Annotated in this window: 120 protein-coding genes (1 of these 120 running past the window's edge); 67 read left to right on the plus strand and 53 right to left on the minus strand. The window is 41.6% G+C overall.

The genetic code is table 11. The features are described 5' to 3' along the window. Both IQ13_RS12600 and IQ13_RS12605 read left to right on the plus strand, forming a co-directional pair. Positions 1–365, plus strand: the end of a protein-coding gene (locus IQ13_RS12600) for a lamin tail domain-containing protein (RefSeq protein ID WP_144886730.1). It extends 1,354 nt beyond the left edge of the window; the window shows 365 of its 1,719 coding nt (coding positions 1,355–1,719); its start codon lies off the left edge, out of view; it ends in the stop codon at positions 363–365. 73 nt (positions 366–438) lie between these two features. Further along, positions 439–1,482 carry a hypothetical protein gene (locus IQ13_RS12605; RefSeq protein WP_144886731.1) on the plus strand — a complete coding sequence of 348 codons (1,044 nt, stop codon included), beginning with the start codon at positions 439–441 and terminating at the stop codon, positions 1,480–1,482. 47 nt (positions 1,483–1,529) lie between these two features. Here IQ13_RS12605 and IQ13_RS12610 read toward each other — a convergent pair whose 3' ends face one another. From IQ13_RS12610 to IQ13_RS12620, 3 genes are all read right to left on the minus strand, one after another. Beyond that, positions 1,530–1,994 carry a hypothetical protein gene (locus tag IQ13_RS12610; protein WP_144886732.1) on the minus strand — a complete coding sequence of 155 codons (465 nt, stop codon included), beginning with the start codon at positions 1,992–1,994 and terminating at the stop codon, positions 1,530–1,532. 110 nt (positions 1,995–2,104) lie between these two features. Next, positions 2,105–3,028, minus strand: coding sequence for a PfkB family carbohydrate kinase (locus IQ13_RS12615; protein WP_144886733.1), 924 nt, complete (start codon positions 3,026–3,028; stop codon positions 2,105–2,107). Between the two features lie 133 nt (positions 3,029–3,161). Then, positions 3,162–3,635 carry a hypothetical protein gene (locus IQ13_RS12620; protein WP_144886734.1) on the minus strand — a complete coding sequence of 158 codons (474 nt, stop codon included), beginning with the start codon at positions 3,633–3,635 and terminating at the stop codon, positions 3,162–3,164. Between the two features lie 288 nt (positions 3,636–3,923). Here IQ13_RS12620 and IQ13_RS12625 point away from each other — a divergent pair, with 288 nt between their 5' ends. From IQ13_RS12625 to paaD, 6 genes are all read left to right on the plus strand, one after another. Next, the gene (locus tag IQ13_RS12625; protein ID WP_144886735.1) at positions 3,924–4,517 is read left to right on the plus strand and encodes a TetR/AcrR family transcriptional regulator; all 594 of its coding nucleotides are present in this window, start codon (positions 3,924–3,926) and stop codon (positions 4,515–4,517) included. Positions 4,518–4,531: 14 nt separating this feature from the next. Beyond that, positions 4,532–5,614, plus strand: a complete 1,083-nt coding sequence (gene paaE, locus IQ13_RS12630; RefSeq protein ID WP_144886736.1) for a 1,2-phenylacetyl-CoA epoxidase subunit PaaE — start codon at positions 4,532–4,534, stop codon at positions 5,612–5,614. Between the two features lie 103 nt (positions 5,615–5,717). Beyond that, positions 5,718–6,674 carry a 1,2-phenylacetyl-CoA epoxidase subunit PaaA gene (gene paaA / locus IQ13_RS12635; protein WP_144886737.1) on the plus strand — a complete coding sequence of 319 codons (957 nt, stop codon included), beginning with the start codon at positions 5,718–5,720 and terminating at the stop codon, positions 6,672–6,674. 15 nt (positions 6,675–6,689) lie between these two features. Then, a complete protein-coding gene (gene paaB, locus IQ13_RS12640) occupies positions 6,690–7,055 on the plus strand; it encodes a 1,2-phenylacetyl-CoA epoxidase subunit PaaB (protein ID WP_144886738.1) in 366 nt (121 codons plus the stop codon). A 20-nt stretch (positions 7,056–7,075) separates the two neighbouring features. Beyond that, positions 7,076–7,813 carry a 1,2-phenylacetyl-CoA epoxidase subunit PaaC gene (paaC, locus tag IQ13_RS12645; RefSeq protein ID WP_144886739.1) on the plus strand — a complete coding sequence of 246 codons (738 nt, stop codon included), beginning with the start codon at positions 7,076–7,078 and terminating at the stop codon, positions 7,811–7,813. A gap of 42 nt (positions 7,814–7,855) precedes the next feature. Beyond that, complete coding sequence (paaD, locus tag IQ13_RS12650) at positions 7,856–8,374, plus strand: 1,2-phenylacetyl-CoA epoxidase subunit PaaD (RefSeq protein WP_144886740.1); 519 nt, start codon at positions 7,856–7,858, stop codon at positions 8,372–8,374. 78 nt (positions 8,375–8,452) lie between these two features. Here paaD and IQ13_RS12655 read toward each other — a convergent pair whose 3' ends face one another. Beyond that, entirely contained in the window at positions 8,453–9,370 is a 918-nt protein-coding gene (locus tag IQ13_RS12655; protein WP_144886741.1) for a hydroxypyruvate isomerase family protein, read from the minus strand. A 157-nt stretch (positions 9,371–9,527) separates the two neighbouring features. Here IQ13_RS12655 and IQ13_RS12660 point away from each other — a divergent pair, with 157 nt between their 5' ends. The 9 genes from IQ13_RS12660 (at position 9,528) to IQ13_RS12695 (ending at position 17,857) form a co-directional block, all read left to right on the plus strand. Beyond that, positions 9,528–10,496 (plus strand): formylglycine-generating enzyme family protein, encoded by a 969-nt coding sequence (locus IQ13_RS12660; RefSeq protein ID WP_144886742.1) that lies wholly within the window; start codon positions 9,528–9,530, stop codon positions 10,494–10,496. Positions 10,497–10,621: 125 nt separating this feature from the next. Further along, positions 10,622–11,941: a Gfo/Idh/MocA family protein gene (locus IQ13_RS12665; RefSeq protein WP_144886743.1), complete on the plus strand. Its 1,320-nt coding sequence runs from the start codon at positions 10,622–10,624 to the stop codon at positions 11,939–11,941. Between the two features lie 284 nt (positions 11,942–12,225). Beyond that, positions 12,226–12,867, plus strand: a complete 642-nt coding sequence (locus IQ13_RS12670; RefSeq protein WP_144886744.1) for an MgtC/SapB family protein — start codon at positions 12,226–12,228, stop codon at positions 12,865–12,867. Between the two features lie 29 nt (positions 12,868–12,896). After that, positions 12,897–13,673 (plus strand): enoyl-CoA hydratase-related protein, encoded by a 777-nt coding sequence (locus IQ13_RS12675; RefSeq protein WP_144886745.1) that lies wholly within the window; start codon positions 12,897–12,899, stop codon positions 13,671–13,673. 10 nt (positions 13,674–13,683) lie between these two features. Further along, positions 13,684–14,097 carry a hydroxyphenylacetyl-CoA thioesterase PaaI gene (gene paaI / locus IQ13_RS12680; RefSeq protein WP_144886746.1) on the plus strand — a complete coding sequence of 138 codons (414 nt, stop codon included), beginning with the start codon at positions 13,684–13,686 and terminating at the stop codon, positions 14,095–14,097. Between the two features lie 61 nt (positions 14,098–14,158). After that, entirely contained in the window at positions 14,159–14,320 is a 162-nt protein-coding gene (locus IQ13_RS21380) for a hypothetical protein (protein WP_158637388.1), read from the plus strand. A gap of 3 nt (positions 14,321–14,323) precedes the next feature. After that, positions 14,324–14,842, plus strand: a complete 519-nt coding sequence (locus IQ13_RS12685) for a hypothetical protein (RefSeq protein WP_144886747.1) — start codon at positions 14,324–14,326, stop codon at positions 14,840–14,842. 28 nt (positions 14,843–14,870) lie between these two features. Beyond that, a complete protein-coding gene (locus IQ13_RS12690; protein ID WP_144886748.1) occupies positions 14,871–15,467 on the plus strand; it encodes an acyltransferase in 597 nt (198 codons plus the stop codon). Positions 15,468–15,826: 359 nt separating this feature from the next. Further along, the gene (locus tag IQ13_RS12695) at positions 15,827–17,857 is read left to right on the plus strand and encodes a T9SS type A sorting domain-containing protein (protein WP_144886749.1); all 2,031 of its coding nucleotides are present in this window, start codon (positions 15,827–15,829) and stop codon (positions 17,855–17,857) included. Between the two features lie 72 nt (positions 17,858–17,929). Here IQ13_RS12695 and IQ13_RS12700 read toward each other — a convergent pair whose 3' ends face one another. Together IQ13_RS12700 and IQ13_RS12705 are read right to left on the minus strand one after the other, a co-directional pair. After that, positions 17,930–18,322, minus strand: a complete 393-nt coding sequence (locus IQ13_RS12700) for a hypothetical protein (RefSeq protein WP_144886750.1) — start codon at positions 18,320–18,322, stop codon at positions 17,930–17,932. 5 nt (positions 18,323–18,327) lie between these two features. Then, a complete protein-coding gene (locus IQ13_RS12705; protein WP_144886751.1) occupies positions 18,328–18,687 on the minus strand; it encodes a hypothetical protein in 360 nt (119 codons plus the stop codon). 215 nt (positions 18,688–18,902) lie between these two features. Here IQ13_RS12705 and obgE point away from each other — a divergent pair, with 215 nt between their 5' ends. The 8 genes from obgE (at position 18,903) to IQ13_RS12745 (ending at position 26,711) form a co-directional block, all read left to right on the plus strand. Continuing rightward, complete coding sequence (gene obgE, locus IQ13_RS12710; RefSeq protein WP_144886752.1) at positions 18,903–19,892, plus strand: GTPase ObgE; 990 nt, start codon at positions 18,903–18,905, stop codon at positions 19,890–19,892. 37 nt (positions 19,893–19,929) lie between these two features. Beyond that, positions 19,930–20,823 (plus strand): CPBP family intramembrane glutamic endopeptidase, encoded by an 894-nt coding sequence (locus IQ13_RS12715; protein WP_144886753.1) that lies wholly within the window; start codon positions 19,930–19,932, stop codon positions 20,821–20,823. A 53-nt stretch (positions 20,824–20,876) separates the two neighbouring features. Next, the gene (locus IQ13_RS12720; protein ID WP_144886754.1) at positions 20,877–21,698 is read left to right on the plus strand and encodes a hypothetical protein; all 822 of its coding nucleotides are present in this window, start codon (positions 20,877–20,879) and stop codon (positions 21,696–21,698) included. A gap of 3 nt (positions 21,699–21,701) precedes the next feature. Next, on the plus strand, positions 21,702–21,902 hold the full coding sequence (locus IQ13_RS12725) for a hypothetical protein (protein WP_144886755.1): 201 nt from the start codon (positions 21,702–21,704) through the stop codon (positions 21,900–21,902). Positions 21,903–21,964: 62 nt separating this feature from the next. After that, positions 21,965–24,127: a S46 family peptidase gene (locus tag IQ13_RS12730; protein ID WP_144886756.1), complete on the plus strand. Its 2,163-nt coding sequence runs from the start codon at positions 21,965–21,967 to the stop codon at positions 24,125–24,127. Between the two features lie 118 nt (positions 24,128–24,245). Continuing rightward, a complete protein-coding gene (locus IQ13_RS12735) occupies positions 24,246–24,590 on the plus strand; it encodes a hypothetical protein (protein ID WP_144886757.1) in 345 nt (114 codons plus the stop codon). A 73-nt stretch (positions 24,591–24,663) separates the two neighbouring features. Next, positions 24,664–25,773, plus strand: coding sequence for a mandelate racemase/muconate lactonizing enzyme family protein (locus IQ13_RS12740; protein ID WP_144886758.1), 1,110 nt, complete (start codon positions 24,664–24,666; stop codon positions 25,771–25,773). A 206-nt stretch (positions 25,774–25,979) separates the two neighbouring features. Beyond that, a complete protein-coding gene (locus IQ13_RS12745; RefSeq protein WP_144886759.1) occupies positions 25,980–26,711 on the plus strand; it encodes a ferredoxin reductase domain-containing protein in 732 nt (243 codons plus the stop codon). 8 nt (positions 26,712–26,719) lie between these two features. On the opposite strand, the gene IQ13_RS12750 is transcribed toward IQ13_RS12745, so the two are convergent. Then, entirely contained in the window at positions 26,720–27,217 is a 498-nt protein-coding gene (locus IQ13_RS12750; protein WP_144886760.1) for a TlpA family protein disulfide reductase, read from the minus strand. 50 nt (positions 27,218–27,267) lie between these two features. Further along, entirely contained in the window at positions 27,268–27,867 is a 600-nt protein-coding gene (locus IQ13_RS12755) for a DNA-3-methyladenine glycosylase family protein (RefSeq protein WP_144886761.1), read from the minus strand. Positions 27,868–28,037: 170 nt separating this feature from the next. Between IQ13_RS12755 and IQ13_RS12760 the strand changes: the two genes are divergently transcribed. Then, complete coding sequence (locus IQ13_RS12760; protein WP_144886762.1) at positions 28,038–28,856, plus strand: UDP-2,3-diacylglucosamine diphosphatase; 819 nt, start codon at positions 28,038–28,040, stop codon at positions 28,854–28,856. Beyond that, positions 28,853–30,040, plus strand: coding sequence for a glycosyltransferase family protein (locus tag IQ13_RS12765; protein ID WP_144886763.1), 1,188 nt, complete (start codon positions 28,853–28,855; stop codon positions 30,038–30,040). Before IQ13_RS12760 ends, IQ13_RS12765 begins: the two co-directional genes overlap by 4 nt. A 225-nt stretch (positions 30,041–30,265) precedes the next feature. Here the strand turns inward: IQ13_RS12765 and cysS are convergent, their stop codons facing one another. From cysS to rlmD, 5 genes are all read right to left on the minus strand, one after another. Next, complete coding sequence (gene cysS, locus IQ13_RS12770) at positions 30,266–31,759, minus strand: cysteine--tRNA ligase (protein WP_144886764.1); 1,494 nt, start codon at positions 31,757–31,759, stop codon at positions 30,266–30,268. Positions 31,760–31,885: 126 nt separating this feature from the next. Then, positions 31,886–33,028 carry an endonuclease/exonuclease/phosphatase family protein gene (locus tag IQ13_RS12775; protein ID WP_144886765.1) on the minus strand — a complete coding sequence of 381 codons (1,143 nt, stop codon included), beginning with the start codon at positions 33,026–33,028 and terminating at the stop codon, positions 31,886–31,888. A 4-nt stretch (positions 33,029–33,032) separates the two neighbouring features. Further along, positions 33,033–33,956, minus strand: coding sequence for a rhomboid family intramembrane serine protease (locus tag IQ13_RS12780; RefSeq protein WP_144886766.1), 924 nt, complete (start codon positions 33,954–33,956; stop codon positions 33,033–33,035). A gap of 14 nt (positions 33,957–33,970) precedes the next feature. Further along, positions 33,971–34,666: a rhomboid family intramembrane serine protease gene (locus tag IQ13_RS12785; protein ID WP_144886767.1), complete on the minus strand. Its 696-nt coding sequence runs from the start codon at positions 34,664–34,666 to the stop codon at positions 33,971–33,973. A gap of 21 nt (positions 34,667–34,687) precedes the next feature. Continuing rightward, on the minus strand, positions 34,688–36,133 hold the full coding sequence (gene rlmD, locus IQ13_RS12790) for a 23S rRNA (uracil(1939)-C(5))-methyltransferase RlmD (RefSeq protein ID WP_144886768.1): 1,446 nt from the start codon (positions 36,131–36,133) through the stop codon (positions 34,688–34,690). A gap of 81 nt (positions 36,134–36,214) precedes the next feature. Between rlmD and IQ13_RS12795 the strand changes: the two genes are divergently transcribed. Together IQ13_RS12795 and IQ13_RS12800 are read left to right on the plus strand one after the other, a co-directional pair. Then, positions 36,215–37,675, plus strand: coding sequence for a TlpA family protein disulfide reductase (locus IQ13_RS12795; protein ID WP_144886769.1), 1,461 nt, complete (start codon positions 36,215–36,217; stop codon positions 37,673–37,675). A gap of 10 nt (positions 37,676–37,685) precedes the next feature. Further along, positions 37,686–39,602, plus strand: coding sequence for a peptidylprolyl isomerase (locus tag IQ13_RS12800; protein ID WP_158637389.1), 1,917 nt, complete (start codon positions 37,686–37,688; stop codon positions 39,600–39,602). Positions 39,603–39,643: 41 nt separating this feature from the next. Here IQ13_RS12800 and IQ13_RS12805 read toward each other — a convergent pair whose 3' ends face one another. The 3 genes from IQ13_RS12805 to IQ13_RS12815 all read right to left on the minus strand — a co-directional run bounded on the left by IQ13_RS12805 (position 39,644) and on the right by IQ13_RS12815 (position 41,264). Then, positions 39,644–40,018, minus strand: a complete 375-nt coding sequence (locus tag IQ13_RS12805; protein WP_144886771.1) for a type II toxin-antitoxin system death-on-curing family toxin — start codon at positions 40,016–40,018, stop codon at positions 39,644–39,646. Then, a complete protein-coding gene (locus IQ13_RS12810) occupies positions 40,015–40,209 on the minus strand; it encodes a hypothetical protein (protein WP_144886772.1) in 195 nt (64 codons plus the stop codon). The genes IQ13_RS12805 and IQ13_RS12810 overlap by 4 nt, the downstream gene beginning before the upstream one ends. A gap of 101 nt (positions 40,210–40,310) precedes the next feature. Further along, complete coding sequence (locus IQ13_RS12815; RefSeq protein WP_144886773.1) at positions 40,311–41,264, minus strand: methylenetetrahydrofolate reductase; 954 nt, start codon at positions 41,262–41,264, stop codon at positions 40,311–40,313. Between the two features lie 162 nt (positions 41,265–41,426). Here IQ13_RS12815 and lptB point away from each other — a divergent pair, with 162 nt between their 5' ends. From lptB to can, 7 genes are all read left to right on the plus strand, one after another. After that, positions 41,427–42,200 carry an LPS export ABC transporter ATP-binding protein gene (gene lptB, locus IQ13_RS12820; protein WP_144886774.1) on the plus strand — a complete coding sequence of 258 codons (774 nt, stop codon included), beginning with the start codon at positions 41,427–41,429 and terminating at the stop codon, positions 42,198–42,200. Between the two features lie 43 nt (positions 42,201–42,243). Further along, a complete protein-coding gene (locus tag IQ13_RS12825) occupies positions 42,244–43,758 on the plus strand; it encodes a GH3 auxin-responsive promoter family protein (protein ID WP_144886775.1) in 1,515 nt (504 codons plus the stop codon). After that, positions 43,755–44,705, plus strand: coding sequence for a phytanoyl-CoA dioxygenase family protein (locus IQ13_RS12830; protein ID WP_144886776.1), 951 nt, complete (start codon positions 43,755–43,757; stop codon positions 44,703–44,705). Before IQ13_RS12825 ends, IQ13_RS12830 begins: the two co-directional genes overlap by 4 nt. Before the next feature lie 34 nt (positions 44,706–44,739). Continuing rightward, positions 44,740–45,495, plus strand: a complete 756-nt coding sequence (fabG, locus tag IQ13_RS12835; RefSeq protein ID WP_144886777.1) for a 3-oxoacyl-[acyl-carrier-protein] reductase — start codon at positions 44,740–44,742, stop codon at positions 45,493–45,495. 108 nt (positions 45,496–45,603) lie between these two features. Beyond that, positions 45,604–45,900: a hypothetical protein gene (locus tag IQ13_RS12840; protein WP_144886778.1), complete on the plus strand. Its 297-nt coding sequence runs from the start codon at positions 45,604–45,606 to the stop codon at positions 45,898–45,900. A 162-nt stretch (positions 45,901–46,062) separates the two neighbouring features. After that, entirely contained in the window at positions 46,063–47,664 is a 1,602-nt protein-coding gene (locus IQ13_RS12845; RefSeq protein WP_144886779.1) for a SulP family inorganic anion transporter, read from the plus strand. 32 nt (positions 47,665–47,696) lie between these two features. Next, complete coding sequence (can, locus tag IQ13_RS12850; protein ID WP_144886780.1) at positions 47,697–48,329, plus strand: carbonate dehydratase; 633 nt, start codon at positions 47,697–47,699, stop codon at positions 48,327–48,329. A 35-nt stretch (positions 48,330–48,364) separates the two neighbouring features. On the opposite strand, the gene IQ13_RS12855 is transcribed toward can, so the two are convergent. The 4 genes from IQ13_RS12855 to IQ13_RS12870 form a co-directional block, all read right to left on the minus strand. Beyond that, positions 48,365–49,003: a DNA-3-methyladenine glycosylase family protein gene (locus IQ13_RS12855; protein WP_144886781.1), complete on the minus strand. Its 639-nt coding sequence runs from the start codon at positions 49,001–49,003 to the stop codon at positions 48,365–48,367. A gap of 77 nt (positions 49,004–49,080) precedes the next feature. After that, positions 49,081–49,854 carry an enoyl-CoA hydratase/isomerase family protein gene (locus IQ13_RS12860; RefSeq protein ID WP_199758251.1) on the minus strand — a complete coding sequence of 258 codons (774 nt, stop codon included), beginning with the start codon at positions 49,852–49,854 and terminating at the stop codon, positions 49,081–49,083. Positions 49,855–49,906: 52 nt separating this feature from the next. Beyond that, positions 49,907–51,982 (minus strand): phenylacetic acid degradation bifunctional protein PaaZ, encoded by a 2,076-nt coding sequence (gene paaZ / locus IQ13_RS12865; protein ID WP_144886782.1) that lies wholly within the window; start codon positions 51,980–51,982, stop codon positions 49,907–49,909. Between the two features lie 78 nt (positions 51,983–52,060). Continuing rightward, positions 52,061–52,528 (minus strand): DUF1569 domain-containing protein, encoded by a 468-nt coding sequence (locus tag IQ13_RS12870; protein ID WP_144886783.1) that lies wholly within the window; start codon positions 52,526–52,528, stop codon positions 52,061–52,063. A 160-nt stretch (positions 52,529–52,688) separates the two neighbouring features. Between IQ13_RS12870 and IQ13_RS12875 the strand changes: the two genes are divergently transcribed. The 4 genes from IQ13_RS12875 (at position 52,689) to IQ13_RS12890 (ending at position 58,995) form a co-directional block, all read left to right on the plus strand. Beyond that, the gene (locus IQ13_RS12875) at positions 52,689–53,054 is read left to right on the plus strand and encodes a hypothetical protein (RefSeq protein ID WP_144886784.1); all 366 of its coding nucleotides are present in this window, start codon (positions 52,689–52,691) and stop codon (positions 53,052–53,054) included. Positions 53,055–53,155: 101 nt separating this feature from the next. Then, positions 53,156–54,295 (plus strand): efflux RND transporter periplasmic adaptor subunit, encoded by a 1,140-nt coding sequence (locus tag IQ13_RS12880; protein ID WP_199758252.1) that lies wholly within the window; start codon positions 53,156–53,158, stop codon positions 54,293–54,295. 9 nt (positions 54,296–54,304) lie between these two features. Beyond that, on the plus strand, positions 54,305–57,466 hold the full coding sequence (locus tag IQ13_RS12885; protein WP_144886785.1) for an efflux RND transporter permease subunit: 3,162 nt from the start codon (positions 54,305–54,307) through the stop codon (positions 57,464–57,466). A gap of 101 nt (positions 57,467–57,567) precedes the next feature. Next, positions 57,568–58,995 (plus strand): TolC family protein, encoded by a 1,428-nt coding sequence (locus tag IQ13_RS12890; RefSeq protein WP_144886786.1) that lies wholly within the window; start codon positions 57,568–57,570, stop codon positions 58,993–58,995. 76 nt (positions 58,996–59,071) lie between these two features. Here IQ13_RS12890 and tsf read toward each other — a convergent pair whose 3' ends face one another. From tsf to IQ13_RS12955, 13 genes are all read right to left on the minus strand, one after another. Further along, a complete protein-coding gene (gene tsf / locus IQ13_RS12895; protein ID WP_144886787.1) occupies positions 59,072–59,908 on the minus strand; it encodes a translation elongation factor Ts in 837 nt (278 codons plus the stop codon). A gap of 131 nt (positions 59,909–60,039) precedes the next feature. Next, positions 60,040–60,921: a 30S ribosomal protein S2 gene (gene rpsB / locus IQ13_RS12900; protein WP_144886788.1), complete on the minus strand. Its 882-nt coding sequence runs from the start codon at positions 60,919–60,921 to the stop codon at positions 60,040–60,042. Positions 60,922–60,990: 69 nt separating this feature from the next. Then, positions 60,991–61,380 carry a 30S ribosomal protein S9 gene (gene rpsI / locus IQ13_RS12905; protein WP_144886789.1) on the minus strand — a complete coding sequence of 130 codons (390 nt, stop codon included), beginning with the start codon at positions 61,378–61,380 and terminating at the stop codon, positions 60,991–60,993. Between the two features lie 37 nt (positions 61,381–61,417). Further along, on the minus strand, positions 61,418–61,861 hold the full coding sequence (gene rplM, locus IQ13_RS12910; RefSeq protein ID WP_144886790.1) for a 50S ribosomal protein L13: 444 nt from the start codon (positions 61,859–61,861) through the stop codon (positions 61,418–61,420). 255 nt (positions 61,862–62,116) lie between these two features. Then, positions 62,117–62,956, minus strand: a complete 840-nt coding sequence (porG, locus tag IQ13_RS12915) for a type IX secretion system protein PorG (RefSeq protein WP_144886791.1) — start codon at positions 62,954–62,956, stop codon at positions 62,117–62,119. Positions 62,957–63,030: 74 nt separating this feature from the next. Next, positions 63,031–63,909, minus strand: coding sequence for an NAD kinase (locus tag IQ13_RS12920; RefSeq protein ID WP_144886792.1), 879 nt, complete (start codon positions 63,907–63,909; stop codon positions 63,031–63,033). 105 nt (positions 63,910–64,014) lie between these two features. Further along, positions 64,015–65,454, minus strand: coding sequence for a POTRA domain-containing protein (locus IQ13_RS12925; RefSeq protein WP_158637390.1), 1,440 nt, complete (start codon positions 65,452–65,454; stop codon positions 64,015–64,017). 127 nt (positions 65,455–65,581) lie between these two features. After that, a complete protein-coding gene (locus IQ13_RS12930) occupies positions 65,582–66,241 on the minus strand; it encodes a CBS domain-containing protein (RefSeq protein ID WP_144886794.1) in 660 nt (219 codons plus the stop codon). Between the two features lie 12 nt (positions 66,242–66,253). Next, a complete protein-coding gene (locus IQ13_RS12935) occupies positions 66,254–67,027 on the minus strand; it encodes an alpha/beta fold hydrolase (RefSeq protein ID WP_144886795.1) in 774 nt (257 codons plus the stop codon). A gap of 80 nt (positions 67,028–67,107) precedes the next feature. Then, positions 67,108–67,650, minus strand: a complete 543-nt coding sequence (locus IQ13_RS12940) for a CvpA family protein (protein ID WP_144886796.1) — start codon at positions 67,648–67,650, stop codon at positions 67,108–67,110. Positions 67,651–67,653: 3 nt separating this feature from the next. Further along, positions 67,654–68,103: a GatB/YqeY domain-containing protein gene (locus IQ13_RS12945; RefSeq protein ID WP_144886797.1), complete on the minus strand. Its 450-nt coding sequence runs from the start codon at positions 68,101–68,103 to the stop codon at positions 67,654–67,656. Positions 68,104–68,109: 6 nt separating this feature from the next. Continuing rightward, complete coding sequence (gldC, locus tag IQ13_RS12950; RefSeq protein ID WP_144886798.1) at positions 68,110–68,454, minus strand: gliding motility protein GldC; 345 nt, start codon at positions 68,452–68,454, stop codon at positions 68,110–68,112. Positions 68,455–68,480: 26 nt separating this feature from the next. After that, complete coding sequence (locus IQ13_RS12955; RefSeq protein ID WP_144886799.1) at positions 68,481–69,611, minus strand: glycosyltransferase family 4 protein; 1,131 nt, start codon at positions 69,609–69,611, stop codon at positions 68,481–68,483. Positions 69,612–70,188: 577 nt separating this feature from the next. Here IQ13_RS12955 and IQ13_RS12960 point away from each other — a divergent pair. From IQ13_RS12960 to IQ13_RS12980, 5 genes are all read left to right on the plus strand, one after another. Continuing rightward, positions 70,189–70,653 carry a hypothetical protein gene (locus IQ13_RS12960; RefSeq protein WP_144886800.1) on the plus strand — a complete coding sequence of 155 codons (465 nt, stop codon included), beginning with the start codon at positions 70,189–70,191 and terminating at the stop codon, positions 70,651–70,653. 48 nt (positions 70,654–70,701) lie between these two features. Beyond that, complete coding sequence (locus IQ13_RS12965) at positions 70,702–72,321, plus strand: T9SS type A sorting domain-containing protein (RefSeq protein ID WP_144886801.1); 1,620 nt, start codon at positions 70,702–70,704, stop codon at positions 72,319–72,321. Between the two features lie 99 nt (positions 72,322–72,420). Beyond that, a complete protein-coding gene (locus IQ13_RS12970) occupies positions 72,421–73,116 on the plus strand; it encodes a DUF4290 domain-containing protein (protein WP_144886802.1) in 696 nt (231 codons plus the stop codon). Positions 73,117–73,232: 116 nt separating this feature from the next. After that, positions 73,233–74,543: a UDP-N-acetylglucosamine 1-carboxyvinyltransferase gene (gene murA, locus IQ13_RS12975; RefSeq protein ID WP_144886803.1), complete on the plus strand. Its 1,311-nt coding sequence runs from the start codon at positions 73,233–73,235 to the stop codon at positions 74,541–74,543. After that, positions 74,540–75,139 carry a GNAT family N-acetyltransferase gene (locus tag IQ13_RS12980; protein WP_144886804.1) on the plus strand — a complete coding sequence of 200 codons (600 nt, stop codon included), beginning with the start codon at positions 74,540–74,542 and terminating at the stop codon, positions 75,137–75,139. Before murA ends, IQ13_RS12980 begins: the two co-directional genes overlap by 4 nt. 50 nt (positions 75,140–75,189) lie before the next feature. Here the strand turns inward: IQ13_RS12980 and IQ13_RS12985 are convergent, their stop codons facing one another. After that, the gene (locus tag IQ13_RS12985; protein ID WP_144886805.1) at positions 75,190–75,804 is read right to left on the minus strand and encodes an LURP-one-related family protein; all 615 of its coding nucleotides are present in this window, start codon (positions 75,802–75,804) and stop codon (positions 75,190–75,192) included. Between the two features lie 101 nt (positions 75,805–75,905). Next, positions 75,906–77,717 (minus strand): translational GTPase TypA, encoded by a 1,812-nt coding sequence (typA, locus tag IQ13_RS12990; protein WP_144886806.1) that lies wholly within the window; start codon positions 77,715–77,717, stop codon positions 75,906–75,908. A 306-nt stretch (positions 77,718–78,023) separates the two neighbouring features. Here typA and IQ13_RS12995 point away from each other — a divergent pair, with 306 nt between their 5' ends. Beyond that, on the plus strand, positions 78,024–80,501 hold the full coding sequence (locus tag IQ13_RS12995; protein ID WP_144886807.1) for an ATP-dependent helicase: 2,478 nt from the start codon (positions 78,024–78,026) through the stop codon (positions 80,499–80,501). Between the two features lie 80 nt (positions 80,502–80,581). Here IQ13_RS12995 and cysK read toward each other — a convergent pair whose 3' ends face one another. The 3 genes from cysK to IQ13_RS13010 all read right to left on the minus strand — a co-directional run bounded on the left by cysK (position 80,582) and on the right by IQ13_RS13010 (position 82,860). Beyond that, positions 80,582–81,493 carry a cysteine synthase A gene (gene cysK, locus IQ13_RS13000; RefSeq protein ID WP_144886808.1) on the minus strand — a complete coding sequence of 304 codons (912 nt, stop codon included), beginning with the start codon at positions 81,491–81,493 and terminating at the stop codon, positions 80,582–80,584. Positions 81,494–81,517: 24 nt separating this feature from the next. After that, positions 81,518–82,330, minus strand: coding sequence for a serine O-acetyltransferase (locus tag IQ13_RS13005; RefSeq protein WP_144886809.1), 813 nt, complete (start codon positions 82,328–82,330; stop codon positions 81,518–81,520). 173 nt (positions 82,331–82,503) lie between these two features. Next, on the minus strand, positions 82,504–82,860 hold the full coding sequence (locus IQ13_RS13010) for an arsenate reductase family protein (protein WP_144886810.1): 357 nt from the start codon (positions 82,858–82,860) through the stop codon (positions 82,504–82,506). A gap of 76 nt (positions 82,861–82,936) precedes the next feature. Between IQ13_RS13010 and IQ13_RS13015 the strand changes: the two genes are divergently transcribed. The 4 genes from IQ13_RS13015 to IQ13_RS13030 all read left to right on the plus strand — a co-directional run bounded on the left by IQ13_RS13015 (position 82,937) and on the right by IQ13_RS13030 (position 86,248). Beyond that, positions 82,937–83,446, plus strand: coding sequence for an RNA polymerase sigma factor (locus IQ13_RS13015; protein WP_144886811.1), 510 nt, complete (start codon positions 82,937–82,939; stop codon positions 83,444–83,446). Further along, a complete protein-coding gene (locus IQ13_RS13020) occupies positions 83,436–84,059 on the plus strand; it encodes a DUF8845 family protein (RefSeq protein ID WP_144886812.1) in 624 nt (207 codons plus the stop codon). The genes IQ13_RS13015 and IQ13_RS13020 overlap by 11 nt, the downstream gene beginning before the upstream one ends. A 12-nt stretch (positions 84,060–84,071) precedes the next feature. Then, positions 84,072–84,935 (plus strand): TraB/GumN family protein, encoded by an 864-nt coding sequence (locus IQ13_RS13025; protein ID WP_144886813.1) that lies wholly within the window; start codon positions 84,072–84,074, stop codon positions 84,933–84,935. A gap of 68 nt (positions 84,936–85,003) precedes the next feature. Then, positions 85,004–86,248, plus strand: a complete 1,245-nt coding sequence (locus tag IQ13_RS13030; RefSeq protein WP_144886814.1) for an ATP-binding cassette domain-containing protein — start codon at positions 85,004–85,006, stop codon at positions 86,246–86,248. Positions 86,249–86,456: 208 nt separating this feature from the next. Here IQ13_RS13030 and IQ13_RS13035 read toward each other — a convergent pair whose 3' ends face one another. Both IQ13_RS13035 and IQ13_RS13040 read right to left on the minus strand, forming a co-directional pair. Next, positions 86,457–87,188 (minus strand): esterase family protein, encoded by a 732-nt coding sequence (locus IQ13_RS13035; RefSeq protein WP_144886815.1) that lies wholly within the window; start codon positions 87,186–87,188, stop codon positions 86,457–86,459. A 104-nt stretch (positions 87,189–87,292) separates the two neighbouring features. Then, on the minus strand, positions 87,293–87,802 hold the full coding sequence (locus IQ13_RS13040; RefSeq protein WP_144886816.1) for a ferritin: 510 nt from the start codon (positions 87,800–87,802) through the stop codon (positions 87,293–87,295). 138 nt (positions 87,803–87,940) lie between these two features. On the opposite strand from IQ13_RS13040, the gene IQ13_RS13045 reads away from it, so the two are divergent. The 3 genes from IQ13_RS13045 (at position 87,941) to IQ13_RS13055 (ending at position 90,322) form a co-directional block, all read left to right on the plus strand. Beyond that, entirely contained in the window at positions 87,941–88,537 is a 597-nt protein-coding gene (locus IQ13_RS13045; protein ID WP_144886817.1) for a NifU family protein, read from the plus strand. A gap of 139 nt (positions 88,538–88,676) precedes the next feature. After that, positions 88,677–89,591, plus strand: coding sequence for a tetratricopeptide repeat protein (locus tag IQ13_RS13050; protein ID WP_144886818.1), 915 nt, complete (start codon positions 88,677–88,679; stop codon positions 89,589–89,591). 47 nt (positions 89,592–89,638) lie between these two features. Continuing rightward, positions 89,639–90,322 (plus strand): hypothetical protein, encoded by a 684-nt coding sequence (locus tag IQ13_RS13055; protein WP_144886819.1) that lies wholly within the window; start codon positions 89,639–89,641, stop codon positions 90,320–90,322. Between the two features lie 22 nt (positions 90,323–90,344). On the opposite strand, the gene IQ13_RS13060 is transcribed toward IQ13_RS13055, so the two are convergent. The 3 genes from IQ13_RS13060 to IQ13_RS13070 form a co-directional block, all read right to left on the minus strand. Further along, positions 90,345–90,704, minus strand: coding sequence for a cupin domain-containing protein (locus IQ13_RS13060; RefSeq protein ID WP_144886820.1), 360 nt, complete (start codon positions 90,702–90,704; stop codon positions 90,345–90,347). A gap of 61 nt (positions 90,705–90,765) precedes the next feature. After that, positions 90,766–91,185, minus strand: coding sequence for an OsmC family protein (locus IQ13_RS13065; RefSeq protein ID WP_144886821.1), 420 nt, complete (start codon positions 91,183–91,185; stop codon positions 90,766–90,768). Positions 91,186–91,263: 78 nt separating this feature from the next. Beyond that, a complete protein-coding gene (locus tag IQ13_RS13070) occupies positions 91,264–92,376 on the minus strand; it encodes a saccharopine dehydrogenase family protein (RefSeq protein ID WP_144886822.1) in 1,113 nt (370 codons plus the stop codon). 77 nt (positions 92,377–92,453) lie between these two features. Between IQ13_RS13070 and pnuC the strand changes: the two genes are divergently transcribed. Beyond that, the gene (pnuC, locus tag IQ13_RS13075) at positions 92,454–93,074 is read left to right on the plus strand and encodes a nicotinamide riboside transporter PnuC (RefSeq protein ID WP_144886823.1); all 621 of its coding nucleotides are present in this window, start codon (positions 92,454–92,456) and stop codon (positions 93,072–93,074) included. A gap of 49 nt (positions 93,075–93,123) precedes the next feature. Further along, positions 93,124–93,663, plus strand: a complete 540-nt coding sequence (locus tag IQ13_RS13080; RefSeq protein ID WP_144886824.1) for an AAA family ATPase — start codon at positions 93,124–93,126, stop codon at positions 93,661–93,663. On the opposite strand, the gene mtgA is transcribed toward IQ13_RS13080, so the two are convergent. The 5 genes from mtgA to IQ13_RS13105 all read right to left on the minus strand — a co-directional run bounded on the left by mtgA (position 93,652) and on the right by IQ13_RS13105 (position 99,295). After that, positions 93,652–94,422 carry a monofunctional biosynthetic peptidoglycan transglycosylase gene (gene mtgA, locus IQ13_RS13085; RefSeq protein WP_144886825.1) on the minus strand — a complete coding sequence of 257 codons (771 nt, stop codon included), beginning with the start codon at positions 94,420–94,422 and terminating at the stop codon, positions 93,652–93,654. The genes IQ13_RS13080 and mtgA overlap by 12 nt on opposite strands. A 14-nt stretch (positions 94,423–94,436) precedes the next feature. Further along, positions 94,437–94,958 carry a hypothetical protein gene (locus IQ13_RS13090; RefSeq protein ID WP_144886826.1) on the minus strand — a complete coding sequence of 174 codons (522 nt, stop codon included), beginning with the start codon at positions 94,956–94,958 and terminating at the stop codon, positions 94,437–94,439. A gap of 57 nt (positions 94,959–95,015) precedes the next feature. Next, entirely contained in the window at positions 95,016–95,657 is a 642-nt protein-coding gene (locus tag IQ13_RS13095) for a LysE family translocator (protein WP_144886827.1), read from the minus strand. Positions 95,658–95,792: 135 nt separating this feature from the next. Continuing rightward, the gene (locus IQ13_RS13100) at positions 95,793–97,319 is read right to left on the minus strand and encodes a GH3 family acyl-acid amido synthetase (RefSeq protein WP_144886828.1); all 1,527 of its coding nucleotides are present in this window, start codon (positions 97,317–97,319) and stop codon (positions 95,793–95,795) included. A 38-nt stretch (positions 97,320–97,357) separates the two neighbouring features. After that, positions 97,358–99,295 carry a glycosyltransferase family 2 protein gene (locus tag IQ13_RS13105; RefSeq protein WP_144886829.1) on the minus strand — a complete coding sequence of 646 codons (1,938 nt, stop codon included), beginning with the start codon at positions 99,293–99,295 and terminating at the stop codon, positions 97,358–97,360. Positions 99,296–99,433: 138 nt separating this feature from the next. Here IQ13_RS13105 and IQ13_RS13110 point away from each other — a divergent pair, with 138 nt between their 5' ends. The 10 genes from IQ13_RS13110 to IQ13_RS13155 all read left to right on the plus strand — a co-directional run bounded on the left by IQ13_RS13110 (position 99,434) and on the right by IQ13_RS13155 (position 107,892). After that, positions 99,434–100,213: an inositol monophosphatase family protein gene (locus tag IQ13_RS13110; protein WP_144886830.1), complete on the plus strand. Its 780-nt coding sequence runs from the start codon at positions 99,434–99,436 to the stop codon at positions 100,211–100,213. 94 nt (positions 100,214–100,307) lie between these two features. Then, positions 100,308–100,706, plus strand: a complete 399-nt coding sequence (locus IQ13_RS13115; RefSeq protein WP_144886831.1) for a four helix bundle protein — start codon at positions 100,308–100,310, stop codon at positions 100,704–100,706. A gap of 26 nt (positions 100,707–100,732) precedes the next feature. Continuing rightward, a complete protein-coding gene (thiL, locus tag IQ13_RS13120; protein ID WP_144886832.1) occupies positions 100,733–101,767 on the plus strand; it encodes a thiamine-phosphate kinase in 1,035 nt (344 codons plus the stop codon). 8 nt (positions 101,768–101,775) lie between these two features. Then, positions 101,776–103,284, plus strand: a complete 1,509-nt coding sequence (locus IQ13_RS13125) for a S41 family peptidase (RefSeq protein WP_144886833.1) — start codon at positions 101,776–101,778, stop codon at positions 103,282–103,284. Between the two features lie 19 nt (positions 103,285–103,303). After that, a complete protein-coding gene (locus IQ13_RS13130; protein ID WP_144886834.1) occupies positions 103,304–103,603 on the plus strand; it encodes a hypothetical protein in 300 nt (99 codons plus the stop codon). 183 nt (positions 103,604–103,786) lie between these two features. Beyond that, positions 103,787–104,485: a response regulator transcription factor gene (locus tag IQ13_RS13135; protein ID WP_144886835.1), complete on the plus strand. Its 699-nt coding sequence runs from the start codon at positions 103,787–103,789 to the stop codon at positions 104,483–104,485. 36 nt (positions 104,486–104,521) lie between these two features. Beyond that, on the plus strand, positions 104,522–105,892 hold the full coding sequence (locus tag IQ13_RS13140) for a HAMP domain-containing sensor histidine kinase (protein WP_199758253.1): 1,371 nt from the start codon (positions 104,522–104,524) through the stop codon (positions 105,890–105,892). Between the two features lie 205 nt (positions 105,893–106,097). After that, complete coding sequence (locus IQ13_RS13145) at positions 106,098–106,598, plus strand: hypothetical protein (protein ID WP_144886837.1); 501 nt, start codon at positions 106,098–106,100, stop codon at positions 106,596–106,598. 18 nt (positions 106,599–106,616) lie between these two features. Beyond that, positions 106,617–107,090, plus strand: coding sequence for a hypothetical protein (locus IQ13_RS13150; RefSeq protein ID WP_144886838.1), 474 nt, complete (start codon positions 106,617–106,619; stop codon positions 107,088–107,090). Next, positions 107,071–107,892, plus strand: a complete 822-nt coding sequence (locus IQ13_RS13155) for a YoaK family protein (RefSeq protein WP_144886839.1) — start codon at positions 107,071–107,073, stop codon at positions 107,890–107,892. The genes IQ13_RS13150 and IQ13_RS13155 overlap by 20 nt, the downstream gene beginning before the upstream one ends. Before the next feature lie 64 nt (positions 107,893–107,956). Here IQ13_RS13155 and nagA read toward each other — a convergent pair whose 3' ends face one another. From nagA to abc-f, 5 genes are all read right to left on the minus strand, one after another. Continuing rightward, positions 107,957–109,105 (minus strand): N-acetylglucosamine-6-phosphate deacetylase, encoded by a 1,149-nt coding sequence (gene nagA, locus IQ13_RS13160; protein WP_242009540.1) that lies wholly within the window; start codon positions 109,103–109,105, stop codon positions 107,957–107,959. Beyond that, a complete protein-coding gene (locus IQ13_RS13165; RefSeq protein WP_144886840.1) occupies positions 109,083–109,940 on the minus strand; it encodes a nitrilase family protein in 858 nt (285 codons plus the stop codon). Before IQ13_RS13165 ends, nagA begins: the two co-directional genes overlap by 23 nt. A 9-nt stretch (positions 109,941–109,949) precedes the next feature. Further along, on the minus strand, positions 109,950–110,915 hold the full coding sequence (locus IQ13_RS13170; RefSeq protein ID WP_144886841.1) for a lipid A deacylase LpxR family protein: 966 nt from the start codon (positions 110,913–110,915) through the stop codon (positions 109,950–109,952). Between the two features lie 39 nt (positions 110,916–110,954). Next, positions 110,955–111,416, minus strand: a complete 462-nt coding sequence (locus IQ13_RS13175) for a regulatory protein RecX (RefSeq protein ID WP_144886842.1) — start codon at positions 111,414–111,416, stop codon at positions 110,955–110,957. Between the two features lie 143 nt (positions 111,417–111,559). Further along, complete coding sequence (abc-f, locus tag IQ13_RS13180) at positions 111,560–113,146, minus strand: ribosomal protection-like ABC-F family protein (protein WP_144886843.1); 1,587 nt, start codon at positions 113,144–113,146, stop codon at positions 111,560–111,562. Positions 113,147–113,302: 156 nt separating this feature from the next. On the opposite strand from abc-f, the gene IQ13_RS13185 reads away from it, so the two are divergent. Together IQ13_RS13185 and IQ13_RS13190 are read left to right on the plus strand one after the other, a co-directional pair. Then, positions 113,303–113,896 carry a 5'-methylthioadenosine/S-adenosylhomocysteine nucleosidase family protein gene (locus IQ13_RS13185; RefSeq protein ID WP_144886844.1) on the plus strand — a complete coding sequence of 198 codons (594 nt, stop codon included), beginning with the start codon at positions 113,303–113,305 and terminating at the stop codon, positions 113,894–113,896. An 80-nt stretch (positions 113,897–113,976) separates the two neighbouring features. After that, positions 113,977–115,224: a Kelch repeat-containing protein gene (locus IQ13_RS13190; protein ID WP_144886845.1), complete on the plus strand. Its 1,248-nt coding sequence runs from the start codon at positions 113,977–113,979 to the stop codon at positions 115,222–115,224. Positions 115,225–115,343: the final 119 nt, after the last annotated feature.

Consider the following 115,343-nt stretch of genomic DNA (forward strand, 5'->3'; position numbering starts at 1 on the left):
GCACACCTTCGTATCAAAATTCGCAGTTCCGTTTAGATATACAGGTGAAAGGAGAAGTAACAGTAAGTCCGGAAACCTTTTCGCCCGATAATGATGGAACAGATGATTTGTTAACCATCAACTATCGTTTTCCTGAAACAGGCTACGTGATGAACATTACTGTTTATGATGCAGGCGGTCGCCCGGTCAAAGCATTACAGCGGAATGCTGTTTGCAGTCAGCAGGGTACTTTCCGTTGGGATGGACTGAATGACAAACTTCAGCAACTGCCACTCGGCCCCTACGTAGTTTTTACTGAAGTTTTTAACCTGCAGGGAAAAGTAAAGCGGTTTAAAAATGCAGTTGTGCTTGCCCGCAGAAAGTAATGATATCAATCAGAACGATGCAGGTGCAGCAGCACACAAAGTTTCTTTAACTTGAAGGCTGAAGTGAAGCATTATGATCAGCCGCAAAAAAATATTCTACCCTGTTAGTGAGCCTCTGCATCATTACCTGCGGTTATATCACCAGGAGTCGAAGCTTCCGGTATCGTACGACGATCTGCAATACTATGCGGAAGCCATTCCGTTGCTGGATAAGTTTGGAAAAGATACGTTGTGGGAAACGGTGATCTATCCGCAATCGGAGATCAACCGGGTACACGATAATTTAAAAATTGTGTATGCCAAACTGAAAGCTGCAGGTGATCTGAAAGCGTTAAAGCATCTGTACATCGAACGCATCGATTACTGCACGTTTGGTAACTCGCATCCGTACCGCATAAAGATTGTAAACAAGTATAACGATGTGTACGATTATTTCTATATCAAAACAGCCGATGCCTCCCGTATTTACGGTTTGGAGCTCGAGCAGTTGCTGTCGCCCAATCCGGTGCACTACCTTGTTGATGGTGGGACTTTGGTAGAAGAACATATTGCAGGCATTCCCGGCGATCAGTTTTTAAAATTGATTCCCCGCAGGCCCGAATATAATTTGAAGCGTGTTGCCAAAGAATTTGTAAAGTTTAATGAACGTTGCTTTCTGCGTTTGCTGGGCGATATGCGTGCGTATAATTTTGTATTCATCATTACGCCCGATTTTGATGATTATAAATTCTTCATCCGCACCATCGATTTTGACCAACAGTTTTACGAAGGCAGTAAGAACATTTACCTGCCGCAGTTTTTTAAAGAAAATTATCCGTTTGTGGAGTTGGTGCAAAAACACCTCAACCGAGAAGTGGTACAACAATACCAGCAGGAAGAAAGAGCCGTACTTGCACGCCGCATACGTGAAGAACGTTACCGTTTAAAAGATCTGCGTGATGTATTGGTGAAGGACCAAGTTTCTACACCTGAAAAAATTCAGCAGTTAGGTCATGAACTGGCGCTGCATTACGAGGATGCCATTTTTGAAAAATGTACAAGCATGGGCGAAATTATTGATCGCAGTTTAAAACGGGTATTGATTACCACCCATACTAAAGAGTTCAGAATAGTATAAGCAGAATAAGGTCAGCGATGAATCAATAAATGAGCAGACGTATATGTTCACAATGTTCTGTTTTTTGAACAAACAGCATTTATTAAGTCTTGAAAAGGATCTTTAAGATTTGATGTAGTTGTATTTACTTTCAAAATATGCAAACCGTCGCTTATCTCAATCGTTTTAATCGTACCAAATACTAAATCCTTAAATGATGTATCCTTTTCAAGCTTTTTACATTCCCTTATAAATGACTTTATATAAATCTGAAAGGAGGAGTCAAATAATTTTTTATCTATTACTTTTATTTCATTCATGAAATAAGAAATAACTAGCTGATTATTTGCATTTGTGGAAACTTCTACTCTTTGCTTCTCTTCATTTACGCAACCCTTGGAATATTGCGTAAAATTTAAATCAACCGCATTTAAAAAAATAGAAGAAGTAATGTAGTCTGCTGGTGATTTATGTTCTGTATAATTCTCTTTTATTGCTTTATCTACACGATTACAGGCAACCATTAAAAACATTAGCAATATTAATAGTATGGTGCTGAGTTTATACATTCTATCTGCAAGCTACTGCTGTAAATAAAAAAAGCAGCATTTCTGCTGCTTTAAAAATTTTATTTAACATTTCATCACACCAACTCAATATCAAAATTCACCAGTTGTACAAACTGCTGAATACGTGCATCGATATCGGCTTTAGAAATTTCTTTTAAACGGGTAGTACCAAATTTCTCTACGCAGAAGCTAGCCATAGCGCTACCTACAATTATAGCCGTCTTCATGTTTTCGAAACTGATGTCTTTTGTTTTGGCAATATGGCCAATAAAGCCACCGGCAAATGTATCGCCGGCACCTGTTGGGTCAAACACATCTTCTAACGGTAATGCAGGAGCGAAAAACACCTGGTCTTCATGGAACAACAATGCACCGTGTTCTCCTTTTTTAATAATCAGGTATTTCGGGCCCATGTTCATAATTACTTTCGCCGCCTTCACCAACGAGTATTGTGCACTCAGCTGGCGTGCTTCACTGTCGTTTACCATTAACACATCTACCTTACTCAGCACTTTTTCCAGGTCTTCCATGGCTGTTTCCATCCAAAAGTTCATGGTATCGAGCACAACAAGCTTGGGCTTCTTCTTCATCTGGTCAATCACCGCATTTTGTACAGCAGGCACAAGATTACCCAGCATCAGGAATTCGCAATCCTGGTAACTGTCGGGCACCACCGGGTTAAAGTTGGCCAGGACGTTCAGTTGTGTATCGAGAGTATCACGGGTGTTCATATCGAGGTGGTAGCGGCCACTCCAGAAAAACGATTTTTCGTTTTCTTTAATTTCCACGCCGTCGGTTACCACGCCACGTGCTTCGAGCATTTGCAACTCTTCTTTGGGAAAATCGCCGCCAACAACACTCAGTTGCTTAATGGGGGTAGCGAAATTTGAAGCGCTCCATGCAATATAGGTAGCAGCTCCGCCAATAATTCTATCACTTTTTCCGAAAGGCGTTTCAATCGCATCGAATGCCATTGAACCAACAACAACTAACGACATAGTACTTTTTTTGGGTTATAATCCGTTCATACGGATCGGCGCAAAGGTAATGGCTGCGGGCCTATGGTACGTAAGAAAGCATAAAAAAAGCGCCACCATTTACGGTGACGCCTGTATAATTGACCCGTTTTCGTTATTTGTCGCTGCGTACCAGGTCGAACGATTTGTTGTCGCTCATTACCAGCCAGATCATATCAATCTGGTTGATGTCGAAAGCCTTGTCGAAACAAACATATTGAATATGGTTTTTGCCGGCTTCTACAGTCCAGTTACAAGCCAGATCTCCGTCTTTTGCCTGCGTAGTGTAGTTATAAAACAGATCGTTATTCTTGAGTTTAATGTAGATCTTGTAATCGCTCCACTTAAACGGATCGGCGCCTTCCTGGTTAATAACGGCCATACGCATTTTGGTGTAGCCTGTACCATCGTCACGGGTAATGTACTCGTTCTTGGTTACGTAAACACCAATTAAAAAGTTGATGGTTTTGCTTGGGTTGGAAATGCTCTCGTAATAATAATAGTCACTACTTTGAGCTTTAACGGTTGCAGGTGCAAGAGCCATGAATGCACCGCAGATGAGGGCGAGGAAAAAAAGTTTTTGTTTCATGTGATGAGTTTTTAGTTCGCCGCTTTGCGGCTGGTTTTTTTGCCACATAGTATGCCCATAAACTTTACTGTTGACACACTTAGCTTGTGGGCATTGCATGTGATAAGTTTTTGAAATTGGGTCAAAACAAGAATACCTGCAAAAAGCTGCAAACTCCCGAAGGGTAAAACTGCAATGCGTTTAACAAGTATGATCTATGCAATGTTTACACTTCAAAAATATCAGTTACCGCCATCCATTTCAATACCCACAGTACGGTATTTTACTTAAAAGAAAGTACATTTGGGCATGGGAAAACTGAAAGTGCCAAAGAATGGCAACCGCAAAGACCTCATTGTAAAAGCCGGCGCAGCCCTCTTCAGGGAAAAGGGTTTCGGCGCAGCCAGTATGCGTGACCTGGCCGAGAACCTGGGTATTGAAGCCGCAAGCTTGTACAATCACATTCGTTCCAAGAACGAGATTCTTGAATCTGTTTGTTTTAATGTCGCCAATCGTTTCAATCTTCATTTGGATGAAATTGAAAGTGGAAGTTTGTCGCCGATTAAGAAAATCGAAGCAATCCTCCGCTTCCACATTCAGCAGATGATTGAGAATTACGAAGAAGTAATGGTGAGTGACAGAGAGTGGAAACACCTCGATGAACCTTACCGTTCGAACTTCCACACCCAGCGCCGGAACTACAGAAAACGTTTAGCTGTAATTATTGAAGACGGTATTAAGAAAGGCGAAATCAAAAAAATTGATGCGCCGACTGCCGTAGTTATTCTGCTGCATTCTGTAACCGGTATTGAAAGCTGGCATCGTTCTACCGCCAAAATAAGCGGAGCTGAACTGGAAGACAACATGGTGATGATTATGATTGATGGTTTAAGAAGTAAGTAATTAGTTTTGCTTTCATGTCCATTCATTTTCATCAGCTTGCTGTTAAAGAAGTAAAACAAGAAACTGCCGACTGCGTATCGATCCTGTTCCGTGTTCCGGAAGAGTTACAGGAAACATTTCAATTTACACAAGGGCAAAGTCTTACTATGCGCACCACCATCAATGGTGAAGAGGTAAGACGTACCTATTCTATCTGCAGCAGTCCGCAGGATCAACAATTGCGGGTAGCTGTAAAAAAAGTAAAAGGTGGTGCTTTTTCTGTGTTTGCCAATGAGCAGTTGCGGGCCGGCGATGTGCTGGAAGTAATGCCGCCCATTGGCCGTTTTTACACCACACTTAACGCCGGTAATAAAAAGCATTATGTTGCTTTTGCTGCAGGAAGCGGTATTACTCCTCTTCTTTCCATTATTAAAACCACACTGGCAGTTGAGCCGCAGAGTTCGTTTACACTGGTGTACGGCAACAGAAATCGCTCATCAATCATTTTCTTTGAAGAGCTGGAAGGGTTAAAGAACAAATACATCGACCGTTTTAACCTGCTGCATATCCTCAGCCGGGAAAAAACAGATTCCGATGTCAACTTCGGCAGAATTACCAGTGATAAATGCACTGACATTTTCAGTAAGCTTGTTGATATTACTACCGTAGATGAATTTTTCATTTGCGGACCTGAAGAAATGATCTTTACTGTAAAAGCATTTCTCGAAAGCCAACAGGTAGATGAAAAGAAAATCCATTTTGAATTGTTTACCACACCAGGACAGAGCAAGAAGTACGAGGTAAGAAGTGCGAAGTTCGAAGCAGAAGGACCTCAAAGTAATATTACAGTTCGGCTTGATGGAAGAAGTTTTGATTTTACCATTCCACTTAACAGCGATACAACCATTCTGGATGCGGCCATGCAACAAGGTGCCGATGTGCCTTATGCCTGCAAGGGAGGTGTATGCTGCACCTGTAAAGCTAAACTGCTGGAAGGTGAAGTGAAGATGGATGTTCATTGGGGGTTGGAACAGGAAGAAATTGAGCAAGGCTTTATTCTTACCTGCCAGGCTCACCCACTAACCGCTAACGTAGCGGTTGATTTTGATGTGAAGTAAGCGCTCACATTTTTGCATGAGATTTATCGGTACAGACAAACTTTAAACAAAAGTCACAAACACACGTTAGTTCTTGTTAAATTTGTGACCCAACGGAAGTGTTATGTCAGTACATGATTTAGAAAATACGTTTCAACGAAAGATTGACGAAGAGGTAAAGATTGAGCCGAAGGACTGGATGCCCGAAGCTTATCGCAAAACCAATCTTCGACAGATCAGCCAGCATGCACACAGCGAAATTGTAGGCATGTTGCCCGAAGGCAACTGGATCAGCCGTGCTCCATCACTCAAGCGTAAAGCTATTCTGCTGGCAAAGGTGCAGGATGAAGCCGGTCATGGCTTATACCTCTATTGCGCTGCCGAAACATTGGGCATGAGCCGGGAACAAATGATCGACGATCTGCACAGCGGAAAAGCCAAGTACTCTTCTATTTTTAATTATCCCACACTTACATGGGCCGATATGGGCGCCATTGGCTGGTTGGTAGATGGTGCTGCCATCCTCAACCAGGTAATGTTGTGCCGCACCAGTTACGGACCTTATGCCCGTGCCATGGTGCGTATTTGCAAAGAAGAAAGTTTTCATCAGCGCCAGGGATTTGAATCGTTGCTCGTGTTATCGAAAGGAACGCCTGAACAAAAAGCGATGTGCCAGGATGCAATTAACCGTTGGTGGTGGCCAAGCCTCATGATGTTTGGACCAAAGGATAGCGAAAGTACCAACAGCGATCAAAGCATGAAGTGGAAGATCAAACGCAAAACAAACGACGAGCTGCGCCAGCAGTTTGTAGATATGTGTGTGGAGCAGGTGAAATTATTAGGTATGACCTTACCCGATCCGCATTTGAAATGGAATGAAGCACGTGGTCATTACGATTTCGGTGAAATTGACTGGAACGAATTCTGGAATGTGGTAAAAGGAAACGGCCCCTGCAACAAACAACGTTTGGATGCACGCCGCAAAGCACACGAAGAAGGCAGATGGGTGCGTGAAGCTGCAGCAGCACATGCAGAAAAACAAAAGATAAAAGCAGCAAAAGATAATTTAGCAGCCGCTTAATCACAACAATCAATTATGAACTTTCAGATAAGAAAATTTTATTACGGCGATATTCCTGAAGAAAAAGGAGGCGGCAGTAATTATCAAACACAAGCCGAATCTGCTGCATGGCCTTTATGGGAAGTGTTTATCCGCAGCAAGCAAGGTCTCGATCATAAACATGTGGGTAGTTTAAAAGCTGCTGATGCACAAATGGCGATTGAAAATGCACGTGATGTGTATACACGCCGTATGGAAGGTGTAAGCATCTGGGTAGTAGAAAGCAAATACATTCATGCGAGTAATCCGGATGAAGCAGAAAGTTTATACGATCCTGCCAATGATAAAGTCTATCGTCATCCTACTTTTTATGATTTGCCTGATGAGGTGAAGCATATGTGAGCTTAATTGATAATTTTTCAATGACTAATTCTTTAATCAACTACACACTTCATCTAGCTGATACAACCCTCATCCTTTCGCAACGGAACAGCGAGTGGTGCGGACATGGGCCAATACTGGAACAGGATATTGCTATCACGAATATTTCGTTAGACTTACTTGGACAAGCAAGAAATTTTTATCAATACGCTGCTGCTTTAAAGAATGATGGTTCAACGGAAGATTCATTAGCGTACTTACGTACTGAACGGGAATTCAAAAATTTACTCTTGGTTGAGCAGCAGAACGGAGATTGGGGACAAACCATTTTACGGCAATATTTTTTCAGTCAATATCAATTGCTGTTGTTTCAGCAACTGCAGCAACATAGCGATGAACAGTTGGCTGCCATCGCCACAAAAGCCATCAAAGAAACAACCTATCATGTACGCTGGAGCAGCGAATGGGTCATTCGTTTGGGTGATGGTACAGATGAAAGTCATAACCGCATGCTGCACGCCATTGATGAGCTGTGGCGTTACTGCGGCGAACTGTTTGAAGCTGCAGATTATGAAACAGCCATGGGTATTGATCTTACTTCCATCAAACAAACATGGACAGAAAAAGTAACCGCTGTGTTTGATGAAGCAAAATTGCCAGTACCGCAAAATGTATTTATGCAGTCGGGTGGCAAGAAAGGTGTTCATACCGAACAGCTGGGTTATATCTTAACCGAATTACAATATCTTCAACGTACCTATCCGGGAGCAAAGTGGTGACCCCACCTAGCCTCCCCTTAAGGGGAGGGATAATTCAGCAATATGAACAATGAACAACTACATATCGATACTTCTGCTGCAGAACAAAAAATCTGGTCCATACTTTCAACAGTAGTTGATCCGGAGGTTCCTGTTTTAACTGTTCTTGATTTGGGAATTGTTCGTGAAGTACAAATAAATGGAGGCGAGGTGGAAGTGATTATCACTCCTACTTACACCGGTTGCCCGGCAATGGATATGATTGCAATGAATATTCGTCTTGCAGTAGCCGAGCAGGGATATAAAACTGTAAAAGTCACTTCAGTTCTATCGCCTGCATGGACGACTGATTGGATAACAGAAGCAGGAAAAGAAAAACTGAAACAATACGGCATCGCTCCTCCAAATCCAAAACAGCAAGTGTGTAACGACAAACTGTTTGCAGCAAATGAAGCGGTACAATGTCCGCACTGCAACTCACATCACACTCACCGCATCAGCGAGTTTGGATCAACGGCCTGCAAAGCATTGTATCAATGCGATGATTGCAAAGAGCCGTTCGATTACTTCAAATGCCATTAATAATGTCGGATGGATGATTTATGATGTAGGATTTAAAAATCGACAACAAATCAGACATCATACATCCTACATCAGCAATTAAAAGCTATCTGCTTCACGATACGCTTTAATCAACGCCATCTCTCCTTCCTTACCCGGTAGCGCATTGCCATGCTCCATACCTAAAATGCCTTTGTAGCCTTTCTTGTGAATGTGTTTGAAAATATTCTTGTAATTCATTTCACCGGTGCCGGGTTCTTTACGGCCGGGGTTATCACCAATCTGGAAATAACCGGTTTCTTCCCACACCCGATCAATGGATGCAATGATGTTGCCTTCATTCCGTTGCATGTGGTACATATCAAACAAAAACTTGCACGACGGACTGTTCACTGCTTTACAGATCATATAGGTTTGATCGGAGCCTCGTAAAAACAAATCGCTGTTATCGCTCAATGCTTCCAGCACCATTACCAAGCCATGTGGCTCCAATATGGTAGCACCTTTTCGTAATGCAGTAATGACATTGGCTGTTTGCAGATCCATCGATAAACGACGATCGTAATTACCAGGCACAACCGTTAACCATTTGGCGTTGCAACGTTTGGCTACTTCAACAGCTGTTCTGCAGTCTTTCTCCATCTTATCAATCCACTCTTGTTTACCACTGGTGAGCGATGTAATCCAATGCCAGTTATCGGAAGTAATGACAAACACACCCATGCGCATGCCCAGCTTCGCAAGTAAATCACCAATTTTCTTTTGCTCATCTGCACTACGGCTCATCATGCCATTATCTTCAATACTGCGGAAACCCTGATCGTATGCCCAACGTATCTGATCTAAAAAACTTTCTCCACCATTGTTTTTAAACATGCCTGCATGAAATGCATAATCGAGCTGAAACGGTTTTTCTGCGATAGATGTTGACCGTTGAGTTCCTGCCATTGCTGTTGTTCCTGTTACTGCGGCTGCACCGGCCAAAATCGATTGCTGAAGAAATTGTCTGCGTTGCATAGTTATTTATTTGAATGTTCAATTTAGCAACTCTGCGCAAGAATACAGAATTCGATTTTCGATGCTGCGCAAACGGTTTCGCAAATAAAAACGCTTGTCATTTGCATTTCGCTAACATTCGTAACCATTAGTTTCAGTAATTTCCATTTCTACTATTATGAACAAGAAAAACTTTTTGTCGCTTTTTTGCGTGTTGGGTATTGCTGCCGTACAAGCCCAGTCAACCGATACTTCATTCCGAAATTATCTGCAAGCTATTCCTTCCAGTAACCTGCAAAGTAAAATGGTTGCTGTTCCGGCAGGTACGTTTAAAATGGGCAGTGCTGATGCCGATAAACAAAAAGAAGCCGATGAAACGCCGCAGCGTGAAGTAAGCGTGGATGCTTTCTGGATGGGTGCCTATGAAGTAACGTATGATGAGTTCAATGCTTTTTTCCTGGATGAAAGCATCAGTCAAAATACAAGTGTTGATGCAGTAACAAGGCCCAGCTCGCCTTATATTGATATGACATTGGGCATGGGCAAAGCAGGTGGCTTTCCTGCCAACAGTATGCAGCAATACGGTGCACTCATGTATTGCAAATGGCTGTATAAAAAAACAGGTGTCTTCTTTCGTTTACCAACAGAAGCCGAATGGGAATATGCCTGCCGTGCAGGTGCAACAACTGTGTATCCATTTGGTAACGATGCAAAAGAGTTAGACAAGTATGCATGGTTTAAAACGAACAGCGACAACCGTTATCATAAAGTAGGTGAGAAACAACCCAATGCCTGGGGCTTGTACGATATGCTGGGCAATGTGGGCGAATGGGTGTTGGATCAATACAGCGAAACATACTTTACAACCATTGGCGATAAAGCAAAGAATCCTTTGATTGAACCAACAAACCGTTACCCAAGAACGGTGAAGGGTGGTACGTATCAGGATGAAGCAAAAGAATTGCGTAGTGCCAACAGAACAAAGTCTGATCCTGTGTGGAACCGCCGTGATCCGCAGATACCAAAAAGTAAATGGTGGAATGCAGATGCACCGTTTATCGGCTTCCGCATTATTCGCCCGTTGAAGCAACCAACAGCAGAAGAAGCAGAGGCGTTTTTTCAGAAGTATCTTGGGGAAGATCTCTGATGTATGATGTAGGATGTATGAACGTCCCGTCTGACGCCCTCGTCTGACGGATTACAAAGAAGTAAAGGAATTAGGAATACTTCAGTGTCAATAAAAAACAAATAATAAATATCTAAACCATAAACATGAACAACGATAACAATTCACGCAGGGAGTTTGTAAAAACTTCTTCGCTGCTTGCCGGCGGTCTTATCATGAGTCCGCTACTATCAAAAGCTAATTTCTTTTCAGGTGCCGAGGGCGTCATTAAAATTGCCTTAGTTGGTTGCGGTGGCCGTGGTACCGGTGCAGCCACACAGGCATTATTGAGCAAACAAAATGTAAAGCTGGTGGCAATGGCCGATGCTTTTCGTGATAAGCTCGACACTTGTTATAAACGCCTGATGAGTGATGATGGCTCCGGCTCTTCTGTAAAATCGAAAGTAGATGTGCCGGAAGAAAATAAGTTTGTTGGATTTGATGGATATGCCAAAGCCATTGCATTGGCCGATGTGGTGATCTTAACCACACCTCCCGGCTTCCGTCCCATTCATTTTGAAGAAGCGGTGAACAAAGGCAAGCATGTGTTCATGGAAAAACCGGTAGCAACCGATCCCGTTGGTATCCGCCGTGTACTGGATGCTGCTGAAAAAGCAAAACAGAAAAAACTGAATGTGGTTGTTGGTCTGCAACGCCGTTATCAAAATTCTTACAGAGAATTATATAAACGCAAAGACATTATTGGTGATATCACATCTGCACAAGCCTGGTGGAACAACGATGGTGTGTGGGTAAACAAACGCAAATACGGACAAACAGAAATGGAATACCAGATGCGTAACTGGTATTATTTCAACTGGCTTTGCGGCGATCATATTGTGGAGCAACACATTCACAATATTGATGTGGTGAATTGGTTCAAAGGTAGTTTCCCCGTAAAAGCTCAAGGTATGGGCGGTAGACAAGTGCGTAAAGGAAAAGATCACGGTGAAATCTTCGATCACCACTTTGTTGAGTTTACCTATGCCGACGGATCTGTGTTGAACAGCCAGTGCCGTCATATTCCCGGTACGATGAGTCGTGTGGATGAATTGATCATTGGTACCAAAGGAAGCATTAAAGGCGATGCAGCAACGATCTTAGATGCAAAAGGTAAACCTGTTTACCAGTTCGATAAGAAAGGCGAAAACAATCCTTACCAGAACGAGCATGATGAACTGTTTGCAGCCATTGCCAAAGGCGAATACAAATTTGCTGATGCGGAGATTGGTGCAAAGAGTACGCTTACAGCTATTATGGGACGTATGGCCACTTACTCCGGCCAACTGCTGGAGTGGGATAAAGTACTTGCTTCTAATCTCGATCTGCAGCCAAAGAAATACGATTGGGATGCAGCACCACCAATTTTACCAAATGATGATGGTTATTACCCTGTTGCAGTTCCGGGTGTTACAAAATATGTTTAATCATTACTAATTGCATAAACCAAGGCCATCGGTTAACGATGGCCTTTTTTATGTGTGAATATCTGTTCTTCGTTCCGTAGGAACGCCTGATCGGTAGGATCCAAACATAACACGATGCGTTCCTATCGGAACGCTTGTTGTATTGCGTATATAATGCTACCCACCATAAGTACCTAACGGCACAAAAATCATCTTCGAAAACAGGGTTATGTATTTATGTTAGTATATCTCTGCATTGTTCTTTTACATTCACTAACTTGTTGTTTGTTTTAAGAATATAGCTTATGGATATTACCATCTATTTAGAAGAAGCTGCTCAGGTGTCTATTGCATTCATCATTGGTGCAGTCATTGGCTTAGAACGTGAGTTCCGTAGCAAACCTGCAGGTTTTCGTACCATGATCTTTATTTGTGTGGGTTCCTGTTTGTATACCATTCTTTCCAAAGAAAGCAATACCGTCAGTCCCGATCGTATTGCCAGTAACATCGTAACAGGTATTGGTTTCATTGGCGCAGGCGTTATTTTTAAAGAGGGTATTTCGGTAAACGGTTTAACAACTGCAGCGTTGATCTGGATCACAGCTGCCTTAGGTATGGCCATTGGCTATCACAACTATCCATTAGCCGTTGTTGTAAGCAGTATGGTGGTGGTTGCGTTGTTTGTACTGGAACCTGTACAACGTTTCATTAACCGCTTACATAAAGTGAAAGATTACAAAGTAAGAACCAGCGATACCAGCGATTTGTTTAAAACAGAACTCGAACAGTTTTTTACGGCACACGACATCAGCTTCCGCTGTATGAAAATGATCAAAGAAAATAACGATGCTGTTTATCTCTACCGCATCGGTGCTCCCAAGCACGATTACGATATGGTGAACGATTATTTTCTTAAACACAAAAACATCAAGAGCTTTGATGTGTAATTTTATGGCCTCTTATTAACTATTGCTTTATGTCATCCATTTTATTTGAAATAAAAAATTCGGTAGCGTTCATTACGCTTAACCGTCCCGATAAGTTTAATTCCTTCAATCGTGAAATGGCGTTGTTGCTGCAAAGCAAGCTCGACGAATGTGCATCGCTGCACGAAGTACGTTGTGTGTACATTACCGGTGCAGGCAAAGCATTTTGTGCTGGACAGGATATTGGTGAATTAGTAGGTGAACACAAAATCGAACTGGCACAGATCTTATCTGAACACTATAACCCGATTGTTAAACGCATACGCAATCTGCCGAAGCCGGTTATTGCAGCTGTAAATGGTGTGGCTGCAGGTGCGGGTGCCAACATTGCGTTGTGTTGTGATATTGTTGTGGCGGCAGAATCAGCCTCTTTCATCCAGGCATTTTCAAAAATTGGTTTGATACCCGACAGTGGCGGCACATTTACGTTGCCACGTTTGATCGGTTGGCAAAAAGCAAGCGCTTTGATGATGACATGTGATAAGGTTTCTGCAACAGATGCAGAAAAAATGGGTATGCTTTACAAAGTACATCCGGATATAATTTTTGAAGAAGAAAGTAAAAAGATGGCACAAACATTGGCAGCAATGCCCACCAAAGGTTTGGCGTATACCAAACATGTATTGAACTATTCGTTCAACAACTCCTGGGAAGAACAATTGCAACTGGAAGATCAGTTTCAACAGAAAGCGGCAACAACGGAAGATTACCAGGAAGGTATTACTGCATTTTTAGAAAAAAGAACGCCGAACTTTAAGGGAAATTAAAAAGCATACCATGGCTACTCCCACTCAGGTAATTGAACACATGCTGCAACACGATCGCTTCAGCCAATGGCTGGGCATTTCGGTTATAGAAATTAAAGAAGGCTACAGCAAAATAAAAATGACGGTACGGGAAGAGATGCTCAATGGCTTTGGCATTGTACATGGCGGCATTGCTTTTTCGCTGGCCGACAGTGCTTTTGCATTCGCCTGCAACAACCGGAATGATTTATCGGTAGCATTAGATACCTCCATCAACTTTATTAAACCTGTCCATCCCGGCGATGAACTGCTTGCCGAAGCAAAAGAGTTGCACAATGGCCGATCAACAGGTTTATATCATATTTCCATTTATAACCAACACAATCATTTGGTGGCGCAGTTTAAAGGTACCTGCTACCGTACAGGAAAACCGCTTGTTTCTTAGCCATCATTGCAAATACAATGGCTTTTGTTTACTTTAAGATACTCCCTTAAAATTTCACATTATGAAACAGGTATCTTATTGGGCAAGTAAACATGTTACCGCAGCCAGGCTTATCATTATTCTGCTTTACATTCCCCTTAATATTCTTGGTTACATAACCGGTTCGCTACTATGGGATGTGCAGATTGAACTTACTCCTTTGTTCTTAACAGCATTGCAGTAACGGTTGTACTTTTATATATCACTTATCAAAAAAAAAGCACCTTACTATCAAAAGAAATTGTACCAGTTTACAATTGGAGTCTGTACATTCTGCATCATATGCTTTTATGGCAACCAATCACGCACTCCTGATTTATATCTTCCTTTTTCTAACACATCACAGGCAGTTAGTGTATTTGAAAAGGAACATAGTTCGGTTATAAAAGAAAAGATCAAAACAAAAAAGGAAACAAGACAGTTAAAAAAAGAGCTGAGAAAAAAATTTAGAAAAGCAGTGGCTGATGAAGAAGGGATGAAAACCTGGGTGAAGATTCTGCTTATTGTATTAACCGTTCTTGTTGCATTACTTCTTTTATATGGTGTGGCCGGTCTGGCCTGTACACTTTCGTGCAACGGCTCAGAGGCTGCGGCATGGCTGGTTGGCATACTTGGATTAGCCGGAGTTATTGCAGGTATGTTCTTTGTTATTCGTGGTATCGTGGGCAGAAAGAAAAAAGCAAAAAACCAACCAACGGCTAATTGATTTTACATTTGTCGGAACTTCATCTTTTATGATCTATTCCTTTAAAGGTTTTATTCCGGTTGTACACGAAACATCGTTTGTACATCCGCAAGCTGCTGTAACAGGTAATGTTGTTATTGGTAAGCATTGTTATATTGGTCCGGGTGCTGCTTTACGTGGCGATTGGGGTGGAATTGTTTTAGAAGATGGCTGCAATGTGCAGGAAAATTGTACCATCCATATGTTTCCCGGCGTTACAGTTGTATTAAAAGAGGGTGCTCATATTGGTCATGGTGCGGTTATACATGGTGCAAGTATTGGCCGCAATTGTTTAGTAGGAATGAACAGTGTAATTATGGATAACGTTGTTCTCGGCGATGAATGCATTGTTGGCGCACTCAGCTTTATTAAAGAAGGCGAAATGTTTGCACCAAGAAGTTTAATTGTAGGCAACCCCGCCAAAAAAATAAAAGAAGTGAGCGAAGAAATGATTGCCTGGAAAACAAAAGGTACTCAACTCTATCAATCGCTGCCTGCCGATATGCAGAATGAATGGGAACCCTGTGAACCCTTAAGAGAAATACCGGCAAACAGGCCGCCACAGGAAAGACTCTATGAGCACTGGAAGTCTAATCAGAATCACTGAGTGCATAATAACTATAACTTTCGCTATACCTCAAAGACTTTATCAATTAACCTGCTCGAAATGTTCATTTTTTACATATCGTAAAAAAAACATATAAAAAATTTGGATTTTAATGCGCTACATATATCTTTGTACTCCAATAAGCGTTTCCACTTATCCGTAGACTAGCCGTACTCCTCCTATCCTTCGTAATAAGCCAGCCATTTTCTTACAGTTTTCAGAGTTGTTTGTACTACTCTGCAGCAACTGTCATGCTTATCCAAATTCCTTCAGAAAAGTTTTTGTTTTCAATTCCTGTTAACTACCACAAATCCCTCCTACGGCTAAACCTATTTATCAATTTTTTAAAAACATTTTAAATGAAAACAAATTCTACTCTTTTCAAAAGCGTAGCTGCATTTTTTTTGTTAGTTATCTCGTTTGCAGCTAAAACAAATGCACAGTCTGCGTCAATTTCACCAAGTAATTCAACAATTGTTGCTGGACAATCGCAAACATTTACAGTTACCACTTCTGGTTTTGGAGGGGATAACAACAACAGGAGTTTTGTCTACACAATTACTGGCCCGGGTGCAACTATCCCTGCAAGCCCTGCCACGTTTAATTGTACTTCTGGCTGTAATAACGAAAGTGAAAGTTTTACATTTAACACACCAGGTTCTTACAATGTTTCTGTTACAGTAACACAGACTCAAGGTGGCTCTGCAACAGCTACAACATCCACAACAATAACAGTTACGCCTCCGCCAGCACCGGCTGTAACACTTACACCTTCTCCTGCTTCTACTATTGCAACCGGATCTGTAAGTTTTACTGCAGCTACAAGCAACTTTACCGGTTCGGGTACAATAAACTATACATGGAGTGTTAGTCCGGGTACTGCAGGAGTTGATTATGTGATTCCTTCTGGTAACAGTAACACAAAAGCTATTACATTTAATACATTGGGCGATTACACTGTTACAGTTGTAGCATCAAGAAACGCACAAACAGCTTCTTCTTCATCAGTTGCAACTGTGTTTCAGCCAAACTTATACTCTACTTCGGGTACGGGTTCCATCAGAGCATACAGAATTAATCCTGTTACAGGTGCAATTCAATATGGACCTGTAAGCATTGCAACTCCTGTAGATAATACAGCGGGTTTAGGTAAAAATAAATCCAGCGTAAATGATGCCAATGGAAATTTGTATTATATCCTTAATACAAATACCAATGAAGGGCAAGTACAAATCTATTCGGTAAGTCCTACTGGAGGTGCAAGCACATCAGTAGGTTCAATAGATATGAATGGAGCTGGTAATACCGGCGATCTTGGTTTTGTTCGTTTGGCTTTCGATCAAAATGGGTTGGGTTGGATTGTTGCTGGTGATGGTTCTACCAATATTTATATTGCTTCTTTCCGTGGTAATGGATCTTCTGCTATCAGTAATGTAAATACATATGGCAATGCAACACTTACCTTTAGTGGCGCAGGTTCTGCTGCAGATTTTCAAAATGGAGATATTGCTTTTGGACCAGGTAATATTTTATATGCTTTGGCGAACGTTACAGGTGGCGACACATACATTTATACATTAAACTCTACAACCTCACCAACTACACTTACACGTAAATGGACAGTTCAAACCGGCGGTGGCGTATTTACAGGAACTTCTGTAAATGGTGTAGCCTGGACCCAAACAGGTTCATTACATATTTCAACCGGTAATGGTATTTATTTTATCGATCAAACAACTGCTAATTCTTCAAACTCAACTGTACAGGCAACACAGGTTTTAAGTTTCTCAGGTCTTACCGACCTTGCTTCAAGTGAGTTCCCTTCACAATCAACTCTGCCTGTAACATTTGGTGAAGTTGCCGTTAAGAAAGCAGGAGCAAATGCAGAAGTAAGCTGGTCTACTTTAAGTGAATTTAACAACAGTCATTTTATTGTTGAACGCAGTACAGATGCAGTTAGCTTTAGAACAGTTGGCACTGTTGCAGGCAAAGGCAACAGCAGCTTTACACAGAACTACAGCTTCACTGATGCAGCAGTTAGCGGTACCGTTATTTACTATCGCATTAAACAAGTTGATGTTGACGGTGTAAGCAGCTATTCTAAAACTGTTGCATTACGTATTGGTAACGCACGCATCAATAACTATACAGTTTATCCAAATCCGTTTGTAAGTAATATTAAAGTGCAAATTGATGCTAAAGAAAAAGAAGATGTAATGATCCGTATTAACAACCTTACCGGTCAAACCTTAATTACGAAAAAAGTAACCGTGCAAGCTGGTAACAATATTGTGGTACTTGATAATCTGCAGCAACTTCAAAATGGTCTTTATATGATCGAAGTAATTGCAAAAGACGGCAAGCATACACAAAAACTTATTAAAAACTAAGTTTCAGAGGTAAATTAAAATATCCGGAAAAACCGTTGCCCCTCTCTTTGTGAGAGGGGCTTTTTTATACGATTATTTAGATGTGTTGCCAAATTGCTGAATCAGTCGGCTCCGCTCTCTCGAAATTTTACGGCCTCTGAAAAACAGATACAGGTTAAAGAAAAGCATCAACCCTAAATAAATACTGAAGCCCCCTATTTTATAGCTGAGCGTTTCCAGCATTCCACGACTATCAGCTACATCGCCGGCTATTTTCATAATAGTTAAAGCAAAGCCTACATTGAGGAGATAAAACCCGGTTTCGAATAATTTGTTAGTGCTGAAAGCGATTTCTTCTTTACCATGAAAAATTTCGAGCATAAAGGTTTTGCTGTTCTTAAAAAGAATGTGTGCCACATACCAGGTTAATGCAATAACAACAGGCAGATAAATTAAGTAAGCAGTGAAGTTGAATGATGTGTTCATAACATTTATTGTTTTGTGTGAAGAGATGCTTGTTGACGTTTACGAATAAGATAAATCACCAGCATATTCATAAAATGAATGAGCGCAAGTGTGAGCATAATGCGGCCTGTCATGATGAAAATGCTTTCAAACAAAGCCAACCAGGTGACTACTGTTGTCCACAACTGTATCATCAGCGCTGCATAACCAAGATTGAGCAGGTAGTAACCCACCAGCAACAGTTTATTAATAAAATCGGTGAGTGCTTCATTTCCTTCAAGCAAGCCAAGGATGTAGATACGGCCATTGCGGTAAAAACGTAAACCCACATGAACGGTAATAAAATAGGTAAGCAACAGGTAAATGATGTAAGCGATACTGTTCATACTCTGTTTGTTTGATGAACACCGTAAAGCTAACTATTAGTTTTTGTATTTTCAATATTTTCTGAAAATTAATTACATAACTAAGCTCTTTTCAATTTTCCAATAGTCGAAGACGCTTGCGGTCTTGATGCGAACCAAGGCGTCGGCATGCAATGCCAGTGCTGTCAAACAGAAATGCTGCTGCTCGCTCCATAAAAACTATCTTTGCCGCCAGCATGGAAAAGAATTTCATTGATTACATACGGGTATTTTGTCGCAGCGGGCATGGTGGCGCAGGTATTAAACACTTTATGCGGAACAAGTTGACAGCAAAAGGTGGTCCTGATGGTGGCGATGGTGGCCGTGGTGCACACATTATTCTGCGTGGTAATTCGCAACTCTGGACATTGCTTCACCTGCGTTATTACAAGAACGTACTGGCCGAAAACGGTGCTCCCGGCGGCAAAAACAATATGACCGGTCGTGATGGTAAAGACATCATCATTGAGGTACCCTTGGGCACCATTGCACGTGATGAAGAAACAGGAAAAATTGAAGCCGAAATTCTGGAAGATGGCCAGGAGGTGATTTTCATGCGTGGCGGACGTGGTGGTTTGGGCAACAGCCATTTTGCAACACCTACCAACCAGGTTCCTGAACATGCACAACCGGGTGAACCCGGTGTAGAAGGCTGGAAACTTTTGGAGTTAAAAGTACTGGCCGATGTAGGCTTGGTAGGCTTCCCCAATGCAGGTAAATCAACCTTGCTTTCATCTATTACTGCTGCTAAACCTAAAATTGCCGATTACGCTTTTACAACACTTGTACCGCAGCTTGGCATGGTGGAGTACCGTGATGGTAAAAGTTTTTGCATTGCCGATTTACCCGGTATTATTGAAGGTGCTGCTGAAGGAAAAGGTCTGGGTCATCGGTTCCTCCGCCACATTGAACGCAATGCAGTGTTATTATTTTTGATTCCGGCCGACAGTGCTGACCATAAAAAAGAATTTGACATCCTCCATAACGAACTGGAAGAATACAATCCGGAAATGCTGCAAAAAGAATTCATCATCGCCATCAGTAAAAGCGATATGCTCGATGATGAACTGAAAGCTGCTATTGAAAAAGAGTTGCCCAAGAACGTACCGCATGTATTCATTTCTGCTGTAACCGGTCAAGGATTAACCGAGCTGAAAGATATTCTGTGGCAGAAGTTGAATGCATAAATGCACTGCAGTATATTGCCGCAGCTAACATCATCCATTGCGTAAACTCATCACCATTACTGCTGCCGATCTGTTGCAACCAGCATCGTATAAAAAATACGTTGCCTGTTTTTCCATTATTGCAATAGCCTGTGCTGTTAATTATTACAGCAGCTTTCCCCTGTGGGTAAGAAATCAACCGTTCAGCTTTTCGCTTTGCTGGTATAGCCTGCTGTTCTTTTTATTTTTCGTTACAGGCTTGCTCATCGAAAGCGGTTTTCAATTTCTGCAAAACAGCCGTGTACAGTTTGTCTTTGTTGTTGCACCGGTGCTGTTTGCGTTAAAAGTAATTGCCCCCTTCTATCGTTTATTACCTGCAGGCATCGGCAACGGATACCGTACTGCTTTTCTGCAACCGATGAACTGGGCTGGGAGTTTTGTAATGATGATTGTATTGCTGTTGTTTGTTCATCTGGTGCTGGAAAACAAGTTTGATCTGTATGGCAGAGTAAAAACACAATCGCTCAGGATTTATTTTGTATTGATCGTCTGCATGCTGCCACTGCTGCTGTGGGCTTCCCTGCAAAGCGATTTTGCAGCAGTATATCCCAAAGCATCTATTGTACAAAAGCAACTTGGTGCAGATGCAAATTCATTACACTATCTGTTGTTTGAAGTGGCTTATGCCTCCGATTTTTTTACCATCGAATTTTTCTTTCGTGGTTTCCTCATCATCGCTTTATCGAAAGTAATGGGGCGACAAAGTATTTTACCGATTGCATTATTTTATTTTTCCATTCATCTTGGCAAACCGATGATGGAAGCTGTAAGCAGTTTCTTCGGCGGGTTGATTCTCGGCAGCATCTCCTATCACAGCAAAAGTATCTGGGGTGGTTTGCTGGTACACATCAGCATTGCATCACTGATGGAGTTGTTTGGCTTTATTTTTTAACAAGGCTGTGCTGCATCATTTCGTAATTTAGTTTTCATCATAAGTTCCGCTATATGAAATACATTTTTCTTTCGTTATTCTTCAGTTTTGTTTTTACTTCACAAAGCAATGCACAGTCTGTACGACAGTTGCGTAAAACAATTGAACTGAAAATGCCCAAGGGGCCGGGCAACAATGGCGGCACTGTTGCGCAAAACGGGAAGAACCGCTATTTCTATGCTACAATAGCCGGCAATAAAACCTATAGCCTCGCTTATTTTAATGCAGCAGGCGAAATGATGTCGCCACCCGACCTCGCTTTGCTGGCCGATGTACGTGGACTATGGTACAACCCTGCATTAAAAACCTTCCAGGGTAATTTGTTTGGCGATGGAGGTTGGGTAACCTATGTAATGGACGATGCCGGTATTGTGTACGATGTAAAACCGTTTGCAAAAGGGCAGCTGCAACCCTTCCCTAATTCTGTTGGCCAATACAACATGCGGGAAAACCTGGTGCATTTTTTAAAAGGCTCAACAGTAGTATCGTATAGTGCGGTAACAGGTGCAGAAGACAAAACAAAAACATTTTTGTTGAAGACAGGCTATGGTAAAAAAACACCTCCGCCTGCCGATTTAAAAATTGACTCCAATGCCGTACTCACCAATTACAACAGCACAACTGTTATTTATACCGGTTTAAGTAACGCAGAGTTTGGCTTGCTGAACTTGCAGACGAAAGAAATTGAGCTGTACAGTAAAACCGATGGCTTACTATCGCAGAAATTAAAGCTGCCAGCCGATGCCATTGTAAGCGATAAATTAAACTTCAGCTTCAGCAACAATACCTACTTCCTGTACGATGCCAGAAACCGTGCATGGGTAGGCTATCGTTAAACTATGCAGCACTGTCTTTTTTGCGGACATATCGTACAACTGGTACATGTGCATGGCCATTATCAATGCCCTGTATGCGGCACCAATGCCCTGCCCTGTTGCGATGGCGATAATTGCCACACCAATCAATACTTCAACGAGTCGCCAGCAAATCCGTTAATCAATACAGCGTCTGTTCAACAACTGCCGGAATCCGAAAGCTGATGAACAGCAGTTTTCGGAAAACCGTTTTTCCGTACGTTTGTTTCTCTATAAATACTATAAGCATGAAGAAGATTCTCTTAACGATGATTGTAACACTTACGTTGTTACGCAGCTATGCCGATGAAGGCATGTGGTTACCGTTACTCCTTGGTGAGCAGGTGTATGCCGATATGCAAAAGAAAGGTTTGAAGCTTACCCCGCAACAGTTGTACGACATTAATAAAGCCTCGCTGAAAGATGCGATTATTATTTTCGGTAATGGTTGTACCGGCGAAATTGTAAGCAGCAAGGGTTTGATCTTTACCAACCACCACTGCGGCTATGGTGCCATTGCATCCGCATCAACAGTCGATCATAATTACCTGCGTGATGGCTTTTATGCAAAAAATCTCAATGAGGAAATTCGTACAACACTTACCGTACAGTTTTTGTTACGTATTACCGATGTTACCAAAGAAGTAAACGACTCGTTGGGTACATTAATGGGTAAAGCAAGAGCCGATAAACAATCTGCTGTGCTTGCCGCCATCAACAAACGTTTATCCAATACAGATGAGGGTATTGAATGCCGCATCAGTCCGTTGTTTAAAGGCAACCAGTTCTTAGCGTTCATCTATCAACGTTACCGAGACATTCGTTTAGTAGGCACACCGCAGGAAAGCGTAGGTAAGTTTGGCGGCGATACCGATAACTGGGAGTGGCCACGACACACCGGCGATTTCAGTGTGTTTCGTGTATACACTTCAAAAGATGGAAAGCCTGCAGACTTTAGTGCTGAGAATGTTCCCTTGAAGCCGAAATATTTTTTACCTGTTTCTATCCGTGGTTTGAAAGATGGTGATTTTGCTATGACCTGGGGCTACCCCGGCAGTACCAACCGTTACGAAACATCGTTGGGTGTAAAACTTTCAACCGACATCAACAACCCTACATTAGTGAAGTTGCGTGACATGCGTTTGAAATACATGTTTACCGAAATGCAGAAAGACCCTGCCATTAAATTAAAACTCGCCAGCAGTTATGCAAGTATTGCCAACTACTGGAAGTTTTACGACGGTGAAACTAAACAGTTGCTGAAGTACGATGTGTATGGACAAAAACAAAAAGCCGAAGCCGATTTTATGAAGTGGGCGAATGGTAAAGAAGATTATGCAGCTGTTTTTCCTGAGTGGGAAAAAATATATAGTGCATGGCGCCCCTACGCACAACATCGAATTTATATGACGGAAGGCATTTATGGTTCGCCGTTATTAGCATTTGCTTCCTCTTTAATTCAGTTGGAAGCAGCGTTGTTGAAAGCAAATGCAACCAAGCAAGATGTAACGAATGCTTTAAATGCAGCTACAGAAGCACGCAAAAATTTCCTTGCAGAACACAATGCCATCAGCGATGAAAAAATTGTGGCTACAGCCTTAATGATGTACTACGCAGATGTACCAAAAGAGCAACATCCCATCAGTTTCTTTGAAGGTGTTAAAGCAAGTTTCGGCGATTTAAAAGAGGAAGCTACCTGGAAAAAATTTGCAGCTTCGGTTTTTTCAAATACCATGATCTTAAACGATGCAAAATGGAATGCATTTGCAGCTAATCCTGACGGATTGAAACTGCAGCAGGATCCTGCTTTTGCTATTGGCAGTGCATTTACCAAAAACTGGAATGTAAAATTCCTTCCACGCTTTACCGAGTTTACCATTAAGAACAATGATCTCGGTCGTTTGTACCTGAAAGGTATTATGGAAATGAATCCTGCAAAAGCGAAGAAGATGTATCCCGATGCTACGTTTACCATGCGTGTATCGTACGGCAATGTAAAAAGCTATGTACCGAAAGATGCGGTGAAGTATGATTTTGTAACTACCTCAAAAGGTTTGCTGGAAAAATACAAAGCTGGTGATTACGAATTCGATCTGCCATCGAAACAAATTGAACTGTTGAGGAAAAAAGATTTTGGTCAGTATGTAGATAAAAGCCGCAACGACCTGGTGATTGGTTTTATTACTACCAACGATATTACCGGTGGCAACAGTGGTTCGCCTGTTATTAATGCCAATGGCGAATTGATTGGCCTGGCCTTCGATGGCAACTACGAAGCATTGAGTCATAAGTTAGCATTTGATAAAGACCTCAACCGCACCATTTGTGTTGACATCCGCTATGTACTCTGGTGCATTGATAAGCTGGGTGGTGCAGATAATTTAATTAAAGAGTTGAAGCTGGTGAAGTAAACCAGTTCGCCTGCAATTAAAAAGCCCGCTGTTTACGTCGGGCTTTTTTATTGTCAACAAGTTATATGGTTGCAGGCAGTGAACAATTCGTAAATACAGTATTTTAGTATCCTTTTGAATGATACAATTTGTACTTACACTTTTAAAGGTCTTGTTCATAAAGGGTTCATTTGGAATTATTCAATTCTACGAGAGCCCGGATGATATTATGCCAGAAAAAGATAAGAATGGATTTATGGCGTTGCAATTCATTCTTGCCTTTGCTGCAACATCATGGCTGTTTGTTTTACTTTCTGATGTATTCGATCTTGAAAACCGTTTTGGCGAAAGTCATTGGCAACGTATTGTATTTGTAATTTGCCTGGGGTTTATTGTCTATTATCTTCTGGGCCTAATTATTGAAGGCTTTCTTTTTTTAACGTCCAAAACTTACAGAAAATGGCGAACAGGAAAAGAAGAGTGAAACTGCTGTACATTCATGTTCAGACGGTTTAGCGGATGCAAATGTCAATCCATAGTTTTATTAACTTCATTCCATGCAATTAGAAATTACTTCTGTTGAGTTGTATAAACTCAGTATTCCATTGAAACAGCCTTTTGTTATTTCACTCGGACCGCAGTACGATGGCGATAATGTGATTGTTGTCATCAACACCAATGCCGGCATTAAAGGCTGGGGCGAATGCAGTCCGTACATGAGCATTAACGGCGAAAGCATGGACACCTGTTTTATTGTGGGGCAGGATCTTGCCAAAGCCTTGAAAGGAAAAGATCCGCTGCAGATCGAAGACTGCATCAACGCCATGGAACGCATCATTACCCGTAACGAAAGCATCAAGAGTGCATTTGATATGGCCTTGTATGATATTGCTGCACAACATGCGGGCTTACCATTGTACAAGTTTCTTGGCGGTGAAAAGAATAAGCGTATTTCAACCGATATGACGGTGGGACTTGGTTCTCCCGAAAAAATGGCGGCAGAAGCAGTTGAATATAAAGCAGCCGGCTTTCCTTCCATTAAAGTAAAGCTGGGCACAACAACAGAAGAAGATGTAGCACGGATAAAAGCAATTCGTGAAGCTATTGGCAACGAATTGCCGTTGCGTATTGATGCCAACCAGGGCTGGAATGTAGAGACTGCTATTGCAACCTTACAGGCGTTGAAAGAATTTGGTATTGAACATTGCGAAGAACCGATTGCACGCTGGAATTTCATGGCTTTGCCTGAAGTAAGAAAGAACAGTCCCATTAAAATTATGAGCGATGAAAGTTGTTTTGATGAACACGATGCCGAACGTTTAGCCAAACTCAATGCCTGCGATTATTTTAATGTAAAGCTGGGTAAGAGCGGCGGTATTTACCATGCATTGAAGATTGTAGAAGTAGCAAAAGCACACAACCTGAAACTGCAGGTGGGTTGTTTTATGGAAAGCCGGTTAGCCATTACCGCATTGGTACACTTTGCTTACAGCAGTAATTTAATTGTGCATTACGATTTAGATACACCACTGATGCTGAAAGAAGATCCTGTTGTTGGTGGCATGCAGTTTTTAGACAATGGTTTTGTGGAGATTGATGATACTGTGGGTATTGGAGCTACGATTGATGAAAAGTATTTAGAGAAATGTGAGCGAATCGTTCTTTAAGTTTTCGCCGTAGAGAACAGAGAGCTTACTCTGCGTAGCCTATGCATTCTTCTTTCTCTGCGTTGAAGTGTTATTTTGCAGCTTCTATCGACTAAAGAAAGTATGGAAAAGATATTGTTAACGTTTTTATTAAACAAATAGAATTCTACTTAACGGGTTTGAAATATTGTCTGCAATTTGTAGTTTAAATTTCCAAACGATACATTATGAAACACACCCTAATCACCTTTATTCATTTACTTTTCTTTATTTCATTAAACGCACAAACAAAACTTGAGCTGAAGCCGGAGGCTGGGATTGGTTTTGTACTATACAGCTTTACCTCGGATAGCCTTATCCCGCCTAACCGAACAAATGGTTTAAGTACAGGATCGACAGGCTTCGTCAACATCCGTATCAATTTCCAAACTTCAGACTATAAATGGCTTTTTAGTACAGGAACAGGAATTACAACAAACAGAACTGTACTCAGAGAAAATAATGGGTTCGACAGATTCTTCGATCAGCTTCTTCTCATCTATGGTTCCGGTGGCGATTTACCTACTAAAAATATACTGATCAAATATCAAAATATCAATTTACCTGTAGGAGTTGCCTATAATCTCAATAGAAAAAATCCCGGTAATTTTCAATCCTATTTTGGCATAGACGCCGTTTTGCAATTTAATATCGGTAAACAGGTTAACATACATGCGCCTTCTTATAATTATACAGCGGCAGAAATAAAACAAATGAGTGAGGAGTATAAAGAAAGAGTTGAGCCGTTTGTATTGATGCTGATGCCAAAATTCGAATTCAGAACAAACCTTCAAAAGAAAACAAGGCACTCATTCATAATTTCACCCTTTTCTGTTTACAATCAATCACAGTTAAAGGGACTTACAGTTAAACCTGTTGCAATACAAATGGCTTATGCTGTTTCGTTTCAACTCAACTGAAATCCTTTCTACTCCAACCGCTTCAACACCACTTCCACATCTTCCAGAAAATTCGAACGTACCAGTATCATCCCTTCTTTATCCAACAGCATATAAGTAGGAAACATGTTGATCTGCAGTACATCTATAACTGCAGCACCTTGCCGGTCGGCTTGTTTGTATTGCAACAGATGACTCCAGTTGAGTTTATACTTTGCTACAACTGCTTTTGCAGCAGTTATCTGCTGTTTGGTTTCGTACGGAAAACCATAAACTGTAAGTTTTCGGTCGTACTGTTTCACCAATGCTGTAAAACGGGGAAAATCAGTAAGGCAACTATCGCTTTGCGAACTCCAGAAATGAAACAATGTATAATCTTTCGATTCTTTGAATACTACATCAATCACTTTTCCTGTGATCATATCTACTCCCGAAAGCGAACGCAATGCAGAGCCGGCGGTCGGACCGTCCTGTGCAACAAGCTTATGCGACAAAAACAACAGCAGTATCATCATTGTGTGTTTCATATAACACAACCTGTTCAGGCTATTTTTATTATTCGTTATCCAATTATCAATTAACCTTTGTCTTTCCACCTCCACAAATGTACACAGGCATACGTACGATACGGTTGCCACTTGGCAGCATGCTTTTGCATTTTCTCGTACAGTTCTTTCTTCGTTTCGTAGTTGATCTTATACAGTTTGATCATTGCCTGCTGTATGCCCAGATCATCGACAGGTAAAACATCTTCATGCTGCAACGAAAACATCAGGATCATCTCAACCGTCCAGCGGCCTACACCTTTTATCTGCGTTAATTTTTCAATCACGGCTTCATCGCTCATCTTGTACAACTGTCCATCGGTGATCTTTTCTTCAATAAAAAACCGGCAGACGTTATGCACATAATTCGCTTTTGCATTACTGAGCCCGATGCTGCGCAATGTTTCAAACGGCGTATCGAGTATCTGTTGTGCAGTTGGTTCTTTCTTGCCATACAAAGCCAGGAAACGGTTATAAATAACATCGGCCACTTTTGTACTCAGCTGTTGACTCATAATGGATGCACACAGGTAGAGGTAAATCTTTTTCCGCTTTACCAGTGTGTGTGGCTCTTGGGCCTCAATTACTTTTTTCAATTTTTTGTCTTTGCTGAGATGTTCGATGTAGTGCATATTGATTGAATAAGGTTTTGTTTGTTTTTAAGGTGTCTGACGTCTGCGACGTCCTGACACCAATCTTCCCGACACTGCTTAACAATTTCATTACAATTTATTCATTCTCTTTTAATCATTCATCAATCGTTTGGTAACAGGAGATTTCAACATTTGTAAAACCCTTCTTTGTGAAGACCTTTTACAAAACAATTATCCTTTCCGATATCCACCTCGGCATCCGTAACTCACGGGTAAAAGAAGTAGTGGATTTTCTGCAGCAACACCGCTGCGAAACGCTTATCCTCAACGGCGATATTATCGATGGCTGGCAACTGCGTAAATCGGGCGAATGGAAAAAGAAGCACACGGCTTTCTTTCGCATTATTATGAAGTACATGCACAAGTACAACACGAAAGTGATTTACCTGCGTGGCAATCATGATGATTTTCTGGATGAGATATTGCCGTTTTCATTCGGACAATTCATCATCAAGCGCCATCATCTGCTGCAAAGCGGCACAAAAAAATATTATGTGGTACACGGCGATATTTTTGATACCGTTACCACCAAATTAAAATGGCTCGCTAAGCTGGGCGATATTGGTTATACATTTTTGCTCTGGCTTAACCGACACTACAATCACTACCGCACCAAAAGAGGAATGCCTTACTATTCACTGTCACAAGTAGTAAAAGCAAAAGTAAAATCGGCCGTTTCGTTTATATCTGATTATGAGGAACAGCTTTGTGCCGTTGCAGAAGCAAATCATTGCGATGGTGTTATTTGCGGACACATTCACCAGGCGGCCGATAAAACAATCAACAATATTCATTACCTCAACAGCGGCGATTGGGTTGAAACCATGAGTGCATTGGTTGAAACAACCGAAGGTGAATGGAAAATTATTTACTACAACGAATGGTTAGCTCAACAACAACCAACGCCTGCAGTCATTACAACAGAAACACCCTCTTTCTTTCCTAACCTAACACCTGAACTTGTATGAATAAAAGTTTTGTTTTTGCAGTACAGGGCGAAGGCCGTGGACATTTAACACAGGCCATTGCTACCTATGAATTACTGACTGCACGTGGCCATACTGTTGCTGCCGTACTTATCGGCAGCAGCAAGCGAAGAGAAATTCCTGCGTTTGTGCGTGAAAGGATCAAAGCGCCCATCATTACTTACCGCAGTCCCAACTTTGTTACCTGTAAACACAACAAATCCATCCGTATCACATCAACTGTATTGAAGAACTTGCTGTACTGGAAAACCTTTCGCAAAAGCATGCAGCTGATTCGTGAAGTGATGCAGCAATACAAACCCGATCTGTTATTGAATTTTTATGAACCGTTGATTGGTGTTTGTTCGCTGTTTAAAAAATTCGATTGTAAAATTGTTTCCATTGCACACCAGTATATTTATCTGCATCCTTCATTCAGCTTTCCAAAAGAAGCGAGCAAACGTGAAGCTTATACTATTAAACAATACACAAAATTAACTGCAAAGGGTTCTGACCATTTATTGGCTTTGTCGTTTTATCCATTAACAGCTGCCACACAAAAAAACATTACGGTTTGTCCGCCATTGTTACGTAAAGATGTTTTTCAGCAGGAAGTGTTTGGCGGCGATCACATCCTTGCTTACCTGTTGAACTCGGGTTATATGCAGGAAATCATCAGCTGGCACAAAGAACATCCTGAAGTGGAATTGCATTGCTTTACCGACAGTGCAACGGTAAAAGGTCGCTGGCATTACGATGAAACACTTTGCTTTCATTCGCTGGATGATCAGAAATTTTTACACTACATGGCTAATGCAAAAGCATTGGTAACAACGGCAGGTTTTGAAAGTGTTTGCGAAGCCATGTATTTTGGCAAGCCTGTGTTGATGGTGCCGGTGCAGGGGCATTTTGAACAGTGGTGTAACTCCCGTGATGCAGCCAAAGCTGGTGCAGGCACACATGCAGAACGTTTTAACCTGGATGTGCTGCTCGATTACCTGCCGCAACATCAACACAACACCGAAGCCTTCCGCCAATGGACCATACAAACCAAACAGCTGCTATTACAATGCTTTGCTGATGTATTGCATCAGCCGGTGGAAGAATTGGTGAGCGAAGAAAAACAAACAAGTCTGTTTGATCTGCAATCGATACTTTCAGTTAATACACAGTTGGGACATAGTTAAGTACGAGGTACAAGGTTGGAAGTACGATTTCCTCGAGCGGAATGCAACCCTGAGCGGAGTCGAAGGGTGGTTTGCGAAGCATCGAGCGGAGTCGAGATGCAAGCTTAGACGAACTGCAAGTGAAACGAATTATAAATAAATCAGATGTACAGTCACCTTTCAGGTGAATAGACATCAACGAAAAAGAGGAGCAATGCTCCTCTTCCCAATTATTGTAAAAAGATATTACAACGAATAACTCATTCCGCCATCTTTCTCATCTTTCAACTGAATACCCAGTTCGGCCAGTTGGTTGCGGATTTTATCGCTCGTTACAAAATCTTTTTTCGATTTTGCATCTTTCCGTAGTTCGATCAATATCTGCATCACTGCATTAAAACGTCCACTGTCTTCACCACTGATACTCTTCAAACCAAAAATATCTTCGATGTACAGTTTCAGTTTTGTCTGCAGTAACTGAATAGTATTGCTGCTCAATGCATCAGCTGCAATATGTTTATCCTTTAACCCGTTGATCACCGGTACCAGTTCAAACATACTCGCCAATACTTTTGCTGTGTTCAAATCATCATTCATAAACTCATCAAACTCGGCTATCAGCTGCAACGCTTTTTCATCTAGCGACTTGTCTTTTGCTTCGTACTTCGTACTTCCAATTTCGTACTTCGCCAGCCATTCATGCGCTTCCATCAGTCGCTTCAATCCTTTCTCTGCTGCCTGCAATGCTTCGTTACCAAAATCAAGTGTGCTTCTGTATTGTGTTTGCAGAATAAAGAAACGCACTGTCATCGGGTGATACGCCTTCTCCAGTATCGGATGATCGCCACTGAACAACTCCGTTAACTTAATAACGTTGTTATAACTTTTCCCCATCTTCTTACCGTTGATGGTGATCATGTTATTGTGCATCCAGTAACGCACCGGTGCTGTATGATTGCAGATAGTGCTTTGCGCAATTTCACTTTCATGATGCGGAAACTGCAGATCCATACCACCACCATGTATATCGAACTGTGCACCTAAATATTTTGTAGCCATCGCCGAGCACTCAATATGCCAGCCGGGAAAACCAACACCCCACGGACTTTGCCAACGCATAATATGTTCGGGTGCTGCGCTTTTCCATAATGCAAAATCGGCACGGTCACGTTTTTCTTCCTGGCCTTCCAGCTCACGTGTGGTTTCTAACAAATCATCGATTACACGTCCGCTCAATTTTCCGTAGTCGTGACTCGCTGCATATTTTTTTACATCAAAATAAACCGAACCGTTAACCTCGTAGGCATAACCAGCTTTGATGATTTCCTGGATCATACCAATCTGCTCCACAATATGCCCGGTTGCTGTTGGCTCAATCGATGGCGGAACAGTATTGAACTGATCCATCGCCCAATGAAACAGGTTGGTGTATTTCTGCACCAGTTCCATTGGCTCCAGTTTTTCCAACACCGCCTTCTTCGAAATTTTATCTTCTGCCTCACGGCCTTCTTCTTCAAAATGTCCGGCATCGGTAATGTTGCGCACATAACGCACTTTGTAACCTAGATGCGTGAGGTAGCGATACAACACATCGAACGTAATATAAGGGCGTGCATGACCAAGATGACTTTCGCCGCTAACTGTTGGTCCGCACACATACATACCCACATGACCGGGTGTGATGGATTCAAAAACTTCTTTCTGACGTGTAAGAGAATTATAAACTTTTAACTGCGACATAAAATGAAATGTAATTGTAATGAAGAATGTTGTACAAGAGGAATCGGTTGCTGAAAAAATCAGCAACAGCAGCTACAACAACAGGTATGGAAGTATTTCTTCATTAAAACAAAGATAGGATTTACACTATTTCTGCGGTAATTTAAAATCGGCCAGCACGGGGCTATGATCGCTGAGCTTTGTTTTTAACACATTTACCTGTGCTACCTGCAGCGCTTTACTGTGCAGCACATAATCGATACGCAAAGTGGGCGACAGAAATTTAAACGTACGGCCAATACCCCATCCTTTCTCGGTAAACGCATCGTATAAATCATCGCTGAGGATCTGGTAAGCATTGGAGTTAGGCACATCATTCATATCGCCACAAACAACTACCGGGTGCGGACTTTCCTCAACTACCTTTCTTACATCTCTCGCCTGGCTTGAGCGAAGCAAGTTGGCCGTTTTCATTTTGCGGATGATGTTTTTACCGGCCGTTTGCACGGCATCCATATCCTGCTGATCGATATTTTCAATAAACGCATAATCCTTTTTTGCAAAATGCATGCTCTGCAGGTGAATGTTAAAAAAACGGATGGTGTCGCTGTTGATCAGCAGATCTGTCCATAAAAAAGTATGATTGTATGCCTTACTGCTCTGCTCTTTTTTCCAGCTTATAATGGGATAGTTAGAAAAGATTGCCACACAAAACGGATGATAGCGTTCGTTCTTCTGGCGGATGTTGGTATGTACACCAAAAGCCCGGTCGTTTGCTGCTGCAACATATTTGTAGCCCAGCTTCTTTTTTACACGCTCAAGTGTAATGGGCGATGTGCTATCCAGCGAAAAAACAAATTCCTGCACCAGTAAAACATCTGCATCAAAACGTTTGGCTTCCTGCAACATGGCTTCATCCAGCAACCCATTGTTCTCGAAAAAATTAAAGAGATGCGTATTCCATGTTACAACCCGGTAAGTACCGGGCTGTTTGGCCGCTGTTTGTTTTGCAGCTGCATGCAAGCCCAAAAAAGAGCCAATCAAATTCCAGCTGAGTAATAATGTAATGATGGGTATGAGTGCCAGCTTTCGTTTTGCGATAATCCAGAAAACTAAAAACCCCAGCTGAAGAATCAGCAGAAACGGAAACAATAATGCGAACAGGTTAATAATCCACGAAACACTTGCAGGCAAAGAAGGCAGGAGGTATAATAACAGCATACAAACGCTTACAGCAATATTGCAGATGATGATGATGCGTTTGGTGAAGCTGCGAAAAAATCCCGCCATAAGTTTATTCTTCGTTTTCGGCTGCCTTTTTCAGAATATCTTTTTCTTCCTGCGAAAGCGACTGATATCCTGTACGGCTTATTTTATCGAGAATGGCATCAACCCTTTGTTCGGTAACATTGGGTTTACGTGTGAAAGGCTGCTGCCCTTTGGTGTTGTAAAATACTTCTTTCTTCATTGATCGCTTCGGTGCTTTTGCAGCCGGGTTAAACAGGTTGATGAACCAATTGTACAGCCGATGCATCCATTCGCCGGGATTGTAGCCTTTGCGAATTAAACTGATGTACCAAAAACCCATACCGGCACCGGCAAGGTGCGACAGGTGATAAGGAAATGCTGAGCTTGCCAATCCGGCAAAGTCGATAACCACATAAATCAAAGTAATTACCCAAAGCGGAATACCGCCATTGATCATGGGGAACACCCGGTAATCGGGTGCAGTTACAGTTGTGGCAATTGCTACGGCCATTACTGAAGCACTGGCTCCAAACAATTGAAAGCTGCCGATATTAGCCCTGAAGCCGGGAAGCAAATTTGCGCTTACCACAAAAAACAGCACGCCCGCCAGCGCTCCATAAATGTAAACAGGAACAACATGTTTGTTGCCGATCAGATCTTGTAACAGGAAACCAAAAGCCCAAAGAAAAAGCATATTGCCGAGCAACGACCAAACACTGTGGTGGGCAATCATGTGTGTGAGCAACACCCAGGGTTTTTTAATAAACTCCGTCAGATCGGCCGGTAAGCCTACCCAATCCAATATCTGTGTTTGAAACAGCTCCATGTTAATGGGCGTAAGCTGGTACACGATCTTGATGAACGTAATGATCACAAACACCATCACGTTAATAAAGATGAGCATCATCAACGCATCGCCATCTTCGCCAAATCGTATTCCTCTTTTCACTTTCGACTGCATGTAATTCATAAATCAAACATTTATCAATAAAACGTATTACGGTTGCTTTTGTTCCAGAAGAGTACCAGTAAAAACCCTACTAATGCCCCGCCTAAATGAGCAAAGTGTGCAACATTATCGCCAACAGTTCGGTTTAAGCCTCCAAACAAATCAATTAACACGTAAATAGGCACTATGTATTTTGCTTTGATAGGGAACGGCACAAACAAGATCATCATTTCGGTATTAGGAAAAAGGTATGCGAACGCAGCCATCAAACCCATAATCGCACCCGAAGCACCGAGTGATGAATATTGTTCTTTATAAATACTGATCAACTGAGCCGCATCTCCACCTTCAGTTGAAGAAATAACCTGAGCAAACTTTTCGGCACTAAAAGGCACCATAAACTGTTCTGCTACGGCAGCCCCTAAACCGCAAATAAGATAAAACAATAAAAACCGTTTGCTTCCCCAATAACGTTCAAGCATAGAACCAAAAATATACAGCGTAAACATGTTGAACAGAATGTGGCTGAAGCCTCCATGCATAAACATGCTTGTGACAAACTGTACCGGTTTAAATAGCGATGATTGGTAGTAGTGAAGCGCCCCTAACGATGTAAGATCGTATTGTTGTAAGAAAGTCTGGGCAAGAAAAACCAATGCATTTATAATGATGAGGTTAAATACAATTGGGGAAGCCCGCTGAAGATTATTACCGGAATTATAATAAGACATACTCAAATTTAATTTTAAAGATCAACTCCTCAACACCAACGCCGCTACATTTTCGATATGATGTGTATGCGGAAACATATCTACCGGCTGCAATTGCTCCACTATATATTTTTCGTTAAGCAGCTGCAGATCTCTCGCCTGTGTAGAAGGGTTACAACTTACATAGACAATACGGGGTGCTTCTATTTCCAACAGTTTCCTCACCAGCTTTTCGTGCATACCTGCCCGTGGCGGATCGGTAATAATGACATCGGGTCGGCCATGTTCTGCAAAAAACGCATCGTTGCAAATGTCAATAACATCGCCTGCATAAAACGAGGTGTTGGTTAAACCATTGGCCGCTGCATTTTCCTTTGCATCTTCAATAGCTTCGGCTACGGCTTCTACACCAATAATTTTTTTAGCGCCCTTGCTGCAAAAAATTCCAATGCTGCCGGTGCCGCAATACAAATCGTACAGTATTTCGTTACCCGTAAGCTTGGCAAAAGCTCTTGTTACTTTATATAACTCCTCGCCTTGTTTGGTATTGGTTTGAAAGAACGATTTGGGACCGATCTTAAATACAAACTCTTCCAGCTTTTCGGTTACATGCCCGCTGCCGAAATATGTCTGCGGCTGCAGATCGTAAATACTGTCGTTCCATTTGGGGTTGATGGTGTACAGCAACGTTGTTATTTCCGGAAACTCGCCGAGCAGGGCTTTAAACAACAGCTCACGGTTGGGCACATCATCATAACCGAAGGTAATGTTCACCATTACTTCGCCGGTGGTCGTCATACGAAAGATCATGGTGCGTAACCAGCCTTCGTGTGCTTTAATATCGTAAAACGAAAAGCCATGCTTCTTTGCAAAGTCTCTTACAAAATTGCGGATGGCATTATTCGGCTCCTGTTGCAGATAGCAGGTGTGGATGTCGATCACCTTATCAAAGATCTTCGGCACATGATAACCCAACGCCACATCAGGCGTATTGTCGGGTTCTGTTCCTTCGGGTAAGGCAGCTCGTTGTTTATCTCGCTCCAGTAATTCTTCTCTGGTTAAATAGCGTTTACTGCTGAAGGTGTATTCCAGTTTGTTGCGGTAGTACTTGGTTTGTTTAGCGCCAACAATGGGCAGCATTTCGGGCAGATCGATACGACCAATGCGTTTCAGGTTCTGCTCCACTTCCCGCTGTTTATAGGCAATCTGCTGTTCGTAAGGCAGCATTTGCCACTTGCAGCCGCCGCACAATCCAAAATGCTCACAAAAGGGAGTTGTACGCTGCGGCGAATAACTGTGAAAGTGCACAGCCTTGCCTTCGGCCCAGTCTTTCTTACTTTTTCCCAGCTGAATATTTACTACATCGCCGGGCACAGCGCCTTCAATAAAGATCACTTTGCCATCTACACGGGCAATCGATTTTCCCTCGGCAGCATAATCTTCCACTGTTACCTGCTCCAGTATGCGTATTTTCTGTTTTTTTCTCACGGCGCAAAGGTAACAAACGGTGGCTTTGCAAATCGTTAACAGCAAGGCAAAGCTTTTGAATTAACTTTACCTTCGGTCGCTATGAAAAAAGCAAGTCTATTTTCCCTTCTTCTTTGCTGCTGCAGTGTGTTATTCGGGCAGGGCTATCGCATTACAGCAAAATACAAAGCTGTACCCGATGCCAAACTTTATCTCGGTTACTATTTCGGTAACCAGAAGTATGTATTGGATTCAGCAGTACTTCAACCAAACGGCGAGGCCGTATTTACCGGTGCAGAAAAACTTACGGGCGGCTTGTATCTTGTAGTAGATCCTAAAAAGACTGTTTTCTTCGATATCCTTATCGATAAAGAACAGGAATTCAACATTACGATCGATACTGCCAATTTTACACCATCAGGCATCACCGGCTCGCAGGAAAATAATTTTTTGGTGGCGTACAAGTCGGCTTCAGCTTATTTCTACCGCAACTATCAGCAACAACAAACAGCATTGGCAACTGCCAAAACAAAAAAAGACAGTGCTGCTCTGCAGCAAAAAATGAACGAAGCCAACGAAAGCATGCAGCACTGGCGTGATAGCTTTGTAACTGCACAACCGGAAAGTTATCTCTCTTTACTTTTTCGTTTACTGAAAGAACCGGTATATACAATTGCCGGGGCAAAAACAAAGCAGGATACCATTAATGCATTTTACAACTACAAAAGCCAGTTTTGGAAAGATGTATCTTTTGCCGATGAGCGTTTGTTGCGTACACCCATGTTTGAGCAACGACTTAACCGCTATTTCGAATCGGCCGTTGTACGTCACCCCGACAGTTTAAAGCTGGAGCTGGATAAATTTATCCTGTACAGCCGTACCAATAAAACCATGTTCCGCTATTTCATGAACCGTTTCACCAACGAATACATGAATCCGAAATACATGGGACTCGATGTGGTGTTTCTGCATCTGTTTGAAAAATATTACCTCAGCAACCAGGTTGATTGGTTAGAAAAGAAAGACCGTGACCTGGTGTTTAACCGTGCCTATAGTTTATACGGCAATATCATTGGCGAACCGGCAGCAGAACTGAAATTGCTTGATACGTTGAATAAAAACGTAACCCTGTATGCGGTAAAAGCACCTTATACCATTGTGGTATTTTGGGATCCCGATTGCGGGCATTGCAAAGAGCAGGTGCCGGTAATTGACAGCCTGTACCGTTTGCGCTGGAAAAAACAAGGCATCAAATTAATTGGCGTGTTGAGTGATGGTGCCGGTATGGATGAAGCAAAAGGTAAAGAAACAAAGGCAAGATGGCTCTCGTTTATCCACGAACATAAGCTGGAAGGATGGATGCATTGGTACCAAACAATAGCAATGCGTGCTGCCGAACAAGCAAGCCAAACACCGGGATTTCGACAATCGTACGATGTTTTTCAAACACCCACAATATATTTGTTAGACGAACAGAAACGCATTGTTGCCAAAAAGATCAATCCCGAGCAAATAGATGAGTTTCTGCAATTCAAACAAAACAATACATCGAAAAACCCATAACCCAACCTGTATGCGCTACATCGTTTCTATTTTACTGCTCACCGTTGTGCTTGGCAGTAACGCTCAAACCTTATTTACGTACGGCACTAACAAAGTGGACAAAGCTGAATTCTGGCGTGCTTTTACAAAAAACAATACCGGTGCAACCGACGAAAAAGCCATTCGTGAATACCTGGAACTGTTTGTACGCTTTAAACTAAAAGTACAGGCAGCGAAAGAAGCCAAACTCGATACGCTTGCCAACATTCAAAACGATATTGCAGCTTTTCGTGCACAACTGGCCGAGCAGTTTATGCGTAACCAGCCCGAAGTAGAGGCACTGGCACAGGAAGCTCTCGAACGCAGTGCAAGCGAAATTGAAGTTGCACATGTGTTTGTTGCTTACGGCACCGACAGCAGTAAAGCAAAAGCTGCCATTGATAAAGCGTATGCACAATTACAAACCGGAGCCGACTTTTCTGCAACTGCAAGCAGTTTTTCTACCAACGATTATGTAAAATCATCCGGCGGATATATTGGCTATGTAACCGTGTTTACACTGCCTTACGAGCTGGAGAATGCTGTTTATACAACAGCTGTCGGCAATTTTTCAAAACCTGTTGCATCGGCAAAAGGCTATCATATTTTTAAAGTATTGAACAAGCGTGCTTCATTGGGCAAACTAAAAGCCGCACAAATTCTTATTGCAGTTCCTGCCAATGCAACACAAGAAGAAATTGCTGCAGCAAAAACAAAAGCCGAGATGGTGTATGGTCTTGTACAAAAAGGGGAACCTTTTGAAAAGCTGGCCCAAACCTACAGCGATGATAAATTAACCTACAGCAATGGTGGTTTAATGCCCGAGTTTGAGTTTACCAAGTACGATGCTGTTTTCAGCAACGCTGCTTTTGGTTTGAAGAAAGATGGCGATGTTACTGCTCCCGTACAAACCGTATCGGGCTTTCATATTATTAAACGCATTGGTTTAACAGCACCATCTGCTGCAAAAAACGATAGGCAGGCATTGGAAGATTATGCTGAAAAGGTAAACAACGATCCACGTATTTATGTGGCCTATGCCAAACAAAAACAACAGATTTTAAAAGCAGTCAACTACAAGGCTGTTCCGTATAATGAAGCAGATGTATGGACTGTTACCGATACAACTGTAAAAGCAAAAAATTATGTTTCGTTATACAAAGCCAACGAGCAGAAAGTTTTGTTTTTGCTGGGTACGAAAAAATATTCAGTAACTGATTGGCTGAAGTATGTGAAGAGCAAACAAACAGCAGGCTACACACCACAGCGTACGCAGTACAAGCAAATGATGACAGAATTTGTGGATGAAACAGCTGCACAGTACTACAAGGATCGTTTGGAAATTACCAACCCCGAAATCGGCAACCAGATCAAAGAGTTTCGTGAAGGCAGTTTGCTGTTTGAAATTATGGAACGTAAAATCTGGAGTGTTGCGCCTGCAGACAGTGTTGGTCTGCTGAACTATTACAACAAGAACAAAGCGAAGTACTACTGGCAACCAAGTGTAAACGCCATTGTGTTTAACTGTGCCGATACTGCTGTGGCAAACCGTGCACTGGTAATGATGAAGCAAGATCCGTTGAACTGGAAAGCACACATGGAAATGCTGGGCGGTACTGCATTGGCCGACAGCAGTCGTTTTGAACTGAACCAGCTTCCTGCTCCTGAAGGAACCGTGTTTAAAGCCGGCACGTTTACTCCGGTTGTAACTAACCCGAACGATGGATCTTCCTCATTCTGCTATATTCTTAAAAACTACGATGGCAAGGAGCAGCGCAATTTTGAAGAAGCAAAAGGACTGGTGATCAACGATTACCAGCTGGAGCTTGAAGAAAAATGGCTAGCGCTGTTGAAAAAGAAATACCCTGTAAAAGTGAACGAAGCGGTTTTGAAGAGTATGGTGAAATAAATTGAAATAAAAAACCCGATGACTGATCATCGGGTTTTTTATTATGCTTTTGAGTTTATTCGTAACCATTCAACAATTTCATCGACCTTTTTCACTCCCGTAGAAATCGCAATTGTAAAAGTGTATGCCTCTTCCTGCGATGCAATGATTCGAAAACCTTCCGATTCAACCAAAGCTACCATTGCTAAAAATCCGGTTCGCTTATTTCCATCGACAAAAGGATGATTTACGATCAAACTTTCACCTAACGCTGCTGCTTTTTCAAAAATCGTTGCATACAAATCATTTCCACCAAACGTTTGAAAAGGTCGGCCAATTGCAGATTCCAGCAATCCTGAATCTCTCACTCCTTCCGCACCACCATAAAATTTTATTGACAGCCGGTGAAGTTCAAGTATATCTTCAATTAAGATCATTCAGCTAACTTCTTGAGTGTTTCGTCATAACGTTTACTGATGTCTTCAAAGTGGCTTGAAAGATTGTAAATTTTCTTTTTTTCCAATTCATTCAGCTTCTCAAGATGCTCCAGTATTTCTTTCACTGCAGCTTCATCTTGCAATGCTGCAAGTTTTTCAATTGCTTTCACCTTCATTTCTGCTACACTCATATAATATTAATTTGTTCCTTAAAATTACAACATTCCTCCGGCAGTTAATAAACGAAAAAGCCCTGCTAAGTGAGCAGGGCTTTTTTCAAAATATCTATTTTCTACAGCACTTCCTTCACCACATTATAAATTACCTTGGGGCTGCCAAGTGTATAGTAGTGCAGCACTGGTACACCAAATGCTTTCAGTTCTTTTGATTGTTGAATGAGCCATTCTGTTCCAATACGCTTGCAATCCTCATCGGTTTTTGCACGCATAATTTCATTGCTCAGCTCGGTTGGTATGTCTACATGAAATGTTCTGGGAATAACCGACAGTTGCTTTTTGCTCGTGAGCGGTTTCAGCCCTGGAATAATCGGCACATCAATACCCATCTCCCTGCACGATTTTACAAATGCAAAAAACTTACTGTTGTCGAAAAACATCTGCGTCATAATATATTCGGCACCTGCATCCACTTTATCTTTTAACCGCTGCATTTCAATTTCCTGGTTGGGTGTTTCAAAATGCTTTTCGGGATAACCGGCCACACCTGCACAAAAATCAGTACGGAAACCATCACGGATATCTTCTTCCAGGTAAATACCATGGTTGAGGTTAATGGTCTGCTTCAACAGATCAATCGCATACTTATGACCATCGTGGTGCGGTTCAAAAAACGTTTCGTTTTTGGCAGCATCGCCACGCAGCACCAACACATTCTGCACACCAATAAAGTTCAGGTCAATCAACGCATCTTCAGTTTCACGTTTCGAAAAACCGCCACAGATCAAATGCGGTACCGCATCGAGGTTGTAATGGTTTTGCAAAGCCGCACAAATACCAACAGTACCCGGGCGTTTCCTTACTTCTACTTTTTCAAACGTACCATCGGCTTTTTTCTTAAACACCTGCTCTGCCCGGTGGTAAGTAACGTTGATCCACGAGGGTTTAAACTCCATCAACGGATCGAGATGATCAAAAATAGAATTGATGGTTTTGCCCTTCAGCGGCGGAAGTATTTCAAACGAAACAAGCGTGTCTTTTGCCTGTGCTATATGTTCGGTAACCTTCATTTGTATAGTGTTGGTGCAAACATATAACAGGCTTGGCTTTTAATCAAAGATTGTTTCTTGCAGGAAGCTCATCAAAAAACACCCATTTTTCACAATTCAGCAGGGTTTGGCTGTACGTATTTGCGTTGAAAACAGGTATTTTCGCAGCTATAATTTTATACGTTGAGTTTAACCATACACACTTCCGAACTGGTAAAGCGTTACCGCAGCCGTACAGTAGCCAATAAGGTGAGCATTGAAGTAAAGCAAGGCGAAATTGTGGGTTTGCTGGGACCAAACGGTGCCGGTAAAACCACTACGTTTTACATGGTGGTTGGTTTTATTAAGCCAGATGAAGGCGAAGTGTTCCTCAACGAAGAAAACATTACCAACCTGCCCATGTACAAACGTGCACAAATGGGTATTGGCTATTTGCCGCAGGAAGCAAGTGTGTTTCGCAAGCTGAGTGTGGAAGAAAACATTGCCGCCGTTTTGGAAATGACCAAGCTGAGCAAAGAAGAGCAGCGGGAAAAACTGGAAGACCTGCTGAGCGAGTTTCGCCTGCATCATGTGCGCAAAAACAAAGGCGATTCGTTAAGTGGTGGTGAGCGCCGCCGTACCGAAATTGCCCGGGCACTGGCTGTAGATCCGAAATTTATTTTACTGGATGAACCGTTTGCAGGTGTTGACCCGATTGCTGTAGAAGATATTCAATCCATTGTTGCCAAACTCAAGTACCGCAACATCGGCATCCTTATTACCGATCATAACGTAACCGAAACACTTTCTATTTGCGACCGTGCATACTTACTCATCGAAGGAAAAATTTTCAAACACGGTACAGCCGAAGAACTGGCCGATGATGAGCAGGTGCGTCGTTTATACCTTGGCCGCAACTTTGAGCTGAAGCGGAAGGACTACCTGCACGAAGAAGCCAACCGGGCAGCAAATCAATAAGCAATTTCGCAAGTCTGTTTAGTTTTTTTATCTTGCCAGCAACATGAGACTGCTGAGCCCAGCCATATCACGATTAGCCCGTTTGCGCATGTGGCGCATCGAAAGCTGGATGAATAACCCGGTTGCAGCACAGCGTGAAGTGTTGCAGGATCTTGTTACTACTGCTCAATACACACAATTCGGACAACAGTATTCGTTTGGTACACTCTTCAACGTACGGGATTTTAAACGCACCGTACCTGTACACGAATACGACGATCTGAAACCATTCATTGAACGGATGATGCTGGGCGAAGAAAATATTCTGTGGCCTACTCCCGTAAAATGGTTTGCAAAAAGCAGCGGTACCACCAGCGATAAAAGCAAGTTTATTCCCGTTAGTGAAGAAAGTTTAAACGATGGACATTATAAGGCCAGTAAAGATATTCTTACGCTTTACTATAATAACTTTCCTGCCAGCGATCTGTTAACCGGCAAAGGATTGGTTATTGGCGGCAGCCACAACGTTAATCAGCTCAACGAAGAAATTCAGTTTGGCGATTTAAGTGCAGTGCTCATGCAGAATGCACCATTCTGGAGTAACTGGATCCGTACACCGGAGCTAAGCATTGCGTTGATGGATGAGTGGGAATCGAAAATTGAAAAACTTGCACTAAGCACCATCAACGAAAATGTTACCTCTATTTCAGGCGTACCAACCTGGAGCCTTGTATTGTTTCGCCGTATACTGGAACTAACCGGCAAACAAACCATCGGCGAAGTGTGGCCCAATCTTGAATTGTACATGCATGGCGGTGTTTCCTTTGTTCCTTACCGTGAACAGTTTCAGCAGGTAATTGGCAGAACCATCAACTTCCTCGAAACCTACAATGCCAGCGAAGGCTTTTTTGCTGCGCAGGATAAACCGGGCGAAGAAGGTATGCTGCTCTTCAGCGATCACGGCATTTTTTATGAGTTTATGCCGGTTGAAGAATATGGCAACCGTTTCCCCAACACCGTTGGATTAGATAAAGTTGAACTCAATAAAAATTACGCCATCATCATTAGTACAAATGGCGGGCTGTGGCGCTACCTGGTTGGCGATACAGTACAGTTTACTTCGCTTGCACCTTACCGCATTAAAGTAAGCGGGCGTTTAAAACATTTCATCAATGCTTTTGGCGAAGAGTTGATTGTTGATAATACCGATAAAGCCATTGCTATTGCCTGCGAACAAACCGGTGCCGTGGTAAACGATTATACAGCTGCACCGGTTTATTTTTCGCACAACAATACAGGTGCACACGAATGGCTGATTGAGTTTGAAAAGGATCCTGTGGGTTTAAACGATTTTGTGTACGAACTCGATACCGCATTAAAAAACCTCAACAGCGATTACGAAGCCAAACGACATAAAAACATGGCACTCCGCTTACCTTTTGTACAACCTGTTTCCAAGGGAACATTTAACCGCTGGCTCGAAAGCAAAGGCAAACTTGGCGGACAACATAAAATTCCACGCCTCAGTAACGATCGTACTTATGTAGATGAGATCCGTACATTCAATTCTGTTTCATGAAGCTGAAAGACAAACTAAAAGACTACAAACTCATTCACTGGGTTTATAATTTACTGCATGCCAAACAGCTGCAACACAACAAGGAGGCTTATGAAAAATACAATGTGCGCAAACCTCTCTTCAATTCCATCAGCAGTAAAGATTTTCCCGATAAAACATCGCAGGCATGGCTGGATGTAAACGATTCGGCAACGGTTGCTGCAACAAAAAAAGGATTCAGCAATTTTACAGATGATGTGCAGCAACAACTGTTGCAATGGAGCAGCAAGGGCTTTCTGCATCTCAACAATTATTTTTCTGAAGAACAGGTTGATGAAGTCAACCAGGCTGTAGATGAATTGATTCATCAAAAACATTTACCTGTTACACACGATAACAAAGTCATGTTTGGCTACAAACATGCAGCAGCTATAAAAAAAATGATGCAGGATGAAGGCCTGAAAATATTGCTTTCATTTATCCTTGATAAAGATGTGGTTCCTTTTCAAACACTCAACTTTGTAAAAGGCAGCGGGCAGCGTGCACACAGCGACAGTATTCACATGACCACCTATCCGCTCGGCTATTTAATAGCTGCATGGATTGCGCTGGAAGATATTCACCCTGACAGCGGACCGTTGTTTTATTATCCCGGCAGTCATAAATTGCCTTACCTGTTAAACGACGATTTTGAAAACTACAGCAGCCGTTTCAAACTCGGTAACAAGCAATACAGCGATTATGAAGATGTAACGGAAGATATTATTCATAAGTCGGGCTTAGCTTACGAAACGTTCTTGCCTAAAAAAGGCGATGTACTCATCTGGCATGCCAATCTTATACACGGCGGTATGCCGGTTGTAAATCCTGCACTCAGCCGTAAAAGCATGGTTATTCACTACTACGCAAAGGATGTTATTAAATACCACGAAATAACCGAACGTCCATCATTAATGGAAGAAGAATAAAACCCTTTACTTTGTACAATTCAATTATACTATTATGAAATTACTTGAAGGAAAAGTTGCTATTGTTACCGGTGCCGCACGTGGCATTGGCGAAGCCGTAGCTATAAAGTTTGCAGAGCATGGCGCTAATGTTGCATTTACGTTTGTTAGCGACAGCAGTAAAGAAAAAGCCGCAGTGCTAGAACAAAAACTTACTGCATTAGGGGTAAAAGCAAAAGCTTACCAAAGTAATGCAGGCGATTTTGCTGCATGCGAAGCATTTGTAAACGATGTGCTGAAAGAATTCGGCACCATTGATATTTGTGTTAACAATGCCGGTATTTCTAAAGACAACCTGTTGCTCCGTATGAGTCCCGAGCAATTTGAAGAGGTAATTAAAGTAAACCTCAACTCGGTGTTTTACATGACCAAGCAGATTATTAAACCCATGATGAAAGCAAGAAGCGGCTCTATTATTAATATGAGCAGTGTAATTGGCGAAATGGGTAATGCGGGCCAAAGCAGTTATGCTGCAAGTAAAGCCGGTGTAATTGGTTTTACCAAATCGGTAGCAAAAGAACTGGGCAGCCGCAACATCCGTTGTAATGCCATTGCACCCGGTTTTGTTGAAACCGATATGACATCGTACTTAAAAGAAGGCGAAGCTGCAGATAAATACAAAGCAGGTATTCCGCTGGGCCGTTTTGCAAGTGCTGAAGATATTGCCAACGTAACATTGTTTTTGGCAAGCGATTTAAGCAGCTATGTAACAGGACAAACCATCAGCGCATGTGGTGGTTTAAATATCTGATCGTACACTTACAACCAGGTGTTCGTTTAAAAAAATGATAAAGCATTTCGGTGCTTTATCATTTTTTTATGTTAATCTAGCAAGGAGAATACTACTTTTACAACCCTGATGAAGAAGCAACTGATCAGCATATTTTTAGCAATTGTGCTCAGCATCCAGCTCTTACCGCTGGCGCAGATCAGTGCTGCTATGTACCAAAATCAGCAAATGACAGAGGAGCTTCCGCACAGCGATACAGCTCCCACACCTTCGTTTACTGAAGAGTTACATAAACATTTTGTAACCGCTACACACGAAGAGCTCATTCATTTAACCGAGCTAAACTTTACAGAACTTATTCATCACGCCGCTAAAGTATATACACGACTCTCGGATGATGTGCAGACTCGTCCTCCCAACTGTTGATGTTTCTGCAGTTTCGTAAACTTGCAGTACACAAACCATTTTCACTCAAAATTTTCAGGCTTTCACCTGTTTGAAGCAACAGCATAGCGCTGTGCTTAAGCGTACCTGCGGTGTACATTACTGTACACGTTTGTACAATCGAAATAACCCAACTAAACAACAATGAAATTAGAAACGAAGTATTTTAAAACAGATTTGCTTGCCGGGCTTGTGGTATTCCTGGTAGCACTTCCTTTATGTTTAGGCATTGCCCTTGCCAGCGGTGCGCCTTTATTTTCCGGTATTATTACCGGAGTAATTGGCGGTATTGTGGTAGGTTTTTTAAGTGGCTCTAACTTAAGCGTTACTGGACCTGCTGCCGGTTTAACAGCAATCGTTTTAGCAGGCATTACAAGTGTTGGTTCGTACGAGTTATTCCTGCTTGCGGTAGTCATTGCCGGAGGTATACAATTGTTGCTCGGTATTATTAAAGCCGGTACAATTTCCAACTACTTTCCTTCAAATGTAATTGAAGGTATGCTTACCGGTATCGGCATCATCATTATTCTTAAACAGATACCACATGCAGTTGGTTACGATAAGGATAGTGAAGGCGATTTTGCATTTATCGAAAACAATACCGGTCACAATACCTTAACAGCTATTACCGATGCCATCAATTCCATTCACTATGGTGCAATAATCATAACGATTGTTTGTATTGGTATATTGATCGCATTTAACAAAGTATCGTTTCTGAAAAGAATAAAATTGATACCCGGCGGATTGGTTGCTGTAATTGCTGGTGTGCTTATCAATGAACTGTTTATTGCCAGCGGATCTATTCTTGCTGTGCAGAAAGAACACCTTGTAAACCTGCCCATCCCCGGTTCGTTCAATGAGTTTATCGGTCAATTTTCATTGCCGGATTTTAAAGGATTAAGCAATAGTTCGGTTTGGATATTAGGTGCAACCATTGCTGTGGTGGCCAGTATTGAAACACTGCTCTGCCTCGAAGCTGCCGATAAAATGGATCCGCTTAAACGTTACTCCAACGGCAATACAGAGTTAAGAGCACAGGGTATCGGCAACATCCTTGCCGGTTTAATTGGAGGTTTGCCGATGACTTCTGTAATTGTTCGCACATCGGCCAACATTAACTCCGGAGGACGAACCAAACTTGCAACCATTGCGCATGGTCTGTTTCTGTTGCTGGCAGTTGTTGCTATCCCTACTGTTCTTAATAAAATACCTTTAGCTGCTTTAGCCGCTATTCTTATTATGATTGGCTTAAAACTTGCAAGCCCCAAAGTGTTTAAACACATGTGGCACAACGGTAAGTTTCAGTTTATTCCTTTTATTATTACGGTGTTGGCAGTTGTGTTTACCGATCTGCTGAAAGGAGTAGGAATTGGTTTGGTTGTGAGTATTCTCTTCATTTTGCGTGGAAACATGAAGCTGGCTTATTTCTTCCGGAAAGACCGCCACAGAGAAGGCGAACAGATAAAAATTAAACTGGCGCAGGAAGTTTCTTTTCTTAATAAAGCAGCTATTAAGCAAACACTGGTACATTTACCACATAATAGCAGGGTGCTTATTGATGCAAGCGAAACCGTTTACATTGATCATGATGTACTGGAATTGATCAAGGACTTTGTTGAGTTTACATCGACAGAAAAAAACATCAAAGTTGATCTTGTAGGTTTTAAAGGAGCTTATAAAATCGAAAACACCGTAAGCCACGTAAATGATGCTGATGAGCAACTGGAAAAAGAAGTATTATAATTTTAGATTATTCAACCCTTAAATCACCAAACATGAAATCATACGAAAAATTATTAGCAGAAAACAAAACCTGGGCTGCGAAAAAAGTAAAAGACGATCCCGATTTTTTTAACAGACTGGTTAATGTGCAAACACCCGAGTTTTTATGGATCGGCTGCAGCGACAGCCGTGTACCACCTAATGAAATTACACAAACTGAACCTGGTCAAATCTTCATTCACCGTAATATTGCCAACATGGTTGTGCATACCGATTTGAATATGTTGAGCGTATTGGAATATGCTGTAAACGTATTGAAAGTAAAACACGTAATTGTTTGCGGTCACTATGGCTGCGGTGGTGTTAAGGCGGCAATGACAAGAAAAAGTATTGGCTTAATTAACAAATGGCTTCGTAATATTAAAGATGTATATCGCTTTCATCGTGAAGAAATTGACAGTCTCGCAGATGAAGATGCACGTGTAAATAAACTGATAGAGATGAATGTACAGGAACAGGTAATGAACCTTGCAAAAACATCTATTATTCAAAAAGCATGGAAAGATCGCCAGGGGCCGCACCTGCATGGCTGGGTGTACGATTTGCACGATGGTGTTATTAAACCTGTTTTTGAAATGGAAGCAGGTACACACATTGACGAACTGTATGAGTTTGATAACCTTTAAATAAAAAAGAAGCCCCGCAAATGCGGGGCTTCTTTTTATGCTTCAATTTTAATGTTTCGCTTTTTAATGTACGCATGCCACAAAATCATTGCAGCAATGGTACGGTAAGGCCGCCATGGTTCTGCAATTGCCAGCATTTCTTCTTTACTAACATGCGGATGCAGCTGCTTGGTTTCTTTCATGCTGTTTACCAAAGCAATATCACCTAACGGAAACAGATCGGTGCGTTGCAGGGCATGCATCAGGTAAACATCGGTGGTCCAATGACCAATTCCTTTTATAGCAGTAAGTTGTGTGCGCACTTCTTCATCCGTCATTTCGCTAAACTTTTTCAGTTGCAGCTTTTTTGTAGCAACAGCTGTAGCCAGTTCCTTTGCATACACTTGCTTCTGTCGGGTAAAATAACACTCCCGTAATTCCTCGTTACTCATAGCTAAAATTTTTGCAGGCGTAACAACACCAATCTTCGCTTTTAATTTTTTATAGGCTGCAAAAGCTGCTGCCAGCGAAACCTGTTGTTCAAGTATGGTAAGAATAAGTGTTTCAAAGCCCTGCTTGCGTGTCCACATGGGTGGATAGCCATGTGCTTTAATAATGGCTTTAAGATGTTTGTCCTTTTTAGAAAGCAGATCGCAGTAGGTTTGAAAATTATCGGCAGAGAATGTTTGAATCATTTTATAAAAGAATTTACAACAATTAAAAATGCCTCTTGTTGAAGAGGCATTGCATTTTATTTTCAGGATTTCTTCATCTAACTCTTTGCCTTAAATTTTGCGATGGCATTTTTGGTAAACTCACTTAACACTAATCTGCCGCTGATCTTTGCCCGTTCAATCAACAGTTCATCCCAATGCTCTGTGCCTTTCCAGAAAACTTTTTTCATTTCGAGCATCGCTTCAGGTGATGAATGAGATAATGTATTAGACAGTTTCGCAATCGATTCATCCATCGATTCTACTGTTGGATGCACTTCGGCAAACAAGCCTTTTCGTTTAGCCCATTCACTATTACGCCAGCTGCCTGCATCGATCGCCAGTTGTGAAAATGCCGAGATGCCAATTTTACGCTCAACAGCAGGACCAACTACAAACGGACCAATGCCAACTGCCAGCTCACTAAGCTTTACATCTGCCCCTTCAACAGCAATAGCATAATCAACTGCAGCTGCTAAACCAACACCACCGCCTACACATTTACCATGTATGCGGCCAATCACGAGCTGGTGGCATTTGCGTAATGCATTGATGACATGTGCAAAGCCACTGAAAAATTGCAGTCCTTCTTTTTCATTTTTAATGGCAGTAAGCTCCTCGAAACTTGCTCCTGCGCAAAATGCCTTTTCACCGGCTGACTTTAATACAATCACCAATACTTTCGGATCGGCAGCTATTTGTGTAATGGTATGCGCAAGCTGCTGCAGCATGGAAGACGGAAGCGAATTGCTTTGCGGATGAAAGAACTCAATGGTTGCAATACCCTGGTGGATTTCTTTCTTTACGTACGAATCTGTAATTGATGTTACCATAAAACGGTTTTCTTACTCTTAAATTACTACGGGATTATTACAAATGCAATGCCTATTGCTTTAATTTCTTTACCATTGTTAAAATGGTGGCAACACCGGTCAGCTCATCTGTTTCATCAAAAAACTCTACCAGCCATTTCACAATTCCTTTTTCAATATCATCACCTCTCTTGAAATCCTCGGGCTTCTCTACAATGCGTTTATCGTTGGGCAATTTTTCTTTACAGGTAAAGCGAATGTATACTTCAGCACCCGGATAAACCGGTTTGGTAAAGCGTAACTCATCAATACCATAATTCAACAGCACAGGATTTAGTTCGTAGCTGTCAACAAACAAACCTGCAGCAATACTCATGATAAAATAACCATGTGCCACCTGCTGCTCAAACATGGTTCCTGTAAAATCGGTGGTTTTGATGTGTGCGTAGAAATGATCGCCACTCAAATCTGCAAAACGATCAATGTCTTCGCTGGTGATCGTTCTTTTTTCAGTAATAATCTGATCGCCGATCTGCAGCTCTTCAAAATACTTTTTAAACGGATGTTTGCCGGGATCTTTTCCTTGTGCATTTTGTTGATACACATTTGTAACTGCAGTAAGCGTTGTGGGCGAACCTTGTATAGCTGTGCGTTGCAGATAATGTTTTACACCACGCAGTCCGCCCATTTCTTCACCACCACCTGCACGGCCCGGACCACCATGTACCAGCAATGGTAACGGCGAACCATGACCGGTACTTTCTTTGGCGCATTCATTATTTAATACCAGTATACGACCGTGATGCGTTGCTGCACCAATTACATATTTTCGTGCAATTCTATGGTCGGCAGTAACGATAGAAGAACATAAACTACCCTTGCCCAGCTTGCTTAAGGCAATGGCTTCATCCATTGTTTTGTACGGCATAATGGTACTCACCGGACCGAACGCTTCCACTTCATGTACTTCTTTCGACGCAAAAGGTTTTTCATTCATCAATAAAATAGGCGATAGAAAAGCACCTTTGTTTGCATCGGCATCTACCACATCCACACTATCCAAACTGCCATACACAATTTGAGATGATGCCAATAATTTCTGCACCTGTTCCCGTACTTCTTTCCTTTGTGTTTCGCCTGCAAGCGAACCCATCCGCACTTTTTCGTTGAGCGGATTACCGATGGTTGTTTGCGCAAGCGAAGTTGCAATGGCTTTCCACAGATCTTCCATTTTATTTTCCGGTACAAATATTCTGCGGATGCCGGTACAACGTTGTCCTGCTTTCAAGGTCATTTCTTTGCGCACTTCTTTTACAAAAATGTCCCACTCCGGCATACCGGGATTTACATCATCGCCCAATACAATACAGTTGAGCGAATCGGCTTCCATATTGAACGGCACATTTTCTTTGAGGATATTTGCATTGCTCTTCAACAATAATCCTGTTGATGCACTTCCTGTAAACGTTACTACGTCCTGGCTGTTTACGTGATCGAGTAAATCGCCTGCACTGCCACAGATCAACTGCAATGCACCTTCGGGTAAAATGTTTGATGCAATGATTTCTTTTACCACAGCTTCGGTTAAATAAGCCGTCACTGTTGCAGGTTTCACTACTGCAGGAACACCCGCCAATAAATTCACTGCAATTTTTTCCAGCATTCCCCACACCGGAAAGTTGAAAGCGTTGATGTGCACGGCTACACCTTCTTTCGGCGAAAGAATATGTGTTCCCATGAAAGTATTGTTCTTACTGAGGTTGTGGCTTTCGCCATCAATACAAATCACATCATCGGGAAATTTGCGGCGCAGCGATGCGTTGGCAAACAAATTACCAATGCCACCCTCAATATCTACCCAGCTGTCGGCTTTAGTAGCTCCAGTTTGGTAAGAGACTGCATAAAAATTATCAAGATGATTGCGCAGATGCAAGGCCAACGCTTTCAACATATTTCCACGTTCATGAAACGTCATCTTACGCAAGGCAGGATTACCCACTGTTCGTGCATAATGCAGGATCGATTGAAAATCCAAACCCTTAGTTGAGGCTGTTGCCACCGGTTCGCCGGTAACGGCGTTGTATAAAAGCTGACCATCACCGTCGCCATTGATCCAGCTACCGGTGATGTAGTTACCAAGTTTATTCATACGTACTAATAATCGTTAGGTTAACGAAGTTAAGGCAGGAAGCAGGTTCAGAAATTTAGCCTTTGTATTTTTCTTACATTACAACAAACCAAACTGGCGGAGGTGGTGCGTTACATGTTTGTAATGCAGCCGCACCCATTCTTCATAATTCAGTTCGCCAAAAACAGGATGCACAGCTGTGGTATCCGGTTCATCAGTATACAGCTGAAAGAAGTAGTTCACTTCAGCAATGAGTTCCTGCTGTGCTTCCTCTACACTTGCATATCGGTACGGCAGCGGGTCTTCAGCAATGATGTTTGTGGGTGCTTTTGTGTTTTCCCGAAACTGTTTATCGCTCATTAAAAATTCTTTGAGCTTCGGCATGTGCTCGGGTGGCGATACCAGCGGATAATGTTGTTTCTGTGTCGACACCTGGAAGAAGTCGGCTACATGTTCCAGCATTTGCTGAAAATCCATTTTACCCCATTTAGCCGTAGCAGCTCCATTTGCCTGTTGCAGTAAAACCGGAAAACTTTCTTTTATAAACTGTTCTTTTTCGTTAACCATCGCAGTAATTAAGAAAACAAAGAAACAGAACCTTGTATCGTTTTACAACAGCAGGTTACACAAATGTTACAGTTTTATGACGCTTTCAATACTGCAGACAGTCTTTTACCGCTTTTTTACCATTTACAAAAACTGCATTCATGTTATCTTTGCAGCTTCTGTGAAAAAATTAATTTCATTCATACTCATTGCGCTGTTTGTAAACAGTTCGCTGCTGTTACCACAGTTGCCGGATTCGTTTACAGATAAACGTATAGCCAATGATGACCATATGGGTTCACTTATTGAATGGGTGAATGAAATTTTACTGGATCAGAAAGACGATACTCCCCACGAACAAGATGACAATACGCTGGAGAACAGTATTGAAGAAACTTATTGCCATCGTTTATTTCAACGCAGCGATCTTTTACCGCATGTAACACTCATCAGCAATAAGCTGAAGTTTGCAGAATATCCCGAAGGGAAACTCCCCATTCTTACTACAGATGTAATTGCTCCGCCTCCTGAGCAGTACCGTTCGTAACTTTTTTATTGATACGAGGTTGCTTCATGCAGCCATCGTACTGTTTCATTCATCTGGTCGGTGACCGGAGCTGTTATTATTCCATTCAAAAAATTTACTGTATGAACTATCGTCAGACAAAATCTGCCGCCTTGTATTTATTATTAGGCGCCGCTCTGCCATTTACAATGTTATCCTGCGCAACAGAAGAAAAAAAGACAAGTGAAAAAGCTGAAAAATTCCAGGTGATTAAACCCATGCTGGTTGATACGGTGTACCAGGAAGAATATGTTGCAGAAATTCATGCGTTGCAAAATGTAGAAATCCGTACACGTGTAAAAGGTTTTATTGAACACATTCATATTGATGAAGGGAAAGAAGTTACTGCAGGTCAGTTGTTATTTACACTCAGCAGCCGTTCGTTTAAAGAAGATCTTTTAAAAGCAAATGCACAATTAAAAAGTGCGACTGCCGAATTAAAAGCGATGGAAGTTGAATTGAAAAATACAAAGTCGCTCGTAGAAAAAAATATCGTTTCCAAAACAGAATTGGAAATGGTGCAGGCAAAGAAAGAAGCCGTACAGGCAAAAATTGATGAAGCCAATTCTGCTATTGCTATGGCTAAGCTCAATCTTTCATTTACAGAAGTAAGAGCACCATTCAGTGGTGTGATCAATCGTATTCCTAATAAACGGGGAAGTTTAGTTGAAGAAGGCACATTGCTCACAACTATTTCCAACAACAAAGAAGTGTTTGCTTACTTCAACTTATCGGAAAGTGATTATTTAAATTATATCACTGCCGGTAAAACTGAGCAATTTAAAACAGCACAGTTGTTATTAGCTAACAACAGTGTGTACAACCATACCGGCACTATTGAAATATCGGAAAGCGAATTCGATGCATCATCGGGCAATATTGCATTCCGTGCCCGTTTCCCTAATCCGGGAGCATTACTTAAACACGGCGGTAATGGAAAAATTATTATTACCAAGCCGTTGAAAAATGCTATGCTGATTCCTTTACGTTCCACTTTTGAAATACAGGATAAAGTATTTGTATTTGCTGTTGATGAAAAAAACAAAGCCAAGCAAAAAACCATTGTTCCTAAAATGCGCATACCGCATTACTATGTTGTTGAACGTGGTATTTCAAAAGATGATAAAATAGTGTACGAAGGCGTAGAAAATGTAAAAGATGGTGATGCCATCAATCCTCAACTCATCGAACCAGAATCCGCAACGTACATCAGCAAAAACTAAAGAACCAACATGACATCGAAGTTTATTCATCGCCCGGTATTATCCATTGTAATATCGGTGATCATCACTTTGCTTGGACTCTTGTCGTTAACGCAACTACCCGTTACACAATTTCCTGATATTGCTCCACCCGAAGTAACAGTAACGAGTAAGTATACAGGTGCCAATGCAGAAACAGTCGTAAAAGCAGTCGTTACTCCACTTGAACGTGCAATCAATGGTGTGCCGGGCATGGCATACATGTCGTCCGTATCAGGTAACGATGGTACCAGTGTTATTCAAATTGTATTTAAAGCAGGAACCGACCCTGATGTGGCTGCAGTAAACGTGCAGAACCGTGTATCATCAACACTGGATGAACTTCCCGAAGAAGCCATTAAAGCAGGTGTAATTGTAGAGAAGGTGCAGAACAGTATGTTGATGTACCTGAACATCCTTGGCTCCGATACAACACTCGACGAAAAATTTCTGTTCAACTTTACTGACATTAATATTCTTCCGGAACTGAAGCGTATTGAAGGTGTAGGTTTTGCCGACATCATGGGCTCACGTGAATATGCCATGCGTATCTGGTTAAAGCCCGATAAAATGGTGATGTATAATCTTTCTGCAGCAGAAGTAATTGCAATGCTGAAAGCTCAGAACGTAGAAGCAGCACCGGGTAAAATTGGAGAGAGTTCGGGTAAAGCATCACAATCTTTACAATATGTATTAAAATATACAGGTAAGCACAACAGTAAAGAAGCGTATGAAAATATCGTATTGCGCAACGAAGAAGATGGCGAACTCTTACGTTTAAAAGATATTGCAGAAGTTGAATTTGATTCGCAGGAATATGATGTGTTATCGAAAGAAAATGGAAAGCCTTCTGCAGCCATCATGATCAAACAACGGCCAGGCACCAACGCAAAAGATGTTATTCAAAAGATCAAAGACCGGATGCAGGAAATTAAAGCAGCTTCTTTTACACCCGGCATGGATTACACCATCAGCTACGATGTATCTGCTTTTCTTGATGCTTCTATCAGTGAAGTAATTAAAACATTGATCGAAGCATTTATTCTTGTGGCGTTAGTGGTGTTTATATTCTTGCAGGATGGCCGTTCAACCATCATCCCCATACTTGCTGTTCCTGTTTCATTAATCGGCACCTTCTTCTTTATGCAACTGATGGGCTTCTCACTCAACCTCATCACGTTGTTTGCATTGGTACTTGCCATTGGTATTGTGGTGGATAATGCGATTGTTGTGGTAGAAGCTGTGCACGAAAAAATGGAACGCTCCGGTATGGGTGCACGTCGTGCAACCGAACAGGCCATGCGTGAAATCAGCGGTGCTATCATTGCCATCACGCTTGTAATGTCGGCAGTATTTATTCCTGTAGCGTTCATGGAAGGGCCAACCGGTATTTTCTATCGCCAGTTCTCGTTAACCATGGCGGTATCCATTGTATTATCGGGTGTAACAGCATTAACGTTAACACCGGCATTGTGTATGCTGTTTTTAAAGAATCCGCATGATACCCATCATGCAAAAAAGAAAAACCTGCTTACACGTTTCTTTGATGGCTTTAATAAATGGTACAATGGATTATCAGCACGTTATAAAAAATTACTCAGCATTATTGCTAACCGAAGAGTAGTTACGTTTGGTGCATTGCTGTTGTTTACAGTAAGTGCAGGTCTTGTTGGCAAACTCGTTCCTTCAGGTTTTATTCCGAATGAAGACCAAGGTGCTATTTATGCCAACATTACTGCGCCATCGGGTGCAACGCTTGAGCGAACTGATAAAGTAGTAGATGAAGTACAACAGATTGCACAAAAGATGGATGCGGTAAGTTCTGTATCTGGTCTTTCGGGTTACAGTGTGTTATCCGAAGGTGTAGGTGCAGTGTATGGTATGAACCTCATCAGTTTAAAAAACTGGAAAGAACGTAAACAATCCGATGCTGAAATTATTCGTGAGCTGGAAGAAAAAACCAAACACATTAAAGATGCAAGCATCGAATTCTTTACACCACCACCGGTACCGGGCTATGGTAACTCCAGTGGTTTTGAACTGCGTTTACTTGATCGCAGTGGTAGTGGCGATTTGCAAAAACTGCAGCAGGTAGCCGATGCGTTTGTTGCTGAGTTAAACAAGCGTCCGGAAATCAATAATACCTTCACCACGTTCAATGCAAAGTTTCCGCAATACCTGTTGCATATTGATGGAGACCTTGCTGCACAAAAAGGAATTACTGCCGATAATGCGATGGGCACATTGCAAACATTGATTGGTAGTGAATATGCCACCAACTTTATTCGTTTTGGACAACTGTACAGAGTAATGGTGCAGGCATTACCACAATACCGTGCACAACCCGATGACCTGTTGAAACTGTACATCAAAAATGATCAAGGCGAAATGGTTCCGTTCTCTTCGTTTCTGCGTGTAGAAAAAGTGTACGGGCCCGAACAGGTAACACGTTACAACATGTATCCATCTGCGATGATCAACGGACAACCTGCTCCAGGTTATAGCAGCGGACAAGCCATTGCAGCCATCAAAGAAGTAGCAGCTACCAAATTACCGAAGGGTTATGGTTACGATTGGGCTGGTTCTTCGAGAGACCAGGCGAATGCAGGTAACCAGGCCATTTATATTTTCATCATCTGTTTATTGTTTGTGTATTTATTACTTGCTGCACAGTACGAAAGTTTCTTGCTGCCGTTCCCTGTTATTCTTTCATTGCCTGTTGGTGTGTTCGGTGCCTTGTTTATGCTGCTGTTGATGGGACTTGAAAACAACATCTATGCACAAATTGCCATGATCATGCTCATTGGTATTTTGGGTAAGAACGCCATCCTCATTATTGAGTTTGCAGCTATGAAACATCGTGAAGGCATGAAGCCATTACAGGCAGCAGTTGAAGCAGCAGCACTTCGTTTACGTCCCATTCTCATGACATCCTTTGCATTTATTGCCGGGTTAATACCATTGATGTTGGCATCAGGTGCGGGTGAAATCGGTAATAAAACAATTGGCTCTGCGGCTGCTGGTGGTATGTTGTTCGGCACTATTCTCGGTGTCATTATCATACCCGGATTGTATGTTGTGTTTGCAAGCCTCTCCGAACGGCTGAATAAAAACAAACGCAAAGAAGAAAAACCATTCACAGAAACAGTATAATAATGAAATGAGCTATCAAATTTTCGAGCTATTATATCAACCAGCGAAGAAAATTTGATAGCGAATAACATGTGACAAATTCCTAAAATCAAAATGAACACATGAAACAAATTTATATCGCAGTACTTAGTATTGCTGCCACCGGCTTTTTACACAGCTGTGTGCCAACACAACAGATAAAGGAAATAAAACCTGTTGTGTTGCCTGCAACATACAACAACAGTACAGACAGCAGTAACAGTGCACTTTTAAGTCCACAGGAATTATTTACCGATCCGCATCTTAAACAGCTAATCGATACAGCTATTGCTAACAATTATGATTTGCAGATGGCCTTGCAACGCATCCGTATTGCACAGTCGGATGTACTACTTGGAAACGGTGCCTTAAAACCAAGAGTTGATGCATCGGTAGTTAGTGCGTTGCGCCGTTATGGTTTGTATACGATGGATGGCGCAGGTAATGCCAGCACGTTTATGTTGCCGGGAAAGATTGTTCCAACCAATCTGCCCGATTATTTCCCGAGCTTTCAATCGAGTTGGGAAATTGATTTGTGGGGAAAACTGAAGAACAGAAAGAAGGCTGCGGTGTCACGCTATCTTGCAAGTACCGAAGGAAAGAATTTTATTGTTACCAATCTTGTAAGTGATCTTGCAATTGCTTACTACGAGTTGCAGGCAATTGATGAAACCATCCGCATCATCGATGAAACCATTGCGTTACAACAACAGGCTTTTGAAATTATACAGGCAAAAAAAGAAGCAGCTGTATTAAACGAGCTGGCAGTAAAACAATTTGAAGCACAACTCATCAACCTGCAGGCTTTTCGTATAAGCTTGCAGCAACAGGTTATTGAAACAGAAAGCAGGATCAACTTGCTTACAGGCAGGTTGCCGCAAAAAATTATACGTAGCAAAACCTTTGCTGCAACCTCACTTGCAAATACAATCAAAGCAGGCGTTCCTGCAGCATTGCTGGAGCAAAGGCCCGATATTCGCCAGGCAGCATTGTTGGTACGTGCAACAAAAGCAGACGTAGCTGCTGCAAAAGCAGCATACTATCCATCTCTCAACATTACAGCAGGTATCGGTTACCAGGCGTTTCGTCCCGACCTGTTGTTTCAAACACCACAGTCACTTGCTTACAGTTTGGTTGGAAATTTAGCAGCACCGCTTGTTAACCGTGCAGGTATTAAAGCTGCGTTTAATACTGCAACAGCTGCGCAACAGGAATCGCTATACCAGTACAGCAAAACCATTGTACATGCTTACACAGAAGTGTACAACGGTTTAATACGTGCAGATAATTTAAAAGAAGTGTACCGGTTGAAAACAGATGAAACAACTACACTTTCAGAATCAATTCTTGTAGCGCAGGAACTGTTTCGCACAGGCAGGGCAACTTATCTTGAAGTATTGTATGCGCAGCAGAACACATTAAAAGCAAAATTGGAATTGGTTGAAACAAGAAAGCAGCAGTTGTTCACTTCTATTCAATTGTACAAGTCGTTAGGTGGTGGATGGCGTTGATGTTTTACAGATGAATGAAAATAAGAAAGCCCTCGCATGCGAGGGCTTTCTTTATACTTTAATGAAGCGATTGTTATTACCCTAAAGCTACACGTTTGAACGAAGTTACTTTTACATCGCCTGAAGATTTCAGGTAATCAGCAACGCTCTTAGAAGCATCTTTTACGAAAGCTTGTGCCAGTAATGTTTGTTCTTTAAAGAACGCATTCATTTTACCTTCAGCGATCTTAGCGATCATTTCTTCAGGTTTGCCGGCCATCTTCGGATCTTGTTTCATCAAGTCCATGATGATATCTTTTTCACGAGCTACTACATCAGCAGGAACACTGTCAGCATCAACTGCTACAGGATTCATTGCTGCAATCTGCATGGCAACATCTTTACCTGCATCAGCAGCTTCTTTATCTAAGCCAACCAATACACCCATACGGTAGGCACCGTGAATGTAAGACGCTACATAAGGAGCTTCGATACGCTCAAACTTGCTAACACCGATTTTTTCGCCGATAGCAGCAAGTTTATCGTTGATAAGATCAGCAACTTTTGCACCGTTTACTTCAGCAGCGTTCAGTTCATCTGCATTCTTTACATCGTTTGCTACAGCAGCGTCTGCAATAGATTGTGCAAAAGCAACGAAGTCTGCATTCTTACTTACGAAATCTGTTTCGCAGCTGATACATACTACATAACCCACTTTGTTATCTGCACTTGTTTGTGCAATTACCACACCTTCTTTCGCTTCACGGTCGCTACGCTTTGCAGCCACTTTCTGGCCTTGCTTACGTAACCAGTCGATCGCTGCTTCAAAATCACCGTTTGTTTCAGTTAACGCTTTACGGCAATCCATCATACCTGCACCAGTTGCCTGGCGGAGCTTATTAATATCCTGTGCTGTTATTGTTACAGTAGACATTGTATAAATTTTGAAAATTTAAAATCGAGTTCATTGTAAAATGCTTTCTGCAAAAGTTTATGTTTCAACTTAAGCAGAAAGCATTTATTTTATGAGAGAGTTCATTTCTCAAGGGCTACTTTCTGCAGAAATTATCTTGCAGAAGTACGCTTTTGTGTGCTTGGTACACGACGCTTGGGAGCACCACCAGGACCACCGGTGTTACCACCAGGACCACGGCCACCGCCACGTCCGCCTCTGTCACGACCACCTTCTTCACCTTCATCAAAGCGTGGGCCTTTTTCTTCTACTTCTTCCGTTTCTTCTTCTTCTTTTTCAACCTGGCGCTCAGCTAAACCTTCTGCAATAGCAGCAGTGATGTATTGTGTAATGATAGCGATTGACTTTGTAGCATCGTCGTTACCGGGGATGAAGTAATCCACTTTATTTGGATCACAGTTGGTATCAACTAAACCAAAAGTAGTAATGCCGAGACGTTTTGCTTCAGCCAAAGCAATGTGCTCATGACCAATATCAACGAGGAACAATGCAGCAGGGATACGGCTCATGTTTGCAATACCGCCCAATACTTTTTCCATTTTCTCTTTATCACGGCTCAGTTGTAAACGCTCTTTCTTTGTAATGCTGTCGAAAGAACCGTCGTTCAACATTTTTTCAATGCTCTGCATTTTCTTCACGCTCTTACGAACAGTGTTGAAGTTGGTAAGCATACCACCCAACCAACGGTCGGTTACGTAAGGCATGTTTACTTTTTGTGCGCACTCAGTAACGATCTCTTTTGCCTGCTTTTTAGTTGCAACAAACATGATCTTTTTACCGCTGCGTGCCAGTTGTTTCATTGCAGCTGCAGTTTCCTGCAAACCTTCAACAGTTTTGTTGAGGTCGATGATGTGAATACCTTTCTTTTCAGCAAAGATGTAAGGCAACATCTTGGGATTCCACTTCTTCTTCAGGTGGCCAAAGTGTACACCTGCTTCGAGTAATTGCTGTTGTAATGAAGTGTTATTTTCCATTGTATTTGTATAATCGTTTGTAAAAATTGTTTGATCAATTCCACCGGCATTATACCGGTGGGTGTTGCATTAACGTTTAGAGAACTGGTAGCTTCTACGAGCTTTCTTCTTACCAAATTTCTTACGTTCAACACCACGTGGATCACGCTTCAATAAACCTGCAGCTTTCAATACAGGACGATATTCAGGATTCACTTCCAGCAAAGCACGGGCAATACCCAGTTTCACTGCTTCTGCCTGACCTTTAATACCACCGCCATTAGCGTTGATCTTAACATCAAACTTATCTAATGATTCGATTGTTTTTAAAGGAGCTTCTACCTGGTTTTGTAAGTAAACCAAGCTGAAATATTCTTTGTAATTTTTGTCGTTCACGGTAATGTTTCCGTTACCCTTGCTGATGAACACACGGGTAATGGCTTCTTTACGGCGACCAACTGCGTTTTTTTGCTTTTCCATTTATAAGGAATTTGAAAATTTGAAAATTTGAAAATGATTAGAACTTCAGTTCTTTAGGTTGTTGTGCAATGTGTGCATGTTTATCGCCAGCATATACAAACAACTTCTTGTACATTTTACGGCCAAGACGGTTCTTAGGTAACATGCCTTTGATAGCACGCTCCAATACCACCTCCGGACGACGACGCAGAAGGTCTTTAGCGATTTCAATTTTCTGACCACCAGGATAACCACTGAAGTTTTGGTACTCTTTGTAGTTTACTTTATCGCCGGTGAATTTTACTTTCTCAGCGTTGATGATGATTACGTAATCGCCGCAATCAACGTGAGGAGTGTAATAGGCTTTGTTTTTGCCACGCAAAATCGCAGCAATTTTTGAACTCATGCGTCCAACGGTTTGATTGGTGCCGTCCACAACGTACCAGTTACGTTGCACGGTAGCCTCGTTCGCATGCTTCGTAGTGAAATGTAATTTGCTCATTGTATTTAATTTTTACCACGCCATCCCGTGGTTATTAGAAAAATCCCGTTTTTTGGAACGGGTCGCAAAGGTAGGCACAGATTATCCACACTGCCAAAGAATGCAGGAAGTATTTTCCAATGCACTTTTACAAGACATTGATTTTCAGTAAAAATTTTGCACTAAAATTTAACTAGTACGCTCAAATGCCCGCCAAACGGACAAAAAACAACTTTGAGCAATTAAAACATGCGCCTATAAAGCGTTACAAGCAATTTAATAAGCAGCAGAAGGACACTTGTAAGATGTAATGCTGAAAGTTACCCCAATTGTTGCCATGATATATTGGTCTTTCTGGCCGCTAAAACCACGTTGCGAACCTGCTGTACCAATACGGGTACCGGTTTCGTAACTGCGATCTTGCAAAAAAGAAGCAGGCGAACCTACTGGAAAAGTGGCAAGCCCGGCATACGTACCTGATACATCATCAATAAAGTCGGTGGTGGTAAACCGGTGGGCTACTTCGAAATTAATATTGGTTTTATCGTTTAACGCATATTTAAACCCTACACCAACAGGAAAAGCAAAGGCTGTGGTAGAATACAGCTTGCGGTTAGGATAAGCTGCTGAACCCTGCCCTTCGGTGCCAAGTGGACGAAGAAAATATTTCGTATTATCTAAATAAGCATAAGGATCGAAGTTGAAAACACCTGCACCAAAAGTGATATAAGGAGTAAAGCGTTCGTCGGGATTGGTAGGATTAAACCGGAAGAAATTGAAATCGCCCTGCACCATCATTTCCCACAGGTTGGTATTAAAACTAAGGTTGCGGCGCATACGAAACTCATTCTTCTTTTCATAAACATCGCTGTAACCGAGTTGGGCAAAGTTGGCGCCTATGCGAACAGCAACATAGTTATTGATTTGTTTACGGAAGAAAACGCCTCCGGCAATTTTAGGGCGGTTGAGCCGTTTATTAGGATTCAGATCGCCAAAATAATGGGCTGCACCTAACTGTACGCCAAACTCACCTTCGTGGCGGTATCCATCGTACTGAGCAAAGACTTTTGCAGATAACTGGGTAAACAGGAAAAGAGAGAAGAGGATTTTTTTCATCAGTTTCGTTTCTCAAAAATGTAATAACGCAAATATCATGGTTTTCATATATCGCAGGCTTTGTAAACGGGTTTTTAGTTTCGCCGGTCGAGCCCCCATGATAATTTATTACGCAGTGTCTGAAGAAAGTTGTTTTCATTTAAACGAATCAGACTTACCGTAAACTCTTCCCTTTTTACAGCAAGTTGAATGGTTTTCTGTACAATCTCCTTCCTTGAATCGAGCGTACAAAGAAAACTATCGGCCCTGCCCTCAATTTCAAAAGAGATAATGTTGTTATCGGGCACCACAATAGGCCGCACATTTAAATTATGAGGTGCAACCGGCGTAATTACAAAACTCCTGGAATCGGGAAATACCACAGGACCATTACAGCTTAACGAATAACCGGTTGAACCGGTGGGTGTCGCCACAATTAACCCATCGGCCCAGTAGCTATTCAAAAATTCGCCATTGAGGTACGCATGAATTTTGATCATGGAAGAAGTATCAAGCTTATGAATAGCAAACTCGTTTAAACCATACGGAGTATCGCCAAACAAAGGCATGTTGCTGTCGAGATGGATAAGCGTACGCTCATCTTCGACGTAAGTATGATTTTTTAGTGATGCCACCACCGTTTCCAGTTCTTCCCGGCCAATGCTGGCCAGAAAACCCAGCCTGCCGAAATTAATACCCAGCAAAGGAATAGGTTGCTCCCGCACCATGGTAACAGTATCTAGCAATGTACCATCGCCACCAAGGCTAATCATACATTCAAAAGAATCATCAAGATCTTCGTTAGAATGAAACAACAAAGGCTCCTGTGTAAAGGAAATATCCTGCTTTATCTGCTCAAAAAAACCTCTGTAAATAACTGCCTGGATGTTATTGGCCTGTAACTCTTCTAACAAGCGCTTGATATCTTCTTTCTGTTCAGACTCGTAAACCCTGCTGTAGATTGCTACTTTCATCAGTTTAATATTAACTTATGTACTGCTTTATATTCGGTACATAAAAAGAATAACACTCCAGTTTATTAAAAATGTTTGTACCCATTTTGCACAGGCTATCAGCAATTAAAAATCTCTGCGCATGTGTAAAAATAATCCGTTTTGCCCCAACTGGTTAAAGGAATATTCGAACCGGGCAACAAAATCATAATAGCTCAACACATCAATACCCGCACCATATGTATACAAGAAACGGTTGTTTAAAACGCTGTTGCTGCCCGTTGGTAAATGGCTTGCACCAATATCTCCATAAACTTTAGCGACTATTTTAAATGGTATTTTTTTATACTTTTCGTTTTTTATAATAAAGGTTGGCACATTAATATTTGCCACTTCCTGGCGCAAGGTGCTTTTTAAGATTGCTGCCTGTACACCATCAATAACATAATATTCAAGACCACGTAAAAACCAATCGCCATAACCCAATGCAGCCATGTTGTACATAGGTTGTTTAAACGGAACTTTCACCATGTAGTAACCAACCAATGCTGTTGAAGTTGTTTTTGAAAGTTGGAAAAATTTTCCTGCCTTACCTTGAAACTGCCACAGGTTCATCCCTTTTAAACCAAGACCTCTTTGTGTAAATGATCCGCTGAATAAAAAACCACGCCACGGATAAACGTTGTTATTTGCATTAAGATATTGATAGGTGTAAACAAACTCACCAAACCGCTGCCTTGCTTTGTTATCGGTAAAAAAAGGAAGGTATCCTTTCAACGAGTTGTTGCGTATAAGCGCACTGATTGTATCGGGGATTAATTCATCTACATAACTTAAACGAAATGCATGCCGGTGATTGATTCCTTTCCGGATGGTGTATCCTGCTTCAATTTTTACAGTTGTTCTTACAAAAGCATTAATCTGTCCGTTACCTGCGGGATAGAACACTTGCTTGTTACTGTCTGTTGCATAAGCCATCTGCCTGGATTGCTTATAAAAAATTCCTCCTAAAAATCCTCTCTCAAGTTTTTTATCTGCATAGGGCTGTTCGTAAAAAACAGAGTATTCCCTGGTATAGCCGTTAATAAAGTTGAAGTTGAGTTTATCTCTTCTGCCCGATACGTTATCCCAGTTTAGTTTTAAGCCGTAGTTTACACGTTCAAGACTTCCATCCTGTTCAACTAACCATTGATTAGGATTACGATCGACCAGTTTAAAATAAGGGGAAGGAAAAATATACCAGCGTTCTTTTACATCAAACAACAAATCGATTTGTGTTTCGCTCCAGTTGGTAATGCGTGGAATGACTTCGAGAAATAACAATGTGTTGAACACATTTAACCTGGCCTGCTCAATAATTCCTTCCAGCTGGCCGGCTGAAAATTTTGCTCCTGCACGAAACGGAATTTCACGCAGGATAATGTAGTCCTTTGTGCGCTTATGCCCATCGATGGTTATTGAACGTATGGTAATCTCCGCTGAGTCGGGAAACTGGTGAATAATTTTTTGAAGCCGCTCCTTTGCCGTATCAATTGCAACGGATGGTTGTGCATACAGCCGTTGCATTGCGCATTGCAGTGCAAAAATCAAACAAATACTATAAATCAGTTTTGATTGCATCAGTCATTTTCTGCTAAGGACAGATCTTAAATGTACTATGAAAACTGCAGAAACAGATGCAGCTAAAGAGAAACTATATGTTAAGATAATTCATGAGGTGGTCGTAATTTAACCGCAGCTCCTCTTCCGAAAGATTTTCGCCAAAATATCGTACCACATTGTATTCATATCGTTCGAACGAAGCGAGAATATCCTGTATATCGCTTTTATTTACCTTGATAGCCACCATTAGCTCACCTGTTGACGGATCTGTCCATGTATTCAGGTGAATGATGCGTGCATTATTCGACTCTACAATACGGCCAATTTCAGAAATGTAAAAACTGGATGGATTTATCTGAAGAATAATGATACCGCCGGGCACTTGTGCAGCGGTATAGTTAGCTGCAGCATGCAACAGCTCATTTTTTGTAATAACTCCCAGTAAATCGCCATCATCTTTAACAACCGGCAATACCCCGATCTGCTGCTGATGCATTACTCTCAACGGAACAAGAAAAAAATCGACCGGGTTAATTTTTACAGGTGACCCCGTGTGCAACAATGTTGAAACAGCAGAACGCTCATCGGCGTTCTGTGCTTTATCTTCTGTAATAAGTCCGAGATATTTTTGTTGATCGACTACCGGCAGTTCACTGATTCGATACTCCTCCATCAGATCCAATGCCTGCCGAACTGTATCTGTGGCTTGTAAAGCGGGGATATTGTTGGTTATTAGTTCGGAGGCTGTCATTTTCAATTATTTTTAAACCGGTACAGGTGCATTTAATTTGGTAAGAAATCCATTGAGTATTTCGTTGAACTCATCGGGCCTCTCCATCATGGGTGCGTGCCCGCATTTATCAATGAAGTGTAGCTCTGAGTTTGGAATAAGCTTATTAAACTCTTTACCTACAAAAGGCGGCGTAATGGTATCGTTATTGCCCCAAATCAATAAGGTTGGTGTCTTAATTTCCTTCAATTCGTCGCCAAGATTATTACGAATAGCGCTTTTAGCCAATGCAATTACTTTGATTACCTTAATGCGTTGGTTTACGATCTCGTATACTTCATCAACCAGTTCTTTGGTTGCCATGGCAGGATCGTAGAACGTAACCTCCGTTTTCTTGCGGATGTATTCGTAATCGCCACGTTTAGGATACGTATCGCCCATACCATTTTCGAAAAGGCCTGAGCTGCCGGTAAGAATAAGCGATTTGATACGCTCCGGATGCTTCAGCACATGCACCAATGCAACATGGCCGCCTAACGAATTGCCGAGCAAATGAATATTCTTATAATCTTTAAACTCAATAAACTTCTGCACATGCTTCTCTAATCCGCCTACAGTTGTATGCAGCAGATCAAGATCAAACAGCGGAAGCATGGGCACAACAACCTTGTTGCGTTTGCTGAAATAATCAATGAGGTCCTGGAAATTACTTAACGCACCAAACAACCCATGGAGTAGTAACAGCGGTTCGCCTTCGCCCACTTCGATGTACTTAAATTTTCCTTCCTGTATAATTTCGTAGTTCATGTATTGGCAGCAAATAACACTTGTTAATTGCTAAAATAGTTGATTTGACTGAAAAACTGTAATTCAGTTACAGAATGATCTTATTGAGGCTGCAGTTGTTTTCCCATCTTTTCGAAGAACTGCTGCAACTCAGTAAACATATTGCTGAAAACAGGCAGCACAACGCCAATCATTTCAATAACCTTTGGACCAAACGGTGCAATATATTTATAGGTTATTGATGCTGTTTTTGCTTCTTCTGTTAGCAGCTTCAATTGGGCACCGTAAAATAACAGCACACTGAAAATAAGCAGGTACATACAGGCATACACCAACACACCACCCAGCTTGTTTAACCAGCCCATCCACGCAAGATCCACCGCTTTCTCAATAAGTTTTGCAACCGATCTTACAATGAGTATTACTAACAAAAATACCAATGCAAAAGCAAGGAACGGTAGCCATTGTACATTGATATTTGTAGACTGTGCCAGCCAGGCTGCAACAACTGTACTTAATTTAAGTGCAGCAGCAAGGCCAATTACAAAAGCCAAAATTGAAAACACAGCAATGATTAATCCGTTGCGTATTCCTTTTATGGCTGCAAATACCAGGGCAATTGCTACAAGTATATCAATAAACATGTATTACTTGCTTAAAAGCTCCTTTACAACTGCACTGATCGTTTTACCATCGGCCTGGCCTGCCAACTGTTTGCTTGCTACGCCCATCACTTTGCCCATATCTGCTGCCGATGTTGCGCCTACCTGTGCAACAATTTCTGCAATAATTGCTTTTAGCTCCTCACCTTCCAGTTGTTTGGGCAAAAACTGTTCAATAACTGCAATTTCCTCCTGCTCTTTTTGTGCAAGATCAGTACGGTTTTGCTGCTGAAAAATTTCCAACGAATCTTTGCGTTGCTTCACCAGCTTTTGCAACAGCTTTATTTCATCGTCGGCAGTAATTTCTCCACTGCCGCCCGATGTTTTGGCCAGTAAAATGGCAGCTTTAATAGCTCTTAATCCACGCAGGGAAGCTTCGTCTTTTGCTTTCATGGCATCTTTCATTTTAGCCATGATATTTTGTTCGAGACTCATATACGGTTACTGGTTTTGTTGAAGTTGACTCTTTTTGAATTTCTGCATGAAGGCTTTTGCAAACTCCTTCATATCTGCACTCATTTCTGGCTGATTGGTAGCACGGTTAAATGTGTCGGCCATGGTCATCAACAGCTGATAATAGAAATCAGCCATTTCATCTACCATCATGTCCTTCGTCCACAGGTCAATGCGGAGAGCCGACTTATCTGCACCATCCCAAAATGCAACCATCATTGCTTTTGCAATCTGTTCCATATCAGCATTGCTGTCGCTGGCTTTCCATTTAATCTGTTCGGGCACTTTCTGCTCGTCCAGGTATACGTCAATTGAAATATTACTTTTATGCATAGAATAAATTGAAGGGCAAAGGTAAGTTATTCGGTTGTGGCAGCGAGTTGAATACATTGCCACATTTTTTCTGCAGCTTCATTCCAGTTATACAGCTTAACCCGCTCTTTTCCGTTAGCAATTAAACGGCTTCTCAAAGCTTCATCTTTATACATCAGCATCATTTTTTCTGCAATATCCTCTGGGCTTTGCGGATTAATGTATAAATAAGCATCGCCCCCAACTTCGGGCATGGCACTTGTGTTGGATACAATGGCCGGCACACCGCACTGCAAAGCTTCAAGAGGGGGTACTGCAAAGCCTTCGAAAAAAGAAGGATAAACCATGGCATAAGCCGATGCAGTTAGCAGAGCCAGTTCGTTTCGTTCAAGATAACCGGTGAGCACTACATCATTTCTGAATTTGAATGTGCTAAGCAGCTTTGTAAACTCTTCTGTTTTCCAGGCCATACGACCGGCGACTACCAGTTTCATATTACTACGCAGCCGCTTTTTAAATAAAGAAAAGGCCTTAAGCAGGTTGATGAGATTTTTTCTTGGATGAATAGAGCCCGTATACAAAAAGAACTCAGCGCCCGATGTATATTTTAGCTTCACTTTTTCACTTACTTCATCACTAACTGCCTGAAACATTGCATTTGCCGCATTGCCAACTATGTGTAGTTTGTTTGAAGACAGGCCGAACTGTTGTTGAATATCCTGTTTAGAATAATCCGACACGGTAACAACAATTTTTGCTTTATCCAGAAAACGCTTTGTGTTCTTCTGGTAATAGCGCAGGTGAGCTTTTGAAATAAAGTGCGGATAATGCAAAAATGCCAGATCGTGTACCACAAGACACTGAGGAACAGAAGTGTTTAATGAGCAAAATCCATCCGGACTTACAAATACATCAGCCTTAATGCGTTTTAAGTAGATGGGCAACATCCAGTTGTACCATACTCTCCATGCAATAGGAAAACGTGCCTGTGGTTTAATTACAACCGGGTGAATATTCGTTGCGTAAATAAACTTTTCATCAAAGGGTCTGTCGAAAAAAAAATAAAACTGGTGTTCGGGATGATTTTTTGCTATGCGTGAAAAAATTTCATCTATATAATATCCATAGCCTTCCAGTTTACCAGGAAGCAACGTTTTTGTATTAATTGCAATCACCATAAAGTGAGCGCAAAGTTAAGCGTGAAAACTTATGAGCAGATTTTACAACGTGCAAAAGAATAAAAGCAGGGAAATGTGCAGTCTGCATCGTTGAATCCCTAAGCACTTATTCAAAAGAAGTACTATAGGAATTTATAAAGCCGGCATTTAGTTTTGCTTTTGCATGCAAAAAATGAATTTGAAAATTTTCAAATGCGGTTTATAATGAGCAAAACTGCAGAAAATACGGTGTTAGAAATTAGCGTTTTCACTTAAAATTCAAAAACATTTTTGATATCCAAAAAAAATCTGCCGGCCTATAAAGTTTGGAACAGTAATTGCTAATTATTACGTGACGTTCGAAATAATAAAAACATCATAAGCTGCAAAAAATCAGTTGTTTATGATTTAAAAATAATTCTTTCGCAACAGGGAAGAGTCAGGATACATTGATGGTTTTACAATGTGGATTTTGGGTAAACGACCCCGCTTTCCAGCGGGGTCAATTTATTTTTAGAGGTTAACACCTATTGCACGGAATGTAAGTGCGCTATACATTTGTTTCGTAATCCAGTATTCACTATCAAAACCGTATTCTATGAAACAGCTAGTCTTAGTACTTGCATTAAGTATTCTATCTACTTATTCTTTCTCACAAGAAATCAAGTTTGAATCAGGTCATCAGAAGCACGATAACAAACCAGCGATGTTTGGTACTGTTAGCAGTCGCTTTACACCTTCGCAAACATTCATTAGCGAGGTAATGAATTTCCGTTTAAACCAGCAGGTTGATTTGTTTATCACAAACGGCCTACGATTCAAAGGTCAGGTTACTTCTATAACGAGTGATGCTCCCGGTTTAACAACCGTTACTGTACAATCTACCGACCGCCCCGGTCTTCTTCTTTCAATATCAAGAACTACGTTGCCTGATCAGACAATTGCCTACCGTGGTATCATGATCAGTAAAAAACACAGCGACATGCTGATGTTGGATAAAGACCCTGTTACAGGAAATTACACCTGGAATAAAAAACAGGTTTCAAATATGTTGGCTGACTAACTCTACCTGTTCCAGCAGGTATAAGTAAACTATAAAAATCCAATAACTATGACACGTAATCTCATCATGAGCCTTGTTGCAGTATTTGCAACAACAGCTTACACTGCGCAAGCGCAGGTTCCAAAACTCAACAGTAACCCGGGTGCAAGTGCAACCATCTTTCTTGATTTCGACGGACAATCTGTTAACTCTCCTTATTGGAATGGCGGTACTCCGTTTTATGCAACTCCTTCGGGCTTAACCAGCACACAAATTACAACAGCCTTTTTCCAGGTTGCAGAAGATTTCAATCCATTTAATATCAATATCACTACAGATTCAACAGTGTATTTTGCTGCACCCATCAATAAAAGACAGCGCATTATTGTTACAGCTTACAGCAGTTGGTATGGAAGCGCAGGAGGCGTAGCCTATGTTGAATCATTCCGTTGGGGTTTAGAAATTCCAGGATTTGTATTTGCTAACCTGCTTGGTTATAACGAAAAAAATATTGGAGAAGCTTCTTCGCATGAATCTGGTCACACACTTGGCTTATACCATCAATCGCTTTATGATGCTAATTGTAATTTCATTTATGAGTATAATCCAGGTACAGGTTCAGGAGAAACAAGCTGGGCACCTATTATGGGAAACAGTTATGGCAAAACGCTTACACTTTGGCATAAGGGTAGTTCATACAGCTGCAATACCATTCAGGATGATTTAGCCATTCTCTCAGGAAGCGCTAATGGCTTTGGCTATAAAACAGATTCTGTCGGTAATACCTATCGCCAGGCAACAGCAGTTCCAATGGTACAAAGTGCTCCTGCAAATAACCAACCTTCAACACCAGGCTTTACCGTAAGCAGCCAGATTAACACTACATCCGATGTGGACATTTTTAAAATCGATGTTACTTCTACATCCCGTTTTCAAATAACTGCAAAAGGATCTGCAGGTACAACTACCAAACCTAATGTAGATATCAGAATGAGTATCCTCGATTCACGTGGAAACGTAATCAATACATATAATCCACCTACTTCGCTTGATGTTACTATCGACAGCACTCTCAACATGGGTACATATTATTTAAGCGTTTCAAATGTTTCAAATCAAAACGTATCAAACTATGGAATGCTTGGCGACTACTCAATTGCAGGTGCTGCATTACCATCTACCTTGCCGGTACAAAGCATGAAACTGAGTGGCCGTGCTGCAAATAACAAACATGAATTAAGTTGGAATATTGTTGCAGATGAACCAATTGAAAGCATTCAAATCGAAACTTCAACTAACGGAAACAGCTTTGCTGCTGTACAAAAAGTTGCAGGCAACAGTACAGGTTTCGATTATACTCCGGCAGAAAAGAAAACTGTTTTCTATCGCCTGCTGGTAACAACTGCATCGCAATTAAAATATTATTCAAACGTAGTTGCCCTGCGTGAAGTTAACAACAGTACAAAATTTGATGTAGTTACAAACATCATCAATAAAAATGAAATTGCCCTCAACAGTAAAGGCGCTTACAACTGGCGTGTACTGGATATGGGTGGCAGAGCCGTTGCTAACGGACGGACAACGACCGGTTACAATGTGTTACAAACCGGATCGCTCAACAGTGGTATGTATCTTTTACAAATCATCGATGGAGGAGAGATCGTTACACAGAAAATAGTAAAACAATAGCTTTTTTGATAGTCATAGTTTACCACTGGAACCAGCTGCCCCCTCAAAAGGGCAGCTTTTTTTATCAACCCTTTGCTTACATTTGCTATTATTCGTATTATGGAGTATAACACAACAAGAAACCATTTGACCATTCGTGAGTACGGAAGACATATCCAGAAAATGGTCGATCATATTATTACAATTGAAGACCGCCAGAAACGCCAGGAGCAGGCACATGTGGTAATTGAGCTGATGGGCTTCCTGAACCCGCATTTAAAAAACGTAGAGGATTTCCGTCATAAACTTTGGGACCACCTGTTTTTAATTGCTGATTTTAAACTGGATGTTGATAGCCCCTATCCCATTCCAACACGTGAATCGTTAAAAGCAAGACCTGAGCGTTTACCTTATCCGAAGCGTCATCCACGTTACAATCACTTAGGTAAAAATATTGAGGTAGTAATTGACAAAGCGCTGAAAGAAGAGAACCCTGAAAAGAAACAAGGTTTTGCCAATGCCATTGCTTACTACATGAAGCTTTCGTACAACAACTGGCACAAAGAAAATATTCACGACGATGCCATCCAAGCAGAGTTGAGCGCTATTACCAAGGGTGAACTGGAGTTTAACAACCGTCCTTTTGTTCGTCAATACCGACCAAGCGACGACTTCAGAGAAAACCGTGGCGGTGGTGGTAAGTTTAAAAAACACTTCCAGCAAAGAAGCGGCGGTGGTGGTGGCCGTGATAACAGAGGCGGTGGCGGTGGCCGTGATAACAGAGGAGGCGGTAATAAATTCAAAAAACGCTACTGATCTGATCGTTCAGCACAAAAAATCTCAAGGGTTAATAAGGAATTTTCTTGTTAACCTTTTTTATTTCCCTGTACTTTGTTGCTCGATCATTCTACACTTACTACATAACTATCTATATGAACGCATTTGAAGTACGAGGCGGTAAAAAGCTTAATGGCGAAATCGTTCCGCAGGGTGCAAAAAACGAAGCATTGCAAATCATTAGTGCTGTGCTGCTTACTCCCGAAAAAGTTACCATTACCAATATCCCCGACATTGTAGATGTAAATCTGCTGATTGAATTGTTGGGCGAAATGAATGTAAAAATCGAGCGGCCGCAGCGTGATACCTGCATTTTCCAGGCCGATGATGTGGACATTGATTATTTACACAGTGAACGTTTCAAAAAGAAAAGCGGAAGACTTCGTGGCAGTGTAATGCTCGCAGGACCCATGCTTGCCCGTTATAAAAAAGCATTTATTCCGAAACCCGGTGGCGATAAAATTGGTCGCCGAAGATTAGATACACATGTGATTGGTTTTGAAAAATTAGGTGCTGCATTTAACTATCACGCAGAAGATGGTTTTTTTCATCTTACCACCAACAAACTGCAAGGCGTTAATATGTTGCTCGATGAACCATCGGTTACCGGTACTGCAAATATTGTCATGGCGGCGAGTATGGCCAATGGTATAACAACCATTTACAACGCAGCATGCGAGCCCTACATTCAGCAGTTATGTAGTATGCTTAACCGTATGGGTGCAAAAATCAGTGGTATTGGCAGCAACCTCTTAACCATTGAAGGTGTAGATTATCTGGGAGGAACTGCACACCGCATTTTACCCGATATGATTGAAGTAGGATCGTTCATTGGCTTAGCTGCAATGACACAAAGTGATATACGCATTAAAAACGCATCGATTGATCACTTAGGCATTATACCTGATAAGTTTCGCCAACTGGGTATTACTGTAAACATTGAAGGAGATGATATTCATATTCCCGAACAGGAGATTTATGAAGTAAGCCGCTATTTCGATGGTGGTGTATTAACTATTTACGATCATCCATGGCCGGGCTTCACTCCCGACTTGTTGAGTATTGTTTTGGTTACAGCCATACAGGCAAAAGGAAGTGTACTCATTCACCAGAAAATGTTCGAAAGCCGTTTGTTCTTCGTAGATAAACTGATCGACATGGGTGCACAGATTATCCTTTGCGATCCGCACCGTGCAGTAGTAATTGGTTTAGAGCGTGAGCAAAAATTGAGAGGTATTACCATGAGCAGCCCCGACATCCGTGCCGGGCAAGCATTGCTCATTGCAGCTTTAAGTGCCGAAGGAAAAAGCGTTATTCAAAACATTGAACAAATCGACAGAGGCTATCAATACATTGATGAACGCTTACGCAAACTTGGTGCAGATATTAAACGAGTTGAAGGATGATCGATCGTTTAACCGATAAAGAAATTGTTTTAGAAAATAATCGTGTACTGCTGCGTCCTTTGGCAGAAAGTGATTATGAACACCTGTTGCCTTTTGCGTTAAACGAAGCTGACCTTTGGAAATATTCGCTCATCAGCCCTGCAGGTGAAGAGGGTATGAAGAATTACATCAGCACTACCTTACAAAACAAAGCTGCCGGTATTGAATACCCTTTTATTGTATTTGATAAAACAACGCAGCAATATGCAGGCAGCACACGCTTTTACGATATTCAACCCTTCAACAAAACAACGCAGCTCGGTTACACCTGGTACGGAAAAGCATTTCAACGAACAGGCTTAAACCGTAACTGCAAGCTTTTATTGTTTCAATTTGCATTTGAAGAATGGGGCTTGGAGCGTGTGGAATTAAGAGCCGATGCAAACAACGCTCCTTCTATCAATGCCATGAAAGCAGTTGGCTGTACAGTAGAAGGCATCCTTCGCAGCAATATGACCATTGAAGCAGGCGGACGAAGAGACAGTATTGTGTTAAGTATTTTAAAAGACGAATGGTTTAGCTCTGTAAAAAAACTTCTGCAACAAAAAATACATTAAGCAAAGAAGCCACACAATTGTGTGGCTTCTTTGCTATTATTCAAAAATCATTATCCTCTTCTTCTTTCCAGCAATGCCATCATCATCAACCCTAACTGAATACGTTGCTCTTCGCCTTGTTCAAAAGGAGCTTCCTGGTATAAATTAAACTTGCGGCCAAAGAAAGAAGCTTCTTTCTTAAATGTGGCCACCAGTGTACCATCAGGACGTTTCACTGTATAACTCGGATTAAAAAAGTACCCGGTAAAAATACCCAGGATCGGAATTTCAGAAAGTACCGCATCGCCCACTTTCGTCCATGCATTTTTTTCCTGTATGATCAGATCCTGTACATCTCTTTCATCATATAATTCATACTGTGCTTTCCATAACGAACGCCAACCTTTACGAGCAACACGGCCAATAGAAGTGCCATCGGGTTTTTCAAAACTATAGGTCGTATTAAAATCGAGCCATTTGTTTGCACGTATGTTATACAACAATTCCGACTGGGTTTCATCCGAAAAAACCTGTACATGTTCTTTAAACTTGAACAGCTTTTGTTTTACAAATGCTTTCGTTGTGCCACTTGCATCAACGGCTCTGAAATCGTTGTGAATAGTGCCGATGCGGAAAATGAATTGGTAAGGATAAAAGACTGCATCAAGGACAGATGTTTGGCTCATTGCTTTTAATTTTTGGTTTAGGAGATGCAATGATAACCATCATTCCCCAAAACAAAAAACCTCCCAAAGTTGGGAGGTTGTAGTATTTAAGCAGGTATTCCTTACGCCATTTGAGCGTTCATTTGTTTTGCTACTTTCTTGCGCTCTTCTTCATCTAAGATTACTTTACGCATACGGATGAAGTTTGGAGTAACCTCAATACACTCATCGAACTGGATGTATTCCATACATTCTTCAAGTGTCATCAACGTTTTAGGTGCAATACGTGTTGCATCATCGCTACCGCTTGCACGGTGGTTGGTTAATTTTTTACCTTCTGTTGCGTTTACAACAAGATCACCTGGTTTAATATGCTCTGCAATGATCTGGCCTGCATATACATCTTCACCCGGATCAACAAAGAAAGTACCACGATCCTGCAATTTATCAATAGAATAACCAGTTGTCTTATCCTGGAATTTCGAAAGCAACACACCATTGTTACGGCCGGGGATAGCACCCTTCCATGGTTTGTACTCACTAAAACGGTGCGCCATTACTGCTTCACCAGTTGTAGCAGTAAGCATTTGCGTACGCAAACCAATTAAACCACGGGAAGGAATATCAAATTCCAAATGCTGCATTTCACCCTTAGTTTCCATTACCAGCATTTCACCTTTGCGGCGTGTAACGAGGTCAATTACTTTACTTGCAAATTCCTGCGGCACATCCACCACTAATGTTTCGTATGGTTCATGTTTTTTACCGTCGATCTCTTTTACAATTACCTGTGGTTGACCAACAGTTAATTCATATCCCTCACGACGCATGGTTTCAATTAAGATACCGAGGTGAAGAATACCACGACCGTACACTACCAAACTATCACCATCTTCGCTATCTGTTACACGGAGTGCAAGGTTCTTTTCTGTTTCTTTCATTAAGCGGTCACGCAGGTGACGACTTGTAACAAACTTACCATCTTTACCAAAGAACGGTGAGTTGTTTACGCTGAACAACATGTTCATCGTTGGCTCATCTACACTGATAACCGGTAATGCTTCAGGGTTTTCTGCATCAGCAATAGTATCACCGATATTAAAATCTTCCACACCAACAACAGCACAAAGATCACCAGCAATTACTTCAGCTACTTTTTTCTTACCCATTCCTTCAAACACATACAGTTCTTTTACTTTCAGTTTACGAACTGTACCATCGGCCTGCATTAAAGCAACCTGTTGGTTTTCTTTAATGGAACCACGGCTTACTTTACCTACAGCAATACGGCCGAGGAAAGAGGAGTAGTCGAGTGAAGTGATCTGCATCTGCAACGGACCTTCCGCTACTTTTGGTGCAGGTACATATTTAATAATACCATCCAGTAATGGGTTGATATTGTCAATTTCCGTTAACGAATCGTTGAACCAACCGTTTTTACCGCTACCGTAGTAAGTAGGGAAATCGAGCTGCTCTTCTGTTGCATCGAGGTTAAAGAATAATTCAAATACGGCATCATGTACTTCATCTGGACGACAGTTTGGCTTATCAACCTTGTTGATAACAACAATCGGCTTCAGGTTTAACTGCAATGCTTTCTGTAACACAAAACGTGTTTGCGGCATCGGACCTTCAAATGCATCCACCAACAGAATTACACCATCCGCCATTTTCAATACACGCTCTACCTCACCACCAAAATCGGCGTGGCCCGGAGTATCGATTACATTAATTTTTACATCGTTGTAAGTAACAGCAGCATTCTTGGAGAAGATGGTGATACCACGCTCCCTTTCCAGGTCGTTGCTGTCCATGATGAGTTCGCCTGTTTCCTGGTTTTCACGGAAAACCTTGGTAGCGTGAAGAATTTTATCAACCAGGGTAGTCTTTCCATGGTCAACGTGTGCAATGATTGCTATATTACGAATATTCATACTCAATGTGTTAGGCAGATGAGTTGGTGATTACTGCCAAATTTAAGGCCGCAAAGGTAGGCTATTTAAGTGGGGTGGCAAGGGAAAAAGGCGGTTATTATTCTGTTATACTTTATTAGGCAGAAGCCCACTGTTACTACACTTCAGCCTGGTTTGGAAGCCGGCTTAAGCCTTTCTGTTTACTGTTTTTGGAGATTATTTTAGACATCAGCACTGCAAAAGCCGGCGACAAAGCAATCTAATTTCTTTCTCCACAGCAACCCATCTCCCATTTGCATCCTGTAAATTGCAGGCTTATTTCGATTTATGATTGATTATTTAAAAGGATTGAACGACCGGCAAAAAGAAGCGGTAATCACCATCGAAGGACCGTTGATGATTGTGGCCGGTGCAGGCAGTGGTAAAACCAAAGTGCTTACAACACGTATTGCCCACTTAATGGCAAAAGGTGTGGATGCATTTAACATATTGGCGCTTACGTTTACCAACAAAGCAGCCAAAGAAATGAAAGAACGTGTGGAGCATATTCTCGGCAACCACGAGGCAAGAAATTTATACATCGGCACCTTTCACAGTGTGTTTGCAAGAATATTACGCAGCGAAGCAACCAAAATCGGCTACCCATCGAACTTCACCATCTATGATACGGACGATGCAAAGAGTGTCATCAAAACAGTGATCAATGAGTTAAACCTCGATGATAAGCATTATAAGCCGGCTACTGTTTACAACCGCATCTCTTCTGCAAAAAACGCTTTGGTTAGTGCAGAAGAATATAAAAACGATTGGCACATTCAGCAGGAAGATATGCGTGCCAACCGCCCGGCCATTGCACAGATTTACGATAGCTATGCCAAGCGTTGTTTTAAAAACGGTGCCATGGATTTTGATGATCTGCTCATCAAGTTTTACGAGCTGTTGAAAAATGTACCCGAAAGTTTAAGTAAGTACCAGCGCCGTTTCAAATACATTATGATTGATGAGTACCAGGATACCAACCCGGCTCAGTACGAAATCATTAAGCTGCTTGGTGCCATGCATGAAAATGTTTGTGTAGTGGGTGATGATGCACAGAGTATTTACAGTTTCCGTGGTGCAACCATCGAAAACATATTACAGTTTCAGAAAGACTATGATAATGTAAAGGTGGTAAAGCTGGAGCAGAATTACCGCAGTACAAAAACCATCCTCAATGTTGCCAACGAAGTTATTGCCAACAACAAAGGACAAATTGAAAAAACACTTTTTACCGATAATGGTGATGGAGAAAAGATTCGTCTTGTTCGTTCGCTGACGGATAATGATGAGGGCAAATTTGTAGCTGATACGATTCAGGAACAAAAACTCCGCAATCATTACCGCAATAAAGATTTTGCTATTCTGTATCGCACCAATGCGCAAAGCCGTGCATTTGAAGAAAGCTTGCGCCGCATGGGTATTCCGTACATTATCTACGGTGGTATCAGTTTCTATCAGCGGAAAGAGATCAAAGATTTTATTGCTTACCTGCGGCTGATTGTTAACCCGAGAGATGAAGAGGCGTTAAAACGCATCATCAACTATCCTGTACGGGGCATTGGTAAAACAACTGTTGATAAATGTGTGCTGTATGCTAACGAGCAAAACATCAGTATGTGGGAAGTGCTTACACGTGCACAACAGTTCGGCTTTAAAGCAGGTACACTTGAGGCCATTGACAACTTTGTAACCATGATCCGCAGTTTTGCCAGCATGCTGCAAAAGAACAATGCATACGATGTAGCAGTGCATGTGGGCAAACAAACCAACATCGTCAAAGAATTATTCAACGATAAGAGTACCGAGGGTTTACAGCGTTACGAAAACATCCAGGAGTTACTCAACTCTATTAAAGAATGGGTAGATGATACAGCCAACCGTCAACAGATTGATGATGACGGTGTAATGCTGGAAGAAAACGATGCTTTTGCTGAGCCGGAAAAGCCACAACAGGAATTATCGTTCGATACTGCACCTGCACAAACAGAAGAGCAAAAGAAACTTGGTGCTGTTACATTGGGTGCTTATCTGCAACAGATTACCTTGTTAACGGATGCAGATGATAAAGACCCCGATGCAGACAATGTAAAACTCATGACCATCCATGCCGCAAAAGGTTTGGAATTTGAATGTGTGTTTGCAGCCGGTTTGGAAGAACAACTGTTCCCCAGTGCGCTTTCCATCAATACAAGAGAAGAGCTGGAAGAAGAACGTCGTTTGTTTTATGTAGTGATCACCCGTGCAAAAAAGAAACTCTGGATCACCTACGCCAACACCCGTTACAAGTTTGGACAAATTGTACAAAACGAACCCAGCCGTTTCTTAGATGAATTGCCCGAACAGTTTATTGATAAAAGTTTTGCCGGTGGCGGATTACGCAATCAATCATCCGGCTCATCTTTTGGCAGTGGTTCCGCATTCGATCGTATGAAAGGAGGCTTTGGTAACCGCAGCAGCGAATACGATGATGTTGCAAAAGCAGAGAAACGTTATGGTGCTCCACCAAAAGCATCAACTGCAAAATCATCGTATGCTACACCTCCTGCAAGGCCACAAACAGTAGAACATAAACCAACTGCCGATTTTGTTGCAAGCGATACCAGTAACCTGGAAGTGGGCAACAAAGTAGAGCACCAAAAATTTGGGTTTGGCGAAGTGATAAAAATGGAAGGCAGTACACACAATCCTATCGCTACCGTAAAGTTTGAGTTGAATGGCGAAAAGAAGATCATGCTCAACTACGCCAAGCTGCGGATAATAAGTTAAACATTGCAAGAAAAACAAAGTGCACAAATAAGAAAGCCTCCGCATGCGGAGGCTTTGTATTTACCATTGGGGCCGACCAATTAAAATAATCCATCTACACTAAAGTAACGCTCGCCGGTATCGTAGTTAAAGATCAGCACTTTGCTGCCTTTTGGAATTTCCGGTAATTTCTTTGCAAGAGCAGCCATTGTTGCACCGCTTGAAATACCCTGGAAAATACCTTCTTCTTTTGCTGCACGTTGTGCATAGGCAAACGCATCATCTTTACTTACCTGTATTACTCCATCCAATACATCGGTATGCAGGTTGGCAGGAATAAAACCAGCACCAATACCTTGAAGCGGGTGTGGTGAAGGTTCGCCACCGCTGATAACAGGAGAAAGCTCCGGTTCAACTGCAAACACTTTTACATTAGGGAATTTCTTTTTCAACTCACGGCCAACACCGGTAATATGTCCGCCAGTACCAACACCTGTAATCAGGTAGTCAATTCCATCAGGGAAGTCGGCAATAATTTCCTGTGCTGTTGTTTTTGCATGTACTTCAACGTTCGCCGGGTTATCGAACTGTTGCGGCATCCAGCTGTTGGGTGTTGATTCAATCAGTTCCTGCGCTTTGGCAATAGCGCCTTTCATGCCTTTTTCACGTGGTGTTAATTCAAACGTTGCACCATACACGCTCATCAACTTACGGCGTTCAATACTCATACTTTCAGGCATTACCAGAATAATCTTGTAACCTTTTACTGCTGCAACCATTGCCAAACCAATACCGGTATTACCGCTGGTGGGTTCAATAATTACACTGCCTTCTTTCAAAATACCTTTTGCTTCTGCATCTTCAATCATGCTCAATGCAATACGGTCTTTAATACTACCACCCGGGTTTGCACGCTCCAGTTTACTCCATACTTCCACATCAGCAGAAAATAAACGGTTAATACGCACATGCGGCGTGTTGCCAATTGTTTCGAGAATATTATTTGCTTTCATGTTTTATTGTTTTCGATAATTTTTTTAGATGATGAAATTAAGAGGCTCTGTAAAATCTTTTTTATCGGTAATAACAATCTGGCTCTTGGTATACGCCACACTGTGGGGTATTACACTTTCGGTAATCCAGGTATTACCGCCAATGATACTGTCGTGACCAATGACTGTTTTACCACCAAGAATAGTACTGTTGGCATACAACACCACATTGTCTTCAATGGTGGGATGGCGTTTGGTTTGTGCATCTTCTTTACGCACTGCTAATGCACCGAGGGTTACGCCTTGATAAATTTTTACATTCTTACCAATCACCGATGTTTCGCCGATAACCACACCCGTACCATGATCGATAAAGAACGGACAACCAATTTGTGCTCCAGCATTAATATCAATACCTGTTTTGCTATGGGCAAGCTCACTCATAATACGTGGCAAAATGGGCACATTCAATTTATACAAGGGATGTGTAAGCCTGTAAATCATAATGGCATAAAAACCGGGGTACGATAAAATCACTTCTTCCACAGAATAAGCTGCAGGATCAAATTCCAAAATAAGTTCTGCATCTTTTATCAAGTCTGCTTTAATTGCAGTCAATCCATTCAAATAAATATCTGTAATACCGGGCACATCCAGCTCATACCGTTGCGATAGTGGCGTAAGTATGTCTGTAAGCTGTTTTCTGAGCGAGAGATTGGCACTGCACTGCTGTTCGGTATATGCAGCTGCATCATTTACCATTGGAAAAATGCAGTTGATCAAATCTTCTGTAAACGCAACCACTGAATTTCTCGACGGGAAATTACTGCTGAGCAGATAGCCGGGAAAAGCACTCATGATCTAAAGTATTTTAAACTGCTTCCATTTTTGCAAACGAACGGTCAGTCATTTTCTGAAAAAACAATCATGCGAAAGTAAGGCTTCTTTTATTTAGTCTACCAGTTTGGTTGATTTTTAGCATTTCTGCAACCCATTTTTCGCAATTATTGACAGAGAACTTACAAATTACTTTATTGCAGCGCCTTTTTCAAGGCTTCTACTGTTTTTTTATCGTTACCGATAAAAATGCGGTCGTCCAATATCGTTACAGGTCTTTTCAAAAAGGTATCTTCTTCCAGTATGTAGTTTTTGTAATCCTCTTCGGAAAGTTGTTTATCCTTTAAGCCAAGTTCTTTGTACTTGAGTGCACGCCTGCTGAACAGTGCTTCGTAACTGCCCGCCAGCTTTTTCATTTCTTCCAGTTGCTTTTTGGTGATCTTTTCCTCCCGGATGTTCTGCAATTCAACACCAGCCTTATCTGCACCAGTTTCTTTTATAATAGCCTGGCAGGTGGTACAATGTGCCAGGTGATACATTTTCTTCGACATATCAGTTTTTTCTTTTTTGCGTGTAACTTAATTCATTTTTGTACTACCTATACAATTACGTAAACCAATTGGTTGAATGACCACCCGGACTGAACAGGATTTTCTGCTGCTGGTGCAGGAGCACCAAGGCATTATCAGAAAGGTATGCCATCTGTATGGCCGCAACGATGCGGACAGGGATGACCTGTACCAGGAAATTGTTATTCAACTATGGAAAGCTTTCGGCAGTTTCAGAGGCGATGCCAAGATAAGTACCTGGATGTACCGCATTGCACTCAACACGGCCATCAGCAACCTGCGCAAACAATCGAGAAAGGTGACCTTGAGTTTTCCTGAATTTATACCGAAAGACGAAGCAGAAACCTATGAAGAGAAACTGAAAGAAGAAAAACTGCAACAGATGTATGCTGCCATAGGCCGGTTAACCGAAGTGGAAAAAGCCATTGTTATGTTGTACCTCGAAGACAAGAGCTACGATGAAATGGAAGAGATTCTCGGTATTGGCAACGGGGCCTTGCGGGTAAAAATGAACCGCATCAAAGAAAAATTACGTTCATTAACAAAAGCCGAAGCGTATGGAACTTGATCAGCTAAAAGAAATGTGGGGCAAGGTTGACAGCAGTACGCAGACTTCTGAACAGGAGCTGCAGGCTATGCTGCAGAAAAAATCAAAAAGTCCTATTGCAAAAATGAAACGCAATCTCACCATCGAAATGTGGGTGGTGGTGGTATTGTACCTGTGGATCATCATTGATTATATCATCAGCTTCAAAGGACTTATTCTGATGATTCCTTTACTGTTCTTCTTAATTGGTGTGGGTTTTATTGTGTATTACATTCGCAAACGTAAACTGCTGCACCAAATGGAATGTGTTACCTGCGAAGTAAAAAGCAACCTGCAGCAACAGTTGCAAATTCTTGAAAAATATATTCGCTTTTACCTTTTAGCAGGAACAGCATTGGTACCCATTACCATCATTCTTATGTGTACAGTTTTGTTTTTCTATGCGCCGGAAGTTCAGCAAGTAAGAGCTAAACAATCGGTTCCTTACGGATATTTTTTGCTGGCAATCGTTATTATTTCAGTCATTCTTACTGTACCGGTTTATTTCTTAAACAAATGGTATGTGCGTAAGCTCTATGGTCAGCATGCAGAAAAACTGAAACAGATTGTAAACGAAATGAATGAAGAAGAATAAAAATTAAAGAACATGAAAAAAACATTTGTGCTTTTACTGGCCATAATTGTTAGCTGTACCGGGTTTGGACAAACAAAAAACGAAACGAGTTTGCTTTGGGAAATAAGCGGCAAAAATCTGAAGCAGCCTTCGTACCTGTTCGGCACGGTACACATCATTTGTAAAGAAGATTTCTTTTTACCTGAAATTGTACGCACAAAGTTTTCAGCAGCCCATGAAGTGTTTCTTGAGCTGGATATGGACGACCCGGCCATGATGATGAAAATGATGTCGCTGATGCAGTTGCCCAAAGGTCAAACCATTAAACAGTTGTTTGGCGACAGTGCATTTGCTGCCTTCGATAAAAAGTACCAGAAAATTACCGGTATGTCGGCCGCACTGTTCAATACGTTTAAACCGCTTATGCTCATGAGCATGCTTACCGAAAAATCGTTAAGCTGTTCCGGCAGAGAATCGTACGAACAAACATTCATCGCCATGGCTGCTAAAGAAAAAAAAGATATTAAGGGTCTCGAAAAAATTGAAGACCAGATTGCGGTATTCGATGGTATTCCCGACAGTGTTGAAATTGCCAACCTGCAAACTATGGTTGCAAATTTTGATAAAAGCATCGAAGAGTTTAAGAAACTTATTACAGTCTATAAATCGCAGGATGTGGAAGCAATTTTTAATCTTACAGCAGCATCGCCTGAATTGATGGAAGCACAAAACGACCTGCTGGTAAAACGCAACAACAACTGGATTCCTGTTATGCAAAACAACATGGAAACAGGGGCGTGTTTTTTTGCTGTAGGTGCTGCACACCTTGGCGGCGACATCGGCGTTATTAACTTACTGCGTAAAAAGGGCTATACTGTTAAGCCCGTTAAACTATAAATCACCACCACACCATTACCTTATTTTCAACGTATCAAACGAGCGGGTGTAAAACACCCGCTTTTTTTATGCAGGCACTTTATCTTCGTGGTATGCAGCACGTGGGTATTTTTCTTACAAACACATACAACAAACAACTGCTTATTCAGCAATTGCTCGAAAAAAAAGCAACAGATCAGTTGGGTATTACAGCCGCATCCACTGTTCAGCTTTTTTCGGGCTATACTGTACAGCAATATTTATTAGAAGAAGATATTCATGGTTATTGTGGTATTGAAGCAACTCGTGTACAAACACTCCGTTCCATGTCGAGCGGTGAACAGAAAAAAGTATTGCTGCATCATTTACTTACTTTACAACCCGATGTGTTAGTGCTGGATAATGTGTTTGACAATTTAGATATTGCTACACAGGAAGCATTAAAAGAACAGTTGCACAATGCTTCCAACAGCATCTGTTTCATTCAATTGGCACATCGAAAGAAAGATTTACTTGCGTTTATTGCAAACCGCCTAACGCCTTCTGCAGAAGGAATATTTGTGCCGTTCAACGAATCGATTGCTGAAACTGCTTCAACCGAAGAAGCTATTGTACCTGCGCCCTTGCAGCAATACAATCTTACCAGCGACGAACTCGTTCGCTTTACCGATGTGCATGTAAGCTATGATGGGCGACAGGTATTGCAACACATCAACTGGACCATCAACAGAGGTGAGTTCTGGCAATTGAAAGGGCCTAACGGATCGGGTAAAACAACGTTGCTTACCATGATCACCGGTGATAATGTAAAAGGTTATGGTCAGCAGCTGTTTTTGTTCGGCCGAAAAAAAGGAAGCGGTGAAACCGTGTGGAGCATTAAAGAAAAAGTAGGCTACCTCACGCCGGCTATGACTGATCTGTTTGCTACAAGACATACATTGCTGCAAATGATTGTATCGGGTTATCTCGATCAGATTGGTTTGTACACCGTGCCCAGCGATATGCAGTTACGCTCAGCGCTCGAATGGTTACACATGCTGCAATTAGAGCAAAAGGCCAATTTGCCATTTAATAAACTTACACAGGGCGAACAACGGCTGGCATTAATTGCAAGGGCAATGGTCAAGCATCCGCCTATTCTGATTTTAGATGAACCGTTGATGGGTTTAGATGATGCGAATGCTACCAAAGTAATTCAACTCATCAATAAACTGGCAGCAGAAACAACATCGGCTGTGTTATATGTCTCGCATCAAACAGAGCCGGGTTTGCAGGTGCAAAAAGTATTTGAGCTGGTGAAAACGGAGAATGGTTCTGTTGGAAAAGTTATTTGAACCACATGAAAATCTAATGTCCAAAAAACTCAAGTTAGAAGGCACAAGAAACAAGGCTCAAGGAAGTAAAGCCCAAATGATAAAAAACAAAATCCAAGAAATAAAAGCGCATACCGGCAGCTTACACTTCAGAGTATAAATAAATAAACAAGCAACCGGTAACTTGTAACCTGCAACAAATCCTACATCAGACATCCTAAATCAGACATCAAAATCTTGTTTCCAAATAATGCGGCAACAATGCACGCCAGGTATTCCAGTCGTGTGGCCACTCTTGCCCCCAAATATCCAGTTCGTAGTTAATGCCCTTGTCGTATAAAATTTTTGCAAACCTTCCGGCACTCGATGGATCTTCGTATGCACCACTTCCGCTGAACAAATGAATATGATTGCTGTGCCGTATCTGTTCCAGTATTGCATGATCGGTTAAGTTGGGCATGTAATGCATCGGTGAATTATAGTACACCTGCTCATCGTAATAGCCTTTGGTATATTCCATCAAATCGTACACACCACTCATGGCAATAACGCCATTGATCAGATCGGGTCGTTTCAAAAACAAATTCATACTGTGCAATGCACCAAACGAAGCACCACAGGTAATGATGGGTGTATCGAACGAAGTATTGGTTTTAATAAACGGCACTACTTCATTAAAAATATATTCGTTGAACTGGTTCTGGCGAATGGCTTTGTGCGCCGGCTCCATTTCGTTGTTCATCCAGCTTTCGGTATTAATGCTGTTAACGGAGTACACTTTTACCTTCCCTGCTTCGATCCATGGACTGATCGCATCGATCAACTGAAAACGTTCATACTCCAGGTAATCAGCCGCAGCAGTAGGCACCAGCAACAAGGCAAAACCATAGTGACCATAAATAGCAACGGGCATGTCTTTATTTAAAGCGGGACTGTACCACCCGGTTAATTCTCTCTGCATAAAATAAGTTTTGTAATAGGCATAGCAGTATTGCTATCTACCTTTATTGAAGATAAATGATAAGTACTGCCTGCACAAAAGGAAAAACTAAAAAAGTACAACGATTATTTTCCGCCGCCCGGAGCCGAACCCATCATTGATACATCTCTGTCGAACATATACAAACCACTTTTATCGCCGCCAATGAGTTTGAGCTTATCCATGATCTGGCGTGCCAGAGCTTCCTCTTCTATCTGTTCGCTTACATACCACTGTAAAAAGTTATGCGTGGTGTAGTCTTTTTCTTTTAAACAAATATCTACCAGGCGGTTTATTTCGGTGCTCACCAGTATTTCATGATCGTGCACCTGCTGAAAAAGCTCTTTCACTCCTTTGTATTTTGCAGAAGGTGCTTTCAGCTGCGGAATAATACCATGGCCTCCACGTTCGTTGATAAACTTTACCAGCTTCAGCATGTGCAGGCGCTCCTCATCGCTGTGTTTGTACAAAAATGCGGCAATACCACTGTAGCCTTCTACTTCGGCCCAGCTGGCCATGGCTAAATAAATCTGCGACGATTCTGCCTCGAGCAACACCTGCTCGTTCAAGGCCTTTTCAATTTTCGGGGATAGCATAGTGTCTGTTTTTAGTTCTTGTAAGTTACGATAACGGGAGAATTTTGCCTGTAAACCGTCATAAATCTGCTAAAATGCGAAAACCACAACCAAACTCTGCCGTTTGTTGTTAAATTTGCAGCTTAAAGTTTCATTACTATGATTCAGACAGGAAACCCCGTTATCAGTATCTATACAGAAATGACGCCAAACCCGGAAACCATGAAGTTTGTGGCCAACAAACTACTGTACCCCGGTAAAAGCATCGATTTCCCCGAAGTATCTACCGCCGATGCTTCGCCCCTGGCGCAGGAACTCTTTGGTTTTCCGTTTGTGAAAGCCGTGTTCATTGCCAGCAATTTTGTTACACTTACCCGTTCAACACCCGATACGGAGTGGCAGGAACTGATTCCTACCGTACGCCAGTTTTTGAAAGACTACCTCGAAGAAGGTAAGCCGGTAATTGACGAATCGAAAGTGGTTGAACCGGTGAAGGAAGAAGTGGTGTTGAGTGGCGATGAAAGCGATGTGGTAAAACGCATCCAGGAAATTTTGGAGAACTATGTAAAGCCTGCGGTTGAAATGGACGGCGGTGCCATCCAGTTCAAAAGCTTTAAAGATGGAAAAGTGAATCTGGCATTGCAGGGAAGCTGCAGCGGATGTCCTTCATCGATGATTACACTAAAAGCGGGTATTGAAGGAATGATGAAGCGCATGATTCCTGAAGTAGAAGAAGTGGTGGCAGAAGCAGAATAATTCTGAACCGTGATTTAAACGAGTTATTGATTGATAAGATTGAAGCGTTGCATGAAAGTGCAGCGCTTTTTTGTTTTAAGTTATTGTTTTGAAAAGTAATTCTATTTTACAACTCAAATACTTAAACCAAAAGCCGAAGATGAGACCAGTGTTATTGCTATTACTATTAATATCGACCTTTTTTAACAACGGGTATGCGTGCTTAAATGGGGAAATTAAAGAACTTAAAGATGGCACGGGTGTATATGAAGACAAGCCTGGAAATGTTCCCTATGGACACATGTTTTATAGTGATGAAACATTTCAAAAGGCTTTAAAACGTTTTGATAGCCTTTATAAAACCACAAAGGACTTGGACTATCTTTCGGACCAAGGATTATTGCTCATTTTACTTAAGCGATATCAGGAAGCCATCAATTTATATCTTGAATTAGAAAGAATCAAGCCAAACAGATATTCAACTGCATCAAATCTTGGAACGGCTTATGAACTTATTGGACAAAATGAAAATGCATTAAAGTGGATTCAAAAAGCTGTTGCAATTAATCCCAGATCGCATAATCATTCCGAGTGGATTCATGTTAAAATTTTAGAAGCTAAAATAAAAGGCGAGCAATTTTATAACACAGCTTTTTTGCTAAATACCGATTTTGGATCTGATCTTTTACCAAATTCAACCTTGAAGAAAATCCAATTAACAAAGCTTTTAAATGCACTATATTATCAATTAAATGAAAGAGTCTCATTTGTAAAGCCTAAAGAAAAGATTATTGCTCAACTCTTATTCGATTTGGGAAATGTGGCCTTTTTGCTGGGAAACCTTGATGATGCAGTCACAGACTATGAGCTGGCAAAAAAATACGGATTTTCGGGCCAGCTGATTGAGTCGAGAATTAAAGAGGCTAGTAGACTTCATAAACTACCAGCCGAAGGTTTAAAAAAAGTAGTAAAGACCAGGGTCAAGCCAGACTACACAACTGCAATTATTGCTGTAGCTGCTGCAGTAATTTTGTTGGTAATACTAAATATCAAAAAACAAAAAGTCAAAAATTAATTTGCCGTTGTTGGTCGCCTGACCAACAAAAAATCGAAAACATACCCATGTTCATCACCCGCAAAGCAATTGTTCAATCAAAACCCATTGTCGGTTCGGAAATAACCAAACTGCAAAAAGCTTTTTTTGATGAAGAGTTATTGCAGGAGTATAAACAAGATGGCGAAGAACAATTATACCGGGATATGTTCGATTGTGTACATGATGCAACTGCAGAATACAAAACAAGCAACAGCATCATTGGACTTGATCATACAGACATCAACAGTTATACAACAGTATTAAGTAACAAACTGAAAGAACTGTTTCAGGCAATTGGTGCAGATGAAGTTTATATTCTTTCGCACCTGAAACTTGATTTGTTCGGAAACAGGGATAATCAGTTTAAACCTTTGGCGAAAGCCTATGAAAAACTGGAGGCCATTACCGGACAAACAAGTTATAAAGAAGCGTTTCATATCAACATCAACCAACTGCAACAGTTCATCGATATTATCTTCTGGCTTATCCGTTGCGATCCAGCCGTACCTGAATATATTTTCTTCTTTGCCGGCAACGAAAAGCTGGAGTTGTTTCTGTGCAAATACGGCAACATTCATCTTACAGAAATCGGTAACGTACAACTAACCAAAGAAGTACTTGCAGCAATGGGCTGGCAAGTAATAGATGGACCGGAATACGACCGCTTTTCAAACGATGGCGCAATTGAAGGGCGACAGATAAATTTATAATCTGCAAAACTGGTATGCATTATTACAACCTGCCCAACTCTTTCTTTGTAAACTCGTTTTCTACGTTCCCGGTATTCAACGTGGTAGCAGGTTCAAACAGCAACACATGTACTTCTTCCTGGGCATTAGGTCTGTGCTCCACGCCTCTTGGTACAACAATAAACTCTCCTTCGTTAAGTGTAATTGTTTTATCACGAAACTCCATATCAAAACTTCCTTTCACCACATAAAACAATTCATCTTCATGATCATGATGATGCCAGGTGAATGGCCCTTTAAACTTCACCAATTTCACATGTTGTCCGTTTAACTCGCCTGCAATTTGCGGACTCCAGTAATCGTTAAACAACGTAAATTTTTCGGCAACATTTACTTTTTCCATACTGTAAAATAAAAAAGCCGGTCTTCATTTGAAAACCGGCTGCAAAAGAAATTACTATTCATTACGCAACTAATGTTGCAATGCTTGAAATTTCCAGTCCTTGACCTAATAATTTAGAAATAGGGCAGTTTGCTTCTGCATCCTTTACACACTCCTGGAATTTTGCATCATCAATACCGGGAACTTTCGCCGTTAAGATGAGGTGCGATTTGCTGAGTATGCCATCTACAAATGTGATTTCACATTTTGTTTCAAGTTTTTCAGGTGTAAATCCAGCAGCACCTAATACAAAACTCAGTTTCATAACAAAGCAACCAGCATGTGCAGCTGCAATCAATTCTTCAGGATTTGTACCAACACCGCTTTCGAAACGGGAAAGGTAAGAATATTGTGTGTTGCTTAAAACGGTGCTTTGTGTTGTAAGCTGTCCGTTACCTTCTTTACCAGAGCCATTCCAAACGGCTGTTGCATGACGTATCATAGTTTGTAATTTTTTGTTTGAGGTGGTAAAACTAAAAGAAAATTACATTCGGCGTTGTGCGATTTGTTGAAACTTTTGTTATGCTTTCTTTTGCCAATGTACGCCCCTTTGCTGCAGATGATTGAGCACAAAATCGAAACATGCTTTGTTGTGCCCGATGAGCTCGGGAGGAAAAACGCCCTTTTCTGTAAACATTTGCTGTGCCATCAACTGCACAGCTCCGGTACAGGCATAACCTGTTGTACGGGCCATCGACGAAATACCTGTAGCAGCATCATACTTATCGAATAAGTGGTATTCAACAGTTTGCCCATCACCATGCACAAGCACTTTCATGACTGTTAATTCTTCTTCTGTTTCGCCCAGCTTCCATTGATCAATCAATAGTTGTGATGTGAATTGCAGCGGCGAAATCTCAGTTCCATTAACCACTCTTTTTTCTTCGCTGAAAAACCCGGCTTGTTGCAAGGCCACAATCAAATCTACATGACCGGGATAGCGTAAGGTTTTTTCTATTTGAGTAGGAATATGCGGCATGGTAAACAACAACGAACGCAAACCATCGGTATTAAATGCTTCCAATGTGCCCACTTCATCAAACTGCATCATTTCCCTGTCGGTTAAAGCTGGTTTGGTTACAAGCACCCCATTTTCTTTTAAACGTGCAGGCCTTGTGTATTCTTCCATTACATCAATGGGCGAAAAAGGTGCTTTGTACAAAAACGGCGGTTGCGGATGCAGTGGCAATCCGCCCACATAAATTTCAAACTTGTCAACCTTCATTTCAGCATTGTAGCGCCCAATGATCCAGTTGCTCATACCCGGCGCCACACCACAATCAACAATGGCCGTTACATTTTTTTCTTTCGCCAACGCATCCAACTGCAATGCATCTTCCGGAAAAAATGAAATATCGGCCACATTTTTACCGGCATTAATCACAGCTTTCAATGTTTCAAAACCCATAAAGCCGGGCACCGCTGTTACCACCATATCAAAACCCGACAGCAGCGTTGCGTATGCAGCTGTGTTGCGTAAATCTGCAAGCTGTGTTTTAATCTTATTATCACGTTGTTGCAGCAATGCAAGGTTTTGTTCATTAACATCAAAAGAAGTTACCTCAAAAGTGGTGGCAAGATCAAGCGCAATGGCACGGCCTACCATACCGGCTCCTAAAACAGCAATCAGCATAACAATCAAAATTTCTGCAAAGATGTATGAAAAGTTTTTGCAGCGTAAAAATGAAAATTTACCCTCATTTTTGAAGCATGATAGAAACGGTATGGCAGCAGTTTTTAACAGGTATGCAGCAAACTACCTGGTACGAATATGTTGCTGTTGTAAGTGGCATTGTAAGTGTTTGGTACAGCCGAAAAGAAAATATCCTTGTTTATCCTACAGGATTGGCGAGTACCATTATCTATATTTACCTCAGTTATAAGTACCACCTGCTGGGCGAGGCTGCGGTAAATATCTACTATACCGTTATGAGTTTGTACGGCTGGTGGTTGTGGGCCTTAAAGGATAATGCACAACATCATCTTGTTTCGATCAGTTTTTCCAACAGGCGTTGGTGGGTTTATCAGCTTTTGTTTTTTGCGGCTTTTTATGTTACGCTTTTTGTTTGCCTCACTTTTTTAAAAAATGGTTTTTATCCCGGTGCTATTCCATGGGCCGATGCACTTGCTGCAGGTTCTGCCTTTACCGGAATGTGGTTGATGGCTAAGAAAAAAGTAGAAAGCTGGTATTGGTGGCTTGTAACGAACATTACGTCCATTCCGTTGTATTTTGTAAAGGGATTGGTTTTTACGAGCGTTTATTATGCAGTATTACTGGTAATGGCGTTTTTTGGATTAGCAGAATGGAAGAAAAGGGTAAAATTACGATAGCAGTATTCCCATTGTCTGGTATTCAATCACCACTTATTTTGCACGCTTTATGGCTCACCCAAAACGTATTGTATTACTCGGACCGGAATCAACAGGCAAGTCTTACTTAAGCGAACAGCTGGCAAAGCATTATAATGCCGTTTGGTGCCCGGAGTATGCACGTGAATATTTATTGCTTTTAGGCCGTCCTTATACGGCCGATGATCTGTTGATTATTGCACAAAACCAGGTAGAACTTTCCAACAAATACATTCAGGATGCAATTGAAAAAAACGCCAAAGCTGTTTTTTTCGATACGGATATGCATGTAATGAAAGTGTGGAGCGAAGTAGTGTTTGGTGCCTGCGATCCCTGGATTATTGATCAGTTGCAACAACAACAAACCGACTTTTACCTGCTTTGCAAACCAGATATTCCGTGGGTACAGGATGAGCTTCGTGAATATCCCGAACAGGAAGTACGGGATGATTTGTTTTCGATTTATGAAGAGCAGATGCAGCAACAAACAACTCCGTGGGCTGTTGTTTCAGGCGCACACGAGGTGCGGCTGCAAAACGCAATTGAAGCAGTTCGTCATTTATTTGGCTGATCGTTTTTTCTTCGCTGGTTTTGCTTCGGCAGGTACATCATCACGAATAAGCTGTTGCACATCGGCATCTCCTTCCAGGTTATTCATTTGCCGTATTACCCAAGGCGTTCTTGCACGTACTGCTACCGATAAAGGCTTTACGGTATACTTTTTAGGATTACGCAACGATGCCGCAATTTGTGCAGCCTCTAAACGTGTAAGATTTTTTGCAGGCTTATTGTAAAACTGTTGCGCCGCTGCTTCTATACCGTATACACCTTTGCCCATTTCAACAACATTCAAATACACTTCAAGTATCCGTTTCTTTCCCCAGATCCATTCAATCATTTTGGTGAAATAAACCTCCAACCCTTTCCGAAACCAGCTTCTGCCCTGCCACAAAAAAACATTCTTGGCTGTTTGTTGCGATAAAGTAGATGCTCCCCGTACACGGTTGGGCTTTTTTTCGTTGTGCTTCATCGCTTTTTCAATCAGCTTCCAATCAAAGCCGGCATGGTCGGGAAAAAGCTGATCCTCTTCTGCAATAACAGCCAGTCGTGCATTGCTGCCCATTTCCTCAATAGCAATATAATCCCGCTTCAACCCCTCACCTGTAACCAAACTTACAAGCTGAGTAATGGTAAAGGGCGGGTTCACCCATTTAAGTACAATGATGTAAATAAACTGTGCAATAAAAAGAAACAGGAACACACGTTTTAAAAAACGAAAACTTCGTTGCCAGAAAGAGGAGTTGGTGGAATTGGATTTCTTCGCTGCCATGCTTGCAATATACGTTACTGATTTTTTTCGGGCACTTTTTCCGGCGGGTAAAAATCAAGCATTTGCAAATCGTATTTCGATCCTATCCGGTAACGCTTATTGGTTTTAAAAATCAGCTGCTGCAAATTGTACAGTACCACGGGTATGTACACAAGTCCAACACCCGATAAAAGCGAACGTGTAAATGGTTCTCCACTTATTACCAGCCCTGCCGTAAAGAGTGGAATACCGGCATTCGTCAGCAAAAATGTTTTACCATCAACCGGTATAATACGGTGTCGCCCTTTTTGCTTTTTATATACAACAGCCACATCACGCATATGAATGCCGCCTTCCGAAAAATAAATACTGTCTTTTTGAATAAGATAAATAACACCGGTGTAACGCATACCCAGTTTTGTTTGCAGCGTTATCAGCGAACCTTCTTTGTACCGTTTATGCGAAACACCATTTTTACGCAGCACCAGTTCATTAAACTGGGCCGATGCAGCCACCGTACTTAACAACAATAAAAAGAGTAGAATTTTTGATTTCATGTATTACTCTCAAAACAACTGCACAAAATTGAAAATGTTTGTTAAGAACTGTACAATTTAAACCGTCTTTCCCTGTTTGTAAACCAGTAAACCAACAATCAGCAGCACCCCAAACACAATCAACATCAGGCCCGATATTTTATTGATGATGCTGATGGTTTTTAAAGTAAGCCGGTTACGCAGTTTATTAGCCAGGAAAACTTTCAGCAGATCGAACAGGAAAACGAGCGATAAACAGGAGGCAAATGTTGCAATACGTTCATTTACCGGCATGGTAATAAAAGCAGTTGCCCAGGTAAACCAAAAAGCAATTACACTTGGGTTGAGCGTGTTCATAAAATAACCGGCAAAGAAAATGCGCACAAAATCGCCGGTACTCCGTTTCATTTCCATACCATCGCCGGTATCGCTCAGTTTAATTTTTTTAAAGAAAAGAAAATAAATACCTAAGCCTATCAGCAAACAACTGCCGCCAACGCCAATTACTTTTTCGAAACGCAGTAAACGGTTAAACAGTTCGGTAAAAATATTACTGATGAGTACCAGTGTAAGATCGCTGGCCGATACGCCCACAACAAATGAAAGTCCGCCTTTGTGCCCGTTATTGATACTTTGCTTGATGATGGAAAAAATAACCGGGCCCATACTGATGGACAGCAATAATCCAAGCGCCAAACCTTTAATGATTGCTTCGGTCATTTACAGGGAATTAAACAGCCTACAAGAGTGTGTGAATGTACTTTGATTTTCTTAGAGTTCGGTTATTACATTGTAAAAGGAAAACAAAAGCGCAGAGGATACCCTCTGCGCTTTTTCAATTTTATACAGTCTTGCTTATAGTTTGCCGGTAGTTAAAAACTGTTGCCAGTCGTTAAGCATTTTACCTTTCAGTACACGGGGAAATTTATGCTGACCACCTACTTTTCCTTTTAGCTTCATAAATTCCATAAACGTTGATTCGGGTAAAATATCGAGGAATACTTCTTTCAACGCACTGCCACGTTCAACAGCATAATCATCATTAATTTCTTTCAGTGCTTCATCAATGCGTATACGCAATTCTTCTGCATTTGCATGATCATCGCAGGCAACATACCAATGGTGTGCAAAGAAATTTCCGTACGGCTCACCAACAACGGTGTACTCAGGAATAGACAAATTCAATTCTTCACTCACCACCTGCACAGCTTTGTTCATGTTATCGACACTCAGGTGTTCGCCTACCAGCGACAGGAAATGTTTGGTACGTCCGGTAATAATGATTTCGCACTGTTCTTTATTGGTAAAACGAATGGTATCGCCAATGAGATAACGCCAGGTTCCAGCACTTGTGCTTATCAGCAATGCATAATCTTTTCCTTCTTCCACTTCGTGGATCATCAATGCTTCAGCATCGGGTTTAATGTTGCCATCTGCATCAAAATTCTTATCCTCAAAAGGAACAAACTCATGGAAAATGTGTTCGTTGGTAACCAGCTTCATGCCTTCTGCATCCTGCCTGCTTTGGTAAGCAATAAAGCCTTCGCTTGCCAAATAGGTTTCAATATAAATAAGCGGTTTGCTGATGAGTTTTTCAAAACCATGTTTATACGGCTCGAACGATACACCACCGTGTACAAAGAATGCAAGGTTGGGCCAGATATCGTGAATGGATTTAAGCTGGTAACGCTCAATAATCATTTCCATACACATCTGTATCCACGCAGGTACACCTACTACAAAACCAATATCCCAGTTGGGTGCTTGCTCTACAATAAAATCAAGTTTCTTATTCCAATCTTTTGTTTTGGCAATTTCTTTACCGGGCTTGTAAAACGGCGTAAACCAGAACGGCATTTTCTTAGCAGTAATCCCACTTAAGTCGCCGGCATAATAACCCGGCCCTTTCTGTAAATCGGTACTGCCGCCCAACATCAGCCAGCCTTTACTTACACTGCGTACCGGTAAGTTTTCGTACGTACGCAACGTGAGCAGTTGTTTGATCATCACAATGCGATTGCCACTCATCAGATCGCTGGTAATGGGAATGTATTTACTTGCTGCTTCGCTGGTACCGGAGCTGAGTGCGAAAAACTTGATCTTGCCCGGCCAGCAAACATCGGTTGCGCCCTGCAAGGTTTTATGCCACCAGTTATTATAAATTTTGTTGTAATCGTGTATAGGTACCAACTCCTGGAAACGTTTTCCAATGTGGCGGTTGTGCAATATTTCGTCGAAATGGTATTGCTGACCGAATTCGGTATGCTTCGCCTTTTTCAACAGCTTTTTCAGCGCTTTTATTTGCTGACGCTTGGGTGAATTAACAGGCAGATTGAGCGCCTTGCTCAACGACTTCGGAAGTTTAATTTCGATTAATGACATGCTTACCGTTCAGTAACGACAAATGTAGCAACTCAACGCTACTTATTGCCTAATTTTTGATAATTTGTAAAGATGGTTGCAAGGTCATACTGCGGCTCGTATTCCTTCGCATACCACTCATCTGCCATCAACAAACCTTCTTTTTTCAGTTTGGATGCATGATGCGGCATACCTGCCGGGCCCAGTACCGAAGGCCGCAATGTTGGCAACTGTTTACGCAGAGTTGAATAACCAATCCACGTTTTAGTACCAATCAATACAGCAAAGCTTTGCTTTAATAAACCCAGCGGCTGCCTGTTGGTGATGAAATGCACCGGAAAACTCAGCAAAAACAACAATGCCGTGCTGATGTCGATAAGGCGTTTCAGCCGCAGGTTAATGGCACTTGCCAGTTGGTATTGCTGACTGTGCAGTACTTCGCCTGCTTCATTTTTCGAATCGCTGCCGATAATGCTTTCACTTCCGTTGGCGTGTAAACGCAGTTTTACTTTTTTGCCTGCCTGCTCGTACATAGCAATAATTTCTGCAAACGACAGATGAGCACTTTCGCACAGTACCAGCTCATTGGCAGGTGTGTTTTGTAACAGCTGCGGTAGCTCTGTTAGGCTGCCCAGTGCCTGTTGTTCCGCAAGCGGACTTACAAAACCCTGTATGGTTTTACTTCTGCCGTTTTGCTGCAGCAGCTGGTTGATTTTTTGCAAATCGGCTTGTGTACCGGCAATAATGGAAAAGTAATCTTCTTCATCAATTGCTTTTTCAACTACAGCTGTTTTCAACAAAGCCTGTCGCCACACATACAGCAACATATAACTGAACAACGAACCAAGCAACACCATACCTCTCGAAAAGCGATATTCTTCCGGCATCAACGAATACACCGCCAGTATAATGAGCAAAGAAATAAGGCTCGACTGAAAAAGATTTTTATAGCGAAACTGTTTATCGTACAAACCTGTATAATAACTCACCACTAAAAACAAACCCGAAAAACCAATAAATGATAACCACAGCAGTTTGTTTTGATACACAATTTCCGGACGGATGAATTGTGTCCACACATATTTCGCCAGCACAAACGATGCAACAATTAATAAAGCATCGAGCAACGGCAAACCAACCCGTTGGATAAACCGTTTAATCAAACTTAAAAATGCACGCATCCAGATAGCCGCACTAATGAACGTAGCAAACAACCCTGCACTGGAAGATGAATAATGCTTCTTAACAAAGCGGCTCATGGCATCGTAAAACATCCGCACATAGTTCACCGATGTTTTTTTGGTGCTTTCGCCTTTAAAATGAAGAATAGAACGTTCGCTGAAATAGTAGTTCTTATACCCTGCTTCCTGTATGCGGTAGCTGAGATCTACATCTTCGCCGTACATAAAAAAGCTTTCATCGAAACCGCCTGTTTTATCCAACACCGCTTTTGGTATAAACATGAACGCACCTGCGAGCACATCCACTACATGATTTTTATGCTCATCAAGATAGCCTAAATGATAACGGCTGAACGTTTTTGATTTTGGAAACAAAGCAGCAAGTCCGCTAAGTTTATAAAACGAAGTTAACGGCGAAGGAAATGAACGTTTGCTTTCGGGTAAAAAGCGGCCGCTGCCATCGAGCATGCGAATACCCAATGCACCGGCATCGGTTGTTTGCTTACAAAAGTTGATGCAGGCCGTAAAGCAATCTTCCGGTACAATCGTATCAGGATTTAAAAAAAGAATGTATTCGCCGGTGGCCTGCGCAAGCGCCTGGTTACAGGCACGGCCAAAGCCAATATTCTCTTTGTTCCAGCAAAATTGTACCTGCGGAAATTTTGGTTCGAGGTACGCCCTGCTACCGTCTGTTGATGCATTATCTACCACCCATATTTCGGCCTGCAGCTGTTGCACAGCTTTCTCAACCGAAAGCAAACACTGCTCAAGGAAATATTTCACATTATAGTTAACAATAATTACCGAAAGCTGCATGCCTCCCCAGCCCGAACGGGTGTGTTTGTTGAAGCTGCAAAATAGTTCTTCAACCCTGTTATAGCAAAACGATTATCGGAGCCGATGTTTTTTTCGCTCTTCCTACAGGCGATGGGGATGGCCTTCGTATCTTTGCGCATGCTTAAACAAACACTGATCAATGCTACCAAAGCGGGTGCAGAACAGCTCACCCACTTTTTCCATCGTGAATATGCCGTGCACAACAAAGAAGGTGTCAACAATCTTGTAACAGAAGCCGATCATGCAGCGGAGAAAGCCATCTTCGAAGTAATTAAGAAAGATTTCCCTGATCATTATATTCTCAGCGAAGAGTCGGGCGAGCTCGTGCAGGACTCGAATTACAAATGGATCATCGACCCGATCGATGGCACTGTAAACTTCGCCAACGGTATTCCTATTTGCTGCGTAAGTATTGCGGTTGAAAAAGATGGTCAGATGGTGCTTGGTGCCGTGTACAACCCGTTTATGAACGAGTTCTTTTTTGCAGAACGTGGACAAGGTGCCTATCTCAACGACAAACGCATTTACGTAAGCGAACAAAACGAATTGATCAAAGCCTGCATGGTAACCGGTTTTCCGTACACGTATTTAGATATGCCCAACGGACCGTTACAGGTGTTTGAACGTTTTATCCGCAAGGGTGTTCCTGTTCGCCGTTTAGGCAGTGCAGCCATTGATCTTTGCTGGGTTGCTGCCGGACGTTTTGATGGTTTTTACGAACACAAACTCAATGCCTGGGATAGTGCTGCCGGTTTTCTGCTCGTAGAAGAAGCGGGAGGTAAAGTAACCGACTTCGAAGGAAAGCATTATTCTCCCTACCAACCGCATCTTGTTGCCACAAACGGTAAAATACATGATGAACTGGTGGAAGTAATAAATGACCGGAAGAAACTCTGATTTGAGTACGAGGTACGAAGTTAGAAGTACAGCTATGTGTTCTGGTTGAAATTGTAGATTTTAGATTTACGATTTCAGATTTAAACCGAACAACATGGATAAAACCGAGCTAAAAAAACGAAGCAAACAACTTGCTGTCAATACAGGTTGGCTCTGCTTAAAAATTCCTTACAACCCTGTAAACAAGGAGTATGTAAGTCAATTGGTAAGATGTTCCTCTTCTGTTGGAGCAAATTACAGAGCTGCGTGCAGGGCAAAATCAAAACCCGACTTTATTAACAAGTTGCGTATTGTAGAGGAAGAACTTGATGAGAGCATGTATTTTTTCGAACTGCTTGCTGAATTTAATCAAGAGTTCAAAACTGAACTTAGAAATTTGTATAAAGAAGCAAATGAATTATTATCGATCATTATCGCTTCAATTAATACAACCATTAGAAATACAGAAGCTGAAAAGCAGAAAGAGAAGCTGAGTAAACATCTGAAATCGTAAATCTAAAATCTGAAATTAAGTAGAGTATGAGTGAAGAACGTACAGAAATATCCTCGCTTGGTGAGTTTGGTTTAATTGAGCATCTCACAAAAAATATTGAACATCAGAATGCATCAACCATACTTGGTGTGGGCGATGATGCTGCAGTGATTGATCACTTTGGTAAGCAAACAGTAATAACTACTGATTTGTTGATTGAAGGTGTGCATTTCGATTTGATGTATACACCACTCAAACATCTCGGTTATAAAAGTGTAGTGGTAAATGTAAGCGACATCTATGCCATGAACGCTACCCCAACGCAGATTACCCTGAGCCTGGCTGTGAGCAATCGTTTCAGCCTGGAAGCATTGGAAGAGTTTTACGATGGTGTATATGTAGCTTGCGAAGAGTATGGTGTTGACTTGGTTGGAGGCGATACAACTTCTTCTAACAAAGGTTTTGTAATAAGCGTAACAGCCATTGGCGAAGTAGCACCCGATCAGTTTGTAAAACGCAGTACAGCTAAACCAAACGATCTGATATGTGTAAGCGGTTATTTAGGTGGTGCCTACCTTGGTTTGTTGTTGCTTGAAAGAGAAAAGAAAATTTTCCTCGAGACTAAAGGTGTACAACCCGATCTGGAAAATCGTGACTATATCGTTGGCCGTTTATTAAAACCTGAAGCTCGCAGAGATATCATTGAATTTTTCGAGAAAGAAAAGATTGTTCCAACAGCCATGATGGACATCAGCGATGGCCTCAGCAGCGAAGTACTGCACATTTGTAAACAAAGCGGCGTAGGTGCAGTGTTGTACGAAGACAAGATTCCTGTGCACCCCGATGCAAAAGAGTTTGCCTACAAGCTGGAAATTGATCCCACAGCCTGTGCATTAAGCGGTGGCGAAGATTATGAACTGCTGTTTACCCTCGCACAAAGCGATTACGATAAAATTAAAGATGTAAATGGTATACGTGTAGTTGGCTATGTAACCGAAGCAGCAGAAGGCGCTCATATTATTACAAGAGGCGGCAACAAACATCAGCTGACAGCACAAGGCTGGAACGCCTTCAGCAAATAATTGTACAGATGAAAAACATCGGCTTTATTGGTTTAGCATTGTTGAGCTATGCGCTTACTTCCTGTTCTGCAACAGGCAGTATTGGCTATACACCGGAGCGCAAGTACAGTCCCGACCAATTGAAAGAAGATGTACAGGTAATGGAGCAAACGCTCAAAGAAAATCATCCTTCGCTGTATTGGTACAGCACACAAGAAGAAGTAGATGCATCTTTCCAAAAAGCTTATGCACGCTTAACCGATTCATTGAACGAAATACAATTTCGTACAGTTATAGCTGAGACCATTTTCCCAATAAGGTGTGGCCATACCAGCGTGCGTTTTTCAAAAAACTACTATCGATATACGGATGGTCGCCGCCAGAAAACGTTTCCGCTGATTGCAAAAGTGATTGACGATTCTTCGCTGGTTGTAACAACCAACATCAACCGCAGAGATCAGTTGATCCGTACAGGTACGCCGCTACGCAGCATCAACGGTTTGCAGGCGAAGAAAATCATTGATACCTTACTGCCACTTGTTTCAATTGATGGCAACGCCAAAAATTTCAGCTACCAGAACATCAGCAACAACTTTAGCACGTATTACAACATGCGTTTTGGCCTGCAGGACAAGTACACTGTCGTTTTTGTAAACGATAAAGGCATTGAGCAGCAACGCAGCATTGATCTGTACGATCCTGCAAAAGATACCATTCGTCGAAGACCGGTCAACTTTAATGCACCGCCGCCGCAACAACAGCCATCACGTGAACAGGAGTTGAGCGACAGGCAACGCAGATTGCAACGCATCCGAAGCTTCAGTATCGATTCTACCGGAACGTATGCCACGCTGCGCATCAGCAGCTTCAGCACGGCCCTCAGCAAACATTTTTTAAAAGCAAGTTTTCGAACGCTAAAGAAAAAGAACATCAAGCATTTGGTTATTGATGTACGCAACAACGGTGGTGGTTTAATCAAATCATCGCTTTACCTAACAAGGTTAGTGAGCAATGAACCGTTTTCATTTACCGATTCTATTTATTCCGTTACACACAAGCTTCGTTCCGATGCCAGGATAAGCCGTCGTTTTATATTTAACCTGGGTTTGTTTTTTCTGAACCGGAAATACAACGACAGTATGTATATGTTTCGTTTTTTTCACAACAAACAATACCAGCCACTGCCGCAGCATTTTAATGGCCACGTGTATATTGTAACAGGCGGTTATTCGTTTTCAGCTACTACGCTTTTTGCATCGGCAGTAAAAGGAAAAGAAAATGTAACCATTGTTGGCGAAGAAACCGGCGGTGGTTATTATGGCAACAACGGTGTGTTTATACCCGAAATGATTCTGCCCAACAGTAAACTTCGTGTCCGTTTGCCTTTGTACCGCATCGTCAACAACAAAAACTATCCGAAAGACGGACATGGCGTTTTGCCCGATGTTGAAGTAAAAGCCAGCGCTGAAAGTATACGGCTGAACCGTGATCCGAAGATGGACAAGGTAATCAACCTCATCATGCAACGGAAAGACTGATGGAGTTGTCAAGCCGGATATGAAACATTTTTTAATTCTTGCATTTACACTTGCGCTGTTTACATCCTGTAAAAAAGAAATACAATGCACCGATGGGATGATCCGTTGGGGCGGCGAACCTGCTGCAGACGGGCTTGGTTGGTATTTTGTTTCTGCCGACCTCGGAAACAAACCTGTTAAATTAAAAAACCTGCCCGAAAATTATCTGTTAGATAGTCTGAAAGTGACTACCTGTGTACAGCCGCTTACCGAAAAATACCAATGCTTTTGCGCCACACCGTTAGACATGTACAAGGTTTTAAAAATCAGCCGTCGTTAAACAGTCGTTAAAATAATTTCTGTTCAAAGGCAGTTCTTCCCATGAACTGCCTTTTTTGTTGTGGTGCTTCAGCATCTGCCACTTTTCCGAAGGCACTCTAATCTGGTTTTAATGTATTTTATGCCTGCGAAAGGTATTTTTGAGGTTTGCGTAACAAGGCAGTTTTACCCAAAGTAAGCAGGCATGAAAAAAATATTGTTGGTAGAAGATGAAATGCATGTTGTGTCCTTTATTAAAAAGGGGCTCACAGAAGAAGGCTTTGATGTAACCGTGGCTTTTGACGGTAATACTGGTCTGCATTTATTTTCCGAAAACAATTTCGACCTTGCCATACTGGATATTATGTTGCCCGATAAAAACGGGCTGGAGGTTTGCAAAGAAATCAGGAAGGTGAACACCAACATTCCTGTTTTGTTTTTAACTGCATTGGGCACAGCTGAAAACATTGTGCTGGGTTTAGAAATCGGAGCAGACGATTACCTGGTAAAGCCGTTTAAATTTATTGAACTGCTTGCCCGTATACGTACACTTTTACGACGCACCGAAGGCGGTACGGCAACTACAGAAATACAGGAAGAACATGTTTACCGCTTTACCGATCTTGAAGTTAACGATTATACAAAAGAAGTGATTCGTGACAGCAAACCGGTTTCGCTTACTACTACCGAGTATAAACTGCTCCTCTATTTCATAAAGAATAAAAACAAAGTGCTCTCCCGTATTGATATACTGGAAGAAGTATGGGGTGTAAACTTTGATATAGGCACCAACGTGGTAGATGTATATGTAAACTACCTGCGTAAAAAAATTGATGCACATGCCGATCAAAAACTCATTCATACCGTGATTGGTATGGGTTATGTTTTAAAAGACAACGGGTAACCTGTTTTGCCACAGCAATTTTACACACAGATGAAAATGAAAATACAGATCAAGACAACGCTGATACTGCTTACAGCGTTCTTAAGCATTATCCTGTTGTTTAGTGGATTTGTATACCTGTCTGTATCCAATTATTCGTACGAAGATTTTTACAAGCTGCTGGAGATTCGTGCTGTAACTACAGCACGGGTAGAGCTGGACCGTGAAAGCGGTTCGCAGGAAATGATTGCGCTACGTAACGAGTTTTTTGAAAAGCTGCCGCAGGAAAAAGATCGTTACTACCGCATAACGCCCGGTAAATCATTTACAGAAGAAGCCAAAGCATTAGATATACCCATTACATTTTTCAATGAAATTGTAAAAGAAGGAAAAAGCGAATACAACAAAAACAGTGTCTTTTACAAAGGCATCCGCTACAAAAGCAAACAGGGAGAATATGTAGTGATTGCTTCTGCACAAAACTATTTTGAGCTGCATCACTCTGCTTACCTGCGGCGCACACTTGTATTTGCCATTATTGCTGCCTTTGTTTTTTCTGCATTGATTGCGCTTTATTTTTCCCGTTATGTATTTCGTCCGCTGCGGAATATTACCGATCGTGTAAAGGAAATCAGTTCCGAAAACCTGCATTTACGTCTTGCCAACAACAGCAGTAACGATGAAATGTCTGACCTCATCGGCACCTTTAACAACATGCTCGACCGTATTGAAACATCATTTGAAACACAAAACAATTTCATCAGCAATGCCTCGCACGAGCTGCGAACACCGCTAACCGCTATTATCGGCGAAGCCGATGTTACACTTTCTAAAATACGCTCAACCGACGAATACATCGAAACAATAAAAGTTATACTTGACGAAGCTGAAACACTCGACCGTAAAACAAAAGCCCTGCTGTTTTTAGCTCAAACAGGTTTTAATGGTAAAACGCAGAAGTTCGATAAACTCCGTATCGATCAGTTGTTGTGGGATGTAAAAGAAACCATTGAAAAAATTAATACCGAAAGCCGTATTCATATCGACATGAGTCTGTTACCTGAAAATCCCGTTAAGCTGAAGGTGAAAGGCAATGAACAACTGTTGCATCTGGCCTTAAGCAATATCATCAGCAATGCCTGCAAATACAGCAACAACAATGTGGTAAATGTATCCATCGGTGCATCCGATCAAAATGTATTCATCATTGTAAAAGATCATGGTATTGGTATACCGGGTAATGAACTCAAATATATCTACGATCCTTTCTTCCGAGCATCGAACACATTGAAGTACGAAGGTTACGGCATTGGTTTGCCACTTACCCGCAACATCATACGTATACACAGTGGCGAAATTCTGGTTTCGTCAATTGTAGGACAAGGCACAACCGTACAAATCAACCTGCCCATCGGTAAGTTCGAATAAATAGCTCTTCTTCAATCGTCTTTTAATCTGTGGTACTATTTTAAACTGCAGCAAACAATTGTTTAAACAGACTTTTTGGAAAGTTTTATTTTCTAATGTCATTTTAATTTCCCCGGTATTATTCTAACAACATTCTAATTACAGCTTAAAACCATTTTAATATCTCCATAGCAGTTTTGTGCACTAATCGTAAAATAAAATTGCTATGGAAAAAACAGTGTTAATACCAACCGATTTCAGCATTGCATCGCTGAATATTGTGAAGAACTATTTGAGTATGCAGAGCAGCAATACCCGTATCAACGTTATCCTTTTACATGGCCTTCATCAAAACGATTCAATTACAAGTCTGTTGTTTTACTCGAAACGCCGCTTACTCGAAGACCTATGCAGCAAAGAGTTCAGAGAAGGATGCACTGTATTAAAAAACAAATACGCTTCGCAGCTACGAACAATGAAGACCGATATTTTTTCGGGTTTAACACAAGCAGCTTTTGATCAATACGCAGAAGCAAATGCAATAACCGAAATATGTGTACCGATTTCGTACAAACCAAATTTTAAAAACAAAAACAGCTTTAATCTATTACCCTACTTCAAAGTAAGTGGCTTACCAATTGAAACGGCAGGTTCGGAAACAGATATTCCAATGCCTGAAAAAGGAAAAGTAGCTGAATTATTTTTTAACCGTGTATCGGTTAGTTGATAACAAAACAGGAATAACATGAAACTCTGGATTACATATAGTGCCGTGTTTGTAATAGGTATTGCTGCAGTGTTGTTGTTGTTTAATGCATCGGCAAATCCGGAAAAAGCGATTCTTGGCAAATGGAAAGAAACGGAGTGGAAATTTGAGAAAGCAATTGCTTTTGCAGCCGACATTGCAGCGGCCAGCAAAACAAAAACCACGCAACCGGAATTTTCTTTTCACCGTGCAGAAGACTGGGAGTTTTTACCCGGTGGTTTGTTACGCCTAAAAATTGCCGGTAAAGAAGAACATTTAAGCTGGCGTATTAAAGGCAGGGGGCATGTATTGCAAATACAGTACGGTGATAACCGTATTGAAAACTATCAGCTGACTGTTTTGGAGAATAACAGAATGGTGTTAAATGCAGAATCGGATATGCAGGCTCGTGGCATTGCCCAGCTAATTTTTGAACGGACAAAAACAGATACCTATGCTCAGAAAATACAGTAACAGCAGAACTTTAGGAGATAATGTGCGGCTTGGCGTGCTCACGGCTTTTTCAGCAGGCATGGTCAACATCGGATCGCTTTTACTGTTCTTTTCCTTCAGCTCCAATATAACAGGACATTACGCCATACTTGCAGCAGAACTGGTGAAAGGAAATTTGTACCAGGCTGCCGTTGTGCTCGGCTGGATCTTCCTGTTCTTCTTTGGTGGCTTTACATCGAACATGTTTGTAATACACCTCAACAAGAAGAATACATATATAGCACACGCCATACCATTGATACTTGAAATTATATGTTTGATTGCAGTAGGTACGTATGGCCATTTTTTTTACAAAGAAACATTAGCTGAAACAGAAGTGATGCTGGCGTTGATGTTGTTTGCAATGGGTTTGCAAAACGGACTTACTGCCAGCATTTCAAATTTTGCAGTAAAGACAACACATCTTACCGGTGCTACTACCGACTTAGGCATTTTGTTTTCAATGTTTACACGAAAAGAGTATCGTAATAATAAAGAGTTAAAAGGAAAAGCGATCCTGTTAGCATCCATTGCATCGGCTTACCTGGCAGGTGCAATTGTTTCGGGCATCACGTATATGCACATCGGCTTTCGCCTTTTTTATGTTGTGAGTTTATTTTTAGTAGTTGTGCTGTTTTACGACTTCTACAAATTGAAATTGTTTCGCTTTTTAACTAACAGAAGAAAAAAGCTTGCAGCTAAAACAATTCAAATCAACACACACGCAACATTTCCCACAATGCAACTAAAAAAAGAAACCGAAAAAGAAGCAGCGGTTTATTAGTCTATGGAAAGCAGTACAGTTCGATTGTTTAGTTAAAGACGATGCGGCCATTTGGCCGCATCAATTATTTTGTAAGTAACCGTCCCGAACGAAACACGGCTTTCAGCTCTTTGCTTTTTGAGAGTACAGTAAAATCAGCAGCAAACCCTTCTTCAATTTTACCCAACTGTAAAAGGTTAGCTACTCTTGCAGGGTAAAGCGAAGCCATCCGCAACGCTTCGTCAAATTCAATACCTGCATGTTGAATACAATTGTTTACAGCGCTCAGCATGGTTAATGCAGAACCGGACAATGTTCCGTCCGGCAATACATACCGATCATGTTTGAGCAGGTGTTGATAGGCCCCTTCTGTTGTTTCGGTTACTGCATCAGTAATTAAGAACAAACGTTCCTCCATCATTTTTTTGCTGATGCGTACTGCTTCAAAAGAAGTATGAAAACCATCGCACACAATACTGCTGTACGCTGTTGCATGATCATAAATAGCACCCACCATACCCGGCTCCCTGCCTTGCAAAGGCGACATGGCGTTAAACAAGTGCGTAGCAGTTGTGATGCCTTTATTAAATCCTGCAGTTGCCTGTTGGTAGGTAGCATTGCTATGTCCTGCAGAAACAATGACGTTACGATCAATTAAGAGTTGCAGAACTTCATCGCTGCATTGTTCCGGTGCAAGCGTCATCATCTTCACAATTCCTTCCGCTTTATCGAGCAGTAGCTTTACTTCATCAACAGTTGGCTGTTTAATATGCTCCAGTAAATGAGCCCCACGTTTAACAGGATTGATATAAGGACCTTCGAGATGCAGCCCTAGTAAGCCTGTATTGTTCTGTTGCTGCAAAAATTGTTTAGCTACAGCAATACCCTGCAAAAATACATCGATGCTGTTGGTAGCTAATGTTAACAGAAAGCGTGTACATCCGCCACTTACACAATAAGCATCTGTTGCAAGGATGGCCTCTTCGTTCAATGCCTGTGAAAAAAGCAAACCATTACCACCATACAACTGCAGATCGATAAACGCAGGTACTAAAAAACTGCCTTGTAAATCGTACTTGTCTGTATCGGTTGGAATCGTTTCAAAAGGAATAAGCGCTTCAATAATTCCATTGTTAACCACTACTGCCCTGTCGTTGATAAAACGATCGCCTGTAAAAATTGTTCCGTTATAAAATATCTGCATGTTATTATCATGGATGAATGCTGAACGCATCTCCGTCTTTTAAAAATGGAAGTTTGTGGCGTATCTCTTCTAATTTTTCTTTGGAGAGAGTAATGGTAAATACATCTTCATCGTGTTCTTTTTCGTACAACACTTCGCCCATTGCATCAATCACCATACTGTTACCACTGTGATAAATATTGTTACCATCATTGCCCGTTCTGTTAACACCAATTACATAGCATTGATTTTCGATGGCCCTGGCAGTGAGTAATGTTTTCCATGCATGCACTCTGCGCTCCGGCCAGTTGGCAACGTAGATGAGTATATCGTATTCCGGAACCAAGTCCTGAGCGGAGTCGAAGGATTGGGTTGGAGTATCGAGCGAAGTCGAGATACGACCGGTTTGCTGTCTGGCCCATACCGGAAACCGCAGATCGTAACAAACCTGCAGATTAATTTTAAATCCGTTTACCGAAGCAATCAGCCGCCTGGTACCTGCTGTATAATGTTTGTCTTCATCGGCATAAGCAAACAGGTGGCGCTTATCGTACACACCATATTGTCCGTTTGGCAACATCCAGATAAGCCGATTGAAATACTGTATCGCTCCATCTGCAGCAGTTTGATTGATCATGATGCTTCCGGTAACAATCACCCGTTTTGCAGCGGCTACTCGTTTCATCCATTGTACGGTTGGGCCGTTTATATCTTCTGCATGTAGTTCAGGCTGCATGCTAAAGCCAGTGTTGAACATTTCGGGCAACACAATAATCTGCGTAGGATGTTGAAGCGAGTTGATCTTTTCTTCCAGCATCTGCAGGTTGGCCGCTTTATCTTCCCAATGCAGATTGGTTTGAATAAGTGTAAACGTAAGATGACTCATGCAACGAAGTTAGCGAAAGCGAAAGCTTACTGCAAACGCACCGTATACTTCCAGCGGATCGATCATTGATTTTGCTTCCCGTTGCTTCACATGGTAATAGGCGGAGAACGAAGCCAGCGGACCTGCAATTACAAACCCTGTTTTAATGATGTAAATAAACGGGTTGAGCTCCGAAACATAATTGCCTTTGTAACTGCGAAACATACCACCCTGTACTGTTGCATTATAAGCCTGCGCCTGTAACATGGGCTCCAGGAAAAAAACTGCTTCGGTTTTATGCCGGCGATTTTTTGCAGCAGAGCCAAGACGGCCTGTCCAATAGGCTGTAGAAATTTCGTTATCCATTTTTCCTGCTTTCAATAAAAAACCAACCGATGCATTGGTAAAAGTATTGCCAAGCGTTGCTTTTCCTGCAGCATGTAACGTAAATGCGTTTGTAACAGTAAGCGGATGATAATAACGTACTGATGCATTTAATCCAAACTCGTTCTGTACCTGGTTTTCCCAGCCATATATCTTATAAAGGCCAATTATTTTGTGATAGTTTACCTGAACTTCTTCTCCTTTTGCAGCCGGACCAACAACACCTGCAATTGCATCCCATTGCAGCACCCGGCTATTGCTGTACACATTTGTTTGACCATAGCTGCCATACAACCAACCGGCATAGGGACGATCCTGTTGCTCCAGTACCTGGCTGAGCGAACGACGGTTGAGATGCGGATTAAAGATCATTTGCCCAACTTCTGCCCGGTGCAGCTTTTGTACAAGCTTTGCATTGTGGGGCTGCTTTGGCAACCATTGGTATTTAAAAAAAAGTCCGTTGGAATAATACCTGTCGGCTTTAGTAAAGTTATAATTATCGTTTTCGGTAGTAATCGTCAGCTCTTTTCGAAAAACAGCCGTGTCGCTTTGAGCAAAAACGAATGTTGCTGTAAGCAGAAAAACAAAGAAGGCAATAGTTGGCTTAAACATGCAGCACAAGTTTAAGCAAAAAGCTTTGCAATTGAACACTCAGTTCAGCAGTTCATTAATTACAGCATGTTCGTATCCTTTCTGCAGCAGGTAATCGCTCAGCTTTTTTTTGCGGATGAACTGATTGGTTTCGCCTTTCAGTTGCTGCAGCTTTTGATCGTATAGTTTTTGTGCGGTTGCCCAGTAATCTTCTTCAGTAATTGTTTTCAATGCTTTTTTAATGACATATTCACTTACCTGTTTTTGTTTCAGCTCGTATTTAATTTTTACCCTGCCCCACTGCTTCATACGGAAACGGCCACCCGTAAATTGTACAGCAAAGCGCTCCTCGTTGAGGTAATCTTCTTCAATCAGTTTCGATAACAACTCCTCCACATCTGCTTTCCGTAAGCCAAAGCCGTACAGCTTTTCCTTCACTTCACTGTGGCAACGTTCCTGGTAAGCACAATAGTGCTTCGCTTTCTGGTGCGCCTGTTCTTTGGTGAGTTGTTGTTTGTACATGAATGGGGCAAAAGTAATACCGCTATTTTGTTTTTATCCTCCACCGCAGATATTCTTTTTTGATACCAACATACTGCCTGCTTTCAATCTCGGTCTCTGTCATTTGAGATTATTGTTATACAAGCTTCACTATCGCTTTGTTTTCATAAAGAAATCGTCCTTTCTGCTTCAATCTCTTTTAAAAAATATGCGTCGTGCGATACTACCAGCAATGTTCCTTTGTAGTGTTTCAATGCAGCAGTAAGTATGGCAATACTTTGCAGATCGAGATTGTTGGTTGGCTCATCCAATACAATCAAGTCTGGTGCCTGTTGAAAAACAGTAAGGCAGCACAACATCAACCGCATGCGCTCACCTCCGCTGAGATGACCACAGCGTTTATCCCAATCGTCTTTACCAAACAAAAAACGATGCAAGCGACTCTTTAGCTCATGCTCCTGCAAAGCTGAACTATTGTAGTACTGCAGCTGCTGATATATAGTAAGGCTGTTGTTAATGAGCGAATAATCCTGATCGATATACACGGAATGTGCGATCGATCTGTATATGGTTCCTTGTGCTACCTCAAGTTCACCTAATATCATTTTCAGCAACGTTGTTTTGCCGGAACCATTTGCGCCACGCAAAGCAATGCGTTCGCCACTGCTGATGAGTACATCCAGATCCTCCTTCCAAACAATTTTTTTATTGTAACAGAAGTTAACAGCCTTTGCTTCAAACAAACGCTTTCCTTTATGTAAACCGGAATCATCAAAACCAAAACGCATCTGTTCAAGATCGGGTAAGGCCGTGCGTAAGTCTTGCAGCTCTTCTTTAACACTCTCAATCTTTTCACCATGTGCCGATTTAAGCTTCGCTGTACTTTTCTCTGCGTTATTGCGTAAGGTATTCATCACAATCGTTGGAACACCTGCTTTTTCCTGTTTGCTTTTTCCACGTGCATTTAACTTCTGCTGCCGCTCAATTGATTCCCGTTCTTTCTCTTTGGCTTTGCGAAGTGCTTTTTCCTTACTCTTCACATCATCGAATAACGCTGCTGTTTCCTGTGTTTTTTGCTCCAGGTAAAAATCATAATTGCCGCCATACATACAGATGCCTTTTTTACTGAGCTCTGCAACGGTATCAATCAGGTTCAGCAATGTACGGTCGTGACTCACCAGTAGAATTGTAGCCTTTGATGAAAGAATATATTGATACAACAATTCACGCCCGGCTGTATCAAGATGATTACTCGGTTCATCTAAAAGAATAAACGAAGGCTGATGAATATGAACAGCAGCTAAAAAGACTTTTGTTTTTTGTCCGCCACTTAAACTGCTCATTGGTTGTTCCAGATCCAGTTCATCAAGCTGCCAGTAACGAAGCGCTTCTATACAACGCTCTTCAATGGTCCAGTCATCATCAAGTATTTGCAACTGCAGTTCCGAAACATCGCCTTCTAAAATAGCATGCAGCGCTTTTAACTTGTCAGCAACGTGCAGTGCTTCTGCAATGCGGAGATGGTTGAACTGTCCGAAAATCTGCGGAATGAAATAAGGCTTTTCCGCCAACTGTATTGTTCCACCAGGAGCTGCAAGTTCACCGGCAATAAGTTTAAGCAAAGTTGATTTGCCACTGCCGTTAGCGCCGATCAATGCAATTTTATCTCCGGCACGAATGCTGAGTTGGAGATCTGTAAATAAAACTTCTTTATCAGGATGTGTATAGCTGAGGTTCTTAAGAATCAACATGTATTTCTTTTTTGGATGATGAAAACGATGTGAACGATGAGCGTTCGCATGTATATCCGGTAAAAAGAAATTACAGTTTCATTGATTCGTTTTTCGTGAAGAAGAATGCAAAGATAGGTTTTTTGTAATGGAAATGTCTTCAATTATTTTTGCAGCATGGCTTCAGCATTATCTGTTCAACATCAACTTCCGTTACAAGATGCCCTGTTTGTTTTTGCCCTCGAATCGGAAGCGGCAGAGGATTTTACCGATTGCAATGTGTTAATTACCGGAATAGGTAAAGTAAGTGCCGCATACGCCCTCACCAAATCCATTGCCCAACACAAACCGGCCATGATCATCAATCTTGGTTCGGCCGGCAGTAATACATTCAGCAAGGGAACCATTGTTTGCTGCACGCAATTCATCCAGCGTGATATGGATGTACGTGGACTGGGTTTTCAACTGTACGAAACACCGTTGAGCGGTATTGACCCTGTGCTGCAATATGGTTTGCAGATTAAAGGATTGCCACAAGGCATTTGTGGTACAGGCGACAGTTTTGAAATGAATCATGACGTTATAGCTTATACTGTAGTTGATATGGAAGCGTACCCGCTTGCATTGATTGCGCAAAAAGAAAACATTCCCTTTCTCTGTTTAAAATATATTTCAGATGGTGCTGATGGTTCAGCTGCCGACGACTGGAACGAGCTGGTGCACAAAGCTGCTGTTGCATTCCGGACGTTACTGTTTGGAGATATGCAATAAATCCTGACGCCTTTAATTTTGTGAGCGGTACTATTGCAGCAAAAATCAATTGGTAATTTCAACGTTCAAACAACGCACTTATGTTGAAACTGCAGGCGATCATTTCTTTTCTACTCCTGTCAGGGTGTTTGTTCTCTGCCTGCAGCAAAGATCCTTCGCCTGATGATGCTGCCAACGGTAATAGTCCGCAAATTATTCGGTTTATGCCGACAACTGTACAATCGGGCGACACACTGCGCATTGAACTGAAAAACTTTTCACAGACCTATACAAGTGACACCTCTGCTTCAAGAAAAGACATTGTACTCATCGGTACGGTTCCTGCAACGGTGCTTTCTGCCAATCAAACAACATTATCAGTTTCCATCAATGCATTACACCGCAGTAATAAATTAATTGTTGTTATCGGAAAAGATACTGCCATCAGTAAAGATGCCGTTATCATTGGCAGTGGAAGCTGGCAAAAAATAAGCACCTGTCCTTCGGGCAACCGCACCAATCCTTCTGTGTTTATTTTTGGCGACAGTGCTTACTATGGTTTTGGTATGGGTTTCCGCAATGGTTACGTTACAGGACTTCCCGATTTTTGGAAGCTCAATTTAAAAGATGGAAGTTGGGTAAAATTATTTGATGTTGCCGTCAGCGATCCGCTCTACTCCGAGTGTGTATCGTTTCAAGTCAATGGCAAAGCATATATCAGTTTCCGCTCGGCTGCCAATCAAACATGGAACTATACTGCAGCTACACGCACATGGGCAAGGAACAGCAGTGTTTACAATGGATCTTACTTTTTACAAAGCACCGGCAGCAGTTCGAATTATGCATTGATTGGAGCAAGTGATAATCCGGCAGCTAATGGTAAATCGGGTTTTTACCAATACGATGCAACGAATAACAGTTTCAGTTACCTCGCCGATATTACTGATACAGCCAAAAGCCCCATCATTACCGGTTGTATGGTAGGCAGTGATTTTTATTTTGGTATACGGCAGGAACTGGTAAATGGAGCCTATAACCAAACACGCAAGTTTTATAAATTCAATACAGCTACAAAAACGTATACACGCTTATCCGATCTTCCGGAGTTGTTTGCTACATGGTCGGCTTCGTTTGGCTTTTCATACAACGGCTCGGGTTATATCCTTAACGATCATCGTTTGTTTAAATACGATGCGGTTACCAACAGCTGGCAACGCAAACAGGATTTTACCGGCTTTCCTGCTCTTTCAGTCAATTATTATGGCAGCTTCGAATACAATTCTGCATTGTATGTTTTTGCCTATAACGATTCGCAACAGGTAACTGAGCTGTGGAAGTACAGCGAATAAGAGGAAATTATCTTAATCGTAAGAATGACTGATTAACTTTAAGAACTGTTCAGAAAAACGAACATTGCCGCAATGAAAAAAATTACTTTTTCTACTGCAGTCTGGTGCTGCTGTTTCTT

This window comes from Lacibacter cauensis, from assembly GCF_007830055.1.
In the GTDB taxonomy this organism is placed as follows: Bacteria; Bacteroidota; Bacteroidia; order Chitinophagales; family Chitinophagaceae; genus Lacibacter; species Lacibacter cauensis.

Coding starts and splice junctions, on each gene's coding strand:
- IQ13_RS12605 (WP_144886731.1), top strand. CDS start 439: ATGATCAGCCGCAAAAAAATATTCTACCCTGTTAGTGAGCCTCTGCAT.
- IQ13_RS12610 (WP_144886732.1), bottom strand. CDS start 1,994: ATGTTTTTAATGGTTGCCTGTAATCGTGTAGATAAAGCAATAAAAGAG.
- IQ13_RS12615 (WP_144886733.1), bottom strand. CDS start 3,028: ATGTCGTTAGTTGTTGTTGGTTCAATGGCATTCGATGCGATTGAAACG.
- IQ13_RS12620 (WP_144886734.1), bottom strand. CDS start 3,635: ATGAAACAAAAACTTTTTTTCCTCGCCCTCATCTGCGGTGCATTCATG.
- IQ13_RS12625 (WP_144886735.1), top strand. CDS start 3,924: ATGGGAAAACTGAAAGTGCCAAAGAATGGCAACCGCAAAGACCTCATT.
- paaE (WP_144886736.1), top strand. CDS start 4,532: ATGTCCATTCATTTTCATCAGCTTGCTGTTAAAGAAGTAAAACAAGAA.
- paaA (WP_144886737.1), top strand. CDS start 5,718: ATGTCAGTACATGATTTAGAAAATACGTTTCAACGAAAGATTGACGAA.
- paaB (WP_144886738.1), top strand. CDS start 6,690: ATGAACTTTCAGATAAGAAAATTTTATTACGGCGATATTCCTGAAGAA.
- paaC (WP_144886739.1), top strand. CDS start 7,076: ATGACTAATTCTTTAATCAACTACACACTTCATCTAGCTGATACAACC.
- paaD (WP_144886740.1), top strand. CDS start 7,856: ATGAACAATGAACAACTACATATCGATACTTCTGCTGCAGAACAAAAA.
- IQ13_RS12655 (WP_144886741.1), bottom strand. CDS start 9,370: ATGCAACGCAGACAATTTCTTCAGCAATCGATTTTGGCCGGTGCAGCC.
- IQ13_RS12660 (WP_144886742.1), top strand. CDS start 9,528: ATGAACAAGAAAAACTTTTTGTCGCTTTTTTGCGTGTTGGGTATTGCT.
- IQ13_RS12665 (WP_144886743.1), top strand. CDS start 10,622: ATGAACAACGATAACAATTCACGCAGGGAGTTTGTAAAAACTTCTTCG.
- IQ13_RS12670 (WP_144886744.1), top strand. CDS start 12,226: ATGGATATTACCATCTATTTAGAAGAAGCTGCTCAGGTGTCTATTGCA.
- IQ13_RS12675 (WP_144886745.1), top strand. CDS start 12,897: ATGTCATCCATTTTATTTGAAATAAAAAATTCGGTAGCGTTCATTACG.
- paaI (WP_144886746.1), top strand. CDS start 13,684: ATGGCTACTCCCACTCAGGTAATTGAACACATGCTGCAACACGATCGC.
- IQ13_RS21380 (WP_158637388.1), top strand. CDS start 14,159: ATGAAACAGGTATCTTATTGGGCAAGTAAACATGTTACCGCAGCCAGG.
- IQ13_RS12690 (WP_144886748.1), top strand. CDS start 14,871: ATGATCTATTCCTTTAAAGGTTTTATTCCGGTTGTACACGAAACATCG.
- IQ13_RS12695 (WP_144886749.1), top strand. CDS start 15,827: ATGAAAACAAATTCTACTCTTTTCAAAAGCGTAGCTGCATTTTTTTTG.
- IQ13_RS12700 (WP_144886750.1), bottom strand. CDS start 18,322: ATGAACACATCATTCAACTTCACTGCTTACTTAATTTATCTGCCTGTT.
- IQ13_RS12705 (WP_144886751.1), bottom strand. CDS start 18,687: ATGAACAGTATCGCTTACATCATTTACCTGTTGCTTACCTATTTTATT.
- obgE (WP_144886752.1), top strand. CDS start 18,903: ATGGAAAAGAATTTCATTGATTACATACGGGTATTTTGTCGCAGCGGG.
- IQ13_RS12720 (WP_144886754.1), top strand. CDS start 20,877: ATGAAATACATTTTTCTTTCGTTATTCTTCAGTTTTGTTTTTACTTCA.
- IQ13_RS12725 (WP_144886755.1), top strand. CDS start 21,702: ATGCAGCACTGTCTTTTTTGCGGACATATCGTACAACTGGTACATGTG.
- IQ13_RS12730 (WP_144886756.1), top strand. CDS start 21,965: ATGAAGAAGATTCTCTTAACGATGATTGTAACACTTACGTTGTTACGC.
- IQ13_RS12735 (WP_144886757.1), top strand. CDS start 24,246: ATGATACAATTTGTACTTACACTTTTAAAGGTCTTGTTCATAAAGGGT.
- IQ13_RS12740 (WP_144886758.1), top strand. CDS start 24,664: ATGCAATTAGAAATTACTTCTGTTGAGTTGTATAAACTCAGTATTCCA.
- IQ13_RS12745 (WP_144886759.1), top strand. CDS start 25,980: ATGAAACACACCCTAATCACCTTTATTCATTTACTTTTCTTTATTTCA.
- IQ13_RS12750 (WP_144886760.1), bottom strand. CDS start 27,217: ATGAAACACACAATGATGATACTGCTGTTGTTTTTGTCGCATAAGCTT.
- IQ13_RS12755 (WP_144886761.1), bottom strand. CDS start 27,867: ATGCACTACATCGAACATCTCAGCAAAGACAAAAAATTGAAAAAAGTA.
- IQ13_RS12765 (WP_144886763.1), top strand. CDS start 28,853: ATGAATAAAAGTTTTGTTTTTGCAGTACAGGGCGAAGGCCGTGGACAT.
- cysS (WP_144886764.1), bottom strand. CDS start 31,759: ATGTCGCAGTTAAAAGTTTATAATTCTCTTACACGTCAGAAAGAAGTT.
- IQ13_RS12775 (WP_144886765.1), bottom strand. CDS start 33,028: ATGGCGGGATTTTTTCGCAGCTTCACCAAACGCATCATCATCATCTGC.
- IQ13_RS12780 (WP_144886766.1), bottom strand. CDS start 33,956: ATGAATTACATGCAGTCGAAAGTGAAAAGAGGAATACGATTTGGCGAA.
- IQ13_RS12785 (WP_144886767.1), bottom strand. CDS start 34,666: ATGTCTTATTATAATTCCGGTAATAATCTTCAGCGGGCTTCCCCAATT.
- IQ13_RS12795 (WP_144886769.1), top strand. CDS start 36,215: ATGAAAAAAGCAAGTCTATTTTCCCTTCTTCTTTGCTGCTGCAGTGTG.
- IQ13_RS12800 (WP_158637389.1), top strand. CDS start 37,686: ATGCGCTACATCGTTTCTATTTTACTGCTCACCGTTGTGCTTGGCAGT.
- IQ13_RS12805 (WP_144886771.1), bottom strand. CDS start 40,018: ATGATCTTAATTGAAGATATACTTGAACTTCACCGGCTGTCAATAAAA.
- IQ13_RS12810 (WP_144886772.1), bottom strand. CDS start 40,209: ATGAGTGTAGCAGAAATGAAGGTGAAAGCAATTGAAAAACTTGCAGCA.
- IQ13_RS12815 (WP_144886773.1), bottom strand. CDS start 41,264: ATGAAGGTTACCGAACATATAGCACAGGCAAAAGACACGCTTGTTTCG.
- IQ13_RS12825 (WP_144886775.1), top strand. CDS start 42,244: ATGAGACTGCTGAGCCCAGCCATATCACGATTAGCCCGTTTGCGCATG.
- IQ13_RS12830 (WP_144886776.1), top strand. CDS start 43,755: ATGAAGCTGAAAGACAAACTAAAAGACTACAAACTCATTCACTGGGTT.
- fabG (WP_144886777.1), top strand. CDS start 44,740: ATGAAATTACTTGAAGGAAAAGTTGCTATTGTTACCGGTGCCGCACGT.
- IQ13_RS12840 (WP_144886778.1), top strand. CDS start 45,604: ATGAAGAAGCAACTGATCAGCATATTTTTAGCAATTGTGCTCAGCATC.
- IQ13_RS12845 (WP_144886779.1), top strand. CDS start 46,063: ATGAAATTAGAAACGAAGTATTTTAAAACAGATTTGCTTGCCGGGCTT.
- can (WP_144886780.1), top strand. CDS start 47,697: ATGAAATCATACGAAAAATTATTAGCAGAAAACAAAACCTGGGCTGCG.
- IQ13_RS12855 (WP_144886781.1), bottom strand. CDS start 49,003: ATGATTCAAACATTCTCTGCCGATAATTTTCAAACCTACTGCGATCTG.
- IQ13_RS12860 (WP_199758251.1), bottom strand. CDS start 49,854: ATGGTAACATCAATTACAGATTCGTACGTAAAGAAAGAAATCCACCAG.
- paaZ (WP_144886782.1), bottom strand. CDS start 51,982: ATGAATAAACTTGGTAACTACATCACCGGTAGCTGGATCAATGGCGAC.
- IQ13_RS12870 (WP_144886783.1), bottom strand. CDS start 52,528: ATGGTTAACGAAAAAGAACAGTTTATAAAAGAAAGTTTTCCGGTTTTA.
- IQ13_RS12880 (WP_199758252.1), top strand. CDS start 53,156: ATGAACTATCGTCAGACAAAATCTGCCGCCTTGTATTTATTATTAGGC.
- IQ13_RS12885 (WP_144886785.1), top strand. CDS start 54,305: ATGACATCGAAGTTTATTCATCGCCCGGTATTATCCATTGTAATATCG.
- IQ13_RS12890 (WP_144886786.1), top strand. CDS start 57,568: ATGAAACAAATTTATATCGCAGTACTTAGTATTGCTGCCACCGGCTTT.
- tsf (WP_144886787.1), bottom strand. CDS start 59,908: ATGTCTACTGTAACAATAACAGCACAGGATATTAATAAGCTCCGCCAG.
- rpsB (WP_144886788.1), bottom strand. CDS start 60,921: ATGGAAAATAACACTTCATTACAACAGCAATTACTCGAAGCAGGTGTA.
- rpsI (WP_144886789.1), bottom strand. CDS start 61,380: ATGGAAAAGCAAAAAAACGCAGTTGGTCGCCGTAAAGAAGCCATTACC.
- rplM (WP_144886790.1), bottom strand. CDS start 61,861: ATGAGCAAATTACATTTCACTACGAAGCATGCGAACGAGGCTACCGTG.
- porG (WP_144886791.1), bottom strand. CDS start 62,956: ATGAAAAAAATCCTCTTCTCTCTTTTCCTGTTTACCCAGTTATCTGCA.
- IQ13_RS12920 (WP_144886792.1), bottom strand. CDS start 63,909: ATGAAAGTAGCAATCTACAGCAGGGTTTACGAGTCTGAACAGAAAGAA.
- IQ13_RS12925 (WP_158637390.1), bottom strand. CDS start 65,454: ATGCAACGGCTGTATGCACAACCATCCGTTGCAATTGATACGGCAAAG.
- IQ13_RS12930 (WP_144886794.1), bottom strand. CDS start 66,241: ATGACAGCCTCCGAACTAATAACCAACAATATCCCCGCTTTACAAGCC.
- IQ13_RS12935 (WP_144886795.1), bottom strand. CDS start 67,027: ATGAACTACGAAATTATACAGGAAGGAAAATTTAAGTACATCGAAGTG.
- IQ13_RS12940 (WP_144886796.1), bottom strand. CDS start 67,650: ATGTTTATTGATATACTTGTAGCAATTGCCCTGGTATTTGCAGCCATA.
- IQ13_RS12945 (WP_144886797.1), bottom strand. CDS start 68,103: ATGAGTCTCGAACAAAATATCATGGCTAAAATGAAAGATGCCATGAAA.
- gldC (WP_144886798.1), bottom strand. CDS start 68,454: ATGCATAAAAGTAATATTTCAATTGACGTATACCTGGACGAGCAGAAA.
- IQ13_RS12955 (WP_144886799.1), bottom strand. CDS start 69,611: ATGGTGATTGCAATTAATACAAAAACGTTGCTTCCTGGTAAACTGGAA.
- IQ13_RS12960 (WP_144886800.1), top strand. CDS start 70,189: ATGAAACAGCTAGTCTTAGTACTTGCATTAAGTATTCTATCTACTTAT.
- IQ13_RS12965 (WP_144886801.1), top strand. CDS start 70,702: ATGACACGTAATCTCATCATGAGCCTTGTTGCAGTATTTGCAACAACA.
- IQ13_RS12970 (WP_144886802.1), top strand. CDS start 72,421: ATGGAGTATAACACAACAAGAAACCATTTGACCATTCGTGAGTACGGA.
- murA (WP_144886803.1), top strand. CDS start 73,233: ATGAACGCATTTGAAGTACGAGGCGGTAAAAAGCTTAATGGCGAAATC.
- IQ13_RS12980 (WP_144886804.1), top strand. CDS start 74,540: ATGATCGATCGTTTAACCGATAAAGAAATTGTTTTAGAAAATAATCGT.
- IQ13_RS12985 (WP_144886805.1), bottom strand. CDS start 75,804: ATGAGCCAAACATCTGTCCTTGATGCAGTCTTTTATCCTTACCAATTC.
- typA (WP_144886806.1), bottom strand. CDS start 77,717: ATGAATATTCGTAATATAGCAATCATTGCACACGTTGACCATGGAAAG.
- IQ13_RS12995 (WP_144886807.1), top strand. CDS start 78,024: ATGATTGATTATTTAAAAGGATTGAACGACCGGCAAAAAGAAGCGGTA.
- cysK (WP_144886808.1), bottom strand. CDS start 81,493: ATGAAAGCAAATAATATTCTCGAAACAATTGGCAACACGCCGCATGTG.
- IQ13_RS13005 (WP_144886809.1), bottom strand. CDS start 82,330: ATGAGTGCTTTTCCCGGCTATCTGCTCAGCAGTAATTTCCCGTCGAGA.
- IQ13_RS13010 (WP_144886810.1), bottom strand. CDS start 82,860: ATGTCGAAGAAAATGTATCACCTGGCACATTGTACCACCTGCCAGGCT.
- IQ13_RS13015 (WP_144886811.1), top strand. CDS start 82,937: ATGACCACCCGGACTGAACAGGATTTTCTGCTGCTGGTGCAGGAGCAC.
- IQ13_RS13020 (WP_144886812.1), top strand. CDS start 83,436: ATGGAACTTGATCAGCTAAAAGAAATGTGGGGCAAGGTTGACAGCAGT.
- IQ13_RS13025 (WP_144886813.1), top strand. CDS start 84,072: ATGAAAAAAACATTTGTGCTTTTACTGGCCATAATTGTTAGCTGTACC.
- IQ13_RS13030 (WP_144886814.1), top strand. CDS start 85,004: ATGCAGGCACTTTATCTTCGTGGTATGCAGCACGTGGGTATTTTTCTT.
- IQ13_RS13035 (WP_144886815.1), bottom strand. CDS start 87,188: ATGCAGAGAGAATTAACCGGGTGGTACAGTCCCGCTTTAAATAAAGAC.
- IQ13_RS13040 (WP_144886816.1), bottom strand. CDS start 87,802: ATGCTATCCCCGAAAATTGAAAAGGCCTTGAACGAGCAGGTGTTGCTC.
- IQ13_RS13045 (WP_144886817.1), top strand. CDS start 87,941: ATGATTCAGACAGGAAACCCCGTTATCAGTATCTATACAGAAATGACG.
- IQ13_RS13050 (WP_144886818.1), top strand. CDS start 88,677: ATGAGACCAGTGTTATTGCTATTACTATTAATATCGACCTTTTTTAAC.
- IQ13_RS13055 (WP_144886819.1), top strand. CDS start 89,639: ATGTTCATCACCCGCAAAGCAATTGTTCAATCAAAACCCATTGTCGGT.
- IQ13_RS13060 (WP_144886820.1), bottom strand. CDS start 90,704: ATGGAAAAAGTAAATGTTGCCGAAAAATTTACGTTGTTTAACGATTAC.
- IQ13_RS13065 (WP_144886821.1), bottom strand. CDS start 91,185: ATGATACGTCATGCAACAGCCGTTTGGAATGGCTCTGGTAAAGAAGGT.
- IQ13_RS13070 (WP_144886822.1), bottom strand. CDS start 92,376: ATGCTGATTGCTGTTTTAGGAGCCGGTATGGTAGGCCGTGCCATTGCG.
- pnuC (WP_144886823.1), top strand. CDS start 92,454: ATGATAGAAACGGTATGGCAGCAGTTTTTAACAGGTATGCAGCAAACT.
- IQ13_RS13080 (WP_144886824.1), top strand. CDS start 93,124: ATGGCTCACCCAAAACGTATTGTATTACTCGGACCGGAATCAACAGGC.
- mtgA (WP_144886825.1), bottom strand. CDS start 94,422: ATGGCAGCGAAGAAATCCAATTCCACCAACTCCTCTTTCTGGCAACGA.
- IQ13_RS13090 (WP_144886826.1), bottom strand. CDS start 94,958: ATGAAATCAAAAATTCTACTCTTTTTATTGTTGTTAAGTACGGTGGCT.
- IQ13_RS13095 (WP_144886827.1), bottom strand. CDS start 95,657: ATGACCGAAGCAATCATTAAAGGTTTGGCGCTTGGATTATTGCTGTCC.
- IQ13_RS13100 (WP_144886828.1), bottom strand. CDS start 97,319: ATGTCATTAATCGAAATTAAACTTCCGAAGTCGTTGAGCAAGGCGCTC.
- IQ13_RS13105 (WP_144886829.1), bottom strand. CDS start 99,295: ATGCAGCTTTCGGTAATTATTGTTAACTATAATGTGAAATATTTCCTT.
- IQ13_RS13110 (WP_144886830.1), top strand. CDS start 99,434: ATGCTTAAACAAACACTGATCAATGCTACCAAAGCGGGTGCAGAACAG.
- IQ13_RS13115 (WP_144886831.1), top strand. CDS start 100,308: ATGGATAAAACCGAGCTAAAAAAACGAAGCAAACAACTTGCTGTCAAT.
- thiL (WP_144886832.1), top strand. CDS start 100,733: ATGAGTGAAGAACGTACAGAAATATCCTCGCTTGGTGAGTTTGGTTTA.
- IQ13_RS13125 (WP_144886833.1), top strand. CDS start 101,776: ATGAAAAACATCGGCTTTATTGGTTTAGCATTGTTGAGCTATGCGCTT.
- IQ13_RS13130 (WP_144886834.1), top strand. CDS start 103,304: ATGAAACATTTTTTAATTCTTGCATTTACACTTGCGCTGTTTACATCC.
- IQ13_RS13135 (WP_144886835.1), top strand. CDS start 103,787: ATGAAAAAAATATTGTTGGTAGAAGATGAAATGCATGTTGTGTCCTTT.
- IQ13_RS13140 (WP_199758253.1), top strand. CDS start 104,522: ATGAAAATACAGATCAAGACAACGCTGATACTGCTTACAGCGTTCTTA.
- IQ13_RS13145 (WP_144886837.1), top strand. CDS start 106,098: ATGGAAAAAACAGTGTTAATACCAACCGATTTCAGCATTGCATCGCTG.
- IQ13_RS13150 (WP_144886838.1), top strand. CDS start 106,617: ATGAAACTCTGGATTACATATAGTGCCGTGTTTGTAATAGGTATTGCT.
- IQ13_RS13155 (WP_144886839.1), top strand. CDS start 107,071: ATGCTCAGAAAATACAGTAACAGCAGAACTTTAGGAGATAATGTGCGG.
- nagA (WP_242009540.1), bottom strand. CDS start 109,105: ATGCGTTCAGCATTCATCCATGATAATAACATGCAGATATTTTATAAC.
- IQ13_RS13165 (WP_144886840.1), bottom strand. CDS start 109,940: ATGAGTCATCTTACGTTTACACTTATTCAAACCAATCTGCATTGGGAA.
- IQ13_RS13170 (WP_144886841.1), bottom strand. CDS start 110,915: ATGTTTAAGCCAACTATTGCCTTCTTTGTTTTTCTGCTTACAGCAACA.
- IQ13_RS13175 (WP_144886842.1), bottom strand. CDS start 111,416: ATGTACAAACAACAACTCACCAAAGAACAGGCGCACCAGAAAGCGAAG.
- abc-f (WP_144886843.1), bottom strand. CDS start 113,146: ATGTTGATTCTTAAGAACCTCAGCTATACACATCCTGATAAAGAAGTT.
- IQ13_RS13185 (WP_144886844.1), top strand. CDS start 113,303: ATGGCTTCAGCATTATCTGTTCAACATCAACTTCCGTTACAAGATGCC.
- IQ13_RS13190 (WP_144886845.1), top strand. CDS start 113,977: ATGTTGAAACTGCAGGCGATCATTTCTTTTCTACTCCTGTCAGGGTGT.